We start from the raw sequence: 110845 nt of genomic DNA on the forward strand, positions 1-110845 counted from the left end.
CTGCTCGGCTTTCTTGGCCTCTTCCGCTTTCTTCGCCTCAGCCTTTTTCTCAGCCACTTCCGCTTGTTTGGCTGCCTCGGCTTTCTTTTGTTCCGCGGCCTCCTGCTTCTTCTGTTCTTCCTTCTTCGCCTCGAGCTGTTCCTGCTCGTACTGACGCGCAGCCGTTTTCTTGGCTTCGCCGGCAATCTTCTGATTGGTCTGGGTAGTCGCCTGGCTCTGCGACTTAGGCGAATAAAGGGTCACCTGGACGATCGGCTTGGGCGGCGGCAGATCAGGGGCGAACTGAAAGCTGACGAACAGCATGGCAAACATCAGGGCGTGCAGAGCCACGGCCCAGATGGTCGGCCAGAAGTAGCTTTCTGACGAGGAGCGTGCGCTCTGCTGCATCAGGGCGCCTCGGTGATCAACCCGACGTTACCCACGCCGGCTTCTTGCAGACCACCCATGACGGCCATCACCGAGCCATAGTCGACCGCCTTGTCACCCCGCACGAAGACCTGCACTTTCTTACCCTGACTGGCGTTCTGCTGCATGATCGCGGTGACCGTCTGCACCAGTTGCGGCAACGCGGTAGCGGTCTCGCTCTGCTTGCTCTGATCCTGGTCGACTTCCTCGCCCATGTTCCAGTAGTAGGTCTTGTCCGCTTTGATCGAGATGGTCAGCACGCGAGAGTTGTTATCCTGCGGCAAAGCCTCACTGGAAACCTTGGGCAGGTCGACCTTGACGCCCTGGTTGAGCATCGGCGCGGTCACCATGAAGATCACCAGCAACACCAGCATCACGTCGATATAGGGCACGACGTTCATCTCGGCGACTGGCTTGCGTCTATTGCGAATTCTGGCCATGGGCAGCCTCAGTCCTCGCTGGTATGCACTTTGCGGTGCAGGATCGCCTGGAACTCGTCAGCGAAGGTGTAATAGCGGCTGATCAGACGCTCGCCTTGTGCGGAGAAACGGTTGTAGGCGATAACCGCCGGGATGGCGGCGAACAGGCCGATGGCGGTAGCGATCAGCGCTTCAGCAATACCTGGGGCCACGGTAGCCAAGGTGGCCTGCTGTACCTGGGCCAGGCCGCGGAAGGAGTTCATGATGCCCCACACGGTACCGAACAGGCCGATGTAAGGGCTGGTCGAGCCGACGGTGGCGAGGAATGGCAGGCTCTGCTCGAGCTTCTCTTCCTCGCGCGAAATGGCTACGCGCATCGCACGTGCCACGCCGTCCATCACTGCATCCGGATCGACGCCGGACTGCTGGCGCAGGCGGGAGAACTCCTTGAAGCCGGCACGGAAGATCTGCTCCACGCCGCAGTCCGGGTCCGGATTACTGCCGGCTTGGCGATACAGCTTGGACAGGTCGATACCCGACCAGAAGCGCTCTTCGAACATTTCCAGCGACTTCTTGGCGGCACGCAGCATGGTGCTGCGCTGGAAGATCATGATCCACGACATGACCGAGGCGGCCACCAGAATGAGCATGACCAACTGCACCACGAAACTGGCGTTGCTGATCAGGCTCCACATGGACATATGGTCTACGGCGGCGTTAGCTTCCACGCTTACTCTCCTGCAGGGGATAGACCCGCGACACTGGCGAAGGCTGCACGCAGCGCTTCGGGAATGGCCCGGGGTTTCAAACTGTCGGCGCGCACACAGGCCACCACGAACTGCCCTTCACAGAGCAGTGCCTTGTCCGTGACCCGCCTTACCTGTTGACGAAAGCGCAGGCTGGCACGGTTTAACTCGATTACATCGGCCGTCACAAAAAGTTCGTCGTCCAGCTTGGCGGGCGCGTGATAACGCGCCTCGGCAGAATGCACAACGAACAGCAGGTCTTCCGCCACCAGCGCAGACTGGGCAAAACCCAGTTCACGCAGGCGCTCGGTGCGAGCCCGCTCCATGAATTTGAGGTAGTTGACGTAATAAACGATGCCGCCGGCATCGGTATCTTCGTAATACACCCGACAACGGTGAGCAAAAGGCTGGGCCTCGATTTGCGCGCGCATACTCTAGTGCTTACTCCCGGCCTTGCCAATCGGCCAAGCCCCCTGTTTTTAAACTATTCATTGCTGCCCGCGAAGAGGTCGGCAACCGGCGCTTCGACCATGCGCCCCGGCACATTGAGACCGAAGTGCAGGTAGGCGTGCCGCGTCACCACCCGTCCGCGCGGCGTGCGCATGATATACCCCTGCTGGATCAGATAGGGCTCCAGCACGTCTTCGATGGTTCCGCGTTCCTCGCCGATGGCCGCAGCCAGGTTGTCGAGGCCGACCGGCCCGCCGTCGAACTTGTCGATCATGGCCAGCAGTAGACGCCGATCCTGGTGATCGAAGCCACGTTCATCGACATCCAGCATGTTCAGTGCCTGATCGGCAACGCTACGACTGATCTGTCCACCCGCCCGCACCTCGGCGAAATCGCGCACACGACGCAGCAGACGATTGGCAATACGCGGCGTACCCCGGGCGCGGCGGGCAATCTCGAACGCACCCTCGGCATCCAGGGCCAGGCCGAGAATGGTGGCGGAGCGGCTGACAATGGTCGCCAGGTCGGAACTGGAATAGAACTCCAGGCGCTGGACGATGCCGAAACGGTCGCGCAGCGGATTGGTCAGCATACCGGCACGGGTGGTGGCACCGACCAGGGTGAACGGCGGCAGATCCAGCTTGATCGAACGGGCGGCCGGGCCTTCACCGATCATGATGTCGAGCTGGAAGTCTTCCATCGCCGGGTACAGCACTTCCTCGATGATCGGCGACAGACGATGAATCTCGTCGATGAACAGTACGTCACCGGCCTCCAGATTGGTCAGCAACGCGGCCAGATCGCCTGGACGCTCCAGCACCGGGCCGGACGTGCTCTTGATCGACACGCCCATTTCCTGGGCGATGATATTAGCCAAAGTGGTCTTGCCCAAGCCGGGCGGACCAAAGATCAGAGTGTGATCCAGCGCTTCCGAGCGGCCCTTGGCGGCCTGGATAAACAGCTCCATCTGCTCGCGAACAATGGGTTGGCCGATGTAGTCGGCCAGCGACAGCGGACGGATGGCACGATCCAGCTGCTCGTCACGCTCGCGGCCAGTGGCGGTTATCAGGCGGTCGGCTTCAATCACGGGTTAAACCATTCCCTTCAATGAGCGGCGAATCAGATCCTCACTGGAGAGGCCGTCTTCCTGTACTGCAGCCACGGCCTTGCTGGCCTCCTGCGGCTTGAAGCCGAGGGAAATCAGCGCGCTCACGGCGTCACTCTCCGCGCTTGAGACTGCCACGCCGGCACGGGGTTCCACCACCAGGGTGGCGATGGACGGCACGGTTTCCCAGGCCTTGAAACGATCTTTCAGCTCAACCAGCAGCCGCTCGGCGGTTTTCTTGCCGACGCCGGGGACTTTCACCAGGGTCGAGGTATCGCCGGCCTGCACGCAGCGCACCAATTCGTCCACTTCCAGACCGGACATCAGCGCCAGGGCCAGTTTGGGGCCGACACCATTCAAGCGAATCAGCTCGCGAAACAGCTCGCGCTCGCGCTTCTCGGCGAAACCGTAGAGCAGATGGGCATCCTCGCGCACCACCAGATGGGTGTGCAGGGTCACCGGCTCGCCCAGCGACGGCAGGCGATACAGCGTGGTCATCGGTACTTCCAGCTCGTAGCCGACGCCATTCACATCGACCAGCAGGTGCGGCGGCTGTTTTTCCGCCAAGGTGCCTTTCAGGCGTCCGATCACGACTTGTCTTCCTTCTATCTATTACAGGCGCAGACGGCCGCCGCGCCGCTTGGCGCCGACCAGGCCATGGGGAATCAGACTTTGCCGATGGTGGGCATGACACAGAGCGATAGCCAGAGCATCGGAGGCATCGATCTGCGGCTTCTGCACCAGCTTGAGCAGGTGCATGACCATCATCTGCACCTGCTGCTTGTCCGCCCCGCCGGTGCCGGCAATCGCCTGCTTGACCTGGGTAGCGGTGTACTCGCTGATCTCCAGGCCCGCCTCGACCCCGGCGACTATCGCCGCGCCGCGGGCCTGACCGAGCTTGAGCGCCGAGTCGGCATTCTTCGCCATGAACACCTGCTCGATGCCCATGGTCACCGGCCCATGCAGGCGAATCACCTCGCTGACGCCGCGAAAGACGATCTGCAGGCGCTCGGGCAGCGAGCCGTCGCCGGTACGAATGCAGCCCGAAGCGACATACTCGCAGCCACGACCGGTATCGCGAACCACGCCATAGCCAGTGATACGAGAACCGGGGTCGATACCCAAAATCAGCGTCATGCCCTGCCGTTCGCTCCGGGTGCCGGCAAACGCCGCCACACTGTCTATTTATCCAGCCCAGGAGTATACGGGCCGACTACCAGTGGCGTCACCCGGCCGCACAGATAAAAAAGCCGGAAGCGCTTGGGGCGACTTCCGGCTTCTTACCCAAAGAGAGATCAGTCCAGCTGCTCCATGATCTCGTCGGGGATTTCCGCGTTGTGGTAGACCTCCTGCACGTCATCGAGGTCTTCCAGCATGTCGATCAGCTTCATGACCTTCTTTGCGGTTTCCAGGTCAGTAACCGGCGCACTGATCGAAGGGATCATGGCGACTTCCGCCTCCTCGCCCTTGAAACCGGCCGCCGTCAGCGCCTCGTTGACCGACAGGAACTCGGCAAAACTGGTCGACACCAGCGCCGAACCGTCCTCGCCCATCTCCACGTCATCGGCACCGGCTTCCAGCGCCGCCTCCATCAGGGCATCTTCGCTGACGCCCGGAGCAAAGCTGATCTGCCCCTTGCGGTCGAACATGTAGGCCACCGAGCCATCGGTGCCGAGGTTGCCGCCACACTTGGTGAAGGCATGGCGCACTTCGGCGGCGGTGCGGTTGCGGTTGTCGGTCATGACCTCGACGATGATGGCCACGCCGCTCGGCGCATAGCCTTCGTAGCTGAACTCGACGACATTGTCGGCTTCGTTGTTGCCGGCACCGCGGGCAATTGCCCGGTCGATCACGTCACGCGACATATTGGCGGTCAACGCCTTGTCCACGGCCAGACGCAGACGCGGGTTATCCGCCGGCAACGGGCCGCCATGCTTGGCCGCAACGGTCAGCTCACGAATCAGCTTGGTGAAGATCTTGCCGCGCTTGGCGTCCTGACGCCCTTTGCGGTGCTTGATGTTGGCCCACTTGGAATGACCAGCCATAACTCACTCCGGTTGTTGCAATTCACTTTTAGACGACCCAAATGCAAGGAGCCTGGCAAATCCAGGCTCCTTGTCACTCTGGCTTATTCAGCCTTGGCTTGCTCGCGCAGACGAATATGCAGCTCGCGCAGCGCCTTGTTATCCACCACACCCGGCGCCTGGGTCATGACGCACGCCGCGCTCTGGGTTTTCGGGAAGGCGATCACTTCGCGGATCGAGCTGGCGCCGGTCATCAGCATGACCAGGCGATCCAGGCCGAAGGCCAGACCACCATGGGGCGGCGCACCGAATTTCAGCGCATCGAGGAGGAAGCCGAACTTCTCCTGCTGCTCTTCTTCGCTGATGCCGAGCACGCGGAACACGGTCTGCTGCATGGCCTTGTCGTGGATACGGATCGAACCGCCACCCAGCTCGGTGCCGTTGAGCACCATGTCGTAGGCACGCGACAGCGCAGTCGCCGGGTTAGCTTCCAACTCTTCCGGGCTGCAGCTCGGCGCGGTGAACGGGTGGTGCATGGCGGTCAGGCTGCCATCGTCGTTTTCCTCGAACATCGGGAAGTCAACCACCCACAGCGGCGCCCACTCGCAGGTCAGCAGATTCAGGTCATGACCCAGCTTGATGCGCAGGGCACCGAGAGCCTCGCTGACGATCTTGGCCTTGTCCGCGCCGAAGAACACGATATCGCCGTCAACTGCACCGACGCGATCGAGGATCACGTTGATGTTGTCCAGCGGGATGTTCTTGACGATCGGCGACTGCAGGCCTTCGACGCCCTGAGCGCGCTCGTTGACCTTGATGTAGGCCAGGCCCTTGGCGCCGTAGATGCCGACGAACTTGGTGTAGTCGTCGATCTGCTTGCGCGGCATGCTCGCCCCGCCCGGCACACGCAGCGCAGTGACGCGGCACTTCGGGTCGTTGGCCGGGCCGGCGAAGACCTTGAAGTCGACGTCTTTCAGTTGGTCTTCGACATCTACCAGCTCCAGCGGGATGCGCAGGTCCGGCTTGTCCGAACCGAAGCGACGCATGGCCTCGGCCAGGGTCATGTGCGGCAGCTCGCCGAACTCGACGTCCAGCACTTCCTTGAACAGGTTGCGGATCATGGTCTCGGTGATGCCCATGATGTCTTTCTCATCGAGGAAGCTGGTCTCGATGTCGATCTGGGTGAATTCCGGCTGGCGGTCGGCGCGCAGGTCTTCGTCGCGGAAGCACTTGGCGATCTGGTAGTAGCGGTCGAAGCCGGCGACCATCAGCAGCTGTTTGAACAGCTGCGGCGACTGCGGCAGGGCGAAGAAGCTGCCGGCGTGGGTACGGCTCGGTACCAGGTAGTCGCGCGCGCCTTCCGGAGTGGCGCGAGTGAGGATCGGCGTCTCGACGTCGAGGAAGCCATTCTCGTCCAGATAACGACGGATGCTGCTGGTGATGCGCGAACGCAGCTTGAGCTTCTCGGCCATTTCCGGGCGACGCAGGTCGATGAAGCGATAGCGCAGGCGGGTTTCTTCGCCAACGTCGGTGTATTCGTTGAGCGGGAACGGCGGGGTTTCCGCTTCGTTGAGCACTTCCAGCTCGTAACCCAGCACCTCGATGGCACCGGAGGCCATGTTGGCGTTGCGCGCGCCCTCAGGACGCAGGCGCACCTTGCCGGTGATCTTGACCACGTACTCGCTGCGCACGCGGTCGGCCTTGGCGAAGGTCTCGGCGCGATCCGGGTCAAACACCACCTGGGCCAGACCTTCACGGTCACGGATATCGAGGAAGATCACCCCACCGTGATCACGACGACGATGGACCCAACCGCAAAGGGTGATTTCCTGACCGTCCAGGCTCTCGTTCAACTGGCCGCAATAGTGGCTGCGCATCATGATGGTGGTTCGCTTCTCTAATCAGTCTTGAATTCGTCGGGGCGGCCAACTGGCGGCGCCGGGGCCGTTTACACAGCACTCGTAAGCCGCGCGGGGCTTGCCACAAGGGCCAGGACGAGCATTTTCTTCAATTCGGACGCGGAGCAGGTCAAGCAATCGACCAGCGGTGCAGCAGGCAGGCGCATGCCCGCATCCGGGGCAAGGGGCGGGATTATATATGGTTAATTGCCACCGCGCAGCCGCCCGCCCCGCCGCTTTCGCCACTGCTTTCTATACTGTCGGTTCAGCCCCTGCGGAGACCTGACATGGCCACGCCACGCCCTGCCGACCTTTCCAGCGACCTGCTGGATGATTTTCGCCTCGACACGGCCGAGCAATTGCCCCGCTGCGAGCAACTGCTGATCGAACTGGAGCGCCATCCTCAGGACAACGCCAGGCTGCGCGAACTGTTTCGCGTGGTACACACGCTCAAGGGCAACCTGGGCTACGTCGAGCTGAACAGCTTGATGGCCCTGCCCCAGGCCATGGAAGACGTACTGGCCCGCCTGCGTGAGGGCGAACTGGAGTTCGACAGCCTGCTGGGCGACATCCTCCTGCTCAGCCTCGACCACCTGCGCAACCTGATCGACGAAGCCCTCGGCGGCACACCCGCCGCGCTCGACCCGCGCGCCTTCAACAGCCTGTGCCAGGCCCTGCAAGCACTGGCTGCCGCCCCGGCGGCACGGCAAACGGAAATCCGCCGCACCCTGCTGCAACACCTGGACCCGGCTACCCGCTTGCAACCCGTAGCGCTGCCGAGCCAATCGCATACTCACAAGCTGCTCGCCGAGCACGGCATCCAAGCCGATGCGGACCTGCTGTTCTTCAGCGAGCTGATGGAGGCCGGCGAGCACCGCTCGCATTACTGGCATGGCCGTGGTCAGCGCCTGCTCAGCCTGGCCCTTAGCATGAATGCGACGGCGGGCGGACCAGTAGAGCCGGCACAACTAGCCGCAGCGGTATGCCTGCACGACCTGGGCATGGCCTTTCTGCCGCTCGACCTGCTACACAAGGAAGAACACCTGAGCCGCGAGGAGCGCAGGCAGATGCAGGCCCACCCGCGCCAGGCCTATGAACTGCTCAAGCGCATGCCAACCTGGGCTAGTGCGGCAGAAATAATCCTGCAGCATCAGGAACATGCCGACGGCAGTGGCTATCCAAAGGGGCTGCGTGAGAGCGAAATCCATCCCGGCGCGCTGATCCTCAATATCGCCGACACCTTCGACGCACGCACCCATGAGCGCGCCCACCAGACCCTGAGCAAGCGTCCGCGCCTACGCGCCATATTGGAGATCAACAACCTGGCCAACAGGCAGTTCAGTGCCCACTGGGTCGAGGTATTCAACCGCACACTGCAACAGCACCCGGAACTGGCGCGCCTCTGAAACCCCATAAGTGCAGCGTTATAGACCCAGAACATCGCATCTATTGATATAAGCCAAGGTCGCACCTGGGGTGCCCCGTGATAGGCTCGAGCCATTACGGGGAGCGTCTACCCCGGCCACCTGAGAGGAGAAGCAAGGAATGGAAATCAACATTGGCATCGCCGAACAGGATCGTGCCGCCATCGCCGAAGGACTTTCCCGCCTGCTGGCGGACACCTACACCCTGTACCTGAAGACCCACAACTTCCACTGGAACGTGACCGGCCCAATGTTCAACACCCTGCACCTGATGTTCGAGGCGCAGTACACCGAACTGGCACTGGCCGTTGACCTGATCGCCGAGCGCATCCGCGCCCTAGGTTTTCCAGCACCTGGCACCTACGCCGCCTACGCTCGCCTGTCGTCGATCAGGGAAGAGGAAGGCGTGCCGGGTGCCCAAGAGATGATCACACTGCTGGTTCAGGGCCAGGAGGCCGTAGTGCGTACCGCGCGCGGCATCTTCCCGCTGCTGGAAAAAGTCAGTGACGAGCCGACTGCGGACCTGCTCACCCAGCGCATGCAAGTGCATGAAAAGACTGCCTGGATGCTGCGTAGCCTGCTGGCCGCCTGATATCCTCTAGCAACCAGACCAAAGGCCCGGCTAGACCGGGCCTTTTGCCAGGCGCACCAGCGCTGTCTAATCTAACCTTTGCCTATTCGCCCACCCTGCCACAGTGACGTGCATGAGCCAGCCGCCAAAAGCTCCTTCCATTCTCGAACTGTTCCCGGAAGAGACCCGCGAAGCTGCGGCGCTGCTCAAGCAGGCCGTGCCGCACATGATGCGTCACGATATCCCACCGAATCCGATGCACTACGCGCTCTGGTACGCCTACAGCAGAGGCCTGGAGCCGGATCTGAATCGGCGCCTGGACAAGATCGTCAAGGACTTCGACAGCTTCCCACCGGAAAGCGCGCTCAAACTGTTCCGCGACTTCATCATCCGCGGTGAAATCGAAGACGCCCGCGCCGGCCAGCAACAAGTAATGGACCTGGTCGATGACATCGAAGTCGATGTGTCGCACAGTGTGACCGGCAGCCAGCATTACCAGAACAGCCTGACCCTGGGCCTGGCCGCACTACAGGAGCCGGTCACCGAAGACCTGCCCAACGTGCTCAGCGATCTGCAGCAAAGCACTCAGGAAATGCAGGAGCAGCAGGAAAAATTCCTCTACCGCCTGCGCGCCGCTCAATCCGAGATCCAGCATCTGCGCAGCCAGCTGGAACGAGCACATATTGCCGCGACTCTGGACAGCCTGACCAACGTCTTCAACCGCCACGCTTTCACCCGCCTGCTCGAACAGGCGCTGAGCACCGACCAGCATGGCCTGGCTCTGGTCATGCTCGACATCGACCACTTCAAGCAGTTTAACGACCAGTATGGCCACCCCCTGGGTGACCGGGTGCTGCAGCATGTCGGCCAACTACTGCGCGACCTACTACCACCTCGCGGGGTTGCCGCTCGCTACGGCGGCGAAGAGTTTTGCGTGATTCTGCGCGATTGTTTCGATCTGCACAGCGCCCATGCTTTTGCCGAACAACTGCGCCTGAAAATCCAGGCATTGCGCATCAAGGTACGCAGCACCGACAAGATTCTCGACACGGTTACTGCCTCCTTCGGCCTGGCCTTGGCGAACAACAGCGACACCTTCGAAAGCCTGCTGACCAGAGCCGACGACGCCCTCTACCAGGCCAAACGCAATGGCCGCAATCAGATCCACCCCGCCACCCCGGAAACTGCGCTAAGCGCATGATTTGAGTAGCCATCCGCTTTGCGGTTAAATACGCCCGTGTTGCACGGCCCTGAGCGGCCGCAACATAGGCGGGATAACCCCCGCTTCACCCCTGCCTACTCAATATCCGGGCACCGCGCAACACATCGCTCGTCCTTTTTTGCCAGCGTTTAACAGTGAGTTCATTGAACATGTTGAAGATTGTCCACCTGTTTACGGGCGTCACCGCCCTGCTGCTTTCCTTCATCCCCAGCCTGCACCCTGAAGCCCTGCCCTATCTGCAACAAGCTGACGCGCTATACCTCGCCCTTCTCGGCATGAGCAATCTGCTAGTCGCCCCCCTGCTGACGCTCCGCCAGCCCGGCATTCGCAATCAATTGCAGACACTGGTTTCCGTCCTGCTGGTACTCGCCGTACTGCTTCAAGCCCTGGTTCTGCTTGCCCCGCTGCCACTGGTAGGTGGTCAACCGGCAATTCTGCTCAGCCTGACCGCCGCCGCCCTGGCCGTGGCGCTGCACCTTGGCATCCACTGCAAGCTGCGCCAGAAGCGCTCGGCCGCCATCCCCCAGGACCTGGGTAATCGCGAAACCGGCACAGTGAAGTGGTTCAATACATCCAAAGGCTTCGGCTTCATTTCCCGCGACATGGGCGAAGATATTTTTGTGCACTTCCGTGCCATCCGTGGCGAAGGTCACCGCATCCTGGTCGAAGGCCAGCGCGTGGAGTTCTCGGTCATGCAGCGTGACAAAGGGCTGCAAGCAGAAGACGTTATTGCCGCACTACCCAGCCGCCGCTAAAGCGACAACCATAAAAAAGCCCGCACTGCGCGGGCTTTTTTGTGGGCATCAGTAATGTGGTGGCGGCGCCTCGCCTTCATCCAGGCCAAACTGGCCCTGCATTTCTTCCTGGCGCCGGGCCAGAGCCGCCAGCTGCAACTGCAGGCGCTCGACAATTCTTTGCTGCTCAACCAGAACATCATTGAGCGCAGCAATAGTGTCATCCTGAAAAGCCTGGCGGCTTTCCAGCTCGACAATGCGCTGTTCCAGATTCATGCATCAATCCTCGGCAAAGCAGAAATCCCCAGTCAAAACCAGACGCAGACGCTCGCGCACAGCAGCAATCTGCTCAGGCTCGTAAGCCTTGGCGGGATGCTTACCCCAGACCGGCGCAGGCCAGGCAGCATCTTCTCGCCGCCGCACAATCACATGCATGTGCAACTGACTGACCACGTTACCCAAAGTCGCGACATTCATCTTGTCAGCCACAAAGGCATCCTTGAGCGTTTCCGCCAAACGCGTGGTTTCCAGCCAGAGCGCCTGCTGATCGGCATTATCGAGCTGAAACAGCTCGCTGACAGCCTCACGCCGAGGCACCAGGATGAACCAGGGGTAACTGGCATCATTCATCAGCAGAAGACGACAAAGGGGGAAATCTCCGATCAGCAATGTGTCCTGCTGCAAGCGTGAATCCAGGGTAAACATCAGACTTTTCCTCAAGCTCGAAAGCCTATCAATAACAGGCACACAGAATAACGGCAGAACCGGGTCAGTTCACTCAACTTCACCCATCCAGCCCGACACCCTCATCCAGCGGAGCGCCCCACACCAAGGCGTCCTCCCCACCAGATGCACAAGAACAGACCATAAAGCCCTGCTGCAGCCTGCCGGCACAGACCAGGCCGCGTACGCTAAACCGAACCCGAAGGGCAGGTTTCATATGCCACGGGAGCCAGATTGACCATCCTGAAAGGCAACCCACGCACCGATTTCAAGCGTCATCCGGCCTGACGCCCCGACGCAATGCATCACCGCACCACTATCGTGCATAACCGCAACGCAAACTCGACTCAGCGTTACCTTCGGGTAGTTTTTGCCTTACAGAATCAAGCTGCGGTAACGAAATCTCCGATCCGGCAGCCAACGAAGCCCTCTATGACAGGCGCCAACACACAGCAAGAAGCCCCGAAACAGAAGCCGGAAGCCGATTAAACAAGCCGTTCAGGCAAGTTTTTCCGGGGATCTCGCATTTTGTGCACGGATGTTGCTATACATCCCGCATTCGGCAAAAACTCGATGCCTATCGGACTGCCAGACCGCCTCGCAACGCCTTGAGGAAGAGGCCTAAGCGATTGGATTTGCAGACCTTTCAGGAAGCGAAAAGCTGATGATCGAAGCGACTGAAAGCTACGAAATTGCGACATGGCGCATAGGTTTTTGCGACATCACCGTAAATAAAACGTAGGGAATAAGTAGCAACTGTCGCCAACTAATTCGTCGTGCTATAAGTTAGCGCCGACACAAAAAGAAAGAGCCGCCCATACAACAACTAATTGGGCAGCACAACTCTTCTAAACCAAAGGAGCAATCACAATGCAAGTGATGAAGTGGAGCGCACTGGCCCTGGCCGTAACCGCCGGTACCACCCAACTGGCTTTCGCCAGCGCACAATCCGAGTCGAAAGGCCTTATTGAAGATACCAGCTTCGACATCTTCAACCGCGCCCTGTACATGAACCGCGACTTCCGCAATGGTGCTTCCAACGGCGCCAGCACTTCCGCCAACCCGGCGGGCTACCGTGAAGAAACCGGCCTGGGCATTCGCCTGCTGCTGGAATCCGGCTTCACCCAAGGCACCGTTGGTGTTGGTGTTGACGCCCACTCGCTCTCCAGCATCAAGATCGATAGCGGTCGCGGCAAATACGGCAACGGCCTGTTCGACCAGACCGGCGACGGCCGTGCTGATGACACCCAGACTGAAGTAGGCGGCGCCATCAAGTTCCGTGTTTCCGATACTGTTCTGAAACACGGCAACATGTTTGTCGGCAGCCCGGTACTTTCCACTGACGACAGCCGCATTCTGCCGGAAGTTGCTACCGGTACCTACTTGGTCAGCAATGAAATCGAAGGCCTGGAGCTGAGCGCAGGTCGCTTCACCGCTCTGAGCAGCCAAGCATCCAGTGATCGTGACACCGTTGAACTGACCGAAGGCGATATCTTCGGTGCCAGCTACGCCTTTACCGACAACTTCAGCGGTGCCCTCCACTACGGTGATTTCGAGGACTACCACAAGAAGACCTACCTGAACCTGAATTACACTGTACCGCTGGCCGAAGAGCAGTCGCTGAACTTCGACTTCAACGGCTACCGTACCACCGATCAGGGCGATGCTCTGGCCGGCGAGATCGACAACAAAATCTGGAGCCTGGCAGCCGGTTATACCTTCGGCGCCCACACCCTCACCCTGGCCCACCAGCGTTCCTCGGGTGACACCCGCTACTCCTACGGTTTCGTAGACGGCGGCGGCACCGTATGGCTGAACAACTCCGTTCAGTTCTCTGACTTCGACGGCGCAGATGAGAAGTCCTGGCAGGCTCGCTACGACCTGGACATGACCACCTATGGCGTACCGGGTCTGAGCTTTATGACCCGCTACATCACTGGTGACGACATCGAAACCACCTCGGGCGAAGAAGGTAAAGAGCACGAGTGGAACTTCGAGACCAAGTACGTCATCCAGGAAGGCGCCGCCAAGGACCTGTCCTTCCGCGTTCGTCACGCCATCTGGCGTGCCAACGACGCGTACAACGCTGACTACAGCGCTGACCTGAACGACACCCGCCTGATCGTTGAGTACCCGCTGGACGTGCTGTAAGTCCAAGTAGTACTTAAATCAGTGCAAAAAGAACCCGGCCTAGGCCGGGTTCTTTTTTATCCGCCAGTGCGATTCACATAGGCAAGGCATAGGTCCCTGTCACATGCGCCACCAACTCTTCCTCCGCGCCTAGCGAATACAACTGCACCTCACACACCGCCTGACGCTTCGACAGCCGCAAAATGCGCGCCTCGGCCAGCAGATCCACTGGCTTCGGCTTGGCCAGAAAGTTGATGTTCAAGTTGGACGTTACCGCCATCTCCACCCGCCCCAGGCGCCCCAACACCACCGCATACATGGCCGCATCGGCCAGCGACATGATGGTCGGCCCAGACAACGTGCCACCAGGGCGCACCAGCTTGCCGTGAAACGGCACCCTGGCCACCGCCCGCTCCGTATCCAGGTGATCAATCCGCAGATCGATATCCTCGGCCATCGGCACCCCGGCGCGAATCAGCGCCTGCACCTGCTCAGCGGTCAACTCTGCCACCTTCAACTCCCGGTCTGATCCTGTACGCCACAGGACTGTCCCCGTACAATGCCGAGTCATTCTTTGCCCTCGCAACCGACAGAACGGCCAAACATGCGTACCAGTCAGTACCTGCTCTCGACCCTCAAAGAAACCCCTTCCGACGCCGTGGTCATCAGCCACCAGCTGATGCTGCGCGCGGGCATGATCCGCAAGCTGGCATCCGGCCTCTACACCTGGCTGCCAATGGGGCTGCGCGTGCTGCGCAAGGCCGAGGCCATTGTGCGCGAAGAAATGAACGCCGCAGGTGCCCTGGAAGTGCTGATGCCGGCCATCCAGCCCGCCGAGCTGTGGCAGGAGTCGGGGCGTTGGGAGCAGTATGGTCCCGAGCTGCTGCGCATCAAGGATCGTCACGGCCGCGAGTTCTGCGTCGGCCCGACCCATGAAGAAGTAATCACCGATCTGGCGCGTAACGAGCTGAACAGCTACAAGCAGCTGCCGATCAACCTGTACCAGATCCAGACCAAGTTCCGCGACGAGATCCGCCCGCGCTTCGGCCTGATGCGTGGCCGTGAGTTCCTGATGAAGGACGCCTACTCCTTCCATATGACCCAGGAGTCGCTGCAGGAAACCTATGACCGCATGCACCAGGCGTACTGCAACGTATTCAGCCGCCTGGGCCTGAACTTCCGCCCGGTACAGGCCGATACCGGCTCGATCGGTGGCACTGGCTCCCACGAGTTCCATGTGCTGGCCGAGTCTGGCGAAGACGATATCGCTTTCAGTGACAGCTCCGACTACGCCGCCAACATTGAGAAAGCGGAAGCCATTCCGCGTGAAACCAGCCGCGTCGCCGCCAGCGAAGAACTGCGCCTGGTCGATACGCCGAACGCCAAGACCATCGAGGAACTGGTCAGCCAGTTCAACCTGGCCATCGAAAAGACCGTCAAGACCCTGGTGGTGCATGCCGCCGAGGAAGGCAAGCTGATCGCCTTGATCGTCCGTGGCGATCATGAACTCAACGAAATCAAAGCAGCAAACCACGAACTGGTCGCCAGCCCGCTGGTGTTCGCCTCGGAAGCCGAGCTGCGCACTGCCATTGGTGCCGGCGCGGGCTCCCTCGGCCCGCTGAACCTGCCGTTGCCGTGCATCATCGACCGCTCCGTGGCCCTGATGAGCGACTTCGCCGTCGGTGCCAACATCGACGACAAGCACTACTTCGGCGTCAACTGGGAACGCGACCTGCCGCTGCCGGCCATCGCCGACCTGCGCAACGTGGTGGCCGGCGACCCGAGCCCGGATGGCCAGGGCACCCTGGTGATCAAGCGCGGCATCGAAGTCGGACACATCTTCCAGCTCGGCACCAAGTACAGCGAAGCTCTGGGCTGCAAGGTACTGGGCGAAGGCGGCAAGCCGATCACCCTGACCATGGGTTGCTATGGCATCGGCGTCTCGCGCGTGGTGGCGGCCGCCATCGAGCAGAACTGGGACGAGCGCGGCATCCTCTGGAGCGACGCCCTGGCGCCGTTCCAGATTGCCCTGGTGCCAATGAAGTACGACAACGAAGCCGTGCGTGAAGCCACCGACAAGCTCTACGCCGAACTGACGGCAGCCGGCTATGAAGTGCTGCTGGATGATCGCGACAAGAAGACCAGCCCCGGGGTGAAGTTCGCCGACATGGAGCTGATCGGCATTCCGCATCGCATCGTGGTCAGCGACCGTGGCCTGGCCGAGGGCAACCTCGAGTACAAGAACCGTCGCGATACCGAGGCGCAGCCTGTATCCGCCGCCGATATCCTGTCGTTCATCAAGGCCCGTACCGGTCGTTAATCCAGGCAGTCAACAAGAGCCATCATGTTCAAGCGAAGCACCCTGCGCCTCGGCGCCTCCCTGGCTGGCGCCCTCCTTCTGGTGGGCTGCGCCAACCATCTGCCACAACGCAGTGAGCAGGAGGAACGCTTCGAGCGCAGACTGCTCGACCACAGCCTGCAGATCGATGTGGGCGAGCCGCGCGTACTCGAACTGCCACAACGGCGGGTGCGCGTGCAGGAGCAGAAGACCTTCGAAGTCACCGAGTTCGAAGTCACCCGCCGCTATGACCGCTACACCCCCTATCAGCTCTGGCGCGAGCTCTACGAAGTGCCACTGGGGGCAGTCGCGGTGGTCGCTGGCGTGGGCGCCAACGTGCTCAACGTGATCATGCTCGGCCGCCTGCCCGACAGCGCGACCAAGGACTGGATCAGCTACGGCTTTGCCGGCCTAAACCCGGCGATGAACGTCGAGTCCAACGGCCGTTCGCAACAGAACCTGGCCAGCCTTGACGAGCGCCAGCTGGACAAGCGCATGGACTATTCGAGCCTGCCCTGGATCGAGCGCCCGGTATTGGTCAAGGCCGGTGATACGACCCATGAACTGACTACTGACCGCAATGGCGTGCTGCGCCTCAACTTGCTCGACGATCCCTTTGCCGAAGAAGACGTGACCCGCATCGGCACCCTGCTGCTGAGTGTCGAAGACCCACTGGATAACACCCGTGCCGACGCCAGCCTGCTGGTCAGTCGCACCCTGCGTGGCAAGCTGCAGGAAGCCCACCATCTGATCTACGACGATCTGGAAGACGACGAAGTGGCGCAGTGGGTGCACCGGGTCAAGCGCCTGTCCGACCTGGGCCTGGAAGAAGAAGCCAGTGAACTGGAGCAGAGCCTGATCGAACTGACCCGCAACGATCCGGAGCTGCAGCAGGAGTTTCTGAGCAAGCTGATGAAGGATGCCGGGCGGCTGGTTGCCGACCCCGGCAGCGACTAAACGATCCGCACAACGAGCGCAGCAAACTGCGCTCAGCGGCGGGCGATGAAACCGGCAATCCCCTGCAGCGCATGCTCCTGCAGCTCGACACCACTGACCTGAGCCTGCTCCGGCCCCTGTTCGAGCCAGGCGGCCAGTTCGCGCACCGCGCCCTCTTCACCTTCGACCAGCACCTCGACCCGACCATCGTCCAGGTTGCGCACCCAGCCATCCAGATCGAGGCGCTCGGCCTCGGCGCAGGTGGACTGGCGAAAATACACACCCTGCACCTTGCCACTGACATAGCCATGCATGCAGATACGCGCCATCGTGCTACTCCTTGCCTTGCAGTTCAGTGAGTCGCGCCAGCAGCCCGGCGGCGCTCTGCTCACCAAGCAGACGCTCGCGCAAGCGCCCGTCACCATCGACGATATAGGTTACCGGCAGCACATCGTTGCGCGGCAGCTGATAGCGCGCTGCCGGGTCCTGCGCCAATACGGTGAAACGAATCCCCAGCCCCTCCGCAGCCTTGCTCAAGGCGTCGCCTTGCAAGGTATCGAAATTAACGCCAAGTACCCGCACCGCGCGCCCCTGCGTCTGCTCGGCAAGACGGTTCAATTCCGGGATTTCGGTACGGCAAGGGCCGCACCACTCCGCCCAGTAATTAATCACTAACCACTGGCCATCCAGTTGTTCAGCCGTTACCTTTCGTCCATGCTGATCGACGCCCAAGTCCTCGGCGCAGCCGGCCAACAGAAGACCGGTCAGAATTCCCACCACAAACTGGAGCCGCATTCCCATGCATTCGATCCTCGTGCACACAGGGTTGATATGACACTGGACGCCTTGCGCCTCGAAGTACCGGACATTCGTGAAGAAGTTGTCCTGCCGCTGGCCGACCTCGGCGAGCAATTGGCCGCAGCCCGCCAGCAGTCGGTGGAAAATGCCTTGCAGCAGGCGCTGAGCCTGCTGTTCCAGCTTAATCGCAGCGCCATGACCTTACTTGAAAGGCAACGCGCCCTGCAAAGCTTCAGCGAAGAATACCGCCACTATGCCGCCCGCTATGCCGACAGCAGTGCACCACCGGCATTGTTCGTGCGCCTGTGCAACGAGCTGGCCATCGGCTTCAAACGCCTGCTCCTGCAGATACTCCAGGGACGCCACCCTTCGCGCCCGCACCTGGCCTGGTGCCTGTACATGGCCGAGCACTTCATCGCCCAGACCCTGATGCGCCATTACCAGCTCTACCAGGAACCGCCAGAAGGGCTGTGGCGCGACAGCCACCTGCTGTACTGGATCGCGGAGCATCAGGACTGCCTCGACGAGCATGTCGCCGCCGCCTTCCAGCCAACACCCGCCGCCACGCTGCGCGGTCTCTATCAGCAGACCCTGCTGCTGGCCATGAGCAACCCCTTTCACCTGGCCGAAGGTGAATGCCCCATCCTGTTCGGTGCGCTGACGCCCCTCGCAGGCCTGGCCAGCCTGTTGCCCTGGGAAGAAGACGAAGACAACGAAGCCCACATCGTCGACCTGAGCCTGTCCCAGCCGTGCCTGACAGTCGATCAGCCGCAGGATAGTGACCCCAGCAACCTGCGCCGCCTTGAGTTGGGCGCACTGCTGGTGGCCCTGCACGAGCCCGCGCCCCTGCAGACGCCGACAGAACGGGAACTGCTCGAACGGGTAAAGCCGCACTGGCTCGGCCGCCAGCAGCGCCGCCATCCACGCGCCGACTTCAGCGCCGATTGCAGCCTGGTGATCGGCCTGCCCAACATCCATGCACAACTGCTGGAAAAACGCCCTCAGGCCTGCCCGGCGCAGATGCTCGATGCCAGCCCGGGCGGCGCGCGCCTGCACTGCAATGCCGACCAGGGTGGACCACTGCCCGTCGGCCAACTGGTGCTGGTACTCGCCAGCAAGGGCACGCCCAGCCTGGCAGTGGTGCGCTGGCGCCACCTCAACAGCGAAGGCCTGCACCTGGGGCTGCGCTACCTGAAAGGGCTGCCGCGCCCGGTCTGGCTACGCCGCACGCCCAGCGCGCAGACTCACCCCGGCGTCCTGCAAAGCACCCCGGCGCCCGGCAATGGCTGGCACCACGGCCTGTGGTTGCCCGGCGGGCAGTTCGTTGAAGGGGAAAATCTCTGGCTGCAGCTGGCCAATGTAAACAACCAGGCCGTGGTGCAATTGCCGGCAGCGAACCTGACTACTCCGTCAGTGGTACGCCACCCGCTGCGCCTGGCCTGAAACTGCGAGCAAGGTCACAGCCATCGGCGCCAGAGCGCACAGTTTCACGGTTCTGCACGCCTCTATAATCGCTCCACTCCAACACCTAAAAGAGCAAAGCGGAGCCCGCCCAATGTCCCAAGCCCACGACAAGCTGATCGGCCCAGTACCTTCCAGCATCGTCAATAGTGCCCGTACCAGTGTCACCCCGTACGAAGGCCGCGTGGCAGAGTTCAACGTGGCCGTCTGGCTGCAGCTGCCAGGGCTGGCCAACCTGCCGGTATCACTGATCGTCAGCTACCACGATGGCAGCCAGCAGCGCGAGGTCGCGGTAGACCATGGCAAGGTCAATGCGCACAACAAGGTCATGCTGTCCGGTGTGGCCCGTCTGCCGGTGAAACAGAAGATCGAGAATATGCAGGTACGCCTGCGCTCTGCCGTAACGGCCAAGACCCTGGTGGTCGAAGAATTGTTCGTGCAGGCCGTTGAGCTGCTCAACAGCGATACCCGCCAAGCCACGGCCTGACTCACCCTAGCTGCCAACACCGACCCCGCGCCCAGACGCGGGGTTTGCATTTTGCGGGTCAGGCACTCTCCACATTGCGCTCGACGGCTTCGGGCTCCTGGCCTGCCGCCTCCTCGGCAGCGACCTGGCGGGCCAAGGGCGCCAGCGACTGTGGCCAGCGCGCAAAGCGCAAGCCGGTGATACGGTTGAGGCGCTCCAATGCCCCTTCCGCATCGCGCTCGCGCAGATGAATCACTTTAGGTTCAGCACTGTTCATGACATCCGATTTCCCTGAGCAGCCAGAAGTTACTGGCAGTCTGCCAGCAAGTACCTGATAGATAGCCAGAAGCATGCCAGCGCTGCAACCCCGCAGAATGCGGGCTCGAGAAGAAATACTGCCGCCACCGAAACCAGCACTACGCCCTAAACTGACTTTTTTTGTCACCTGAAGAACAGGGCTTCTAGCCCGCCCCGGACTAAGCGAATGCAGTACGGCCAAGCTCCGCACAGCCGCTTGCCGGAACAAGCGCTGGCAACCCGCCCCCAGAGTAAGCACCCGACACCTTTTTTATCTCGCCAGTTCCCCCGGCTTTGTGATATTTCTCAATCGTTTAGCTGACCTGGCCGACCAGGGTGCAACGCAGTCACTACACATAACGAACTGCGCCACGGCTGAACCATTACAAAAGGGGATGGCGGGCCACGGCACGCCAGAAACAGACAAGCCAACCGGGGACCCTCATGAACAGGCTTGTGCTGCTAATCGTTGTGCTGGCGCTTGCCGGCTGCTCTGCCACTGCCAAGACGTATGAGAAGAAGGGCCGCAAAGGCCTGCATATCAATTGCTCCGGGCTGACCTCCAGCTGGGAGCAGTGCGAGAAGAAGGCCACCATCGCCTGCGGCAACAAGGGCTACAAGGTCATGGCCAAAGCCGGCAGTGAGAGCGGTGAAGATGACCCTGCGGATTTCGTCTTCGGCCTCAACCCGGCCGGTTTCTCCAGTCGTAGCCTGATCGTGCTGTGCAAGTAGCCGCTCGCTGAGCAACACCCTCCCCATCCCCCTATCTACTCGCTCCTGCGGCCAGCCGCAGGACTGCCGATGCCGCCCCGCCTTACACCCCTTGCTGAACCCGACACAGGCCGCTGGAGCATGCAAAGCACGCCGCCAGCCCACGCCCACTCCATCGCAACGGCCCCAGCGCGATGCAGCGCCCCTTCACACATGCGCTGCTGGTTTCCTTTCGGCAAACGAACGGTTATGCGACCCAATATCTGGCGTGCGCCGCAGGTGCTGAACAGAAACGGGGCGATTTTCTCGCCAACGCGCCACAAGAATCGCGAAAGCAGCGGGCTAGAGCCTTGCAAGGCGAGTGGCACAAGCCTTGCTCTTTCGCCCAAGGCGCTTCTGCATAACTCACGATAACTATACGAACCGCCTGGGTACGCCCGACCTCTCGATCTGCCGAACAGAACCTACTTCTAGACATTGCAGCGAGGATTCAGCACATGGAACAGGCAACCCCAACCCTGGAAGAGCTGCACCAGCTCATCCGGATGTCCGACACCATCAATATGGAAATCTTCTATTGGTGGTGTATCGCCCTGATGGTCGTCATCCACGCCGGCTTCCTCTCCTACGAAATCGGCGCCTCGCGCCTGAAGAACGTACTGACCGCCGGGGTGAAGAACATCCTCGCCTTTGCCTTCATCGTGCCAACCTTTTTCTTCTTCGGCTGGTGGATCTACAACGGCTTCGCCAGCGGCATCGTGCCGAATCTGGAAGGCGCCGCCGCCAGCCTGCCGTGGAGCCCCAGCATGGGGCCGAACATCAAGGACAACGCGACCGGCATCTTCTGGGCCGCCTTCGCCCTGTTCGCCGCCACCACGGCCTCGATCATGTCCGGCGCGCTTATCGAGCGCACCCGCATGAGCGCCTTCATCATCCTCGCCATCATCCTCGGCTCCGGCGTGTGGATTCTCGGCGCGGCCTGGAGCTGGCACCCGGCCGGCTGGCTGACTACCGAGTGGGGCTTCCATGACGTCGGTGCGGCTGGTTGCGTGCATGTCATCGCCGGTTTCTTCACCCTCGGCGTGGTAATCAACGTCGGTGCCCGTATCGGCCGTTTCAATGCCGATGGCAGCGCCAACGAAATCGTCGGCCACAGCATGCCGATGAGCGTGATCGGCCTGATGCTGGTGATCGTCGGCTTCTTCGGTTTCCTCGGCGGTTGCATCATCTACAACATCGGCGGCCAGTGGACCAACATCTACGGCCAGCCGACCACCCTCTCCGCCTTCGCCTTCAACACCCTGATGGGTTTTGCCGGCGGCCTGATCGGTGCCTACCTGACCACCCGCGAACCGTTCTGGATGATGTCCGGCGGCCTGATCGGCATCATCTCCGTGGCCCCGGGCCTGGACGTCTACTACCCACCGCTCGCCTACGTGATCGGCATGGGCGTGGCCGCTGCCGCGCCACTGGTGCAGAAGTTCCTGGTCAAGCGCGGCATCGATGACGCCGTGGGCGCCTTCGCCGTACACGGCTTCGGCGGCTTCACTGGCATCGTGCTCAGCGGCATCTTCATCGCCGGTTACCCGAACATGGCTGAAGGTGTACCGCCGGTGAACTTCCTCGGCCAGGCCGGCGGCGCCGTGGTGCTGGCCCTGCTGGGCTTCATCCCCGGCTACCTGATCTCCCTGCTGCTGAAAAAGCTGGGTGTCCTGCGCGTCCCGGCACATGCCGAAGAGCGCGGCCTGGATCTGACCGAAGTACCAGCCAAGGCCTACCCGGAGTGGGCGCTGACTGGCGCCAGTATCACCGTCACCAGTGCGCCGGTTGCCAGCGAAGTCGCTGTCGGCGCAGCCAAACCCGCCTGAAACTGAAAGCTGTCGCGCGGCGGCACAGCCCCGCGCGACCTACCTGGGAGAAATGCCATGAGCAGTCCGATTAGCAGCTGGGAAGGTGCCAGCACCATCTACACCTTTGCCGACAAACCCGCCGTGATGGGCTTCATCCTGGTCGTGGCGGTGGCCTTGACCGTGTTCGCCATCTGGGCCACCGTGCGCCACGAGAAACACAGCTACAACAGCCCGATGACGAAGTGAAGGTAACCGGCCGGCACCTGCGGGTGCCGGCACTGCCACCCTGCTGATCAGCCAAGCGCATTTGCACGGCGCTGGCGATGACCGGCAACAACTCGCGAAGACCTCAGGATCGCCTTGCCGCACGACTGCAGCGTGCCTGTCATGCTGCCCCTGCACCCTCGCTCATCGCCTGCGGCGCTTCTAACCTGCTGCGTTGCCAGGCAATAGCAGACAAGCCAAAGCCGGCATTTCGGCCTATCGTTGCTCTATCTTCAACGGACAGAAGTTGTTGCGCCCATGCAGTACCGCCTCAGGCCCCTTCTTCTGCTGCTCTGCAGTGTTTTTCTTACCTCTGCCGCCATGGCGGAGCAGCGAAACATCAAGGTCGGCGTGTATGCCAACGAGCCGAAGATCATGCTCAATCAGGATGGCCAGCTGTCCGGCATCCTGGGTGACCTGCTGCGCGAAATCGCTCAGCACGAAGAGTGGCAGCTGCAACCGGTTGCCTGCGAATGGCAGCAATGCCTGGAGCTGACCCGCAGCGGGCAGATCGACTTGATGCCGGATGTCGCCTGGAACGATGAGCGCGCCCAGTTCCTCGACTTCCACAAACTACCGGCACTCTTCAGCTGGTCGCAGATCTACAGCCAGAAGGACCTGCGCCTGAATTCCCAGCTTGATCTCAATGGCCGGCGCATCGCGGTGCTGGCCGGTTCGGTGCAGGAGGCCTACCTTCTGACGCTGCTCGACAGCTTTGGCCTGCGCGCCGAGCTGCTGCCCGTGCAGAGCCTGCAGCAAGGCTTCGAACTGGTCGCCAATGACAGCGCTGATGCCGTGGTCGCCAACCAGCGGTACGGTGACTACAACAGCGAGCGCTTCGGCCTGCGCAGCACACCGATCATGTTTCAGCCGGCGCGCCTGTTCTTTGCCACCCGCAAAGACCAGAACGGCGATCTGCTGGCCGCCATCGACGCTCACCTGAAGACCTGGCAGGAGCAGGCCGGCTCGCCCTATTACCAGATCATCCAGCGCTGGGGCAGCAAACCGCCGCAGCTCAACATTCCGCCTAGCCTGTGGTGGGCACTGGCCACCCTGACCATGCTGTTACTGCTGGCACTCGGCGGAACCGTGCTACTGCGCCGCCAGGTGGCCCGGCAGACTCGCGACCTGAGCGCCAACGAATTACGCCTGAACACCATCCTCGACAGCGTCGAAGCCTACATCTACATCAAGGACCCGCAGCTGCGTTACCAGTACGTCAACCGCAAGGTCTGCGAGCTATTTGGCAAGCCGCGCGAGCAGGTGCTGGGACACACCGACAGCAGCTTTTTCGACGAAGCCACCGTCAACAACCTGCGCAGCAACGACCTGCGCGTCCTGCAGCAAGGCGAGCGAGTACAGATCGAAGAGGTCAATCGCAGTGCCGACGGCCGCTGCGAAAATGCCTACCTGTCGGTGAAACTCCCCCTGCACCGCCCGGATGGCAGCATCTATGCCCTGTGCGGCATTTCCACCGACATCACCGAGCACAAGCGCAACCTCGAGCAGATCCATCAACTGGCGTTCTTCGACTCGCTCACCGGCCTGCCCAATCGGCGCCTGCTGCAAGACCGCCTGCAGCATGCCCTGGCCTACCACGCCCGCACCGGCCAGCAAGGCGCCCTGCTGTTCATCGACCTGGACAATTTCAAGACCCTCAACGACACCCTCGGCCATGCCATGGGCGATTTGCTCCTGCAACAGGTGGCCCTGCGCCTGCGCAGCCAGATTCGCGAAGAGGACAGCCTGGCGCGCCTGGGCGGCGACGAGTTCGTGCTGATGCTGGAGCGCCTGTCGACTGACCCGGCGCAGGCCCTGATGGAGATCGATGCCGTCGGCAACAAGCTGCTGCTCTGCCTGGCGGCTCCTTACGACCTGCAGGGCCACGAGCACACCAGCACGGCCAGTATCGGCGTGGCGCTGTTCTCCGACAGCCACAGCACCGTGGAAGAACTGCTCAAGCGCGCCGACCTGGCCATGTACGAGGCCAAGGCTGCCGGACGCAACGCCCTGCGCTTCTTCAACCAGCAGATGCAGACCGCCGCCATGGCGCGCATTCGCCTGGAAACCGACATGCGCCATAGCATTGCCGAGCAGCACTTCCTGCTGCACTACCAGCCCCAGGTCGACCAGCACGGCCAGCTGATCGGCGCCGAAGCCCTGGTGCGCTGGCAGCACCCACAGCATGGGCTGATCGCGCCTGGCGAGTTCATCCCGGTGGCCGAAAGCACCGACCTGATTCTTCCGCTGGGCCGCTGGATCTTGCAGGCGGCCTGCCAGCAACTGGTGACCTGGAGCAACGACCCGGAGCTGGCCGAGCTGCCCCTGGCGGTCAACGTCAGCGCACGCCAGTTGCACCACCCGCATTTCGTCGCCGACGTGCTGGCCATCCTCGCGGAAACCGGGGCCAACCCCGAGCGCCTGGAGCTGGAACTGACAGAAAGCCACCTGGCCGTCGACATCGAGGAAATGATCCGCCGCATGCAGCAGTTGCAGGACCACGGCGTGCGCTTCTCCCTTGATGATTTCGGCACCGGTTATTCCTCCCTCGGCTACCTCAAGCGCCTGCCCCTTAGCCGCCTGAAGATCGATCGCTGCTTCGTCCGCGACCTGCTCAGCGATGCCAACGACGCCGCCATCGTGCGCACCATCGTCGCCCTGGGGCAGAGCCTGGACCTGCAAGTGATCGCCGAAGGCGTGGAAACCGTCGAGCAGCGTGATGCCCTGCTGCAATCGGGCTGCTCGCTCTACCAGGGCTACCTGTTCGCCAAACCCGGTCCGGCCGCCGACCTGCAAGGCTGGGTAGCAGACGCCAGGTGCACCGGCAGCCGCTGAGTGGCTGGCGGGACGCTTGCCCAGCAAGTCAGAGTACAACCGTACACTTGAATTCCGTATAGTGCCGCGGCTGGCCCTACCTGCCAGCCCACAGTTATCGCGGTTCGAGGTCGCTACACATGTATCAAGGGGAAAAATTCAACGCCTGGACGCACCTGATCGGCGCGCTGCTGGCGGCCATCGGCGCCATCTGGCTGCTGGTGCTGGCGAGCCTGGACGGCGAGCCACGCAAGATCATCAGCGTGGCCATCTATGGCCTCGCGCTGATCCTGCTGTACAGCATCTCCACGCTCTACCACAGCCTGCGCGGACCGAAGAAGCTGGTCATGCGCAAGCTCGACCACCTGTCCATCTACCTGCTGATCGCCGGCAGCTACACCCCCTTCTGCCTGGTCACCCTGCACGGCCCCTGGGGCTGGTGGCTGTTCGGCATCGTCTGGGGCCTGGCCGTGATCGGCATGCTGCAGGAGATCAAGCCGCGCTCGGAAGCACGGGTGCTATCCATCGTCATCTACGCGGTGATGGGCTGGATCGTGCTGGTGGCCATCGACCCGCTGCTCGCCGCCCTCGGCCGCGACGGCTTCATCTGGCTGGCCAGCGGCGGCGTGCTGTACACGGTGGGCATCATCTTCTTCGCCTACGACAGCCGCTTTCGCCACTGGCACGGCATCTGGCACCTGTTCGTCATGGCCGGCAGCCTGCTGCACTACGTGGCGATCCTGCGCTACGTGCTGTGAGAACCTGCTTACGATCTCCTGGCCGTCAGCCATAGCGCGTTAAAAACCGCCGCGGAAAACGGCTTGCCGCTAATCGCCTTAGCGCGACCCGCAGGGCCAGCCGCGGCCTGTTATTCCCGTTGTTCGTAGCGCCTGCCTGGTTCTGGTGCAAAAGCTCGTCAACCGGCTCTGAGCCGTCTAGCGCGCCAGGCAGCGCCATCGGTCAGCGGCCCTGGCAATTCCGTTCTTATGTGCGATACCGAACAGAGCGCAATTTGCAGGCGCGTATGCTGATGAGGTTGTACCGCTCATTTCTAGGATGGAGATTGTCATGGCCGAAGCCATAATGCCGCAGCAGAACCACCTGCTGGCGGCCCTTTCGGGCGAAGTACAGCAACGCTTGTTCAGCTACTTGGAGCTGGTCGAGATGCCCCTGGGCAAGGTGCTCTACGAGTCCGGCGACACCCTGCGCCACGTGTACTTCCCCACCGATTCGATCATTTCGCTGTTGTATGTCATGGAAAGTGGCGCCTCGGCGGAAATTTCCGTGGTCGGCAACGAGGGGCTGGTTGGCGTCGCCCTGTTCATGGGTGGTGAAAGCACGCCGAGCCGCGCCATCGTGCAGAGCGGCGGCCACGCCTATCGCCTGCCGGGCCAGCGCCTGAAGGACGAATTCAACCGCCATGGTGAACTGCTGGTGCTGATGCTGCGCTACACCCAGGCGCTGCTCACCCAGATGGCGCAGACCGCCGTGTGCAATCGCCACCACTCGATCGACCAGCAGCTCTGTCGCTGGCTGCTGCTGTCACTGGACCGCCTGCCGGGCAATCACCTGACCATGACCCAGGAACTGATCGCCAACATGCTCGGCGTGCGCCGCGAAGGGGTGACCGAGGCGGCCGGCAAGCTGCAACGCCAGGGCGTGATCGAATACAGCCGCGGGCATATCACCGTGATCGACCGGCACAAGCTCGAACAGCTGAGCTGCGAATGCTACGAAGTGGTGAGGAAGGAAACCGACCGCCTGTTGCCCTATATCCCGCAGCGCAAGACTGCCGGCGCCCCTAGCACGGCATAATCTTGTGACTGGGTGCAGTAACGTACAGATCGCCGGCCGCCCGTCGCGCAGACTGCGGAAACGGGACTGCCAAGCACCCTTCCCGCGCCACAGTCGGCTCGCCCGGTGCTGCAGGACGCTCCCATGCTCACAGCTCAGCCACCGCCCGTCAGCAATCTGCTGCTCGACGGTTTGCCACGCAAGGAACGCAACAGAATCCTGCAAGACTGCGAACAGGTCGAGCTGGTATTCGGCAAGATCCTCTGCGAGGCCGACCAACCTTTCCGCTACCTGTACTTTCCCCTTACCGGCTTCATTTCCCTGGTCACCGCCCTGGGTGAACACCCACCGCTGGAGCTGGGCCTGATCGGCAACGAAGGCATGCTCGGCGCCACCCTGGCCCTGGGCGTCAACGCTGCGCCGTGCCGCGCCGTGGTGCAGGGCCCCGGCAGCGCCTGGCGCATCAGTGCCACGCAGTTGCGCCAGCTATTACAGGAATGTCCGCGCCTGCTGCGCACCCTCAAGCGTTATCTCTATGTGCTGCTCACCCAGCTGTCGCAGAACGCCGCCTGCGGGCACTTCCACGAAGTCGAGCCACGCCTGGCGCGCTGGCTGCTGATGACCCACGACCGCGCCCATGCGGACAACTTCCATCTGACCCACGAATACCTCGCCGAAATGCTCGGTGTGCGCCGCAGCGGCGTGACCATCGCCGCCGGCGCCCTGCAGGTGCGCCAGTTGATCCACTACAGCCGTGGGCTGATCACCATCCTCGACCGCCCGGGCCTGGAGGCCGCTGCCTGTGAGTGCTACAACGCGCTCAGCGCCGACTATGCGCGGCTGTTCAACGCACCGGCCGCTGCGCCCGCCTGAGCGGCTGTTGCGGATTGCGCAAACGCCCCTCTCCCAGTGCCGGGAGAGGGGGCAAAAGCGCAGCGCACCTGAATACCCGCATGAGTTAGGCGCAGAGCACAGTGCCTCCCAGGGGAGATCGTAGCCAGGCGCTCAGTCCACCGGCGCCAGCGCAGCAGCCGTAACGCTAGCCTCGCTGGCCAGCAGCAAGGTGGCGAACTGCATGGCGACCAGGCCCTGGCCGAACAGAAAGCCCTGCCCTTCGCCACACTGCTCGGCCTTGAGGAAATGCAGCTGCGCCTGGTCTTCCACGCCCTCGGCAACCACCTGGTAGTGCAGGCTGGCGCCCATGGCGATCACCGCGCGGACAATGATGCCGTTACCCTGGATCGCGCTGATGGCATGCACGAAGGACTTGTCGATCTTCAGCACATCGATGGGAAACTTCAGCAGGTAGCTCAGGCTGGAATAGCCGGTACCAAAATCGTCGATGGCCAGTTGCACGCCCATGGCCTTGAGCTGATGCAGCACCGTGGCACTGGTATCGGCATCGCGCATCAGCACGCTCTCGGTGATTTCCAGCTGCAGGCGTTCGGGCGCCAGGCCGGTTTCCTCGAGAATGCTGCGTACCCCGTCGACGAAGCCCGGATGACGAAACTCCAGGGCCGAGACATTCACTGCGATCGAAGGCAGCAGCACCCCCTCCGCTTGCCACAGGCGGGTCTGCACGCAGGCCTCGCGCAGCACCCATTGGCCAATCTGCACGATCAGCCCACACTCCTCGGCCACCGTCATGAAACGCTCGGGCAAGGTCATGCCCCACTGCGGATGTACCCAGCGCAGCAGGGCTTCGGCACCGGTGATACTACCCGTCTGCAGATTAACCTTGGGCTGGTAGTGCAGCACGAATTCGTGCCGTTCCAGGGCATGCCACAGGCTGCTCTCGATGACCTGGCGCTCGACCGCGCGGGCCGTCATGTCGTGCTTGAAGAACTGGTAGTTGTTTCGCCCCGCTTCCTTGGCGTGGTACATGGCCGTGTCGGCGTTCTTCAGCAAGGCTTCGGCACTGCCGGCATCGGTGGGGTACACGCTGATGCCGATGCTGCTGGTTACATGCAGCTCGTGCTGGTCGATACGGTGCGGCTCGGCCAGTGCAGCAAGGATCTTCTGCGCGGTCAGGCTGGCGTCCTGCATGTTGCGCCCCTCGGCCAACAACACGACGAACTCGTCGCCGCCATTGCGGCTCACCGTGTCCGAGTTGCGCACGCACTTGGCCAGGCGCAGCGCTACCGACTGCAGCAGCTTGTCGCCAGCGCCATGGCCGAGCGAGTCGTTGATGTGTTTGAAGTTGTCCAGGTCGAGAAACATCAGGGCAATGGAGTTGCCACTGCGCTCGGCCAGGCTGATCGCCTGGGCAATACGGTCGTTCAGCAGCACCCGATTGGGCAGTTTGGTGAGAAAGTCGTGCTGGGCCAGGTAGGCCATCTTCATGGCCATGGCGCGCGCTGCCGTGACATCGTGGAACACCACCACCGCACCGCTGATCTGCCCATCAGGATCATGGATCGGCGCGGCCGAGTCCTCGATCGCCACATTGCTGCCATCGCGACGAACCAGGATGGTGCCGGCGGCCATGCCAACCTCAGCGCCCTGCTGCAGCACCTGGTCGACCGGGCTGGGCACCACGCCATCGTTGACTCCGTTGATCAGCTGCAAGACCTGCGCGACGGGTTTCCCACGCGCCTCTTCACGCGTCCAGCCGGTCATGCGCTCGGCCGCCAGGTTGAGGTAGTCGATACAGCCTTGCAGGTCGGTACCGATCACCGCATCGCTGATCGAGTTGAGGGTGGTTTCGGCACGTTCCTGCTCGACCAGCAGGCGCGCCTCGACCGTCTTGCGCTGGATGATATTGCTCAGCGACTGCGCCACCAGGTAGCTGGCGAAGCGTCCCTTGAGCAGATAGCCCTGGGCCCCGCAGCGCAGAGACTCCAGCGCCAGCGGCTCGTCCTCCGGGGCACACAGGGTGAGGATGGGCAGATGCGGCACGGCAGCGAAGACCGCCAGAAAGGTATCCAGGCCCACACTATCGGGCAACGCCAGATCCAGTAGCACGGCGTCGATGCCGCTGCTCTGCAGACGGGTCAGCGCCAGATCCAGACGGGTGACCCGTTCGTTGACGAAAGAGCCATCCGCCGCATCGATCAGCATGTCCTGCAGCCCGTCGCAGTCGGTCGCATCCGCCGTGACAATCAGCACTCTATAGGTCATAGCCACTCTCCTTTGCCCAAATTGTTGCTCCACGCCACAACCGACTACACGAGTTACACGGACGCTGTGTCTTAACGCAGGGAGCTGAGGGTGTTGCTGATGATCACCTCCACACGCCGATTCAGCTGGCGACCGGAAGCCGAGTCATTGCCCGCCACCGGGGAGTTCTCGCCCTTGCCGGAAGCATCCAGGCGGCTGGAGGCCACGCCCTGGCGTTGCAGGTAGGCCTTTACCGACTCGGCTCGGCGCTGCGACAGGTTGAAATTGGCGTCGTCGCTGCCGACATTGTCGGTATGCCCCTCGATCAGTACATCGCGATCGGGATGCTGCTGGAGAAACTGCGCCAGCCGGCCCAGATCGTTGGCGCCGGCACTGCGCAACTCCGAGCCGCCAGTGGTGAACAACAGGTCACCGATGGTCATGACCATGCCGCGTTCGGTCTGCTTGGCATTCAGCGCATTGAGTTGACGCTGCAGTTCATCGGCCTCTGCGGTACGCGAATCCAGACGGGCGCCCTCGCGCTGCTGGCTGAGCAGCTGGCGCTGGTCTTCATAAAAGCGTCCCTGGGCCACGGCACGGGCAATTTCCACCTTGCGGTCAGCCATCACCACCAGGTGCTGGCCCAGTGCCTGTTCTGCATCATTGCCTTTGCGCGGCTGCTCGGCGGCAATCACCGCGACTTCCGCGTCCTTGAGAGCCACCGGGGCACGGTTGGCCAGCTCGGCATCGCCTTGCAACAGGGTCAGCTTGTCACGGGTGGCGGCAGCGCCTTGTGGTGCGCTCGGTGAGGCACAACCAGCGATTGCCACACAGATGGCCAGCGCGCTGAAGAGATGGAGGTTCTGCACAGTGTTCATTGTTGTACTCCCGTGTTGCGTTGCATTTCCTGTTTCAGGCTGTCGGTACTTTTACGCATCTCGTCGTTCACCACCTTGGCTTTGGCGGCCTGGGACCTGGCCAAGGCCAGTTCGGCCTCGGCACGGGACTGCTGGGCCAGGCGTTCGGCGAGCAGCATCTCGTCCAGCTTCACCGCGTTATTGGCGGCCAGCAGTTTGTCGCGGGCCACGCCCAGCTCCGGTGCGGCGTAATCGGCAACGCGGGCACGCTCGGCATTGCTGATCGCCGATTCGGCGGCCTGCAGGGCCTGGCTGGGCGGTTCGGGTGAGGCACAGGCGCCAAGCAACAGCAGGCCGGCACAGGCGCCGAGCAGGCGTAACGCGGTAGTGCGGTGAGTAGGTTGCGGGGGCAGGTTCATGGTGTTGTCCTCGAAGGCAACAGCGCTGCAACGGAGCAGCCGCTGTGCGGGTGGGTGTGCCAAATACGCAGGCTCAGAAACTGAAGCCGCGCACCAGCAAGCGGTCGCTGGCGGTGATGGCCGCCTGCAGTTCGAAACTTTCCAGCTCCACGGCATGCAATGGCTCGTGCGCGGGCAACCACTCGACGGGTTGCTCGAGTGCCGCCACGCAGCACGGAGAATCACTGCAGCCCTGACCCTCGTCATGGGTCGCCAGCAGGCCCTGGCTATGTACCGCCAGGGCATAGGTTTTCCACACCAGCGCCTGCTGGCGTGCCGCCGCAGCGTCCTGGGACAGGCTCAGGGCAACGGCCAGGCTGCCGACCGCCAACATCGCCAGGGCCAGGCCGAAGGCGAGCATCAGAGTGCGCGAATAGGTGCTCATGCTGTTTCTCCAACGAGCGTGACGGCTGTTTGCGGCGCCACGCCGAAAAAGGTGGAAACTCCACTGAAAGCTCCAGATGCCGAGGTCCACAGCGATGGACGAAGCGTCAGGCAGCCTGGCTCAGCTCAGCTCAACACTTGCTCTTCTCGATGAACGCCTTGACCTGGGCATCGGCTTCGTCACGCGAGAAGGCGTAACGCGCCTGCAACAGCCCCGCCAGGCGCAGAGCCTGGCCTCGACTGATCAGCCGCTGGTTGTCGGTCAAATGGCCCCAGGCCAGCGTGACCACCCCGATCTGCTGCTTGCATTGGCCACACAACTTGGCGGCACTGGGCAAGCCGCTCACTGATACGGCTCGATGCTGGCAAATCGCTCATCGTCCTCGGCGGGGCCTGCATAGCCGTCCAGCAGCTCTTCACGCTCACTACGCCTGGGTTCCTTGATCTCCGGTCGGGGATCGAGCAGCGGGTCGTGCTGCTCGCCTGGCAGTGGCTGCTGCAGCGGATCGCCGACAGGTGGCTGAGTGACGTCCGGATTCGGTCGCTCTGCAGGCGAACCAGGTGTTACGGGGCGATGCGGATCAATCGGCTTGTGCATGGTGACCTCCTGTAGACCCCCCGGCAGCGAGTAAAGGACGCAACTCGGGATGAGGACGATGCCAGCCCGTCTAGGGCCCGTCCGTACGCTGGCGCGCATAAGCGCAGCTAATTTCCCCCTTTGCAGGAAAATATTGGCGTCCGTTCGCTGACGCACAGACGCTCTGGCTCGCAGCGCCCAGGCTTGCCAATCACCGCGTCAACCGACTCGCCTTACCAGCGGTTGCGTACCCGCTGCCTTGCGGCGATGCCATCCAGAAGGAGTCAACCATGCACAATCCGACGAACATCAACGAGCCAGGCAACCTCGGCCAAGGCGCCAACAGCGCCAAAAGCAACCATGCCGGCACGCAGTCCAGCGTATCCCGCGAGTTTCACAACTTCCTCTCGGACATTGAGGACCTGATCAAGGAAACCACCTCGCTGACCGGCGACGACCTGGCGCGTGCACGGGTCAAGCTCAATGCCCGGATCGCCAGCGCCAAGGCTACCGCCGAGGACATGGGTGAAACGGTGGTGCAACGTGCCCGGCAGACCGCCAACGTGACCAACGCCTACGTCCACGAGCAACCCTGGAAAGCCGTCGGTGCCAGTGCCGCCATCGCCTTCTTGTTCGGTCTCGTGATCGCGCGTCGCAGCTAGCCATAGCCAGCCTGCGCAATGACCCAACAACCTGAGGAGCACGCGGCGCCCGTCGATGAGACGCGCGCCGATGCGCAGGCCCACCTGGGCCCGCCGCCTAACGATCTCAACCTGTTCGCGCTGCTGCGTCTGCTGCGCTCGGCAGGCCGTGCGCTACTGGCGCAAACGGCTCTGCATGGGCAACTGGCGCGGGTGGAGTGGGCAGAAGAACGCAATCGCCTGCTGCAGATGCTGCTGGCCACCCTGTTCGGCTTTGCCTGTGGCCTGACCCTGCTGCTGCTGTGCAGCACCCTGGTACTGGTGCTGAGCTGGGCCACCCCCTACCGGATTCCCGCGTTGCTCGGCCTGCTGCTGGTGCATGGGCTCGGCTGCGCCGCTGCCTGGTACCGCTTCCGGCTGCTGGCGGCACGCAGCAGCGCGAGCTTTGCCGCCACCCGCGAAGAGCTGGCCGCGGATCTGGCCCTACTCAAGAGCAGGTTATGAGCACAGACCCCGTCACCACCCTGCGCGAGCAACGTCTGGCCCTGCGTCAGCGCCTGCTTGTGCAACGTCAACGCATCCGTCATCTGCTCGCGCCAAGCGGCCCGGCGGACGATGTCTTTCCACGCAGCCTGACCATGCGCCTGATCACCCAGCGCCCCGCCGTGGCTTTGCGCCTGGCCTCGCAAGTGGCCATGGTGCTGCTCGGCCCGCGCCTGGTGCGCGGCCTGGGCGGTGCCCTGCTGCTGGCCAGGCTGCTGCATTCGGCCACGCACAACCCGCCGCTGCTGCCAGCGCCCGACGACGAGCGCTAGGGTCGGTTGCCGTTTCGCTCACAGCCGAAACGGCACCCGACCCTGGACAGCTTCACTCAAGGATCGCGGCGTGCGGCGTCCAGGGTTTGACCGGCAGGGTTTCCAGCAGGTCGGCCAGTTCGTCGGCGTGTTCCTCTTCCACCGCGAGAATGCCCTTGAGCAACAGGCTGGTGGTCGGGTCCTCATCGCCGAGGTACTGGATCAGCTCGCGGTAGCTGTCGATGGCAATACGCTCGGCCACCAGATTCTCCCGAATCATCTCCAGCAGCGAAGCGCCCGCCACGTACTCCGCATGGCTGCGGCGACTCAGGCTGTCCGGGGCGAAATCCGGTTCGCCGCCCAGCTGCACGATACGCCCGGCCAGCAGGTCGGCATGGCCCTGCTCCTCGTTGGAGTGCAGGAGGAACTCATCGGCGACGCTTTTGCCGTGAATCCCCCGCGCCATGAAGTGGTGGCGCCGGTAACGCAGCACGCAGACGATTTCCGTGGCCAGGGCCTCGTTGAGCAGCCGGAGCACCTCGTTACGGTCAGCCGTATAGCCGGCGGTGACGGCCCCTTGTTCGATATGTTGACGGGCCTGCTGGCGCAGGGTTTCGACACTGCTTAAAGGCGCTTTGCTATGCATGACGGTCACCTTGTCTGTGGGCTGTCCAGCTTGCCCGCAGTACCTGGCCTGGTCGGTGCGGCGGCGTACAGAGTTCGGCGCCTTGCCACGCCGCTGGCGCGTGCAACAGCCGTTGCGGCTAGCGGGGCCGGCTCGGTGATTGGCGTACTGAGTTCGATGGCGTACAGACCGAGCCCCTGGCGGCGCGCAGGATGAAACAAACCACCGCAGCATGCGCTGCAGCAGGCCACGCAATGAACGGCATGATCGAATCCCACCTGGTTCAGCACATCAATGCGCAGTGCCACCCACTGCTGCTCTATCTGCACAAACTCAGCGGCATCCGCTACGCCGCCACCTACGAGTCGACCTGCAGCTACGAGCTCAGCCCGATCCACGGCGAACCGCAGCACGCCAGCATCCAGGAACTGGCCAATACCGAGGTCTGGCAGTTGCTGCCCTAACCCCTATCCGGCAAGGCACTCCCGTGTCGTGCCCCTACAACACGAGGAATGACCATGAGCAGCTTCAGCATCGAAGGCTGGTGCAAACCCAGTGGCGCAGAACAGTCCACGCCGATCGAGCACATCGAGTTCTATCTGAATGGCGACGATCACCTGCACCTTGAACAGGCCGAGGAACAGCTGCAGCAGGGGCACGCCAAGGAAGTCATGGTCGAGGTCGACCTGGACACGCTGGACCTGCACCTGCCCGTGGGCTACGGGCCGTTGGCCGACTGCAAGCTGCGCGTCTATCTGCGCGAGGATGACCAGCGCGGCCAGTTCCACCTGGTCGGCCATCGCCTCAACGATGGCAGTCTGATCTACAGCAACGCGGTTCTTATCGATCAATTGATGTAAGAGCCTGTCCACGTCTCCCGGGGCCCGCGCGCACCCAGGTCGACGCGGGGTTGCAGAATGCGTAGATACTGTTTTCCAGCACAAGCTTTTGTAGGAGCCAGCTTGCTGGCGATCAGCGGGACGCTATCTGCGTATCGCCAGCAAGGACTAGGCGTCCCCCTGGCTCCTACAGGATCAGGCCGTAGGGCGGGGTGGATGACGCTCTGTTGATCCACCACCGGCTCCCCCGGTGGATCGCTGAAGCACGATCCACCCTAGGCGGCTCGCGCTCAGCCTGGCAAACGCTGCAACCAGGTCTCGAGGGCGCGGGTCACCGCCTGCGGCTGTTCCAGGCAGGACAGGTGGCCACACTCCTTGATCATCACCAGTTGTGCGCCGACGATGGCCGTAGCCAGCTCCTGGTGCAGGGTCAGCGGCGTGATGGCATCTTCCCAGCCGCACAGCACCAGGGTCGGACACTTGATCTGCACCAGCCCCAGGCGGCTGTCGATACGCCCGAGCATGGCCCGTTGCTGGCGCAGGAACACCTCTCGGCCGAGACTGTGGGCCATGGCCGTGATCACCTCGAGCAGCGCCGAATCACGCAAATGTGCAGGGTGCACGAACTTCGGCAGTAGGCTGATCACCAACGCGGCAAAGTCCTCTTCAGCCTGCCCCATGAGGTCGATGCGGGCCCGCTTTGCGGCATCACTGTCGGCCTGTGCGCTGGTATCCAGCAAGGCCAGGCCGAGCACGCGTTGCGGCGCGCGGCGCAGGATCTCCAGGGCGACATAACCGCCCATGGACAAGCCCGCCAGGGCAAAGCACTCGGCAGGCGCCTGGGCCAGGACCTGCTCGGCCAGCCCGGCAATGGAGTCGGCCTGGCTCAGGTCGGCGACCGTGATATGGGCCCGATCGGCCAAGTCCGCCGCCTGTTGTTGCCAGAGCCGTGCATCGCAGAGCAGCCCCGGCAGCAGGAGAAGATGTGGCTTGTGCATGGCTATGCCTCGCGAAGGTGGCGCTGCCGGAACCCCCGTGGCCCCGGCTCGATACCCATCAGCATGCCTTGGCCAAGCTCTGCATCACCGTGCGCCAGCGCACCCAGGCCGGCCACGCGCGCCTGCGTTCGCGGGCGCACAGACGGCAAGGACGCGGGCGCCCAGGCTCGGGGCTCAACCGTCGCGTACGGTTCCCGCCTTGGAGTACCACCATGGATCGTTATTGCCACAACGTCTCGGGTTTCTTCCCCCAGCGTGCGCCGGCCGAAAGCACCCTGGCGCAACTGATTCAACGTGGTTTGCACAACGAAGACCTGCAGATCTTCACCGGCGACGGCAATGCCCCGCCCGCCCCCACACCGCAACGCCGCAGCAATGGCGTACTGAAGGACATGCTGGTCGTGGGCGCCATCGGCGCCGGCATCGGTATCGGCCTGGGCGCCGCAGTGGAGATGATGCTGATCGTCAACGACATCAACCTGTTCAGCGCCAGCCCGCTGCTGGCGCCGCTGATGCTGCTGGGTTGGGGCGCGTTCATCGGGGCTTTTCTCGGCAGCGCGATTGGCGCGGCGCGGGGCCCGGGCGCGCCGGGCGGGAGGTTCACCGAAATGATCAGCGGGGCCATCACTCAGGGTGACGTGGTGCTGGTGGCGAAAACCTACAACGAGCAGGAAACCGCCATCGCCCGTGAGGTGATCAAGGCATCGGCAGGCGAGTACAAGGACATCGACATGGTCATTACACCGCGCGAAGTCCGCCTCGAATAATGGGCTAACGCCTATGCCCAGACCTGCACGTACGCGTGTACGCACAGGTCTGGGCAGCGTTCAGATACGCCCGAGCAACAACAGCACGATCAGGATGATCACCACCAGCCCCAGGCCTCCGCTGGGCGCGTAGCCCCAGCTGCGACTGTGTGGCCAGGCCGGGATGACGCCGATCAGCAGCAGGATCAGGACGATCAACAGTATGGTACCCAAGCTCATGGGATTCCCCTTGCAGCGTGAAGAAATGGACGGGTTTAGCAGGCGGTGCAGCGTTGCCCTACATGCTCACAGCATGGGCGCACGGCGTGCGGTTGATCTGTACGCCGTCGCACACACAGGGCCTCTTTCACTCGACCACCGTCCCCTGCTGCAAGGCCTGCTGGCGTTCGATCTCCTGATATTTCATGGCCAGGTAGTCCGCCCGTTCCAACTCGTGTAGCTGGCGTGGATAGCGCTCGACGCCACTGTGCCAGTCGTTCAGGCGCTGTTCCTGGCGTGCTGCAGCAGGCAGCCCCAGGGCGCCCAGGTAGGCATCCACCGCCAGGTAGTAGCGCATGGTGTTGCGCTCGACCACACCGCGCATGTCGCCCTGGTAGACCGGCTGGCCGCTGGCGGTCTGGCCGATGATGCTGAAGCCGACCTTGTCGCGCCCGGTGGTGGCCAGGTAGCCCTGCATGGCCAGGTTGGCCGCGGCGCCATAGGTATAGGCGTAGGACAGATGGAGAAAGCTGCGCTGCTCATCCAGCGCCAGCACTTCGAGGACGATGCGGTAGTCGCGGGTGCCCAGCGGCCCCTCGGCGGCCTGCAGCGCTACGCGCAGGTAGTCGGCAGTCGCGGCCTGGACCTGGTAGCGAAACGCGAAGGGGTAGGCATCGGCCAGCGCTTGATCGAACTTGCGCCCGACATGCAGCTTGAGCACGGCCTGGGCGCCGGCCGCCGAGGCGTGGCAGCCCTTGACGTTGAGGTGCAGGATCAGCAGCTCGCACCACTGCTCGATGCCCTGCAGCGCCGGGCCGGCCTTGGCGAAGGGCTGGGCCACTTCGGCGTAGATATCACCCTGCAACTGGTTGTCGGCCTGGCTCGACTCCAGGTACAGCGGGCGCTGGAACTGGTTGCTCGCCAGTTGCGCCGCCAGCGCCTGGTGGCGGGCGCGCAGGGTCGGCGCATCAGCCGCCTGCAACAGGCCGCTCGGGGCGCACAGCAGCATCAGGCACAGCAGGCGGGTCGGGGTCATAGCCAGTACTCCCAGAGGCGGGCGAACAGTTCCTGGGCGCGCACCGGGTAGGCGCGGTCCTGCCAGGCCTGCAGAGTGATTTCGCGCGACTTGGCCAGATCGGCGCGAAACACCGCGCGCATTTTTTCGCCGAAGTCGGTGCCGAGCACCACGGCGTTGACTTCCTGGTTGTGCAGGAAGCTGCGCCAGTCGAGGTTGGTCGAGCCGACGGTCGACCAGACGCCATCGATCACCGCGGTCTTCACGTGCAGCAGCGCATCGTGGCGCTCGTACAGGCGCACGCCGGCCTGCAGCAGTTCGTCGTAGTAGGCGCGGCCGGCGTGGAACACCAGCCAGGAGTCGGTGCTGCTGGGCAGCACCAGGCGCACGTCGACGCCGCGCGTCACCGCCTCCTTGAGGGTGGCGAGCAGCTGCGGGTCGGGTACGAAGTAGGCGTTGGTCAGCCAGATCTCGCTCTGCGCACTGCGCAGGGCAGAGATCAGGGTGACGTAGATCAGGCTGTAGGGATCGTCCGGCGAACTGCCGATGGCGCGCACCACTTCGTTGCCGCGCGGTTCGAGTGGCGGGAAGTAATGCCGCGCCACCAGCGGCGGGCCGTGCTGCTTGGCCCAGGTGATGATGAACAGTTTCTGCAGCTCGCCGACCACCGGCCCTTCCAGGCGCAGGTGGGTGTCGCGCCAGGGCAAGGCCTGCTCCGGGTCGGCCTGGCTGCCCAGGCGCAGCGAGCTGCCGGAGTACACGCTGCTGATATTGACCCCGCCGAGAAAGGCGATGCGCCCGTCGATGATCAGCAGCTTGCGGTGGTCGCGCTGGTTCATCTCCCAACCGGCCTTGGCGGTCAGCGGATTGACCGGGTTGAACTCGACGATCTGCACGCCGGCCTCGCTCAACTCCTTGAAGAACGCCTGCGGTGTGCCCAGGGTGCCGACGCTGTCGTGGATCAGGTTGACCTGCACACCGGCGCGCTGCCGGGCGATCAGCGCCTGGGCGAAACGCTTGCCGACCTCGTCGCCGTCGAAGATGTAGCTTTCCAGGTTGATATGGTCGCGGGCCGTGTCGATCGCCGCGAGCATCGCCTGGTAGGTGTTCGGCCCGTCCTGCAGTAAGTCGACCCGGTTGCCGGTCATCAGCGGGCTGCCGCTGATCGACTCCTCGATCGCCAGGTGCAGGTCGAAGATATGGGTCGGCGCGCCGCTGGCCTGCAGGCGCTCGATGACGGCCTTGCTGCGTGCCGCCGACAGCGGCCCGGCGCTGCTGTCCAGGGCCACGGGCGACTTGCTGTGTGCCATGTCCGGCACCAGGGTCGGCAATACGCTGCATGCCGTCAGCTGCGCCAGGCACAGCAGCATAGGCAGCAACTTCAGCTTCAAGCAGCCGACGCTGGACATAAAAAACCCTCCGGACAATGGAGGGCTATGGAGTTAGCGCGGCCCGGCCAGCAAGGCCCGGTGCGTGACAGCAGCCTCTCCCTGGAATCGGTGCAAACGGATCGCCACGCCGCCGCTGATGCGCCGGCGTGATGACCCCGCAGCAAGGTGCGCTGCGTTAAAACAGCAGCTCTTTGGACTGCACGCTTTTCACCCCGCGCACGTTCTGCGCGAGTTCGATCGCCAGGTCGCGCTCGGCGCCGTTATTGACCTGGCCGCGGAGGCTGACCACGCCATTGTTGGTGGTGACATCGATGGCCGTACCGGCCACATTGCTGGAGTAGAGCAGGGTCGACTTGACCTTGGTGGTGATCCAGCTGTCGGACATGTCATCGCCGGCTTCATCGGCCATGCTCTTGCCACTTTCGGCCAGGGTCGGCTTCAGGGCATTGACCTTAATCTGGTTATCCACCGCGACCACCCCTTGGGTATTCTTCGCGATGCGCCCGGCCAGGTCGCGCTCGGCGGCGTTCTGGGCGGTGCCGCGCAGGGTCACCCGGCCGTACTTGGTATCAACATTGGTGGACATGCCATCGGTACTCTTGCCCCACATCAGCTTCGACTTGATGGTCGCGGTGATGCCGGCATCATCGATGGTATCGCCGAAGCTGCGCTCGGTGCCTGGTTTGGCCGGCTGGTAGTCGGCGTTGACCACGATCTGGTTGTCGACCTCGGTGATGCCCTTGACGCCCAGGGCGATCTCGTTGGCCAGGTCCTTGTTGACGTCTTCGGCAACATTGCCGGTCAGCGTGGCCTTGCCGTTGTCCACCGTAACCTTGAGGTCATTGGCGCGCAGGTAAGGGCTCAGCGCGTAGGTGGTCCAGATCTGGGTTTCCTGGCGGGCATTGGTGACTTCCTGAGAAGCCGAGGCCGCGATGACACCAAAGCTGGTGGTGGCCATCGCCATGGCGATAGCGGAGGCGAGGAATAGTTTGCGCGGTTGCTTGTGCATGTTCATGGTGTTTCTCCACTCGGGAAAAGACGTGATGCCTTGAGAGCAGTCAAGTGACTGTTCCCGACGAACCCGGCCCACCGCTGCACCTGGGCGCAACGGTGAAGCGGGCTTACATCAGCATTTGCATTTCTTGATGAAACTCTTGACCTGCTCGTCCGCCTCTTCACGGGTGATGGCGTAACGCTCCTGCACCAGGCCGGCGAGTTTCTGGGCATGACCTTCGGATTTCAGCAGCTCATCCTCGGTCAACTTGCCCCAGGCAATCTTGGCGGCGCCTACCTGCTGCTGCCATTTGCCCTTGAGTTCGTCCGTGCTGGGAAGGCTCATGATTTCTTCGGCTCCTGACTCATCAGATCGTCATCACCCTGGGCCGCACGCGGCGGCGCTTTGACCGGGTCCTTGGCGAGCGGCTGCTGAGCCTGACGGTTATCCTTGGCGGGGCCCTGGTTGCCGTCCTGCTTGTTCAGGGTATTGGCCTTGTAGAACGGCTGGGTGCTGCTGTTGCCGCCCTTCTGGGTCGGCGCAGCCGTTTTGCTCGGGCTGCCGGGAGTGCGTTGATCAATAGGCTTGTTCATGGTGACCTCTGGAATCCTGAGCGCCGCGAAAATGCGGCAATCCGGGTAGAGGACAATGGCAGGCGGGGAAAAGGCTGTCGGTGCGCTACCGAGCTTAGAACCTGTTCTTAGGGCGGATTCAATGCGAGTCGCGGCTCACGCGGTAAGGGTCAGCAGGATGTCGGCATACCAGGTGCAGTTGAGGCCCAGCGCCTCATCCAGGACGAGGTCGCGCGTGCCCAGATCGAGGCGCGCCGAATGCACGCCGAGCAGCAGCCAGGGCAACTCGGCCTGCCCCGGCATGCGCATGACCACCGGCGCACCACTGGTGCCCCGGTGGGTGCGTGCATCGGTGAGGAAATAGCCCTGCCCCTGGAAGCGCAGGCCGAAGGAAGACGCCACCACCGCATGCCGCACCACCGGCATGTGGTGCAGGGTATCGTGGAAGCCCAGGGGGAACCCCACCACCAGCAGCGAGGTGCCGACCTCGACGGGCTGATCGGCACGGGGCAGGTGCGCCGGGGTAAAGGCGTAATAGATCATCGCCGCCGGCAGCGCCGCCCGCTCGATCTCGATCACCGCCACATCGATCTCACCGGCGCCATCCTCGCCCTGACGCCACAGGCTCTTGCCGTCGCGATACAGCGGGATGGAGAAGCCGGTGGACTGCGCCACGTTGTGCAGGTCGGTATGCACCTCGATCTCGATGCGGTCGGGAAAATGCTGGCTCGGCTCGTCGATCATCACGTGCCGGCTGGTCACCAGGAACAGGCGCTCGTCACGGGCGAAGAAGAAGCCGCTGGCGCTGGTCAGCAGGTAACTGCCGTCGAAGGTGCTGATGCGCGCGGCAGTCAGCAGCAGGGATTCAATCTTTGCCATCAGGCCATACGCTCCAAGTCACTCATGCTTTATCGCCGCGCAGATACCAGCGCATCAGCGGCCCTACCGAAATCCCGTGCAGCACAATCGAGGCCGCCACCGTCAGCAGCGTCAGGCTGACCAACTGCTCGGCCAGCGCCCCGCTCACCCCCTGCTGCAGGGCAAACATCAGGTAGAAGAGCGAACCAATACCACGAATCCCGAACCAGCAGGTCATGCTGCGCTGACGCGGCAGCATGGGTTCGCCCAGGGTACCGAGCAGCACCGCCACGCTGCGCAGCACCAGCAGCAACAGCGGAATGAACCAGAGCATGTTCAGGGTGGGCTGGGTGTAGGCCAGCATCGCTCCCACCAGCAGCACCAGGGCCAGCTCGGCGAGGCTCTCCAGCTGCTCATTGAACCCTTGCACCGCATGGCTCATGGCCTCGCTGGCATGGTGCGAATGAGCGGCCAGCTCATCCTCGCTGTGCCCGCTCAAGCGCGGCGCCGCACCGAGGGAGGCGGTACCGCGCTGCGGCTGTTCCCTGACCCGTTGCAAGGCCAGGCCGGCGGCAAACACCGCGAGAAAGCCGTAGGCCAGGCACAGTTGCGCCGCACCATAAGCCACGGCGATCAGACCGAGCGAAAGAAATTCGTCGAGGCCCAGCGCCAGGCTGTGCCGGGTACGCAGATAGACCACCAGCTTGCCGATCAACGCCCCGGCCAGGGCACCGATCAGCAGGCCGCCGAGGGTGGCCCAGAGCAGGTCGATCAACCACCAACGCCAGCCGCCGGCGCCCAGTTCATGCAGCCCAAGCAGGCCGAGGCCGAGCATGACGAAGGGAAAGGCCGTGCCATCGTTGAGGCCGCCCTCGCCCGACAGGCTGAAACGCAGGCGATCCGGATGGGCACTGAGTTTGGTCTGCACCCCGGAAGCCAGTACCGGATCGGTCGGCGCGAGGATCGCCCCGAGCAGCACCGCGCCACCCAGCGACAGGCCCAGGCCCCAGACACCGACCAGGGTAATCAGGCCGACGGTGAGCGCCATGGAGACAAAGGCCAGGCGCAGCGGCAGCAACCAACGGCGGTTGCGCAAGGGCACCGCACCCATGCTCAGACCGACATTGAACAGGGAAATCAGCACCGCCAGCTCGGCAGCCCAAAGCAGCAGCGTGACATGCTCGGCCGGGTCCAGGCGCAGCACCGCCAACCCCAGCGGCCCCAGCGCCACACCCACTGCCAGGTAGACCATGGCACTGCTGAGCAGCAGGCGGGCCAGCAGCGTACGCACCAGCACCATGCTGATCAGCAGGACACCCAGCAGGAAGAACCAGAAGGCGACGGACATGGCGGCAGGCTCTGGAAGGAGGGGAACAGCTGTCCCGAGCATCCGCCTAGTGGGAGCGCTTTACTACCGATGATTTACCGACGACGGTCGAGCAGGTTGACCACCAGGCGATCCAGCCAGCCCCACAGGCGCTGGCGGATCCGACTGAGCAACGGACGTTGGTGCCAGTCCTGCAGGGTGATTTCCTGGCTGGCGGCGAAATCGCTGACAAAGCACTCGGCGACCTCGCGACTGAACGCCGGGTCGAGGGTCTCCAGATTGGCGTCCAGGTTGAAGCGCAGGTTCCAGTGATCGAAGTTGCACGAGCCGACGCTGACCCAGTCGTCCACCAGCACCATCTTCAGGTGCAGGAAGCGTGGCTGGTACTCGTAGATGCGCACCCCGGCCTTGAGCAGACGGGGGTAGTAGCGCTGGCCGGCATAGCGGATCGGCGGATGGTCGGTATGCCGGCCGGTCAGCAGCAGACGCACCTCCACGCCACGGCTGGCGGCCTTGACCAGGTAACGGCGGACCTTCCAGCTGGGCAGAAAATACGGAGTGGCCAGCCAGATGCGCTGCTTGGCACGACTCACGCTGCGCAACAGCGAGTGGGCAATATCGCGGTGCTGGCGGGCGTTGGCATAGGCCACCCTCCCCATGCCCTGCCCCGCCTGCGGGCTGGGCGGCAGGCGCGGCAGGCCCGAATTGCCATCGGCACGCCAGGGCTGGCGCCCCTCGCAGGCCAGCCACTGGAAATCGAACAGCAGCAGCCAGTGGGCCACCAGCGGCCCTTCGATGCGCACCATCACCTCGTGCCAGGCGCTGACACTGGCTTGCGGGTCCCAGAACTCGTCGGTGGAGCCGGTGCCGCCGACAAAGGCGACCCTCTCGTCCACTACCAGGATCTTGCGGTGGTCGCGGTACAGGTTGCGTACCCCGCGCCGCCAGCGCAGCGGGTTGTACAGGCGCAACTCGACGCCGGCGCTGGCCAGGCGCTGGCGCAATGCCTTGCCAAAGCCCAGGCAGCCGAAGCCGTCGAACAGGCAATGCACCGCCACGCCGCGCCGCGCCGCATCGACCAGGGCGTTGACCAGGGCCTCACTGCAACGGCCGTCTTCGGCCAGATACAACTCCAGCGCCACCCGTCGTTCGGCCAGCGCAATGGTCGCCAGCATGGCGGGAAAGAACGCCGGCCCGTCGACCAGCAGCTGAAAGTGGTTACCGCCTTTCCAGGGGAAGATGCTGCCCGTCATCGCGAGGTAAAAATCAGCACGGCTCCCACCGGTACCGACAGGCTGATGGAAGATAGCCGCGCCGTCTTGCGCAGGGCCTCGACGCCATCGGCCAGGCCAAATTCATCGGCATGCAGCACCAGCGGCGCCAGGGTCACCACCTGAAAGCGCCGGTCATCCAGGCGAGTGGCCAACAATTCGACCATGTAGCCGCGTTTGCGTCCGCTGATTTCCACCTGGATCGGCAGGCTCAGCTCCAGCTGGGCGCCGGGGGCCAGGTCGGTGATTGGCGCCAGGCCGAGCTGAGCCATGATCTTCGCCTCGGGGAAGCTGTCGACCTGGAACAGCAGATTACGCAAACGCTCATCGCGCACCGGAATGCCGGTGCTCACCGACTCCAGTTCGACACGCATACGTACCGCGCCCTTGGCATCGACCTTGCCATGCAGGGTGAGGAAACGATGCACCTCGGAGAGGTTGCCGGCCTTGGTGGAAATGAACGACAGGCGCGAGGACTCGTTATCCAGGTACCAGTCGGCCTGCGCCGGCAGGGCCAGGCAGGCGGCTATCAGAAAGGCATAGAGCTTGGACATGGGCTCACTGGGCTTGGCTATTTCAGCGCAACGATAGCGGCCCGGGCCGGCAATGCAAAGCCTGCCGCCCCGGCCATTGCGTAATGCTGTTCACTCAAAGCGCTTGGCTCCCCTCTCCCGTTCACGGGAGACGACTGCATGGAGGCAGGAGGTAGGGCGACGCAGGAAGCCAAAGCCGAGGAGCCGGGGGAGAGAGTTAGGGCTGCAGCTGACAGCCCTCGCGCACGCCGAGCCAAAGCGCCGTATGGCTGCTGCCGAGGCTGCTAGCGGTTACCTGCTTGCCGGCGGCATCGTCGAGCAATTCGCTGAGCGGCAGGTACTGTTTGATGTAGCCGGCGCAATAGTCGGCCGGATTGCCGACCACGTAGCGACAGGAGCAGTACTCCTTGGCCGAGTAGGCGCCGATGATGCCGGGGAAGGCCATCAGATGGACGCGGTAGCTCCAGCCGAGCAACGCCAGGATCAGCAGTGCGAGCAAGCCAATGGCAAGAAACGGATGGCGCTTGATCATGGCTGTTCTCCGGCAAAGGCGGCCAGGGCCCGCTTGAGCAATTCGTTGTGCTGGTAGCTGCCGTCACGGTCATCGGCGTAACGCACGATCACCAGTTTCTGCTCGGGCAGCACATACAGCCCCTGGCCCCAGTGGCCGAGGGCGGCGAAGGTGGTTGCCGGCGCATCCGGCCAGGGCTTGGCGCTCTGCGGCAAGGCCACGTTGAGCCACCACTGGCCACCGGGTACGGCGTCATTGGGCTTCTGCGGATCGGGCTGATAGTTGGCGAACGGCGTGCGGTTGAACGCCACCCAGGATGCCGGCAACAGCTGGCGCTCACCCCAGCGGCCGTCGCGCTGCATGAGCAGGCCGACACGGGCCAGGTCGCGGGCACTCAGGTAGGCGTAGGAGGAAGCAACCAAGGTGCCGCTGGCGTCGCGCTCCCAGGTCGCCGAGGTGATGCCCAGCGGCTCGAACAGCGCGGTCCAGGGATAGTCGCGATAAGTCGGCTCACCGAGAATCTGCTTGAGGGCCGCGGACAGCACATTGCTGTCACCGCTGGAGTAGCGAAATTGCGTGCCGGGCACGCTATCCAGTTCGTGCGTGGCGGTGAAGGCGGCGCTGTCGCCACGGCCACGGGTGTAGAGCATGGCCACCACCGAGGACGTCAACGGCGCGTATTCGTAGCCTTCCTGCCAGTCGAGACCCGAAGCCCAGTTGAGCAGGTGGCCCATCTTCACCGCCGGATGCTTGGCGAACGGCGGATAGTGCTGCGCCACCGGATCGTCCAGCTTGAAGCGGCCTTCGCCGTAGGCCACGCCGAGCACGCTGGCGAACAGGCTCTTGCTGATCGACCAGGCCAGGTGCGGGGTCTGCGCGTTGTTCGGCCCGGCATAGCGCTCGTAGACCAGCACGCCATCCTTGATCACCAGCAGCGCATCGGTACGCACACCCAGACGGGTGCTGTCATCACGGGCGGGAAAGGCGTAGGCCTCCAGCGCCTCGAGCGCGGGGCTCGGGGTGACCGGTTGGCTGGACCACTCGGCAGCCGGCCAGCTTTCGGCCAGCGCCTGGCTGGCAGCCAGCACGCAGAGGCCGGCCAGGCTCAGGCGACGCATCAGGGCAAGGGACATCGGGCGTTCTCACGGCAATCGAAAGCCGCGACCCTAGCACGTGGCCGATGAAGAACAACAGCATCGGCAAGCAACACTGCTGTGGCAGCGTCCGCCCCTCAATCCGGCAGGCGGTAGTCTTCCTGAGTCAGCAGATCCAGGCCGCAGTCCAGGCGCTCGATCCAGTCGAGGAAGGCATTGATCATCGCCTCGCCGACAAAGGGCCGGCCGTGCTGCGGCACGATCATCGCCACGTTCATCTCGCGCACCATCTGCGCCCAGAAGCGGCAGGCCTTGTTGCTGGCCATGTAGCGGCGGTGGAAGCCGGCCATGTTGGGGATGTGGTTGACGAAGTCATTCACCGGGCTGGCATCGTCGACCATCGAGGCGCCCATGTCGCCGGAGAACAGGATGCGGCTGACCGGGTCGTACAGCTGGAAGTTACCCACCGAGTGCAGAAAATGCGCCGGCACGGCGTGCAGCTTGCACTTGCCGAGCGTGAACGACTGGCCGCGATCCGGCAGGGCGATGATGCGGTCGTAGGTGTTGATGCCGTGACTCAGCGCCAGGTAGTTGGCCGTCAGGTGCGGCAGGAAGCGCGCCCACAGCTTGGAGCAGATCACCCGCGCTTTGGTGTGCAGCAGCCACTTGTCCAGCGAGGCGATGATGTCCGGGTCCTGGTGCGAGGCGAAGATATAGGTCAGCGACTGCACCGGAATGTGCTTGGACAGCTCCAGCGACAGCGGCGTATAGGTCAGGTCGCCGCCCGGATCGAGCAGCAGGTACTGCTCGTTGTCGGTGATCAGGAACTGGTTGGATTGCACACCTTCGCCGCTGACCAGGTCATCGAACATCAGGCATTGGTGAGTGCCGTTATCAAACAGCACGATGGGCTCGCGGCGCATGGAAACCTCACAGGAAAATCGCGAGGCGACCATAGTCGAAGCCGACACTTGCCTCACTGACCTGGATCAAGCCGAGAGCTTCACGCAGGGCTCCGGTAGCCGGCCCACACCCTACATACTGTTATTCCGCACAAGCTTTTTTGTAGGAGCCAGCTTGCTGGCGATCAGCGGGACGCTGCCTGCCTATCGCCAGCAAGCTTCCTACAGTCCACCACCGCCGCACGGTGGGTCGGTGCAGCGCGCCCCACCCTAAACCTGCAGTGCAGCCTGGGCTTTCTCCTGGCGCTTCGCCCGCGCCGTGCGAGCGATTTCCAACAGGTTTCGATCGCGCTGCCACAGCGCCGCCCATTCGCCAGGTCCGGCGCTCATGGCAGCATCGATCTCCGGACGCAGCGCAGCAAACTGGGCGAAAAGCCCGGCCAGCAGCAGGTGGTTGCTCGGCGTAGTCGGGCACAAGCGGGTCACCTCCGCACACCCCGCCAGCAGGCCCAGCAGGCGCAGTTGCAGCGACTGTGCCCAGGCACTGTCCTGACCCACGCCGTACAGCCAGGCGGTCAGCGCGGTCAGTACGTGCAGGTCCTCGATGCTGCGGAAGGGTTTGACGTAGGCATCCCAGCCATCGCCCGGCAGGCGCTCGCAGTGGGCGTGTTCCAGGTGCAGGCGACCATGGCTGACATCCGGCATCAGCGGCAGCGCCGGTAGCGTTTCGATGCACACCCCCGGCGCGCCATTGCGCACCACCCCGACGGCCAGGCGCGGCCGTGCCCCCTCCTCGTCTTCGCGCGCCGCCACCAGCAACCAGTCGGCGGCCTCGGCGGCGGTGACGAAATCCTTGCGCCCGGACAGGTGCAGATCATTGATGCGCGTGCTCATGTCCGCCGGGCGAGTGCTCTTGTTCTCGGTCACGCACAGCGCGCCCAACGACCAGGGCGCCGCCGGCCACAGGGCACGCAACGCTGCCTGGTAACCGGCTAGAAAAGCCAGCCCCGGCGTCGCTGCCAAACGCCCACCGAGCAAGGCCAAGGTGAACGGAGTGGCCTCGCCGAGCCGCTCCAGCAGCGCGGCGTACCAGCTTTCCAGGTCGCTCGCTGGCAGGCGATCGCGGGTTTGCAGCAAGGGTTGCCAGGGCATTGCAATAATCCTCTACCGAGTCGATGTACGGCCTCGCGAGCTAGAGCCAGGCAAGGCAAGGCAAGGCAAGGCGAAATTGGGCGAGGACGCGGAGTTTACAAAGCGTAAATGAGCAGTACTCGCTTCACTCGCCCTCCGGGTCGCGCTAAAGCGCGTTAGCGGCAAGCCGCTTTCCGAGCCCAATTTACCAGCCTGCGGCTGTTACTGCGTTGCAACACAGCCTGGCCGACGCGCAGCAGGACGTGGCTGTCACGCAAGCATCACCAAAGCTTCACGGAGGTGACACCGGCGCTTCCTAGCCTGAGCTTGCCCAACAAAGTCGACTGGCCGCAACTCTTTGAAGGCCGGCTTACGGAGGCTACATGATGACCGAGAGCGCCCGCACCCGCGACACCACTGCCGAACGCCGCCTGCACGCCGAACGTCTGCTCGGGGCCGATGCCCTGCGCGAGGCCCAGGCTCTGCGCTACAGCGTTTTCAGCAGCGAATTCGACGCCAAGCTGAATGGCGCCGAGCTCGGCCTGGACATGGATGACTATGACCCGCACTGCCAGCACATCGGCGTGCGCGACCTGAACAGCGGCCGCCTGGTCGCAACCACCCGCCTGCTCGACCACCACGCCGCGGCCAGCCTGGGCCGCTTCTACAGCGAGGAGGAGTTCTGCCTGCACGGCCTGGCCCATCTCGAAGGGCCGGTGCTGGAACTGGGCCGCACCTGCGTCGACCCGGCCTACCGCAACGGCGGCACCATCGCCGTGCTGTGGAGCGAGCTGGCCGAAGTGCTCAACGAAGGCGGCTACCGCTACCTGATGGGCTGCGCCAGCATCCCCATGCAGGACGGCGGCATCCAGGCCCAGGCGATCATGCAGCGCCTGCGCGAGCGCTACCTGTGCAACGAACACCTGCGCGCCGAACCGAAGAAGCCGCTGCCGAGCCTGGATGTGCCGAGCAACGTCATCGCCGAGATGCCGCCCCTGCTCAAGGCCTACATGCGCCTGGGTGCGAAGATCTGCGGCGAACCGTGCTGGGACGAGGATTTCCAGGTGGCCGACGTGTTCATCCTGCTCAAGCGCGACGAGCTGTGTCCGCGCTATGCGCGGCACTTCAAGGCCGCGGTATAGCGCTCCCCTCGCCCACTTGTGGGAGAGGGGCACCCCTCCACCATTACCCTATAGCGACCGCGAGCAGTCACTCACGGCGGCACCCTAACCAGGCTCAGCGATGAACAAATTGCGTCTTTACCTGCGCCTGGCCCGCTTGGCCGGCGTACTGCTACTCGGCCTGCTATTGGCCAGCGGGGTCGCCCTGGCTGAACGCCTGCGCCGCCACGATTTGCTCGGCCTGCGCCAGCGCCTGACCTGCTGGTTCCTGCGCCGCCTGAGTCATGCCCTGCCCTTCGACGTCGAGTTGCAGGGCAAGCTGCCCGGCGAGCCGATGCTGTGGCTCAGCAACCATGTGTCGTGGACCGACATCCCGCTGCTCGGCCAACTGCTGCCTCTGTCCTTCCTGTCCAAGGCCGAGGTGCGCACCTGGCCGCTGGCCGGTTGGCTGGCGCACAAGGCCGGCACCTTGTTTATCCGCCGCGGCTCGGGTGACAGCGCCCTGCTCGCCCGCCAGCTGCAGCGCTACCTGCAGGGCGGCCATGCGCTGCTGATCTTCCCCGAGGGGACCACCACCGACGGCCAGCAGGTGCGCACCTTCCACGGCCGCCTGCTGACCGGCGCCATCGAAGCCGGCATGCCTGTGCAACCGGTGGCGATCCGTTACCTGCGCGCGGGCAAGCCCGATCTAATTGCGCCCTTTATCGGCGACGACGATTTGCCCTCGCACCTGCTGCGCCTGTTCGCCAGCGAACGCAGCACGGTGCAGATCCAGCTGCTCGAACCCATCGCCAGCCACGGCCTGGAGCGCAATGCCCTGGCCCGCCAGGCGCAGCGCGCGGTGCAAGTGGCGCTGTTCGGCGAGCTCAGCGAGCAAGCCCAGCAAGCCGCCTGAAGCCCCCGCACATTTGTAGGAGCCAGCTTGCTGGCGATCTATTGATAGCCGTGCGGTAAAGCATCGCCAGCAAGCTGGCTCCTACAACGGCAGGCCTGGGTCGCGGTTTATTGCCCGGTCTGCAAAGCACCGCAGTTCGGGATAGAAGGCGCGAAAATCCTCCTGCAACGGCTCATAAAGCCGTTCCAGCTCGGCCATCGCGCCGTCCAGCAGTTGTGGGCGCGACAGGCGCCGGCTCATGCCCCACAGCACCTGTTCCAGCACGGCGAAATCGCGGTAGCTGCCCAGCCAGTCCTGCTGCGCCATGCGCGGGGCGATATGCGCCAGGCGCGGCGGCAACTCAGGCTGTTCGGCCAATACGGCATAGACCCGCGCGGTGAACTGCGGCAACGGTTCGGCGGCGTAGTCGTGCCAGTGCCGGGCCAGGCAGTGATCGAAGAACAGGTCGAGGAGAATCCCCGAAGTACGCCGCCGCTCGGCCGGGAAGCGCGCGCGGGCCCGCTCGGTCAGCGGGTGGCTGTCGGTGAACACATCGATGCGCCGGTGCAGGCGGATGGCAGCCTCGATCTCGGACGGAAAGCGCCCCTCCAGTCGACCTTTGACGAAGTCGCCATACAGGCTGCCCAGTAGTTGCGCGGGCTGGTCGCCGCCCAGATGCAGATGGGCCAGGTAGTTCATCGGGCGGGCCCGGCGAGCTGGCCGTTGCGCCAGGCATTGGGCGTCATCCCCAGCCAGCGGCGGAAGGTGCGGCTGAAGTTGCTGGTGTCCTGGTAGCCCAGGCGCTCGGCCACCGCCTCGACGCTCAGCGGGGTGTTCAGCAGCAGCCAGCAGGCCAGCTCCTGGCGCACCTCGTCGAGCAACTGCTGGTAGTTGCTGCCCTCATCGCGCAGGCGGCGAATCAGCGTGCGCTCGGACAGGTGATACTCGTCAGCCAACTGGCCCAGGGTCGGGTAGCGCCCCTCGCAGGCCAGCAGGCGCAACTGCACGCGGGTGGTCCAGTCGCCGCCCTCGCGCACGCCGAGCAACTGGTGTTCGCAATCGCGCAGGGCAATGCGCGCGGCCTGCGGGTCGGCACTCAGGCTCGGCCGATCCAGCCACGCCAGCGGCAGGCTGACGCTGTAGCAGTCGGCAGAAAACTCCACGCCCGGACCGAGCAGCTCGCGGTAGCGCGCGCCCCAGTCTGGTTCGGCAAAAGGGAAGGTGAAACGCAGCTCGCCCACCGGCAACGCGCCGCAGACCGCTTCGAGCAGACGCAGGAAGGTGCCGGCGATGGTCGCCAGAATGTGCTCGCGCACATCGCCCAGATCGAACTCCTCGTCGGCGCGCACGCAATAGCGCTCGCCTTCCAGGTAACCGGTCAGGCGCAGGCTGCTCAGGCGCAACACGCTGAAGCGTTCGAGCACCTGCAGCACGCCACGCAGGTCCGCGCAGGCCAGGGCCGCATAGCCGACCGGACCGTGGGCGGAAACCTGGGTGGCGCAGCCCACCTGCAGGCCCAGCCAGGGGCAGTCGGTGAGCTGCACGGCACGCCGCACCAGGCGCTGCACCTGGGCGAAGTTGAGGGCGCGGTTGTCGCTGTGCAGCTGCGTCCAATCCAGCCCGGTGCCAAGCAGTATCTGCGCCTCGTCGAAGCCGCGCTGACGCAATGCGGCGCACAGCAGCCGCGCATAGATCGGGTGCAGGCAGGGTTGCAGCGGCGAGACGGTCGAGTTCATGGGGTGATCCAGCACCAGCCAGTCGGGCTGTCACCATATGACGATTTATTGCCCGGTACAACGGTACGTCATCTTCCCGGACAAGCGCAGTCTGGCCACAGGTCAAAGAACCTCTGGAGATAACAAGATGACGACCCTCGTTCCCACCCCGGCCATGGATCAGCCCTACCGCGACCGCAAGCGCTACCTGTGGCTGATCTCGCTGTTCGTCCCTACCCTTGGCCTGCTCGGCCCGGCGTTGTACCTGTTGGTTTCGGCCAATGTACTCTGGCTGTGGCTGTCGCCCGCGTTCTTCTATTTCGGTATCCCGCTGCTCGATGCGCTGATCGGCGAGGACCAGAGCAACCCGCCGGAAGAAGCGGTGCCGGGCCTGGAAGCCGACGCCTACTACCGCTGGATCACCTACCTGCTGGTGCCGCTGCTGTGGCTGGGCTTTATCCTCAACGCGATGTTCGTCGCCACCCAGGCGCTGCCCTGGTACGGCGTGCTGGCGATGATCATCACCACCGGCGGCGGCCTCGGCTTCGCCATCAACCTGGGCCACGAGATGGGCCACAAGAAGAGCGAACTGGAGCGCTGGCTGGGCAAGCTGGCGCTGGCACTGTGCTGCTACGGGCACTTCTTCGTCGAACACAACCGCGGCCATCACCGCGACGTGGCCACCCCGGTCGACCCGGCGTCCTCGCGCATGGGCGAACACATCTACCGCTTCCTCCTGCGTGAGATGCCCGGTGGCTACCGCCGCGCCTGGCAACTTGAAAAAGAACGCCTGGCGCGCTGCAACAAATCGGTGTGGAGCCTGGACAACGAGGTACTGCAACCGGCGCTGTTCAGCCTGGTGCTGTATGGAGGCCTGCTCGCCGTGTTCGGCCTGGTGCTGCTGCCCTACCTGCTGCTCACTGCCTTCTGGGGCGGCTTCCAGCTGACCTCGGCCAACTACCTGGAACACTACGGCCTGCTGCGCCGCAAGCTGGACAACGGCCGCTACGAGATCTGCCAGCCGCACCACTCGTGGAACAGCAACCACCTGTTCTCCAACTGGGCGCTGTTCCACCTGCAACGGCATTCCGACCACCATGCCCACCCGACCCGGCGCTATCAGTCGCTGCGCAACTTCCCCGATCTGCCGCGCCTGCCCAGTGGCTACTTCGGCATGTACCTGCTGGCCTACTGCCCGCCGCTGTGGTTCCGCGTGATGAACCCGCGCCTGCTGGCGGCGGTGCACGGCGATGTCACGCGGATCAACTTCCAGCCTGGCCTGCGTGAGCAGCTGATGCAGCGCTATGGCCTGCAGGAGCACGCGGCATGAGCCAGTACCTGTGCCCGGAATGTGGCTACCGCTACGACGAGCGCCATGGCGAACCCCATGAAGGCTATGCGCCAGGAACCACCTGGGAGGAACTGCCGGACACCTTCACCTGCCCGGACTGCGCGGTGCGGGTGAAGGCGGACTTTTCCAGGCTGGAGGACTAGCAGCCCCTCTCTCCTCTTCTGCGGCAGCGAGTTGATTCGCTGCCGCCATGCGCCTGCCTGCACTGCCCACGCCGAACGCATCAGCACTGTCGATAATCAGTATCGGCACAAACGATCTCCATATCGGAAAGACCCGATATACAGTTCGTCCCATCTCGATATACCGGTAACCCGCGTCATGAACACCCCGCTCGACCTCGACGAAATCATCAAGGCCCTGGCCCATCCCGTACGCCGGGAGATCCTGCAGTGGCTGAAGGAGCCGCAGAAGCATTTCGCCGACCAGGAACACCCGCTGGAATTCGGCGTATGCGCCGGCAAGTTCGAACGCTGCGGCCTGTCGCAGTCGAGCGTGTCGGCCCACCTCGCCACCCTACAGCGGGCCAACCTGGTGACCTGTCGCAAGGTCGGCCAGTGGAGTTTCTTCAAGCGCAACGAGGAGGTCATTCAGGCCTTTCTGAAAGACTTCAGCACTCAACTCTAAACACCCAGCCTGCCCCGCCAGGCCAATCCGTTCACCCCGTTTCAGGAGCCGGCCCATGCCGCTTTCGCTTCTCGTCCTCGCTTTGTCCGCGTTTGCCATCGGCACCACGGAATTCGTCATCATGGGCCTGCTGCCGGACGTGGCCGCCGACCTCGGCGTGAGCATTCCCGGCGCCGGCTGGCTGGTCACCGGCTACGCCCTGGGCGTGGCCATCGGTGCGCCGTTCATGGCCATGGTCACTTCCAACTGGCCGCGCAAGGCCGCCCTGCTGGCGCTGATGGGTATCTTCATCCTCGGCAATCTGCTCTGCGCCACGGCCAGCGACTATGAACTGCTGATGATCGCCCGGGTGGTTACCGCCCTCTGCCATGGCGCCTTCTTCGGTATAGGCTCGGTGGTCGCCGCCAGCCTGGTGCCGGAAAACCGCAAGGCTTCGGCGGTGGCGCTGATGTTCACCGGCCTGACCCTGGCCAACGTGCTCGGCGTACCGCTGGGCACCGCACTCGGCCAATACGCCGGCTGGCGCTCGACCTTCTGGGCGGTGACGGTCATTGGTGTGCTGGCCCTGATCGGCCTGTGGCGGGTGCTGCCGGCCAAGCGCGACGAGCAGCCGGCCGATCTGCGCAGCGAGCTGGCGGCCCTGCGTGGCCTCGGCTTCTGGCTGGCGCTGTCGACCACCGTGCTGTTCTCCGCTGCGGTGTTCGCCCTGTTCACCTACATCGCGCCGTTGCTCGGCGAGGTCACCGGCGTGTCGCCCAGCGGCATCACCTGGAGCCTGCTGCTGATCGGCCTCGGCCTGACCCTCGGCAACCTGCTCGGCGGCAAGCTGGCCGATTGGCGCCTGGCGACCACCCTGTGCGGCGTGTTCATCGTCCTGGCGCTGCTCTCCAGCCTGTTCAGCTGGACCAGCCAGGCGCTGGTTCCGGCCGAGATCACCCTGTTCCTCTGGGCCACCGCCGCCTTCGCCGCCGTGCCGGCGCTGCAGATCAACGTGATGACCTTCGGCCAGGCCGCCCCCAACCTGGTCTCGACCCTGAATATCGGCGCCTTCAACCTGGGCAATGCCCTCGGCGCCTGGATCGGTGGCCTGGTCATCAGCCAGGGCCTGGGCCTGACCAGCGTACCGCTGGCCGCCGCCGTGCTGGCTGGCCTGGCCCTGCTCGCCACCCTGCTGACCTTCTCTGTCGGCAACGCCTCTGGCGCTGCCATCGCCGTCCCCAACTGACCCACCTGCGGAGATCCATCCCATGCCCACACTCTTCGACCCCATCAAGATCGGCGACCTCGAACTGCCGAACCGCATCATCATGGCCCCGCTGACCCGTTGCCGCGCCGATGCCGGCCGCGTGCCCAACGCGCTGATGGCCGATTACTACGTGCAGCGCGCCTCGGCCGGGCTGATCATCAGCGAGGCCACCTCGGTCATGCCGATGGGCGTCGGCTATCCGGACACCCCCGGCATCTGGTCGGACGACCAGGTGCGTGGCTGGCACAACGTGACCAGCGCCGTGCATGCCCACGGCGGGCGCATCGTCCTGCAGCTGTGGCACGTCGGACGCATCTCCGATCCGCTTTACCTGGACGGCGAACTGCCGGTGGCGCCGAGCGCGATCAAACCGGCCGGGCATGTCAGCCTGGTGCGGCCGATCAAGGACTTCGTCACCCCGCGCGCCCTGGAAACCGAGGAAATCGCCGAGATCGTCGAGGCCTACCGCAGCGGCGCGGAGAACGCCAAGGCCGCCGGTTTCGACGGCGTGGAAATCCACGCGGCCAACGGTTACCTGCTCGACCAGTTCCTCCAGGACAGCACCAACCAGCGCAGCGACCAGTACGGTGGCAGCCTGGAGAACCGCGCCCGCCTGCTGCTGGAAGTCACCGATGCGGTGCTCAGCGTCTGGGAGCCCGGCCGCGTCGGCGTGCACCTGTCGCCGCGTGCAGACCTGCACGACATGGGCGATTCCAACCGTGCCGAGACCTTCGGCTATGTGGCGCGCGAACTGGGCAAGCGCCAGATCGCCTTTATCTGCGCCCGCGAGCGGATCGACGATGACAGCCTGACCCCGCAGCTCAAGGAGGCTTTCGGCGGCGTGTTCATCGCCAACGAGCGCTTCACCAAGGCCCAGGCCAACACCTGGCTGGCCGAGGGCAAGGCCGATGCGGTGGCGTTTGGCGTGCCCTATATCGCCAACCCGGACCTGGTCGAACGCCTGGCCAGCGACGCGCCGCTGAACGAGGCGCGTCCGGAGCTGTTCTACGCCCAGGGCCCGGCGGGCTATATCGACTACCCAAGCCTGTAACGCACCGCTGAAACGAAAAAGCCCCGCAATAGCGGGGCTTTTTCATGCAGCGAACACTCAGCGGGCGTTGATCTGCTGCTGCAGGTTCTGCACCTGAGACTGCAGGGTGCTGATGTTGCGGGTCATTTGCGCGCGGAAGGCGTCGAACTCGGCGGTGTTCTGCGTCGGCGCCGGGCGGTTGTCCAGCTCGCTGCGCAGCACCAGCAGGTCCTGCTCCAGACGGCCGATAGCCTGGCTCGGATTACCCTGCTTTTTCAGCGTCTCGATATCGCCACTCAGGCTTTTCAGCTGACCTTCCAGCTTGCCGACCCCAGCCAGGCCGGTCTTCTGTTCGCTGGCCAGCTTTTCCAGCTGGCTATCGAACTGGCCAGTCACCGTCTTCTGGCTCTTCAGCTCAGTGGCCAGTTGCTCGATGCGCTTGCCCTGCCCCGTCTGCTGAACAGCGACGTTCTGCTGCGACTTGCCCAGCTCGGCCAGCTTGTTCTCCAGCTGCTTGACCCGCAGCTTGAGCTGCTCGGTATCGGTGGTGACGCTGGACTCGGTGGCCACTACCTTGCCGGAGATGTCCTGGATACGCCCGGCAGCATCTTCGCTGATCTTGACGAAGCTCTCCTGGGTCGCCACCAGTTGCTGCTCCATCAGCGAGATCTGCTGCAGGCTCCACCAACTGAGCGCGCCCAAGGCGATAGCCAGGGCACCGACCAGCGCCCACAACGCGCCAGTGCTGCCGGAAGACTTGGCCGGCGCAGCCTGGGCGCGCCCGTGATGTGCCTGGGCATGATCGGCGGGCGCCGCATGCACCGGTGCGAAATCGTCCTGGTGACGCCCTCCGGTGGTCAGGCTGGGGATATGGTCGAGTTCGTCGCGAGCATCGTTGCGCATGGGTAAACCTTCAGGGGAAAGCACGGCGGCAAAAAACAGAGTCGGCAGTATACCGGTTACGCGCCCCGCCTTCAGCGTCGCGCCAGACGAGTGCAACCTGCACCAGCCGTGGGCAGTTGCAAGCACCAGACAACGTGACAAGCCGCACAGTTCGTGGCGTTGCGCAGCTGGTACGGCCCTTGCTAAAGCTCTGGCGGGGTATCGCAAAAGCGCCGCCGGGCCATTCGGCTGGCAATGGTTCAACTGTTTGGGGGAAGTGCCATGGAACTCAACAAGGCCGTACTGGACTGCATGCAGGCACTGCGTCGACGCCTGCGCGACGAACTCTGTGTGGATATCCGCCTGAGCCAGCCAGACGCGGTGGAAGCCATGCTCATGGCCTGCCTGCGTTCCTCCGATCAGGAAACCCGTAACCTGGGTATCCGCTTGGCAGAAATGAGCGACTTCCAGAGCCCGGCCAAAGCCAGCGAGCCCAGCGCTCCGGCCCAGCAATACCGCGGCCACGTACGCTCCATCGACAATATCGCGCCTGTCGCTGCCGCAGCCCCGGTGGCGCACGAAGAAGCCCCGCGTGGTTCGGTGCGCATGTATCGCGGCCAGCGCGTCTACGCCTGAGAACCTGTTTAGGATCTCTTGATCGTCGGCCATACTGCGTTGAAATCGGGCTCGAACCGCTCATTTACACCTCGTAAACTCCGCGTCCTCGCCCAATTGATTCGCTGGCGCTTACCCTTCGGGCCAGCCTGCGGCTGTTACTCCCGTTGGTCGTTGCGCCTTGCCTGGCTCTAGCTCAAAAGATCGTAACCAGGTTCTGAAGACCTGCTTAGGTCCTGATGACTGGACGAGCCTGACGCCACGCGCTACAAGCTAGGCAGACAGCTCCCCGTCACAGGAGACCGCAATGAGTTCACGTCCGGCCTGGCTCGACTGCCTCGATGCACAGCCGCCCGCCTTGTTCGAAGCCGCCCTGTGCATCGCCGCCGAACACGATGCCCAGCTGCAGCCTGCCGCGATCCTGCGTGACTTCGCCAACCTGCGCCAACAGGTGCAAGCCGGGCTACCCAACCTGCCCGCAGGCGAGCTGGCCCAGCCGCTGCTGCGCCGCCTTAACGAGCTGGATTTCCACGAAGACGATGACCTGCCCACTCGCCCCCATGCCGCCCTGCTGCATCGGGTGCTGCAGCGCCGCCGTGGGCAGCCGCTGTCGCTGGCGCTGATCGCCCTGGAGCTGGCCCGGCAACTGGAGATTCCACTGCAGGCGGTGAATTTCCCCGGGCATCTGCTGCTGCGCGTGCCCGGCGCCGACCACCTGCTCGACCCCTGCAGCGGACGCCGTCTGTACCCGCGGGACTGCCGTGAACTGCTGCAGCGTGTGGCCGGCCCGGCCGCTGAACTCAACGCCGGCCATCTGCTGACCTGCGATGCCCGCGGCCTGCTGCTGCGCCTGTCGCGCAACCTGTGTCATCTGCATGGCGCCGCCGGCGAGCCCCTGGCCGCGCTCAAGGATGCCGAACGTGTGCTGCAACTGGCGCCACCGAATGTCGCCGACCACCTGGTACGGGCGATGATCTACCGCGAACTGGACTGCCCGCAGGCCGAGCGTTTCGATCTGGAGCGCGCGCTGCTGCTGTGCGACGACGCCCAGGAAAGCCTGCGCCTGAGCCAGCGACTGCACGAGCTAGAGCGCGCGCCGGCCTTGCACTGAAGAGGGTCTGGACAACCCGAAAAACTCTCGGCTTAATCGGCACGCCCCCAACACAATAACAACATTAGGGACGTCCACGATGCGCAAGCTCATATTGCTGTGCCTGCTATGTTTTTCATCGCTGCTCCACGCCGCCCCCGGCGTCTTCCCCGATTCCACCTTCAACAACCTCGACTACGGTCTGTACTGGTTCGGCTATGGCGACACCTGGCAGAAAGCCGTACCTGGGCAAAGCAACGCCTACTACGGCGCCAGCAAACCCACGGTGATCTACATCCATGGTTGGCAAAACGGTACGACCGCGCGCAAGGACCGCGAAACCTTCAACCGCGAGGGCGCCGGTGGCCCGGCGCTGGACCTGGCCGATTCCTGGCTGCGGGCCGGCTACAACGTCGGCGTGCTGTACTGGAACCAGTTCGCCGACGAGGGCGAAGTGACAGACGCCGAAGCCAAGATCTGGAGCGCCACTGGCCCGCGCGCCATGCGCTGGCGCAACAGCAGCGGGGTGTATGCCAGCGGCCCGAGCCAGTCAGTCGGCGACCTGCTGTTCAAGAGTTACAAGGACAATCTGGCCGGCTACAGCGGCAGCAACATCCGCATCCTCGGTCACTCCTTGGGCAACCAGGTAGCCATCGTCCTGAGCAAGAAGATCAGCGATGCGGTCACGGCCGGCACCGTCAACAGCAAGCTGCTGCCCAAGCGTGTGGCGCTGCTTGACCCCTTCTACTCGAACAACGCCAAGAGCTGGCTCGGCAACCAGTGGACCGGCGCGGTCAGCCGCAGCTATGTCAGCGAGCTGAAGGGCAAAGGGGTGATCTTCGAGGCCTACCGTACTTCGGCGGTCACCAGCACCATCTTCGTCGGCGATGCCAACTCCGGGCTGATGAACATGACCGCCTTCAGCGAGCTGAAACCCTGGTACTTCAACTCCGTACAGATCACCGAGAAGCACAATGCCGCAGTCTGGCATTACCTCTGGTCCTTCAGCTTCAATCCACCCCTGGTGACCGGCACCAGCAACCAGGCCGCCTCGGCCAAGACCTCTGACAGCCGCATCACCACCCTGATGAATGGCACGCAGAAGCTGGTGCATGACCAGGGCGCCTACACCAAGGAACCCTCGGACGATAACTTCAAGCTGCAAGCCCGCTAGTAACTCACCGCAGTCCGATCCAGGGCAATCAGGCCTGCGGTTTGCTGAACTCCCCGTGCCGGCCCGCTCCCGCGCTGAAGCGCTGGGCACCGGCGCGGGTTTCACCACTCGCCACCACCGCCATGCCAGCGCGAAACTCCGCATGCAGGGCCGCATCCAGCGGCAACTGCCACTGGCCATAGACACTGGCGCGATCCGTCAGCATGCACAGCTGGGGGAATTCGGCGAGCTGCGCCGCCAGCTGCTCGGCCACGGCACGCGCGCTGCCACTGGGCACCACGCGATTGACCAGGCCCATCTGCAAGGCTTCCTCGGCCATCACGGCACGTCCGGTGAGGATCAAATCGAGCGCCCGGCCCTGGCCGACGATGCGCGGCAAACGCACCGTGCCACCGTCGATCAGCGGCACGCCGAAGCGCCGACAGAACACCCCAAGCACGGCATCCGCCGCCATTACCCGCAGGTCAGCCAGCAGTGCCAGCTCCAGGCCGCCCGCTACCGCATGGCCTTCGATGGCGGCGATCAGCGGCTTGCTCAGCAGCATGCGACTCGGTCCCATGGGCCCGTCGCCATCCTCCTGCAGTCGATTGCTCCGCTCACCGTCTTGCGCCACCGCAGCCAGGTCGGCGCCGGCACAGAAGGTACCGCCAGCACCGGTAAGTACCGCCACCCGTGCCGACTCGTCGCGTTCGAACTCGCGCAGCGCGGCGGCCAAAGCATCGGCAGTCGGCCGGTCGACGGCGTTGCGCACTTCGGGGCGGTTGAGGATCAGAGTGGTAACCGGGCCGTGCTTCTCGACCAGAACATTCATGGCGGCGTCGCTCCTGCAGGACTCGCAGCACCATAGAACAAAAAGGCCGGCGCATGCGCCGGCCTTCTGGCCAATCTCCGGAACCTGCGGTGAGGCTTAACCCAGCTTCATGTACTTCTGCAGGTTAGCCATCATCTCGCGCAGTGCGGTGACGTTGTCATCCGGATGCACGGCACCCTCGAAGTCGCCGATCTGTTTCCAGTGGCCGGCCACGTCTTCCGGGCTGAAGCCAGCCTTGGGGTCGAAACCGGCGCCCAGGCTACGCTCCCAGCGCACCTTGCCGACCCAGCCGCCGCCGACTTCGTAGAGGCCGCCGGTGTCCTGGCACTGCTCGCTGCCGAGGTACACCACCAGCGGGCTGACCAGTTCCGGCTTGAGCTGGTCAAACACTTGCGGCGGGATCAGGCCTTCGGTCATGCGCGTACCGCCGGTAGGGGCGATGGCGTTGACCAGCACGTTGTTCTTGCGCCCTTCGATGGCCAGGGTACGGGTCAGGCCATACAGGCCGAGCTTGGCCATACCGTAGTTGGACTGACCGAAGTTGCCGTAGATGCCCGAAGTAGAGGCGGTGAAGATCACCCGACCGAAGTTCTGCTCGCGCAGGTGCGGCCAGGCGGCGTGGGTCACCTTGTAGGCGCCCTCGACGTGGACCTTGTAGACCAGGTCCCAGTCGGCGTCTTCCATCTTGACGAAGGACTTGTCGCGCAGGATGCCGGCGTTGTTGACCACCACGTCGATGCGACCGAAGGCATCCAGGGCGTTCTGCACGATCTTGCCGCCATCGGTCACCGAGTCATGGTTGGCCACAGCGGTACCACCGGCCGCCTGGATCTCGGCCACCACCTTGTCCGCCGCCGAGGCGTTGGCACCTTCGCCGTGGGCACTGCCGCCCAGGTCGTTGACCACCACACGCGCGCCATGCTTGGCGAACAGCAGTGCGTGGGCCCGTCCGAGACCACCACCGGCGCCAGTGACGATCACGACCTTGTCTTCGAAACGGATGGCTTCGCTCATGAAACAGCTACCTCGGCAGGTGGGAAAGGCTCCGAGTGTCCGGCAGTAGCGGGCACTCGGCAATCATCTGCCGCACGACTGAATGGTGTTCGATAAGACAGGAAGATGATTACTGCAAAGTAAAATCAGGCAGATTGATCCGCCACGCGAATCAGGCTCAGGTGGTTATACAGATGCAGCACATGGGCCTGGGTGTACTCGGCATGACTGAGGGCACCGTAGGCAAAGTGCGGCTGTAACTCGCCAGTGTGGGCGGCGAAGCGCACCAGTGCCGCCTGCAGGCGGGCGATGGCGGCCACAGTGCTGGCGGGTTCGACCAACGGAGCGGCGCCGGGAATCACTTCATCGAGCGGGTGGCGCATGGCGCCGCGAGCGCTGAACACGCTGAAGGCCAGCGGCCCGACGCTGTGGCGAAACCAGGCCGGCTTCAGCTGCGGGTAGCCGTCCATGGAGTACTCGACGCTCTGCGCGCAGTGGTTGAATACCTCGCTCGGGCTCCAGCCCTTGAGGCTGGTCAGTTCGTGGCTGGCTAGCGCGACCAGCGCCTGCTGCGCACCGTCCAGAGTAAGCGCGGCTGGCGCCACACCTGTGGGCAACGCCCAGAATCCAGCCCCCAGCACCACCGCACCGCCCACGGCGGCCCCCTTCAAGACAGTACGTCGCTGCATGTTTTGGCCTCCAGCCATTCACGGAACTGCAGATAGTGAGCGAGCACCTCTGCGGGTGCCTCGGTCTGCGGATAGTGGCCGATCTGCTCCAGCAACACGGTGTCGGCGTTCGCAATCAGCTCGCGGTAGCGCGCCACCATGTGCGCCCCGGAAATCGGGTCGAGTGCACCATCGATCACCCGCAGCGGCACCCCGCCTTTTTGCATGGCCGCCACCCAGCGTTCGCGCTGCTGGCGGCGCTCGGGCATGTAGCGGATCAGCCGGTGCATCACCGCCGGGCCGTCGTTGTGCGCGATCAGGCTCCAGAAGGCGTCCAGCTCCACCTCGCTGGGCGGGGTGTGCGGGCCGAACACCTTGGTCAGGTTGGCCTTCAGCTTGCCGCGCGAGAACAGCTTGCCGAGCAGCGAACCCAGCGGGCTGAGCAGCAATTTCTGCATCAGCACTGGGCGATGGGTTTCCGGAAACAGCCCGCCATTCAGGAACACGCAGCTGGCCAGCCGGATGCGCCCTTCGTGGTGCCGCGCCAGCAGCTCCTGGGCCACGCTGTCGCCGTAGTCGTGGGCCAGCACATGCACGGGGCCGGCGATGCCCAACTGAGCCAGCAGCGCCTGCTGCAGGTCGGCCTGCTCCAGCAGGCTGTAGCTATACCCGCGCGGCTTGGCCGAGTAGCCAAAGCCAAGCATGTCGCAGGCGATCACCCGGTAACGCTGCGCCAGTGCCTGCCACAGGTAGTGCCAGTCCCAGCTGGCAGTAGGGAAGCCATGGATCAGCAGCAGCGGCTCGGCATCCAGCGCCCCCGCCACCCAGTAGCGGATGGCGTGGCCCTTGAAGGTGAAGCCCTGCCCCTGCGCGCGCCATTCATCCAGGGCGATGCCTGGCAGCGTCGTCACGCCGCGTAGCCCGGCATCTGCGCATCGAGCTTGCGCAGCAGGGCCGGCCAGGCCAGATGACCACCCATGCCCTGCGGCGTCTTCATCACCCCGGCAACCATGGCCTTGGCGCCCGCGAGGATCTGCTGCGGAATATGGATCAGCTCGGCACCACCGCTCTGCGCCATGACTTGCACTTCGCAGGCGCGCTGCAGGGTGAACATCATCAGGAAGGTGTCAGCGATGCTGCCACCGGCGGTGAGCAGACCGTGATTGGGCAGGATCATGAAGTTCTTGTCGCCCAGATCGGCCTGCAGACGGGCCTTCTCGTCATGGTTCAGGGCCACGCCCTCGTAACCGTGGTAGGCCAGGCTGGAGAGAACGAACAGCGACTGCTGCGACAACGGCAGCAGGCCCTGCTTCTGCGCGGACACGGCGATGCCCGCCGGTGTGTGGATATGCAGCACGCACGTGGCATCGTGACGCACCTCATGTACCGCACTGTGGATGGTGTAGCCGGCCGGGTTGATGTCGAACGGGCTGTCCATCAGCTTCTTGCCGCTCAAATCGACCTTGACCAGGCTGGAGGCGGTGATTTCGTGGAACATCAGCCCATAGGGGTTGATCAGGAAGTCTTCGGTGCCGGGCACCTTGGCCGAGATGTGGGTGAAGATCAGATCATCCCAGCCATACAGAGCGATCAGCCGGTAGCAGGCGGCCAGGTCGACACGGGTCTGCCACTCAGCGGCGGAAACCTGGTCGCGCACATTCAGTTGAGGCAGGGCTTGGGCAGCGGTCATCGGGCAATCCTCGGCGAGTTGTTGTGCCGAGGAGTCTAGCGCTCACCGAGTGGCCGGCTAGTCGCCTTGCAGGCCAGCTTAGTGGCCCTGGCGGTCAGAGCAGTTCGGGATAGTCACGCGCCAGCAGCGGCCAGTCGTGCTGCGCCTGCGCATCATCGGCGAGCAGGCGGAAGCCCTCGAAACGGAACTCCGGCGCCACGGTGCAACCGACCAGGCTGAAGGCGCCTAGACTGCGCGCCGCCTGCCAGGCGTGCGCCGGTACCACCCGTTGCGGCAACTGCCCCGCCGCTACCGGGCCCAGGCGCTCGACCTGCACCTGCTGCGGGCTTGCGGCGCTCAGCAGCTGCAACGGCTCGCCTTCGTGGAAGTGCCACAACTCGTCGGCATCCACCCGGTGCCAGCGGCTGACCGCGCCGGCCGGCAACAGGAAGAGGATCGCGCTGGACGCCGCGCGGCCATCGGCCAACAGCTGCGCCGAGGTGAACAGGCGGCGGTAATAGCCACCCTCCGGATGGGCGACCAGCTGCAGCTCGCGGATAAGTTCGGCAGCGCGCGGGTGCATCAGGCGCGCAGGGCCGCGATCAGCTGACCCAGCCAGGGCTCGGCGTCGTCTTCCGGGGTCACGCTTTCGCTGGCATCCAGGCGCAGCATCGGCAGCGCCTCGCGCATGCCCAGCTCGGCAAACAGCTCGCGCATCAGCTCGCCGCCACCGCAAAAGGTGTCGTAGCTGGAATCACCGAGTGCCAGCACAGCAAAGGGTTTGCCACTCCAGGCCGGGAACAGGTCACGGGTCTCGTAATAGAAGCCCTGCAGGTTGCCCGGTAACTCGCCCATGCCGGTGGTCGAGGTCACGGCCAGCAGCGCCTCGGGGTCGAAGGCCTGCACTTCCGCCAGGCTGGCCCCGGCCTTGTGCCAAGCCGAAAAACCGGCGGCATTGAGCAACTCGACGGCGCGACGGGCAACTTCTTCGGCGGCGCCGTAGACCGAGCCGGACAGAATGGCGACTTTCATGCAGAACTCCGAAACATGCTGATAAACGCCGTGCATTATGCCGCAAGTGGACAGCGGATCGGGATGGCATAGAATGCAGCCAATAGCGCACCCAGAGCCCATCCCATGATCAATGCCAAGCTACTGCAACTGGTGATCGATGCCTCCAACGACGGCATCGTGGTCGCCGAACAGGAAGGCGACGACAACATCCTGATCTACGCCAACCCGGCCTTCGAGCGTCTGTCTGGCTATGGCAGCGACGATATCCTCTATCAGGATTGCCGCTTCCTGCAGGGCAATGACCGCGGCCAGCCTGGCCTGCAAGCCATTCGCGAGGCGATCCGCAACCAGAAGCCGTGCCGGCAGATCATCCGCAACTACCGCCGCGATGGCAGTGCGTTCTGGAACGAACTGTCGATCACCCCGGTGTTCAACGAAGGCGACCAGCTGACCTACTACATCGGTATCCAGAAGGATGTCAGCGAAGAAGTGGAAGCCAAGGAGCGGGTTCGGGAACTTGAGGCCGAAGTCAGCCGTCTCAAGGACGAACTCGCGGCACTCAAGGCTTCCCACTGAGTCCAATTCGGGCGCACTGCAGCGCCCGCTGAACCCAGCAGATCGATAATCGGCAGAGCCCGAACGGTCGGGGGCGCATTTTTTGCTTGCGGTCAGCTAGGCCTGTTGCCGTTTCGATAACCGCTGCGACGGGCCTTCACCCATGCCCTCTGGAGGGCAGCATGTCCGAGCAAAGTGCACTGTCCAGCGAAGAGCTGGACTTCCTCCGCCAGCTATTCAGCAGCCAGCTGATTGGCAAGCCCCTGCACATTCCAAGCTTCAAAGTCGATGGTGGTGCCCTGGCCAATGCCCTGCTCAGCCGCCTGGGCCAGCACGCCCAGCTGAATCTGAAGGCGCGCATGGGCAACTATCGCATGTCTTTCCCGCTGCAACTGGTGGAGGACGAAATGCACAGCTTGCAACTGGAGATGGGCGCACCAAGCATCTACGAAGAAGGAGTCATCCGCCGCCCATGGCGCCTGGTACTGGCCAAACCACTGCCCCTGCGGGAACAAGATGGTGCAGCGAGCAGCCTGCTGGTGCATGAAATCGCCCCCGACAGCCTGCTGATCGGGCCGCGCGGCAAAACGGCCCTGCCGGAGGAATTCAGCCTCTGGCTACCCCTACCCGGGCAGGAAGCCATCCCGGTGCACGCTCGGCGCATCCGCCAGAGCAGCGGACAGCGAGCGGCCTACAGCCTGTTGTTCAGCCACAACGAACATACCGAGCGCATCCGCCAGTTCATCTTCGAACAGTATCGCCAGCAGAACCCGCAATTGCAGGCAGTCAGCTGATACCCTGCAGCACGCTGACGATGAACTGCCATGACTGCCGGTCAAACTGCCAGTCGCCATAGACTGCACCACAGGGTTTGCCGTGCAGCTATAGGCCGAAGCAATCGATATCATGCTTTCAATCAATTAACAGATTGGCGTCATCGCCGTTAGGATGGCGCCATCAAATTACCAACCCCCCTAAGGAGTTCACTGATGAACCTCATCAACACCCAAGTTCAGCCTTTCAAAGCCAACGCTTTCCACAACGGCGAATTCATCGAAGTGACCGAGCAGTCCCTGAAGGGCAAGTGGTCGGTACTGATCTTCATGCCGGCAGCCTTCACCTTCAACTGCCCGACCGAGATCGAAGACGCCGCCAACAACTACGCCGAGTTCCAGAAGGCCGGTACCGAGGTGTACATCGTCACCACCGACACCCACTTCTCGCACAAGGTCTGGCACGAAACCTCCCCGGCCGTTGGCAAAGCTCAGTTCCCGCTGATCGGTGACCCGACCCACGCCCTGACCAACGCTTTCGGCGTACACATCCCGGAAGAAGGCCTGGCCCTGCGTGGCACCTTCGTGATCAACCCGGAAGGCGTGATCAAGACCGTGGAAATCCACTCCAACGAAATCGCCCGTGACGTATCGGAAACCCTGCGCAAGCTGAAAGCTGCCCAGTACACCGCCGCCAACCCGGGTCAGGTTTGCCCGGCCAAGTGGAAAGAAGGCGAGAAGACCCTGGCTCCTTCCCTGGACCTCGTAGGCAAGATCTAAGTATCTGCCTGGGGCCGTCCCGGCCCCAATCGCCTTGCGCTTTGCGGGTTGAGATCCAACCCTCCAAGTGCCCGAACGCCCGGGCGCGATCCGCCCGGGCGTTTGTTTGTCCGCAATTTGTATAAAAGGAACTTCGTCATGTTGGATGCCACGCTTAAAACCCAGTTGAAGGCCTACCTCGAGAAGGTCACCCAGCCGTTCGAAATCGTCGCCTCCCTCGATGACGGCGAAAAGTCCCAGGAATTGCTCGGACTGCTGCAAGACATCGTCGGCCTGACCGACAAGATCAGCCTCAAGACCGACGGCAGTGATGCGCGCCGTCCGTCCTTCGCCCTGGTTCGCCCGGGCGCCGATATCGGCGTCAGCTTCGCCGGTATCCCCATGGGCCACGAGTTCACCTCGCTGGTGCTAGCCCTGCTGCAGGTTGGTGGTCACCCGTCCAAACTGGACGCCGAGACCATCGCGCAGATCCAAGCCATCGAAGGCACGTTCGAGTTCGAGACCTATTTCTCGCTGTCCTGCCAGAACTGCCCGGACGTGGTCCAGGCGCTGAATCTGATGGCCGTGCTCAACCCCAATATCCGTAACGTGTCGATCGACGGCGCGCTGTTCCAGGAAGAAGTCGAGCGCCGCCAGGTGATGGCCGTGCCGAGCATCTACCTGAACGGCGAGGTGTTCGCCTCGGGCCGTATGGAAGTGAAGGAAATCCTCGCCAAGATCGATACCGGCGCCGCCAACCGCGATGCCGAGAAGATGAGTGCCAAGGACGCCTTCGACGTGCTGATCATCGGCGGCGGCCCGGCCGGCGCTGCGGCGGCCATCTATGCCGCGCGCAAAGGCATCCGCACCGGCGTGGCTGCCGAGCGTTTCGGCGGCCAGGTACTGGACACCATGGCCATCGAGAACTTCATCTCGGTCCAGGAAACCGAAGGGCCAAAGCTGGCCCGCGCTCTGGAAGAGCACGTCAAACAATACGACGTCGACATCATGAACCTGCAGCGCGCCAGCGCCCTGATTCCGGCCAGCAGCGCGGGCGGTCTGCACGAGGTCAAGTTCGACAGCGGTGCCAGCCTCAAGGCCAAGACCGTAATTCTCTCCACCGGTGCACGCTGGAGGGAGATGAACGTACCGGGCGAGCAGGAATACCGTGGCAAGGGCGTGGCCTACTGCCCGCACTGTGACGGCCCGCTCTTCAAGGGCAAGCGCGTGGCAGTGATCGGCGGCGGCAACTCCGGCGTGGAAGCGGCCATCGACCTGGCCGGCATTGTCACCCAGGTCACCCTGATCGAGTTCGACAGCCAGCTGCGCGCCGACGCCGTGCTGCAGAAGAAGCTGCACAGCCTGGCCAACGTCAAGGTCATCACCAGCGCCCTGACCACCGAGGTCAAAGGCGACGGGCAGAAGGTCAGTGGCCTGGTGTACAAGGATCGCAACAGCGATGAACTGCACACTGTCGAACTGGAAGGCATCTTCGTGCAGATCGGCCTGCTGCCCAACAGCGACTGGCTGAAAGGCGTGGTGGAGCTGACCCCGCGTGGCGAGATCATCGTCGATGCCAAGGGCGGCACCAACATCCCCGGCGTGTTCGCTGCCGGCGACGTGACCACCGTGCCCTACAAGCAGATCGTCATCGCCGTGGGCGAAGGTGCCAAGGCCTCGCTGAGCGCCTTCGACCACCTGATCCGCCAGAGCTGATCGGCTGCAGCGCACAGACAAAGGGCCCTCCGGGGCCCTTTGTCATGAGCGCCGCAACGGGCAAACTGTCGCCCTCCCCCGCATCCAGTTCGCCCATGAATCCCGAAGACCTCCTCCTGCTGGTCACCCGTACCATGCCTTTCGGCAAGTACAAGGACCGCCTGCTCGCCGACCTGCCCGGCCACTACCTCAACTGGTTCGCCCGCACAGGTTTCCCCAAGGGCGAGATCGGTCGCCTGTTGGCCTTGATGCAGGAGATCGACCATAACGGCCTCAAGCCGCTGCTCGACCCGCTGCGCCAGCGCCGGGGCTGATCCAGCAATACCTCGGCATTTCCACTTGCTATAACGCCAATGCACGCTTCATCCAGAGTCGTCGGGGGTATTAGGGTTAGGCCTTTGCCAACTTGCCCGAGGATTTTCCCATGCACTCCTACTTCAGCCTGCAAGGCCGCACCGCCCTGGTTACCGGCGGCACCCGTGGCATCGGCCGGATGATCGCCCAGGGTTTCCTCGAAGCAGGCGCGCGGGTGTTTATCTGCGCCCGCGATGGCGCCGCCTGCCTGCAGACAGCCGAAGAGCTTTCGGTGCATGGCGAATGCATCGGCCTGGCTGCCGACCTGTCCAGCGAGGAAGGCGCCAAGGCCCTGGCTGCCGAGCTGAGTGGCCGCCTCAGCCAACTGGATATCCTGGTCAACAACGCCGGCACCACCTGGGGCGGGCCGCTGGAGAGCTATCCGGTGAAAGGCTGGGAGAAGGTCATGCAGCTCAACGTGACCTCGGTATTCAGCTGTATCCAGCAACTGCTGCCGCTGCTGCGCAAGGCCGGCAACACACAGAGCCCGGCGCGGGTGATCAACATCGGCTCGGTGGCCGGCATCAGCTCATTCGGCGAGCAGGCCTACGCCTACGGCCCGAGCAAGGCCGCGCTGCACCAGCTGTCGCGCCTGCTGGCCCGCGAGCTGGTCGGCGAGCACATCAACGTCAACGTGATCGCCCCCGGCCGTTTCCCGAGCAAGATGACCAAGCACATCGCCCAGGACCAAGCGGCCATGGCCGAAGACGTCGCGCATATCCCCATGCAGCGCTGGGGCCGCGAAGAGGAAATGGCCGCCCTGGCCATCAGCCTGGCCAGCGTGGCAGGCGCCTACATGACCGGCAACATCATCCCCATCGACGGCGGTTTCAGCCTGTAACGGCAGTCGCCTGAGAATCTGTTTAGGATCTCGGAAACGCCCCTCTCCCACTTTTGGGAGAGGGGCTGGGGATAGGGAGCAAAAGCGATCCGCACCCGCCCCACACAGCTTTTCGGCATTGGCAAAAAAGATCGCGAACAGGTTCTGAGGCAATATGCCACACGGCGCGGTGCGCTCCCGGCTCTTAGAGTGAGATCAGTAGATTCTCTCCGGGAGCCAAGGAAATGGACGATGAAGACTCTGTACTCGCACGCGACTACCAGTTGATTCACCGGGAGGCCACGCTACTGGCCGGAGGGCTCAACGACCTCTGCCAGCGCGCCTCGGTCTACCACCACCTGTATGAGGACTCCGGCGGGCGCAATGTCTTCCCGCTGATCGCCGCCCATGGCGCGCTGTGGGGCGCCGGCTACTTCGCCCTAGGCATGAAGGTCGGCGCCCTGCTCTCCGCCCAGTATCTGTTCCAGCCCATCGTGCGCCGCGACAAGCTGCGGCACTTGCAGGCCTTCGCCGATGCCTTTCGCGACATCAACCGGCGGGTGTGCATCGAAGCCTACTGCGCCTATCACTTCAGCAAGCGGCATGGCTCTGCCGCGGGCGCTGCAGCCTATGTCCAGCAACCGCTGCTCGACGCGTTGAACCAGTGCCACCGTGCCCAGGCCGAACAACGGCCGCTGCCCGCCGAACAACGCCGCGAACTGTTCGAGGCGTTCTTTTTGTGGGAACAGGCGTTCATCGTCGGCCCGGCGGTGGAGCAGGCACTGGCGGCGCTCGACTGGCCGTTGATCCGCCAGGTGGCGCTGCGCCCACGGATCGAATTCGCCTATTTCGCCAGCAGCCGCGAGATGAAATTCAGCGACTTCGCCTCGACCGCCGAGCGCATCGAAAAAGGCCTGCGCGCCTACGAAATGGCCGAGCAGGCCGGACTGGCGCAGGTGGAGGCGGCACTGAGTCGCTACGCCATCCTGCCGAGCGCCTTCTTCAAGGGCTCGGCCAGCCACTTCCGGGCATTGCGGCGCGGCCTGCAGCTGCCGGAAACCTTGCAGCCAGGACTGGGCAGCGGTACGAGCTGAGCCCCCGTGATCCACCTGTTCCACACGCGACTCATGGGTCCGTTGCCGCGCCGCCAGCACCCAAGCCGAGGGACTCGGTTACCATGTGCGGCCGCGCAACCAGACCCATGAACCATGAACCATGAATTCCGACGCCATCCACACCCTGCAACAACACCTGAGCGCCGCCCTGGCAAACGTGCCTGACGAAGCCCGGCGCCTGTTCCATGGCCGCGGCCAATGCTGGCCGGGACTGGAGCAGATCAGCGTCGACTGGCTGCAAGGGGTAGTGCTGGTGACCCTGTTCCGCGAACCGGCTGCCGATGAGCTGCTCGCCCTGAACAGCATGCTGCAAAGCCTCAGCGCATCGCCGCAATGGCTGGCCAGTGGCGCCCGAGCCCTGCTGCTGCAACACCGCTACCAGCCCGAGTGCACCAACGAGTGGCTGCTGGGCGAGCCGGTCGAGCACTGGCAGGTCTGTGAAAACGGCCTGCAGTTCAAGCTGGACCTGGGCCGCAAGCAGAATACCGGGCTGTTTCTCGACATGCGCCATGGCCGGCGCTGGGTGCAGGAACAGGCGCACGGCCAGCGCGTGCTGAACCTGTTCGCCTACACCTGCGGTTTCTCGGTGGCCGCCATTGCCGGGGGCGCCGAGCACGTGGTCAACCTGGACATGGCCAAGGCCGCCCTAAGCCGCGGGCGCGAGAATCACCGCCTGAATCAGCATGATCTGAACCGGGTCAGCTTCCTCGGCCATGACCTGTTCAAGTCCTGGGGCAAGCTCAAGCGCGAAGGCCCCTATGACCTGATCATTATCGACCCGCCGTCGTTCCAGAAAGGCAGCTTCGTGCTGACCCAGGACTACCAGAAAGTCCTGCGCCGCCTGCCCGACCTGCTCACGGAGCAAGGCACAGTGCTGGCCTGCATGAACGATCCGGCGATTGGCGTGGACTTCCTGCTTGCGGGCTTCGCCAGCGAGGCACCCGGCCTGGTGTTCGTCCAGCGCCTGGACAATCCGCCGGAGTTCCCCGACAGCCAGCCAGAGGGCGGCCTGAAGGCGCTGGTGTTCAAGCGCCCTGCGGCCTCGGCTATTTAACCTTCCTGCGCCGCCTTCAGCGCCTCATAGGCAGGTGCAGCGTAGATGCCCACGGCCACCGCCAACTCCATGACCCGTGGCAGGTCACTGGTGTATACGAGTACGCACTGCAACTCATCGTCCAGCGGCTCGCTGAGGTCGACCAGCACATAACCACCCTTCTCCTTGTACATGCTGGAGAGCTGCACCTGGATGCGGTTGAGGGCTTTCAGTGGCTCCACCTTGGCCAGCTGCTTGGGCTTGATGTTGAAGGGCACGTCCGGGCCGAAGGAGTCGATGATGTGCTGCAGCAGCTCCTCGTAGCTGTCGGCCTGGAACAGCACGGTTTCCGGCAGACTGCCGATCACCACCCACTCGCCCAGGGGGATGGGGAACGTGTCGTCGTAGTTGATGTCCGGGTTGGCGGCAAGGAAGGCGGCAGGATCGGCGTAGGCCTGGGCGGCTTCGTCGGCGATGCGGGCGATCTCCTCGTCGGTCATGCAGCCGGAGCTGATCAGGGTGATGAGTTCGAGGAGTTGGGCGTTCATGGTGGTGATCCTGAGGCGGTAATTCGGACTAGGCTGAACAGGATAGCGTGAAAAGATCACGGGTTGCCGGCGGCAGATCGTCGAAACTCGATGGCAGCAGGCTCTGGACTGCTGGCTAATTGACGGAATCACGCGTAGGCATTCCAATGCCGTGAGGCGGCCACACCGACCATTCGCTTCTCCACAAGGAACTGCCGCGTGCCCGACGAGATCAGCCGGCTCAACTCACCCCAACAAACCTCGACTCGGCTGATCCTGCTGCTACTCGCCAGCCTATTCGCCGGTCTGCTGCTGATCGAGCTGAGCAGTCCGCACGTGCCTCCGAGCCCGCACTACCTGAGCTGGCACCAACTGCTGGAAACCCTGTCCATCGTGGTTTCCACGCTGATCTTTGCCGTGGGCTGGAACACCTACCGCCTGCACCGGCAGCGCAACATCCTGGTAGTTTCCTGTGCCTTTCTCGGCGTAGCGATTGCCGATTTCTCGCACATGCTTTCCTACCGCGGCATGCCCGACTTCATCACGCCCAACGGTATCGAGAAGGGTATCAACTTCTGGCTCCTGGCTCGCTACCTGGCGGCGCTGGCCCTGCTCCTGGTGGCCTGGCTGCCCTGGCGCCCGGCGGACAAGGACGGCGCAGCCAATACCGGAGCCTGGCGCCTGCTGTGCATGCTCGGCATGTTCCTGCTGCTGGTCCCCGCCCACATCATCTTCTTCTGGTTCCCGCAGTGGGTGCCGCAGACCTTCATCGAGGGTCAGGGCCTGACTGCATTCAAGGTGGCCAGCGAGTACGGCGTAATCGCCATCCACCTACTCAGCATCGCCCTGCTCGCCCGCCACCTGCGCCGGCGCACGGGGGTCGATGTACGGCTGCTGATGGGTGCGCTGCTGGCCATGATCATGAGCGAGCTGCTGTTCACCCGTTACTCCTCGGTGACCGATCTCTACAACCTGGGCGGCCATCTATACAAGGTGATGGCCTACCTGGTGCTATACCGGGTGATGTTCGTGGAAACCATCTATGCGCCCTACCGGGCCCTGGATAAAACCCGCAAGCACACGCAGGCGGTGATCGAGGCGATTCCCGATCAGCTGTTCGAACTGGACGGCCAGGGCCGCTGCCTGAGTGTGCATACCCCGCCGCAGGGTGCCTTGATCGATCCGCGCAACTCGCCACCGGGCTGCAACCTGCTGGAAGTGCTCCCCGCCGAAGCTGCGGACAATTGCCAACGGGCACTGGAGGAGGCGCGCCTGCAGGGCTTCAGCATCGGTCAGCAACTACTCATCAGCCAGGGTGAACAAACGCGCTGCTATGAGCTGTCGGTATCCACCCTGCACCAGGGGCCAAACACCAGCTTCGTGATGCTGGCCCGCGATATCAGCCAGCGCCTGCGTGACCAGCAGCATATCGAGTACCTGGCCCACTTCGATGCGCTGACCAGCCTGCCCAACCGCACCCTGTTCGCCTCGCGCGTCGAGCAGGCCTTGATCTTGTGCGAACGTAGCCAGCAGACGCTGGCCGTGCTGTTCATGGACCTCGACCACTTCAAGAACATCAATGACCTGCTCGGCCACCCGGTGGGCGACGCCCTGCTGGTGGAAGTGGCGCGGCGCATCCAGCCGCTGATACGCGACGAAGACACCTTCTCGCGCCAGGGCGGCGACGAGTTCATCCTGGTCCTGCCCTATGTCGATGCCCAGGGGGCCGCGCACCTGGCCCGGCATATCCAGAGCCTGCTCGATCAGCCCTTCCGGATCGATACGCACAACCAGCAGATCAGCGCATCGATCGGCATCGCCATGTTTCCTGAGGATGGCAGCACTGTGGAAACCCTGGCCCGGCATGCCGAGATCGCCATGTACCGGGCCAAGCAGGACGGGCGCAACCAGCATGCGTTCTTTACCCAGGAGATGCAGGCCCAGTCGGCCCGTACCCTGCAGTTGGAAAGCGCATTGCGCAATGCACTCAGCCAGGGCGAGCTGGAGGTTTACTACCAGCCGCAGCTGTCCGTGGACGGCCAGTTGGTTGGTGCCGAGGCGCTGCTGCGCTGGAAGCACCCCGAGCTGGGCTTCATCAGCCCCGCCGAGTTCATCCCCATCGCCGAGAGCAGTGGGCAGATCCTGCGAATCGGCGAGTGGGTGCTGCGCACTGCCTGCGCGCAGATGCAGCGCTGGCTGGAAGCTGGCTACCCGGCGCACACCACGATGGCGGTAAACCTGTCCATGGCCCAGTTCCGTGCCCAGGGTCTGCTCAAGCTGATTGCCGACGTGCTGCAACAGAGCGGCCTGCCCGCCCACTGCCTGGAGCTGGAACTGACCGAAAGCGTGGCCATGCACAAGCCGGCCAGCGTGGTGCAGATGATCCGCGAGCTGCGCAAACTCGGCGTGCGCCTGGCCATCGATGACTTCGGCACGGGCTATTCCTCCCTGAGCTACCTCAAGCAGTTGGAGGTGCACAAGCTGAAGATCGACCAGTCCTTCGTCCACGACATCAACCGCGACGGCAGCGACCAGCGCATCGTCCAGGCGATTATCGGCATGGCCCACGGCCTGGGCATGCTAACCATCGCCGAAGGGGTGGAAACCAGCGAGCAGCTGCAACAGCTGACACTGATGGGCTGCCAGGAAGTCCAGGGCTACCTGTTCAGCCGACCACTACCGGCTGCCGAATTCGATGCTTTGGTGCGCGGCAAGGGCCTGCTGCCGATGACCAGCCAGGCCTGAACGCTTGCTGTTTATCTGAAAGATTTTCGCGCCCAGAGCGTAGGAGCCAGCTTGCTGGCGATCCTGGTAGGTCAAAAGCATCGCCAGCAAGCTGGCTCCTACAGGGTTTGCTGCGCGACTGCGCTCCGTCGAAGACGGCGGGCAATCTCCGACAGGCTTCCCACGGCAGAAAAACATTACCTCTCAGCGCAGCTTTTCCAACAGCCCGTAGTACCACATGCCCACGGCCAGCATCGGGTTGCCGAATACGTCACCGAGCGGCACCTTGATGTGCTTGCAGCTGGCGAAGGTGTCGAAGTGGCCGAGGCTGCCGGTCATCGCCTCAGCCATGATCTCGCCCATGATGTGGGTGGTGGCGATGCCGTGGCCGGAGTAACCCTGGCAGTACCAGACGTTGTCCGACAGCTTGCCCAGCTGCGGGATGCGGTTCATCACGATACCCATGGCGCAGCTCCACTGGAACTCGATGTCGACGCCCTTGAGCTGTGGGAAGGTGCGCTCGATGCAGGGGCGCAGTTCGCCGGCGATATCGCGCGAGTCGCGCCCGGAGTAATTGGCGCCGCCGCCGAACAGCAGACGACCGTCGGCGGTCATGCGGTAGTAGTCGAGCACGAAGCGGCAGTCGTACACTGCCAGGTTGTGCGGGTTGAGCTCCTGGGCCAGCTCGCCCAGCGGCTTGGTGGTGACGATGCCGCCCATGGCCGGGAAGATCTTGCCCTTGAGCTGCTTGGGCTCCAGCTTGTGGTACACGTCGCCGGCCAGCAGCACCTGCTTGGCGTCGATGCGGCCCTGGGCAGTGATCACCGCCGGATTGGCGCCGTGGACGATTTCCAGCACCTCGGAGTGTTCGAAGATCAGCGCGCCCAGGCTGGCCGCAGCCTTGGCCTCGCCGATGCACAGGTTGAGCGGGTGCAAGTGCATGTTGCGGGTGTTCTTCAGTGCGCCCAGGTACAGATCGCTGCCCAGATGGGCACGCACGCCATCGCGATCCAGCAGGGTCACTTCATCGCCCATGCCGCGGCGCTGGGCTTCGGCGTAGGTGCTTTCCAGCTCGCTCATGTGCACCGGCTTCATCGCCGCATGCAGGTGGCCGTGGCGCAGGTCGCACTGGATGCCGTACTTCTGGACCCGGCTCTTGATGATTTCGTGACCGCGCCAGCGCAGGTGCCAGATAAAGTCGTCAACTTCCTCACCGATGCTCTTGCGCATCTGCGTACGCATCGCCTCATCGCCGGACAGGCTGCCGGTGACCTGGCCGCCATTGCGCCCGGTAGCGCCCCAGCCGATCTTGTGCGACTCGACGATGGCCACCTTGAGGCCACGCTCAGCCAGCTCCACCGCACTGGCCACGCCGGTGAAGCCGCCGCCGATAATCACCACGTCGACACTGACCTGACCCTGCAGGGTCGGATAGTCGGTCTCCTCGTTGAGGGTGGCGGTGTAGTACGACTTGCAGCGCTCGGCGGCAGGGACCACGGGCTGGATGGCGGCGTTCATGCGATGTTCCTTGTTGATAGGGCGTGGAGGGCGCGAAACCCTTTCCACGGGATAGCGTGTAAGTAGCCCGAATAGAGTCCGGGGATGACCGGGGGTTGGCAGGCAATCGAATCGGCAACGGGGCTGCGGACATGGCGCAGCCGCCTGGTTCAGGATGCTGAGTACAGACCATCCGGTGGACGCGCATGGCGGCAATGCCAGAGCGCCCAGAAGGCGAGAATTTCAGGCAACCGCGCGTTGACCTGATCGGCAGCGAGCCGAGCCTCGGCCTTGAACAGGCCCAAGCGAGGTACATGGCGGCAAACACGCATTGGGGAAATCATGGACAAGGAGACTCGCATGCCGGCGAGCGTTGGTTAAATCGGATTTTTTACACATTCAGATTCAGGATTACTAAACAATCATGCCGTGTCGCTAGCAGGTTGTTGAAAAACTTAGGCGAGGTAGTCAGCGCAAGGCAGAAACAGGCGAAAAAGCGCAGTTTACGAGCTGTAAATGAGCATTTTGAGCCTGTTTTTAACGCCGCGATGGCAACGCAGGTAGTTTTTCAACAGCCTGCTAACGCGGCGGCTGGTAACGGAACGGTACCTCCAGGCCGCTCTCGATCCGCCAGGAGAGTTGGTGCACCCCGGCCAGTACGCCGTGATCGGTATTGCGCATCAACTCCTGCCATTCCGCCTCGAATGCGCTCTTGAGGTTCTGGCGTAGTTGCGCTTCGGTTTGCGGACGCTTGTTCTCACGGGCGATGGCGGTGAAGATCGCCACGCCCAAGGACAGCGTGGTGCCGGCCACCCGCCCGACCATGGCGCCGACGGCGCTGGCCGCGCTGCTGGTGGTCAGCTCATCCACCAGTCGCTCACTGGTGCGCTGCGCCACCGAGGCAATGCCGGGGTCGGTCGACCAGTCGCGCAGGCCGCCGGGAGTGGCGCGAATGTGCTCGATCAGGCCGACATAGGCCGGCAGCCGTTTTAGCGGGTCGGCTTGCAGCAGTTCATGGAGCGACGCACCGGGCGCCTGGGTGATGGCGGGAACCGCCTGCAAGCGCTGCTCGAACTGCTCCTGCGGCACCGCATGGCGCTGCGCCAGGCCCTGCAGTCGCTGGTCGAGTTCCTGGACATAGAGCCGGGTACTGCGCTCCATGATCTGATCCGGATCATCCTCTTCGGCCACCGGTTCCAGCACGCGCTCCTGGTACTGCTCCTGCAGATACAGGGCCAGGCGGCTGACAGTCGGGTCCTTGTCGCCCCCCGTGCTGAGCTTGTACCAGGACACCTTCATACCCAGCCACTGCTGGGTCCAGTAGCCGGAAAACCAGGGAATGAACTCATCGTCGGTCTGCTGGTAGACCCGTTCCATCCAGTGCTGCATGGACAACAGGGCATGCTCCCTGGCCTGCTCGGCTGCGGCCTGCGATGCCGTGGCGATGTCGCGGTCGACCTGACGCCAGGTACTGGCGGAGACCGCCACCGGCGGATCGCTGGCGCAACCGGCCAGCGTCACCAGCCAGGCGACGAGCAGGGCCTGCAGCGTCGGTCTGCATAGCCGCCCAAGCGTTTGGGCACGGCTGACGACCGAGTCCCTTGCTCTGCACATACCGCGCAACCGCCTCACAGCCCGCTACGGGCCACGCATCTCATCCGGCAAGCTGCAGAACAGCTGCGCAGCCTGGCCCGCCCCCGCTCCAACGGAACGCCCAGCACGTCCGACCCTGGTGAGCTGAGTATAGGGCCGCCCCCATCAACGCGCCTTGGTCACCTGCAGCGCGATGCCCAGGGCGGTAATGCCCAATAGCACGGCCGCCAACAGCAGATTGATCGGCACACCCAGCTCGCGTAGCGCCTGGCTGGCATACACATCGGTACCGGGGATCAAGTAGGCGATGAACAGACCCGGCCAGAAACTGCCCGGCGCCAATGCCGCCGCCCATACTTGACCCTGCCTCAGTGCAGCCAGGGAAAACAGACTGACCAGAACCAGCGTGGTGAACTGCATGCCGATATGAAAACGCGCATGGCCTGGCCAGTCCGGATTGAACAGGTGAGTAGCGTTGAATACATCGGCGATGGCCACTATCGCCACAGTGGCGACAATGGCGAAACCCAGCAAACCTTTACCCAGTGCTGCACGCGTCATGGTGGCCTCCTTCACAGTGTCGGGTAGTCGATAAAGCCCGCATCCTCGCCACCATACAGGGTGGCGCGGTCGGCTTGAGCCAGTTCGGCGCCACGGGCAAAGCGCTCCGGCAAATCGGGATTGGCGACGAAGGGGGTGCCGAACGACACCAGCGCGGCCTCGCCGGCCTTGAGTGCCGCCTCGCCGCTCAGCGCGTCATAGCCACCGTTGGCGATCAGCGGACTGCGGCTCAGCGGGCCGAACGTTGCCAGTACGTCGCGCGGCCAGTGAGGGAAGTTGTCCAGCGGAAATAGCGCGCGCATCAGGTGCACATACCCGGGCTGCAGCCTATTCAATTCGCCCAGTAGGTAGCTGTAGAGCGCCAGCGGATCGCTGTCGATCATGCTGTTGAAGGGAATCACCGGCGACAGCTTGATCCCCACGCGAGTGGAGCCCCACACCTCGATCAGCGCCTGCATCACCTCCAGCACGAACCGGCTGCGCTTGGCAATGCTGCCGCCGTAATCGTCTGTACGCAGATTGGCCGAGTCCACCAGAAACTGGTTCGGCAGATAGCCGAATGCGGCATGCAACTCAACACCGTCAAACCCCGCACGCTTGGCGTTTTCAGCGGCGCGGCGGTAATCGCCGATGACGGTCTGGATTTCGCTCAGGGTCAGTACGCGCGGCACCTCGTAATCCCGCATGCCATCCAGGGTGAAATGCTGCTGTCCCTGGATCGCGACTGCCGAGGGTGCCACCGGCAACAAGCCGCCGCGCACACTGGAGTGACCGACCCGGCCGGTATGCCAGAGCTGCGCGAATATCTTGCCACCGGCCGCATGCACCGCCGCCGTCACCTGTTGCCAGGTGGCAATTTGCTTCTCGCTGTAGAGGCCGGGGGTCAGCGGACTGCCGACGGCGTCTGCCGAGATATTGATTGCCTCACTGATGATCAGCCCGGCACTGGCACGCTGGGCGTAGTAGGTGGCCGTGGACGCCCGCGGCACCCCGGCAGCATCGGCCCGTGAGCGGGTCATCGGCGCCATCACCATGTGGTTGCGCAGATCAAGATCATGCAGGCGAGCCGGGCTGAGCAGTTGAGCTGTCATGGGAAAGTCTCCAGGTTCACGCAGAGGGATATCAGGCGTGAACGGATCATCCGGCCGGGCATGTATAGGATAAAGTCACCAAATCAGAAATGATTGCTCCACCAGTGGAGCAATGGAGTGTTGTATGAAGCTGCTCAATGACATGGCCCTGTTCGTCGAAGTGATCAAGGCCAACAGCTTTCGCGGTGCCGCCGAGGCAGTCGGCATGCCCAACTCCACGGTCTCGCGGCGCATCGCCGAACTGGAGCGGCGCATCGGTCTGCGCCTGCTCAACCGCACCACGCGGCGCATCGAACTCACCGAAGGCGGTCGCCTGTACTACGAGCGCTGCCGGCGTATCGTCGACGAGGCGCGCCTGGCCCATGAAGAGCTCTCCGAGCTGGTGGAGAACCCCAGCGGGCTGATCCGCCTGTCCATGCCCATCGACTTCGGCGTGGTCTACCTGGCACCGCTGCTGGCCGAATTCGCCGAACGCTACCCGCAGATCCAGTTCGACCTGGATCTCACGCCCAAGCGCCTGGACCTGATCCGCGACCCGGTTGATCTGGTGATTCGTATCGGCACCCTGCCCGACTCGCAGTTGATTGCCCGGCCCCTTGGCACCCTGCAGCGCAGCCTCTTTGCCAGCCCGGGCTACTTGGCCCGGCATGGCATGCCGGACAGCCCGGCAGCCCTGCTGCAACACCAGTGTCTGCGCATGCTGGATGCACCCTGGGTCCTGTACGATGCCGAGCAGAAAGTGAGCCTGGCGGTACAGGGCCGCTACCTGCTGAACAACATCGGCATGCTGCGCCGCCTGGCCTTGCTCGGCCAGGGCATCGCCATGCTGGTGGACGAGATGATCGGCGAGGATCTTGCCCAAGGCCGCCTGCAGCGCGTATTGCCCGGATGGCAGGCAGAAGCCCTGCCGGTTTACGCCATTACCGAGACCCGCCTGGTGCCGGCCAAGGTGCGGGTGTTGATCGATTTCCTCAGCGAACAGTTCAACCGCGGCTGAAGGGCCCCTGCCCAGCTTCGCCAGCAGCAGCCAGGCCAGGTACTGCTGAGCAACAGCGCGGCCAACAACGCCACCGCATGCGCCGGCAGCAGCGTGGCCGCGGCAAATGCCGCGAAAAACAGACCGGGATAGACAGGCAGTTCCAGCCCGCGCGTCGGCTTAGCAAGGACAAGGGCGGCGGATGATGACGAAGAGACGCCGGCCTGGCCAGCGTCGCGCGGTACGCAAACCCGCCTACGCTATGGGCAGGCGCTCAAGCCTCCGCTGGTTCGCAATAGGGGCGTCACAGGGAGCACAATATGCGCGACGACAGGGCTGTCAGCCCATGAATAACAGTTGGCTCAACCCCGGCCTGCTGGGACTCACGATTCTGGCCTTGCTGGCTGGCGGCGTGGCGCACCTGCTCGACCATGTGCTGCTGGCCAGCCAGCTGTGGAGCGGCAGCGCCCTGCTGGTCGGCGTCCTGTTACTGGTCGAAATCATCCTGCGCTTGCTGCGCCGCGAGCTGGGCGTCGATTTGATCGCCCTGCTATCGATCCTCGGCGCGGTGCTGCTGGGGCAAGCGCTGGTGGCATCAGTCATCGCGGTCATGCTCGCCAGCGGCAGAACCCTCGAGTACTTCACCTCACAGCGTGCCGAGCGCGAGCTGAAGCGCCTGATCAACCGTGCACCACGCTTTGCCTGGCGCCTGCAAGATGGCCAACTGGTGCAGATCCCGGTCGAACAGGTCGCGCTGGGCGATCGTCTGTTGCTGCGCATGGGCGAGGTGCTGGCGGTCGATGGCGAACTGCTCAGCGCCAATGCCAGCGTCGATGAGTCCGCCCTCACCGGCGAGTCCTTGCCGGTAAGTTATGCCGCGGGTGCCACGCTGCGCAGTGGTGGAGTCAATGTCGGCGCACCGTTCGAGCTGCGCGCCAGCCACACCGCCGAGCAGAGTACCTACGCCGGTATCGTGCGCATGGCCGAGGCCGCGCGCCAGTCACGCGCGCCCTTCGTGCGCATGGCCGACCGCTATGCCCTGGCCCTGGTGCCGCTGACCCTGCTGATTGCCGGCGCGGCCTGGCTGCTCAGTGGCGACCCGATCCGCGCCCTCGCCGTGCTGGTGGTCGCCACGCCCTGCCCGCTGATCCTCGCCGTGCCGATTGCCATCATGGCCGGCATTTCCCGCTGTGCGCACCGCGGCATCCTGATCAAGGACGGGGCCACCCTGGAAGCCCTGGCCGCGGCGCAGATTCTCTTCCTCGACAAGACCGGCACCCTGACCTCCGGCCATGCGCGCATTCAGACGGTGGAAAGCGCCGGCGTGCAGAGCCAGGAACAGCTGCTGTACCTGGCTGGTTCACTGGCCCAGGCCTCACCCCACCCGATCTCGGCGGCGATCGTCCAGGCCGCGCAAAATGGCACGCGGCCTCTCGGCACGCCGCAACAGGTGCGCGAGCAACCGGGCGCGGGCCTGCAAGGCGAGGTCGATGGGCATGAGGTGCGCATTGGGGCGCTGGAGTTCGTCAGCCCCTCAGCCGCCGCCGATGCCTGGGCGCAGTCCATCCTGCGGCGCATGGACTACCAGGCCGCCGGCGGCAGCTTCATCGGTGTGGACCAGAGGCTCGCCGGCGCGGTGCTGTTTGCCGACCCCCTGCGCATGGAATCCCCCCACGCCCTGCGCCTGCTGCGCCGCGCCGGCATCCACAAGATCATCATGCTCACCGGTGACCGGGCAGAAACCGCGCAGATGATCGGCCTCGCCGCCGGCGTCGATGAAGTGCGCGCCGGGCTGGATCCGGCGGCCAAGGTCGCCGCCGTGCTGCAAGGGCGCGAACTGGGCAAGACCCTGATGGTCGGTGACGGTCTCAACGATGCTCCGGCCCTGGCCGCCGCGGACGTCGGCATTGCCCTGGGCGCCAGTGGCGCCACGGCCTCCTCCGAAGCAGCCGGAGTGGTGCTGCTGGTCGACCGCCTTGATCGCGTCGCCGAAGCCCTGCAGATCGCCCGGCGCTCGCAACGGATTGCCCGCCAGGGTGTACTGGTCGGCATGGGCCTGTCGCTGCTGGCCATGCTCCTGGCCGCCCTTGGCTACCTGCCGCCACTGGCCGGGGCGATCCTGCAAGAAGGTATCGACGTCGCCGTCATCCTCAACGCGCTGCGCGCCCTGGGCGGCGGCTTGCACAACGGGGCAGGCAAGGCGCTGGAAGGTGAGCGCATCGACCGCCTGAAGCGCGAGCATGACGACCTCGCCCAGCCACTGGAGGCGGTACGCACGCTGGCCCGGCAATTACCCAAGCAGACCACCGAACAGGCGCGCACCGCGCTGGACAGCCTGGTGCGCCTGCTCGAGGAAAAACTGGTGCCCCATGAACAGAACGACGAGGACCAGCTCTACCCCCTGCTGGCCCGGCACCTCAAGGGCGATGACCCACTGGCGGCGATGAGCCATACCCATCGCGAGATCTTCCGCCTGGTGAAACTGCTGGCGCGGATGAACGCCGACTTCTCCGCCAGCAGCACAGCGCCTTCCACGGAGGATATCCAGGCCATGCTGCAACGCCTGGACACCGTGCTGGCCCTGCATTTCGCCCAGGAAGATGAGCTTTACCACAATCTGGACAGACGGTAATGCGCAGGTAAAACAGGCAAATCACAGGGCAGATGGACAATTGTGGGGGTCAGCACCTTCAATCAACTCATGCAAACGCGATCCGCCAACACAAATGCACCATCGCAACGACGGCGTGTGCGCATGGGAATATGACGGCAGCGTGCCAGTATGGTTAGACTGCAAATCTGTATGGCCGAACCTGCTGGGCGGCGTTTTTCAATCCTGGCGAAGTAGAGTCCCGATGCAGTCATTGAGTTCTATCAGAGCGCCCGAAAGCGCCAACGATGAGCTATTCGATGGCCTGGCCCGTCTGGCCAGGCAACATGTCGGCGTGATGTCGGCGCTGGTGATTGCAGGCGCCGAAGATCGGCCACGGATACGCACCTGCGCAGGTGCTGCACTCGACAATGCTGTCAGCCTCGGCCATCTCGAGGCCCCCTGGCACTGCCCCGATGCGCTGTTCGTGGTGCCCGATGTGCAGTGCGATGAGCGCTTGCGCGATCTCGACCTGCTCGCTGTGGCACCCGATGTGCGTTTTCTGGCGGCCTGTCCACTACGGGCGCCAGCCGGCGAAGTGCTCGGCATCCTCTTTCTGCTGCACGACCAACCCCGCGAGCTGAACATGGCCCAGCAACAAGTGCTGCACGAGCTTGCCCAACTGGCGGCGCAACTACTTGCCCGCGAAGCCGCCGATGCGGATTGGCAACGGGAGCTGGATCTGCTGCGCGAGAACGAACGGCGCATGGCCCTGGCGATTACCGGCAGCGGCACCGGGATCTGGGATCGCAATGTCGCCACCGGGGAAATCCACTACTCCACCGGCTGGAAAGCCTTGCTGGGCTATGCCGAGCACGAAGTCGGCAACCGCATCGAGGAAAGTTACACGCGCGTCCATCCCGCCGACCTGAGCTATGTCCAGGCGAGCATCCAGGCACATTTCGAGCAGCACACCGAGGCCTACGAAGTCGAACACCGACTGCTGTGCCGTAACGGTAGCTACAAGTGGGTCTGCAGCCGCGGCAAGGTAGTCGAGCGTGATGCTGCCGGCCAGCCATTGCGCATGATAGGCACCACCACGGACATCAGCGCCATGCGCCTCCTGTCGGAACAGGTGCAGCAGACCGCCGACCTGATGACCGATCTGACCAACGAAATTCCCGGCATGGCCTTCCAGTACCAGCGCCAGGCGGACGGCAGGTCTTTCTTTACCTATGCCAGCAGCGGGGTACGCACGATCTATGGCCTCAGCGCAGAACAATTGCTGGCAAACCCGGACCTGCTGCTCGAGATCATTCATCCGGATGACCGGGCCTTCTACCTCTCCTCCCTCACCATCTCCGCCACCAACCTGACGCCCTGGCACCTGGAGTACCGGGTGCAGTTGCCGCAGCAAGGCACCTTCTGGCGCCAGGGCGATGCCTGCCCCAGGCGCCTGGAGGACGGCAGTGTGCTGTGGCATGGCTTCATTGCCGATATCACCGAGCACAAGCTGATCGAAGCCGAGCTGCAGGAGTTCGCCACCACGGACTTCCTGACCCAGCTGTGCAACCGCCGCAGTTTCATGCTGCAACTCGAAACCGAGCTGTCCCGGGTGCAGCGCACCGCCGGGCACTGCGCGACGCTGCTGATGTTCGACCTTGACCACTTCAAGGACATCAATGATCGCTGGGGCCACTTCGTCGGTGACCAGGCGCTGCGCCATTTCGCGGCGATCCTCAGCGCACAGCTGCGCAAGACCGATGCCGCCGGACGCATGGGAGGCGAAGAGTTCGCCGTGCTGCTCAGCGATACCGATATCGTTCAGGCCATGAGTTTCGGTGAACGTATTCGCAGCGAGCTGGAGAGCAGCCCCCTGCTTCACGCTGGTGAACAGATCCCCCTGGCGGTCAGCGTCGGCATTGCTGCCATTCACGCCGGCGACCTGACACCCGAAGCCGCGCTGTCGCGCAGTGACATAGCGCTGTACCGCGCCAAACGCAGCGGCCGCAATCGCATCGAGTGCCACTCGGAAGCAGCGCACTAAAAGCGCAGTCTAGGATTTCCCCATAAACCCATACGATCACTGCGCTACGCACGGCGCAGGAAGCTGGGTGCAAACCCGGACGGCCCGATGCCGGGTTGATCGCGACGGGCATCCCTCATGAACAGGCCCTGAGCCACAGACCTGCAATTCCTTGCGCAAATCCTGACTCTCGCCCATGAGTTTCATATTCCCTGACTACTATCAGTTCCATACCCAAAACCTATTTGATCGCTTGGGGTGCAGGGTCAAGACTCATCCGGGTAGTTAGGTGCAAACAACAAAAGGAATGAATTCATGTCGAACGAAGCAAAGTGCCCATTCTCGGGCGGTGCTGGCAGCCCCACCGTCGCTGGCGCCCAGTCGAATGCCAACTGGTGGCCTAACCAACTCAACCTGAAGATCCTGCACCAGCACTCCTCGCTGTCCGACCCGATGGATGCGGACTTCAACTACGCCGAGGAATTCAAGACCCTCGACCTGGACGCCGTGGTCAAAGACCTCACCGCCCTGATGACCGACTCCCAGGACTGGTGGCCGGCCGACTGGGGCCACTACGGCGGCCTGATGATCCGCATGGCCTGGCACGCTGCCGGCACCTACCGCATCGCCGACGGCCGCGGTGGCGCCGGCACCGGCAACCAGCGCTTCGCCCCGCTGAACAGCTGGCCGGACAACGGCAACCTGGACAAGGCCCGGCGCTTGCTATGGCCGGTCAAGCAGAAGTACGGACGCAAACTCTCCTGGGCCGACCTGTTCGTCCTCGCCGGTAACGTCGCGCTGGAGTCCATGGGCTTCAAGACCTTCGGTTTTGGCGGCGGGCGCAGCGACATCTGGGCGCCGGAAGAAGACGTCAACTGGGGTGCCGAGACCGAATGGCTTGCCACCAGCGACAAACCCAACAGCCGCTACTCCGGTGATCGCCAGCTGGCCAACCCGCTGGCCGCGGTGCAGATGGGCCTGATCTACGTCAACCCCGAAGGCCCGGACGGCAACCCTGACCCAGTGGCCTCTGGTCGCGACGTGCGCGAAACCTTCGCGCGCATGGCCATGAACGACGAAGAAACCGTGGCGCTGGTCGCCGGCGGCCACACTTTCGGCAAGGCCCACGGCGCTGGTGACCCCACCCTGGTCGGCCCCGAGCCGGAAGCGGCGGGCATCGAGGAACAGGGCTTTGGCTGGATCAACAAGCTGGGCAGCGGCAAGGGCGTGCACACCACCACCAGCGGTATCGAAGGCGCGTGGAAACCCAACCCGACAAAATGGGACATGGGCTACTTCGACATGCTCTTCGGCTACGAGTGGGAGCTGACCAAGAGCCCCGCCGGCGCTCACCAGTGGGTGGCCAAGGACGTCAAGCCGGAACACATGATTCCCGACGCCCACGACCCGTCGAAGAAACACCCGCCGATGATGACCACTGCAGACATGTCGCTGCGCATGGACCCGGCCTACGAGAAGATCTCGCGGCGCTTCCACCAGAACCCGCAGGAGTTCGCCGACGCCTTCGCCCGGGCCTGGTTCAAGCTGACGCACCGCGACATGGGCCCGCGCGCCCGCTACCTGGGCAAGTTGGTGCCCCAGGAAGTGCTGATCTGGCAGGACCCGGTTCCCGCCGTCGATCATGCGCTGGTCGATGCGCAGGACATCGCCGCCCTGAAGGCCAAGATCCTTGCCAGCGGCCTGTCCATCGCCCAGCTGGTCAGCACCGCCTGGGCCTCGGCCTCCACCTTCCGCGGCAGCGACAAGCGCGGCGGGGCCAACGGCGCACGCATTCGCCTGGCGCCACAGAAGGACTGGCCCGCCAACCAGCCGGCACAGCTGGCCAAAGTTCTAGCGGCGCTAGAAAGCGTGCAGAAGGACTTCAATGCCTCGGCAGCCGGCGGCAAGAAAGTCTCGCTGGCCGACCTGATCGTGCTGGGCGGCTGCGCAGCCGTCGAAGCCGCCGCGAAGAAGGCCGGGGTCAACGTCACGGTGCCCTTCTCACCGGGCCGTACGGACGCCACCCAGGAGCAGACCGACGTCGAGTCGTTCGCTGTGTTGGAGCCAAAGGCTGATGGCTTCCGCAACTATGCCCAGCCAGGGCTGGAAGCGGTGGCGGCCGAGTTGCTGATCGACAAGGCACAGTTGCTGGGCCTGACCGCCCCGCAAATGACCGTGCTGATCGGCGGCCTGCGCGCCCTCAACGCCAACGTCGGTCAAGCCCAGCATGGCGTGTTCACCAAGCGCCCGGAAACCCTGAGCAACGACTTCTTCGTCAACCTGCTCGACATGCGCACCAAGTGGCAGAAGTCGGCCACCGCGGGCGTGCTGGAAGGGCGTGATCGCAAGAGTGGTGATCTGCAGTGGACCGGCACGGTGGTCGACCTGGTCTTCGGTTCGAACTCGCAGTTGCGCGCGCTCGCCGAGGTCTATGCCACCAGCGATGCACAGGCGAAGTTCGTCAATGACTTCGTCGCCGCCTGGGACAAGGTGATGAACCTCGACCGCTTCGACCTGGCGTGATGCTGTACGCCAGGCCTTGACCGGCCTGGCATACCTGGCCAAGACCTGATCCGGGGCAATCCCGGGCCAGGTCGCGGCTGTACCAGACCGCAGCGTTTGTGCGGCGTCAGCCCACTGCCCATCCCTCTATGCTTTTGCCGCTGCGCGTCGCTACTGCCAACGCGCTTACGACAGCGAAGTTGCCTGTGGCTTGCTCTGCTCCTCGGCAGCAACTTCTTCCCGCCTGAACCAGCGCCGTTGGCTGACCAGCAGCACCCCCGCCAGCACCAGGCCGGCCCCTAGCAGTTGCGCCAGGGAAACCGGTTCACGCAATAACAGCCAACCGAAGAAGATCGTCAGGATCGGCCCCAGCGTGCCGATCAGCACCGTGCGCGCCGCACCGATGCGATGGATCGCCGCCGATTGCCAGAACACCGGCAATATCGTGGAGAAGATCGCCATCGCCGCTGCATAGGCATACACCGGCACAGGCTGGTTAAGCGCGGCAAGCGGCTGGCTGGCGACGAAGTGCAGCTGCGTGGCCAGGGTCGAGACGATAATCGCCAGGGCGGCAAAGCGGATGCTGCCCAGCCGTCGGATAGCCACCTCGGCGCCAGAGCTGTACAGCGCGTAGGACAGCGCCGAGGCGAAGACGAAGGCGCTGCCGATCAGCACCGCACGGATGTCACCGGCCACGTCGAGATCATGCGCAAACGCCAGGCCAATGCCGGCATAGGACAGCAGCAGGGCCGCCACCTGGCGCTTCTCCAGACGCTTGCCCAGCGCCAGGACGCCAATCAGCACGGTAATGGTCGGGTAGATGAACAGGATCAGGCGTTCGAGCGCCGCAGAGATGTACTGCAGGCCGACGAAGTCGAGGATGCTCGCCCCGTAATAGCCCAGCAGGCCGAGCGCCAGCAACAGCACGTAATCCTTGCGCGTCAGCGGCGTGGCAGCGCGGCACAGCCACAACACCGCCCAGAGGGCGATCGGCAAGGCAAAGGTCATGCGCAGCGTCAGCAGCGTGACCGCGTCGACGGGCGCGGCGGCATAGGCCAGCTTGACGAAAATCGCCTTGAAGGAAAAACCAAAGGCGGCCAGCACGGCCAACACGATACCCAGGCGTTCGGCAGACCAGATGTTCCAGGGCATGGCTGATTGAGTCCTGCAGAGTTTTATCCAGGCGAATGATCACGAGAATGGAATCCAGGTTAAATTGGGTTCTGCACAATGCATCGTTCGGATTTAACCAACGCCATGCACTATGACCTGACCGACCTGCGCCTCTTCGTGGCGATTGCCGAAGCCCGCAACCTGACCCGTGGCGCCGAGCGCGTGCACCTGGCAGCCTCTTCGGCCAGCCATCGCATGCGCCTGCTGGAACAGTCGATCGGCACGCCCCTATTGGTTCGCGAGCCGCGCGGGGTAAGCCTGACCCGCGCCGGTGATGCGCTACTGCGCCATGCGCGTCAGGTGTTCGCCCAGCTCGAGCAGATGCATGCCGACCTCACGCCCTACGCCAAAGGGGTGCGCGGGCATGTCAGCCTGTGGGCCAACACCCACGCTACCCATGCGTTCCTGCCGGACAGCCTGGCGGCCTTCTTGAAACGCCATCCGCAGGTGAGCATTTCCCTGGAGGAACACACAAGCCCGGAAGTGGTCATGGCCGTAGCGCGCGGCGAAGTGGAAGTCGGCGTGGTCGCCGAATCGATAGAAGGCGCGGAAGTCGAACTGCTGCCCTACCGGGCCGACCGCCTGGTGCTGATCGCGCCCGCCGACCACCCGATTGCCCAACGCACCCGTACGCCCTTCGCCGAAGTGCTGGACTACCCCTTCGTGATGCTGCATTCCGGCTCGGCCATCCACACCTTCACCATGAACGCCGCAGCCGCACTGGGCCGGCACCTCGAAGTGCGCATCCAGGTGCGCAGCTTCGAGGCGGTGTGCCGCATGGTCAGCGCCGGGGTTGGCCTGGGCCTGGTACCGCGCAGCGCCGTGGCCGATGGCCCGCCCCGCGAGCCGCTGGCGGTCATCGAACTGGAAGAGTCCTGGGCCCAGCGCGACCTGAAAGTCTGCGTACGCAAACGCGAGCAACTGTCACGCTTTGCCGCCGACCTGGTGGCCTGCCTGACCGGCAGCGAGGCGGAGCTGCCTTAGCCACACCGCCCCCTCACTCGCGGTAATGCGCCAGCCTGGTCTGCCAGACAGGATCTTGCTCGAGCTGGGCGATCACCCGATTCAGCTCCGGCAATAACCCGGCATAACCATCGGGGACCAGTAGGTGCCGCCGGTAGCGATACAGCGGCGGCTCGGCAATAAACAACTGCTGGCGCAGCTCTGGCTGGTGCTGCACATGGAACTCCATGGTACGCACCCCGACTACCGTGGCATCAATCCAACCGCGCATAAGCCGCTCCAGATTGGCCGCCTCGCTGGCCGCATCCTCACGCCTGACCAGACCATGCCGCAGCACGGCCTTCAGCTCCGGATAGCGATGGCCACTGACCAGGCCCAGGCGGTGGCCGTCCAGGCTACTCGCCGATAACCGACTGACCTCCCCCGCGCTGCGCGAAACCAACAGGTTGGCGTCGTCGATGAATGCTTGCGTCCAGCGATGCCGCGCCGCATCGGCGAACCAGTCCGGGCTAACCCCCACCACCAGGCCATGCATCTGATCCCTGGACAACAGGTAATCCAGGCGCTTGCGCGGAATCTCACGGACGACGAAGTGATAGGCCGGCAAGCTGGCATTCAGCCGTTCGGCCAGATCGAAATACAGCCCCTGACGGTGTGCCTCATCAACGATATAGGGTGGCTTCTGCTGGTAGTTGAACAACAAGACTTGTTCGACGGCCTGTAGCGGCACCCAACAGCCCAGCCACAGCAAGCCAAACAGCCATGTTTTCAAACGTGCTCCCCTGCATGCCAGGCATGCATTGCTCCATCGTTGCCTTCACTCTAGAGCATCCTGAGTCGGCACCTGCATTAGTTCTGCCCAGGCAAGACGCGCTAGCTGAGGAAATCCGTCAATCCCCGCATAAGTACAGGCACAGCGCCTCATGGGCGATCCTTTGCGAACACGGCGACCCGGACTTGGACGCCGGGATTCGTACTAAGCTGAGCCAGGACTACAACGCCTCACACTGCTCTGGAGGGAATCATCATGGCCTTGCGCATCAATGACCTCGTACCGGATTTCACCGCCGATACCGATCAGGGTCCCATCAGCTTCCACGACTGGATCGGCTCCGGCTGGGCCATTCTGTTTTCCCACCCGAAAGACTTCACCCCGGTGTGCACCACTGAATTCGGCGCGGTCGCCCAGTTGGCGAGCGAGTGGGCGAAGCGTGGTACCCGGGTGATCGGCGTGTCAGTGGATGGAGTGGATGCGCACAAGCGATGGAAAGGGGATATCGAAGGCTTCTGTGGCACCACCGCGGGGTTCCCGATCATCGCTGATGAGGGCTTGGTCGTGTCCAAGGCGTTCGACATGCTGCCCGCCGAAGCCTACCTACCCGACGGCCGTACCGCCGCCGACACTGCCACCGTACGCTCCGTGTTTATCATCGGCCCGGACAAGAAGCTCAAGCTGTCCATGACCTACCCCATGTCGGTCGGGCGCAACTTTGCCGAAGTTTTACGCGCGCTGGATGCCTTGCAGCTGACCTACAACGTGCCGCTGGCCACCCCTGCCAACTGGGCCGTGGGCCAGGATGTCATCGTCGCCCTCGCCCTCAATGACGAGCAGGCCCGCGAGAAGTACGGCAGTATCGACATCAAGCTGCCTTACCTGCGTACCACCCCGGCGCCGAAGTAAGGCAGCAGAAAACGCCGGAGCAAGCCCTTGGGCCATCGCGAATGCCTGATGCCGCGCAGAACTCCGGCTCTGGCCAACCGGGTGCCTGGCCTGCAATACGTGCAGCTCAGGCAGCCGCTCCGGTGCTGCGCACGAATTCGATGAACGCTCTGAGCGCAGCCGGCACCTGGCGACGGCTCGGGTAGTAGAGGTGCAGTCCCGGATAGAAGGGGCACCAGTCATCCAGCACTTGCAGCAAGCGACCATCGGCAATCTGCTCGGCGACCATGTCCGCAAAGACGTAGGCGAGACCACAGCCATGCAGAGCCGGCCCAACCATCAGACCGACTTCGTCCAGGGTCAGTGGACCGTCCACCTCGATCTCCTGGACAATTCCGGCCCGTTCGAACTCCCAGCGATACAGCGCGCCACTGGGGAAGCGGTGGCGGATGCAGGGCAGTCCGTGAAGGTCCTGGGGTTTCTGTGGCATGGGATGGCGCTGGAAGAATGCTGGTGAGCCGACCACCACCGAGCGCATGTATGGGCCGATGGGCAAGGACACCATATCGGCCTCCAGGCGCTCCCCGAAACGCACGCCCGCATCGAAACCGGCAGACACCACGTCCACGAGCGCGTCATTGACGCATACCTCGATCCTTACATCCGTATAGATATCGAGGAATCGCTCGACCAACGGCAGCAGCACCAGTTGTACAGCGGGGCGGCCAGCATTGATCCGAAGGGTTCCTGACGGGGTATCGCGGAACTGATTGAGGTCCTCCAGCGCATCGTCAATATCGCGGAAGGCAGGCTTGACCCTTGTATACAGTCGTGCGCCTGCCTCGGTCAGAGCCACGCTGCGCGTGGTGCGATTGAACAGCCTGACGCCCAGACGCTGCTCCAGGCTACGCAAGGCATGGCTGAGAGCAGATGGTGACAAGTCCAGTTCGATCGCAGCGCGACTGAAACTCAGGTGCCTGGCGATACACAGGAAGATGGCAAGATCAGCGGCAGAGACTGATTTCATTTGTGAATTTCACTCAATAACTCATCAAATTTTATTGGGATTATCACACTAATAACCAAGCTCTAGAGTGACATCAACCCATCGAGATAACCCGGCACGGTGCAGGGTTGCAGAGAGGAGGAGTTGATATGCGTACTTGGTTGATTACTGGTGCTTCCCGTGGCTTTGGTGCCTTGATTGCAAAACAGGCTCTGCTGTCTGGGGATGCGGTGATTGCAACTGCCCGCAACCCTGCCGATATAGCTGCCCGTTTGGGCGAACACCCGAATCTGCTGGCCGTCCGCCTGGACGTTACCCGCGAGAGCGAGGCGCTGGAGGCCGTAGCAGCGGGCCTCAAGCACTTTGGTCGTATTGATGTACTGGTCAACAACGCCGGCTATGGTCTGCTGGGTGCTGTGGAGGAAACCAGCGCTGCTGAAGCCGAGCGCCTGTTCGCCACCAATGTATTCGGCCTGCTCAACGTGACTCGTGCCGTGCTGCCACAGATGCGTCGGCAACGAAGCGGACACGTGATCAATATCTCCTCCATCGGCGGCTATCAGGCTTACCTGGGCTGGGGCGTCTACGGGGCAACCAAGTTTGCCGTGGAAGGGATCAGCGAGGCACTGTCACAGGAACTGGCTCCGCTAGGGATTCATTCCACCGTGGTCGAACCAGGTTTCTTCCGCACCGATTTCCTCGATGAGCAGTCGCTGGTAAAGACCGCCCTGGAGTTGCCCGACTACGAGGAAACCGTAGGGGCCATGCGACGCTTCGCCCAAGGAGCCAATCATGCTCAGCCGGGTAACCCAGCCAAATTGGCAGAAGCCATCATGGCTTTGGTCGACGCGGCCAACCCGCCTCAGCGCCTACCGCTAGGCAGCGATACAGTTGCGCGCATCGAAGCGAAGCATCTACTCGTGAACGCGGAGCTGGCCCAGTGGAAAGACCTGGCATTGTCCACCGACTTTGTTGCCTGACACACAAGCCCTTCTTGGCTGAAGCCGTCGGTTAACACCAGCGCGCACTTGCCATGTGACCGCGGAACCTCGATCGCGCAGTACGCCGATAACACCTGTAACTGAAGCGCAGAAAAACGAAAAACCGCCCAATCGGGCGGTTTTTTTATTGCGGATTACTGGGCTCACTCACCTCGCAGCGAGGAGACGATTCATCATCTAGCCGCGGTCCAGCTCTTCCTGCTTGGCCAGGAATTCTTCCTCCAGCAAGGCATCGGTAAGGATCACTTCGCCGGGTTCGCCGATGCGTCCGGTGGAAACCACCTTGGTTTCCAGACGGCCGGACAAGTGTTCCAGGGCGTGACGCATTTTCTCCACGGCACCATCCACGGCGATGCCCATTTCATCGGACTTGTGGGTGACGGAGATAGGTTGATGACCTTTCGGGCGGGCCTCGATGTGGCAGCGCTTGTCGTCGGCACCTGCCTTGTGTGCGTTGTCATCGCTGATATGGACGACCACTCGGGTGAGGAACTCGTCGAAGTGATCGAGTTTGTCCAAGACGGCGGAGCTGACCCACTCCTGAAGCCGAGCACTGCCTTCAATCTGGTTCGTGTGAACTTGAACTTGCATAGGGCTTCCTCGTTTTACTGGGGTGTTGTTTCGAGGTACTGCGACTGCAAAGGTTCAGGCTGTGTGACACATCTCCCATGGTGGCGCCTGCTGCTGCAAGGGCTTACAGCGAAAAGGTCTGCGCGTTAGCGAACGGCTCGACTGCCCCTCTCCCCCTGCTCTGCCACAACACATCGAAGCAGCCCTGGCACTCGGGCCAAGGCTGGTTGAATTCAGTCCTTGGCTAAGTCTTACTACAGTCGCGCCGGTCAGGCAAACGCGGCGTATTCATAAAGCCCCCCGAGACTGTGTCGACAGTTTGCCGGCGCCCTACTCGCCCGATCGCGCGTCCCGCAGATTGGCCAGTACCCGCTCGGCGTTTTCCGCACACTGCATGCCTAGCGGCTTGCTCTCGATGCTGGCGATGATGCTCAGCAGTTGCGTCTTGTTCTGCGCCAGGCGCTGCTGCATGGCCTCAATCTCGCCGACCTTGCGCTGCAAGCTGGACAGCAGTTCGTCGTGGGCCCAACCCTGCTGTTCGCTGCCCGGTAGCAAGCGGCGGATTTCTTCCAGGCTGAAACCGGACTGCTGGGCGCAGGCAATGAGGCCGAGGGTCTGCACCGCCTGTTCCGGATAGCTGCGGTAGCCGTTGGCCTGGCGCTGGGCGGCAATCAGCCCGCTGGCCTCGTAGAAACGGATACGCGACGGGGCCAGGCCGGTGCGCGCGGCCAGTTCACCGATTTTCATTTTGTCTGCTCCAAGCTATTGACCTTGAAGTTGACTTTAACCTTAGGCTTACTCCACCTGCTACCCCCGGAGTCCGCCATGACCGCCTTCCAACCACTGCAACTGCCCAACGGTACCGTCATCCCCAACCGCATCGCCAAGGCGGCGATGGAAGAAAACCTGGCCGACGCCAGCCAGGGCCCGTCCGCCGAGCTGCTGCGCCTTTACCAGGCCTGGGCCGCAGGCGGCGCCGGGCTGTTGCTGACCGGCAACGTGATGGTCGATCGTCACGCCATGACCGGCCCCGGCGGCGTGGTGCTGGAAGACGAACGCCAGCTGGACAAGTTTCGCGAGTGGGCGCGCATCGGCCGCGCCCAGGGCGCGCAGTTCTGGATGCAGATCAACCACCCCGGCCGGCAGATGCAGGCCAACCTCGGCCAGCAAACCGTCGCGCCCTCAGCGGTGGCCCTGGAGCTGGGCGGCCTGTCGAAGATGTTCCCCGTGCCCAAGGCACTCAGCGACGAAGAAATCGGCGGACTGATCCAGCGCTTCGCGCGCACCGCGCAACTGGCCGAACAGGCCGGCTTCAGCGGTGTGCAAATCCACGCCGCGCACGGTTACCTGCTCAGTCAGTTCCTCTCGCCCATCAGCAACAAGCGCACGGACAGCTGGGGCGGTCCGCTGGAGAACCGCGCGCGCCTGCTGCTGGAGGTGGTCAAGGCGGTGCGCGCCATGGTGGCGCCGAGCTTCTGCGTGGCGGTCAAGCTCAACTCGGCAGACTTCCAGCGCGGCGGCTTCGACGGCGCCGACGCCAAGCGCGTGGTGCAGATGCTCGGCGAGTTGCCGGTCGATCTGGTCGAGCTGTCTGGCGGCAGCTACGAGGCGCCGGCCATGCAGGGTGATGCCCGCGACGGCCGCACCCTGGCGCGCGAGGCCTACTTCCTCGAATTCGCCGGGGAGATCGCCGCCGTGGCGAAGATGCCGCTGATGGTCACTGGCGGCATCCGCCGCCTGCCGGTGGTCGAGCAGGTGCTGGCCAGCGGCGTGGCCATGGCCGGCATCGCCACCGCCCTGGCCATCGAGCCAAACCTGCCGCGCCGCTGGCAGGCCGGCGAGCGGCAAATTAGCGCCGAGTTGGCGCCGATCCGCTGGAAGCACAAGGCCCTGGCCTCGCTGGCCTACATGGCCATGGTGAAGTTCCAGATGCGCCGACTCAGCCGTGGAGGCCGGCCCAAGCCGAACGTGTCGCCGCTACGCGCCTTGCTCGCGGAACAACTGAAAACCGCACGCCGTACCCGCCTGTACAAGCGCCTGATGGCTGCTGGCTAAGCAGCTTGGCGATTATTCCAGGCCCTGCACCCACGGGATCGGGCTGCGCTGCCATAGGGGTGCGCCGTGCGCATACCCGGCAGCGCCGCCATCTGCCAGCCTGAAAGCCCGATCAACACCCGCCGTGCGCCTCTCGTAGCGCCGGCCTTTGGCCGCCTGGCCTTTGCCGTTATACTTGTCGGCTTTCCCGCTCAGTTGCCAATACGGTCCCGCCGCACCCATGGACAAGACCTACCAGCCCCACGCCATCGAAACTTCCTGGTACCAGACCTGGGAGCAGAACAACTACTTCGCCCCGCAAGGTTCCGGCGAGCCCTACACCATCATGATCCCGCCGCCGAACGTCACCGGCAGCCTGCACATGGGCCATGGCTTCAACAACTCGATCATGGACTGCCTGATCCGCTTCCGTCGCATGCAGGGCCGCAATACCCTGTGGCAGCCGGGCACCGACCACGCAGGTATCGCCACGCAGATGGTGGTCGAGCGCCAGCTGGCCGCCGACGGCATCGGCCGTCACGACCTGGGCCGCGAGAAGTTCCTGGAGAAGGTCTGGGAATGGAAGGAACAGTCCGGCGGCACCATCACCCGGCAGATCCGTCGCCTGGGTAGCTCGGTGGACTGGTCGCGCGAGCGCTTCACCATGGACGAAGGTCTGTCCGAAGCCGTTAAAGAAGCCTTCGTGCGCCTGCATAACGATGGCCTGATCTACCGCGGCAAGCGCCTGGTCAACTGGGACACCAAGTTCCACACCGCCATCTCCGACCTCGAAGTGGAAAACCACGACGAGAAGGGCCACCTGTGGAACCTGCGTTATCCGCTGGCCGACGGCAACAAGACCGCCGACGGCAAGGATTACCTGATCGTCGCCACCACTCGCCCGGAAACCATGCTCGGCGACGCCGCCGTGGCCGTGCACCCAGAAGACGAGCGCTATAAAGCCCTGATAGGCACCTTCGTCGAGCTGCCCCTGGTGGGCCGCCGCATCCCGATCATCGCCGACGATTACTGCGACCCCGAGTTCGGCACCGGCTGCGTGAAGATCACCCCGGCCCACGACTTCAACGACTATGAAGTCGGCAAGCGCCACAACCTGCCGCTGCTGAATATCTTCGACAAAGACGCCAAGGTTCTCGCCAAGGCCCAGGTGTTCAACATCGACGGCAGCGTCAACAGCCAGCTCGACGGCAGCCTGCCGGCCGAATACGCCGGCCTCGACCGCTTCGTCGCCCGTAAGCAGATAGTCGCCGCCTTCGAGGCCGCCGGTCTGCTGGAAAGCATCGACGACCACGCCCTGAAAGTGCCGAAAGGCGACCGCTCCGGCACCGTGATCGAGCCGTGGCTGACCGACCAGTGGTACGTCTCCACCAAGCCGCTGGCCGAGAAGGCCATCGCCGTGGTCGAGAGTGGCGAGATCCAGTTCGTGCCCAAGCAGTACGAGAACATGTACTTCAGCTGGATGCGTGACATCCAGGACTGGTGCATCAGCCGTCAGCTCTGGTGGGGCCACCGCATCCCGGCCTGGTACGACGATGCTGGCAACGTCTATGTCGGCCGTGACGAGGCGGAAGTGCGCGCCAAGCACAACCTCGGCGACGCCAACCTGCGCCAGGACGAAGACGTGCTCGACACCTGGTTCAGCTCAGGCCTGTGGACCTTCTCCACCCTCGGCTGGCCGCAGCAGACCCCGGAACTCAAGACCTTCCACCCCACCGACGTGCTGGTCACCGGTTTCGACATCATCTTCTTCTGGGTCGCCCGGATGATCATGCTGTCCACCCACCTGACCGGGCAGATCCCGTTCAAGACCGTGTACGTGCACGGCCTGGTGCGCGACGGCCAGGGCCAGAAGATGTCCAAATCCAAGGGTAACGTGCTCGACCCACTGGATATCGTCGACGGCATCACCCTCGACGAGCTGCTGGAAAAACGCACCACCGGCCTGATGCAGCCCAAGCTCGCCGAGAAGATCGCCAAGCAGACCCGCGCCGAGTTCCCCGACGGCATTGCCGCCTACGGCACCGACGCCCTGCGCTTCACCAACCTGGCGCTGGCCTCCACCGGTCGCGACATCAAGTTCGACATGGGCCGCGTCGAGGGTTACCGCAACTTCTGCAACAAGCTGTGGAACGCCGCCAACTTCGTCCTCGAGAACACCGATGGCCAGGACACCGGCATCAATGGTGAAACGGTCGAGCTGTCCTCGGTGGACCGCTGGATCATCTCCGCCCTGCAGCGCTGCGAGCAGGACGTCACCCGCCACCTCGACGCCTTCCGCTTCGACATGGCAGCCCAGGCCCTCTACGAGTTCATCTGGGACGAGTACTGCGCCTGGTACCTGGAACTGGTCAAGCCGGTGCTGTGGGACGAAAACGCGCCAATCGAGCGCCAGCGCGGCACCCGCCGCACACTGATCCGCGTGCTGGAAGTGATCCTGCGCCTGGCTCACCCGTTCATGCCGTTCATCACCGAAGAAATTTGGCAGCGCATCAAGGCGCAATCAGGTGTCAGCGGCGACACCATCATGCTGCAGGCCTGGCCGGTGGCGAACGAGAGCCGCATCGACGCCGCCGCCGAAGGCGACATCGAGTGGGTCAAGCAGCTGATGCTCGGCGTGCGGCAGATCCGTGGTGAGATGAAGATCTCCATGGCCAAGCGCATCGACATCATCGTCGCCAACGCCAGCGCCGAAGACCTGCGTCGCCTGAATGACAACGCGCCGCTGCTGAACAAGCTGGCCAAGCTGGAGTCGGTTCGCGTGCTGGCTGCCGGCGAAGAAGCGCCGATGTCCGCCACCGCCCTGGTCGGCGAGATGCAAGTGCTGGTGCCGATGGCCGGCTTGATCGACAAGGACGCCGAACTGGCACGCCTGGACAAGGAAATCCAGCGCCTCTCCGGTGAAGTGCAGCGCGTCGGCGGCAAGTTGAGCAACGAAGGCTTCGTCGCCAAGGCGCCGGCCGAGGTGCTCGACAAGGAGCGCGCCAAACTGGCCGAAGCCGAACAGGCGCTGGCCAAGCTGGTCGAGCAGCGCGAGAAGATCGCCAACCTGTAACGCAGCCGCACCCTGAACAAGGCCCGCCGTCGTCAGACCGCGGGCCTTTTTCTTGCGCGGACGGCAGCCTGCGCGTTGTCGCTCGGATTAGCGTCATTCGCCGCTAAAGCAGCTTGTACCTCCAATGTTCGGCGCAGCCGCCCTGGCGACGGCGTTCCAGAGCGGGTGCCGGCCTCTTTCCGCTGGCGGTACGATCAGGCATGCTCGCGGGCCACCCATAACTACAACAACAAGGGAATCGTCCATGTACGTACTGATGGCCCTGATCTTCGTCGCCGGCTACCTGTGCATAGCCCTGGAACACCCCCTCAAGATCGACAAGGCAGCCTCGGCCATCCTCACCGCAGTGTTCTGCTGGACCGTGCTGGTGCTGGGTGCCGAGAGCATCCTGCCGGCACTGGAAAGTGCTGGCAGTCACGGCATCAGCACCGAACTGCGCCATCACCTGGGCGAGATCTCCGAGATCCTGTTCTTCCTCATGGGCGCCATGACCATCGTCGAGCTGATCGATGCCCACGACGGTTTCAAGGTCATCACCGAACGCATCCGTACCAACAAGCGCGTGCAGCTACTGTGGCTGATCGGCTTTATCACCTTCTTCCTCTCCGCCGTGCTGGACAATCTGACCACCACCATCGTCATGGTCTCGCTGCTGCGCAAGCTGATTGACGACCGCCGCGAGCGCTGGTTCTACGCCGGTATCGTGGTGATTGCCGCCAACGCCGGTGGTGCCTGGTCGCCGATCGGTGACGTGACCACCACCATGTTGTGGATCGGTAACCAGATCAGCGCCGGTGGCATCATCACCGAGCTGTTCGTGCCCAGCCTGGTCTGCCTGCTGGTACCACTGCTGGTTCTCAGTTTCACCATGAAGGGCGAGTTCGAGCGGCCGGCGGCAAGCGCCAACGACGACGATCAGCGCGACCCGACCACCCCGTTCGAGCGCAACCTGGTGTTCATCCTCGGCATCGGCGCCCTGCTGTTCGTCCCGGTATTCAAGACCGTCACCCACCTGCCACCGTATATGGGCATCCTGTTCGGCCTCGGCGTGCTGTGGGTGGTCACCGAGCTGCTGCACCGTGGCAAGAATGACGAAGACCGCCACCCGCTGTCGGTGGTCGGCGTGCTGCGCAAGATCGACACCACCAGCGTGCTGTTCTTCCTCGGCATCCTCCTCGCCGTGTCCAGCCTGGCCACCGCCGGCCACCTGACTCAGGTCGCCAGCGCCCTCAAGGACAGCCTGGGCAACGTCTACGCCATCAACATCGCCATCGGCCTGCTGTCCTCGGTGGTCGACAACGTGCCGCTGGTGGCCGGGGCAATGAAGATGTACCCACTGGTCAGCCCCGAAACCCTGGCCGCCGCCGGCAGCGAAGCCGGCTGGCTGGGCAATTTCGTTGTCGATGGCACCTTCTGGGAATTGCTCGCCTACTGCGCCGGCACCGGTGGTAGCTGCCTGATCATCGGCTCGGCGGCTGGTGTGGCGGCCATGGGCATGGAGAAGATCGACTTCATCTGGTATTTGAAAAAGATCAGCGGGCTGGCCCTGCTCGGCTACCTGGCCGGCGCCGCCACCTATATCGGGATGGCTAGCCTGTGAGTATGCCAAGCGCGGAAGCGAGCAAGACCCGCACCAGCTTCTACCGCCGCCTGTACGTGGCCTGGCTGATCGACAGCGGCAGCGCCACCACGGTACCGGCGCTGATGGCCGCCACCGGCATGCCTCGGCGCACCGCCCAGGACACCCTGGCGGCGCTGGCCGAGCTCGATATCGACTGCGTCTTCAGCCAGCACGACGGCGAGCGCAATAACGCCGGCCACTACGAAATCCGTGCCTGGGGGCCGATCGACCGGGCCTGGGTCGCTGCCCACCTGACACAGATCCGGAGCCTGCTCGGCTATCCCTGAGCCCCGCCAGGCAATCCTGCTGCCGCGCCATAGTGCCGGGTGCAGGATTGTTTCTACCCCTCTGCCACCAGTGGCAGAGGGGTACTGGCGAGACCAACCCCACCGCGACACCACTCCCCCCGCCTGCCGACAACCACCGCTCACAGGGCGCCTTGTCACGCCCGGTAAAATGTATCGATACAAAAGCTGTACAAGCCCTTTGCATTTGTACAATACAACTCCTATGATGACCAAAGCCTGTACAAACACAAAAACATGTACAACTAATTCATCAGAGGCCTGCCATGCAGCACACTAACGGCGACAAGCTAAAACTCGGCATCAGCGCCTGTCTGCTCGGCGCCGAGGTGCGTTTCAACGGTGGGCACAAGGAGTCGCGCCTGTGTAGCCGCACCCTGGCCGAGCACTTCGACTTCGTCCCGGTCTGCCCGGAAGTGGCCATCGGCCTGGGCACCCCGCGTGAGCCGATCCGCCTGGTCGGCGATCCACAAGCGCCGCGCGCACTCGGCACGGTGCACCGCGAGCGCGATGTCACCGACGCGCTGAGCGACTACGGCACGCGCATGGCGGGCGAGCTGCACGACATCAGTGGCTATATCGTCATGCAGAAGTCGCCCTCTTGCGGCTTGGAACGGGTCAAGGTCTACCTGGAAAACGGCTACCCCGCCGAAGGCGGCGGCACCGGCCTGTATACCGCAGCCTTCTGCCGTCTGCGCCCGGATCTGCCGGTCGAGGAAGACGGCCGCCTGAATGACCCGGTGCTGCGCGAGAACTTCATCACCCGTGTCTACGCCTACGCCGAATGGCAACGCCTGCTGGCCAACGGCCTGACCCGCCGCGCCATCACCGACTTCCACGCCCGCTACAAGTACCAGCTGATGGCGAGCAACCCGCTGCAGTACAAGGCCCTCGGCCGCCTGCTCGGCGAGCTCGGCCAGCATGACCCGGCCGAACTGGGCCCGTGCTATTTCAGCCAGCTGATGGCGGCATTGAAGAAATGTGCCACCCGACGCACCCACAGCAATGTCCTGCAGCACCTGTGCGGCTACCTGAAGCAGGCCCTCGGCAGCCCGGAAAAGGCCGAAATGCAGGCACTGATCGACCAGTACCGCAGTGGCATCGTGCCGCTGGTGGTGCCGCTGACCCTGCTCAAGCACCACTTCCGCCAGCACCCGCACCCGTACATCGCGCGCCAGGCCTACCTGCAGCCGCACCCGGAAAACCTCAGCCTGCGCAACGCCCTATGAGCCAGCCCGACGACTACCAGGCCGCCCTCGCCCAGGGCTACCTGCCAATCCGCGAAGTGGCGCGCAGCACCGGGGTCAACCCGGTTACCCTGCGCGCCTGGGAACGCCGCTACGGTCTGGTGGTGCCCTACCGCACGCCCAAGGGCCATCGCCTGTACTCCCAGGATCATGTCGCGCGCATCCAGGCCATCCTCACTTGGCTGGCGCGTGGCGTGGCGGTCGGCCAGGTCAAGGAACTGCTCGAACAACGCGTGCCGGCCAGCGCCGCCGGCAGCAACCTGTGGGATGAGCTGCGCCAGGCCATGCTGCAAAGCATCGAGCGCCAGGCCGAACGCCAGCTCGACGAACACTTCAACCGCGCCCTCGCGCTCTACCCACCGCATACCCTGTGCCAGCAACTGCTGCTACCGCTGCTCGAAGATCTGGATCAGCGCTGGCACGGTGCGCCGTTCGGCGCGCAACTGCAGCGGGTGTTCTTCCATTCCTGGCTGCGCAGCAAGCTCGGCGCTCGCCTGTACCACCACAACCGCCAGCAGCACGGAGCGCCGCTGCTGCTGGTCAACCTGTCCAGCCTGCCGCTGGAGCCAAACCTGTGGCTGTGCGCCTGGCTGGCCAGCAGCGCCGGTTGCCCGGTAGAGGTGTATGACTGGCCCATGCCGCTGGCTGAGCTGGCCATCGCCGTCGACAACATCACGCCACGTGCCCTGCTGCTGTATGCCAGCCAAGCCCTGGATGCCGCGCAGATCCGCCGCGAGCTGCCTAGGCTCAATAGCGCCTGTGCCGTGCCGCTGCTGCTGGCCGGCCCAGCCGCGCAGATCCACGCCGATGAGCTGCACAACCTGCCGGGCCTGCACCTGGCCACCGGGCCCATGGCCGCTGACCGCCTGCTGCACCAGCAGCAACTGCTGTGAAGGACTTGCCCATGCAACTGATCTGGCTGCGCAGCGACCTGCGCGTACAGGACAACACCGCCCTGACGGCCGCGATGGCCGCCGGGCCAACCATCGCCCTGTACCTGCTCAGCCCGCAGCAGTGGCTGGAGCACGACGACGCCCCGTGCAAAGTCGACTTCTGGTTGCGCAACCTGCACGAGCTGTCCGCCGAGCTGGCGACGCTCAATGTGCCGCTGCTGATCCGCTCGGCGCCGCACTGGCGTGATGCCCCCGCCGTTCTCGCCGAGCTGTGCCGCGAGCTGCGCATCGACTGCGTGCAGGTCAACGAGGAATACGGCATCCACGAAAGCCAGCGCGACCAGGCCGTGGCCGCTTGCCTGCAGAAGCAGGGCGTGCAGTTTCGCCATCACCTCGACCAGCTGCTGTTCCAGCCTGGCAGCGTGCTGACCAAGTCCGGCGGTTATTTCCAGGTCTACAGCCAGTTCCGCAAGGTCTGTTACCAGCGCCTGCACATGGCCCTGCCGGCCCTGCTTGGCACCCCTTCGGCGCAAGCGCCGATGCACATCACCCGTGACGTGGTGCCGAGTGCGGTCGAAGGCTTTGCCAGCCCCAGCGACAGCCTGCGCCAGCTCTGGCCGGCCGGTGCCACGGCAGCCGGTGAGCGCCTGGCGCGCTTCGCCGCAGAACAGCTCGACGCCTATCATAACCAGCGCGACTTCCCCGCCCTGCCCGGCACCAGCCAGCTGGCCGCCTACCTGGCTGCCGGCGTGCTGTCGCCGCGCCAGTGCCTGCACGCCGCGCTACGCCACAATCACGGCGAATTCGACAGCGGCAGCCAAGGCGTCATCACCTGGATCAACGAACTGCTCTGGCGCGAGTTCTACAAGCACATTCTGGTCGGCTACCCGCGCGTCAGCCGCCACCGCGCCTTCCGCCCGGAAACCGAGGCCCTGCCCTGGCGTCATGCACCGGACGAGCTGGCCGCCTGGCAGCAAGGCCGCACCGGCATCCCGATCATTGACGCGGCCATGCGCCAACTGCTGGCTACCGGCTGGATGCACAACCGCCTGCGCATGGTGGTGGCGATGTTCCTGACCAAGAACCTGCTGATCGACTGGCGTGAGGGTGAGCGCTTCTTCATGCGTCACCTGATCGACGGCGACCTGGCCGCCAACAACGGCGGCTGGCAGTGGAGCTCGTCCACCGGCACCGACTCGGTGCCCTACTTCCGCATCTTCAACCCGCTCAGCCAGTCGCAGAAATTCGACCCGGACGGACGTTTCATCCGCCACTGGGTGCCAGAGCTGGTCGGCCTGAACAAGCGTGACATCCACAACCCGGCGGCCATGGGCGGATTGTTCGGCCTGGCCGACTACCCACGGCCGATCGTCGACCTGGCCCGCTCGCGCGACCGTGCCCTGGCGGCCTTCAAGAATCTGCCGCAGCTGGAGGCCGCCCATGGCTGACTTCCTCCGCCAGTTCGCCGAACGCTTTGCCGGCCTGGATGCCAGCAACCTTGACCGCCTGCGCGAGCTCTACAGCGACGACATCCTGTTCCGCGACCCGCTGCATGAGGTGCGCGGCCTGCCGGCGGTACGCGGCTACTTCGGCGAGCTGTATGCCAACGTCAGCGAGCTGCGCTTCGACTTCTATGGCTTCGACCAGAGTGCCGAGGGCGAAGGCTATTTGCGCTGGACCATGAGTTATCGCCACCCGCGCCTGCGCGGCGGCGCCCTGATCCGCGTCGAAGGCTGTTCGCACCTGCGTTGGCGCGACAAGGTCTACCAGCATCGCGATTACTTCGATGCCGGCGCTCTGCTCTATGAACACCTACCGATCCTCGGTCGGGTGATTGCGTGGCTAAAAGGGAGATTGGCATGAAACGTATCTGGCTCACCGGTGCCAGCAGCGGGATTGGCGCTGCCCTGGCAGAAGTTCTCCTGCATCAGGGCCATCATCTGGCCGTCAGCGCGCGCAATGCCACGGCCCTGCACGCCCTCGCCGAACGCTTCCCGCAACAGGTGCTGCTGGCACCCGGCGACCTCAGCGATGCCGAGCAGGTCAAGGCCATCGGCGAGCGCATCACTGAACAATGGGGCGTGCTCGACACAGTGATCCTCAATGCCGGCACCTGCGAGTACGTGGACACCCGCCACTTCGAGGCGGCGATGATTGAGCGAGTGATGCGCGCCAACCTGTTCTCCGCCAGCTATTGCATCGAGGCCGCTCTGCCACTGCTACGGCAGAGCGCCCAGCCGCACCTGGTCGGCGTCGGCAGTTCGGTGACCTACCTGCCCTTGCCGCGTGCCGAAGCCTACGGTGCCTCCAAGGCGGCCATGCGCTACCTGTTCGAAACGCTGCGCATCGACCTGGCCGCCGAGGGCATCGCCGTAACCCTGGTCAGCCCGGGCTTCGTCGACACCCCGCTGACGCAGAAAAACGACTTCCCCATGCCAATGCGCTGGCCGGTCGAGAAAGCCGCCCGGCACATCGCCGAGCGCCTGGACAAGCGCCCCTACGAAATCGCCTTCCCCGGCCCATTCATCGCCACCCTGCTGCTCCTTGCCCACCTGCCCAAGGGCTTGCAACTGGCCATCGGCAAGCGCATGGCACGTACCTCCAACGCGGAATCCAACGCATGAAAATTGCCATCATCGGCAGCGGTATCGCCGGTCTGACCAGTGCCTACCTGCTCAATCGCCAGCACGACATCTGCGTGTTCGAAGCCAGCGACTGGGTCGGCGGCCACACCCACACGGTCGACGTCCAGGTCGACGGGCGTGACTACGCCATAGACACCGGCTTCATCGTGTTCAACGACTGGACCTACCCCAACTTCATCAAGCTGCTCGGCCAGCTCGGCGTCGCTTCACAACCCACCGAAATGAGCTTCTCGGTGCATGACCCGGCGACCGGCAGCGAGTACAACGGCAACACCCTTAACAGCCTGTTCGCCCAGCGCAGCAACCTGCTGTCACCGCGTTTCTGGGGCATGATCAGCGACATCCTGCGCTTCAACAAGGAAGCCCTCGGCGACCTCGCCGAACAGCGCATCGCCGCCGACACCACCCTCGGCGCCTACCTGCAGGAACGTGGCTACGGCCAGCGTTTCATCGACCATTACATCGTGCCGATGGGCGCGGCGATCTGGTCCATGTCGCTGGCCGACATGCTCGGTTTCCCGCTGCAGTTCTTCGTGCGTTTCTTCAAGAACCACGGCCTGCTCTCGGTCAGCAATCGTCCACAGTGGCACGTGGTCAGCGGCGGCTCGCGCAGCTATGTGGCGCCGCTGAGCGCCAGCTTTGCCGAGAAGATCCGCCTGAACTGCCCGGTGCAGCGCGTCGAGCGCGATGCTGAAGGCGTTACCGTGCACAGCGCCGCCGGCGCCGAACGTTTCGACCAGGTGGTGTTCGCTTGCCACAGCGACCAGGCCCTGGCCCTGCTGGCCGAACCGAGCCAGGCCGAACGGCAGATCCTCGGTGACCTGCGCTACGCCGATAACGACGTGGTGCTGCACACCGACACCCGCCTGCTGCCCGACCGGCCGCTGGCCTGGGCTAGCTGGAACTACCGCCTGGGTGGTCCGAGCGAGCAGCCGGCGGCGGTCACCTACAACATGAACATCCTGCAGGACATCCAGGCGCCGCACACCTTCTGCGTCAGCCTCAACCAGACCGCCGCCATCGACCCGGCGAAGATCCTCGGCCGCTACCGCTACGCCCATCCGCAGTACAGCCTGGCTGGCATTGCTGCGCAGGCACGCTGGAGCGAGATCAGCGGCGTGCAGCACAGCCATTTCTGCGGTGCCTACTGGGCCAACGGCTTCCATGAAGACGGCGTGGTCAGTGCCCTGCGCGTCGCCGAGGCTTTCGGGGAGCGCCTGTGAACAGCGCCCTGTACAGCGGCTGGGTCGGCCACCGGCGCTTCCTGCCGCGCGGCCACGACTTCCGCTATCGCATGGGCATGCTGTTGCTCGACCTCGACGAACAGGACGCCGTGCTGGGCCTGTCGCCCCTGGCCGGTCGCGGGCGTTTTGCGCCATTCGCCTTCCGCGAAACCGACTATCTGCCGCAGTTCACTCGCCAGGGCATGCGCCTGATCGACGCGGTGCGCCAGCGCATCGGCGAAGCCCTTGGTCGTGTGCCGGGCGGGCGTGTGTGCCTGCTGACCCAGCCGCGCAGCTGGGGTCTGGCCTTCAACCCGGCGAGCTTCTACTACTGCTACGAAACCGACGGGCGCCTGGCGGCGATCCTCTGCGAGGTCAGCAACACGCCCTGGCGCGAGCGCTACCACTACGTACTGCCGGCCGGCGGCGAAGGGGTTCAACACTTCGCTGTGGCCAAGGCCTTCCACGTTTCGCCGTTCCTGCCGCGCGAGCTGGAATACCGCATGCGCTTCAATCAGCCAGACGAGCGCCTGAGCATCCAGATGGAAGACTGGCAGGGTGAGGAGCGCCTGTTCGTCGCCAGCCTCGGCCTGCAGCGCCAGGCTCTCAGCCGCGCCAGCCTGCACCGCCACCTAATGAGTTTTCCCTGGATGACCGGCAAGACCGTGCTCGGCATCTACTGGCAGGCCCTGCGCCTGCTGCTCAAACGCATACCGATTTTTTCCCATCAAGCCGCGCAAGGTGAATACCGCGTAGCCAGCCCCTCTGATCAGGAGCCTCGCCATGAAAACCCCTAGCCTGACCTCTGCAAAATCCAGCGTGCGCGCCGGCAGCGGCCTGGGCGCCAGCCTGCTGCGCAGCGCCGTGCTACGCCAGCTCGGCCAGTTGCGCCATGGCCAACTGGCCGTCTTCGAAAACGGCGAACGCCTGCTGTTCGGCCAGGCCGGCTCGCCGCTGCATGCGGAGATCCACGTGCACGATCCGGCCGTGTGGGGCCTGGTCGCCGGCAACGGTTCGATCGGTTCCGGCGAGGCCTATATCCATGGCTACTGGAGCACCCCGGACCTGACCGCGGTGATCCGCGTGTTCGTCAGCAACCTCGACGTGCTGGATGCCATGGAGGGCGGCCTGGCCCGCCTCGGCCGCCCGCTGATCCAGGGCCTGCACTGGCTCAACCGCAACACCCGCAAGGGCTCGCAGAAGAACATCGCCGCCCACTACGACCTCGGCAACGAGCTCTTCGAGCAGTTCCTCGACCCGACCATGATGTACTCGGCAGCGATGTTCGAGCGCGAAGACGACAGCCTGGAACAGGCGCAGTTGAACAAGCTCGAACGCATCTGCCAAAAGCTGCAACTCAAGCCCGGCGACCACCTGCTGGAGATCGGCACCGGCTGGGGCAGCATGGCCATCTATGCGGCCAGCCACTACGGCTGCAAGGTCACCACCACGACCCTGTCGAAGGAGCAGTTCGCCTACACCCAGCGACGCATCGAGGAACAGGGCCTGCAAGGGCGCATCACCCTGCTGCTGGAGGACTACCGCGACCTCACCGGCCAGTACGACAAGCTGGTGTCGATCGAGATGATCGAGGCGGTCGGCCATCGCTTCCTGCCCACCTACTTCAAACAGTGCGCACGCCTGCTCAAGGACGACGGACTGATGCTGCTGCAGGCCATCACCATCCGCGACCAGCGCTACGAACAGGCCAAGCGTTCGGTGGACTTCATCCAGCGCTACATCTTCCCCGGCGGCGCCCTACCCTCGGTGCACAAGATGCTGGAGATCGTTAACCGCGAGACCGACATGAACCTGCACCACATGGAGGACTTCGGCCTGCACTACGCCAAGACTCTGCGCCTGTGGCACGAAAACCTGCGCCATGCCCGCCCGGCCCTGGAGCAACTCGGTTACGACGATTAC

117 protein-coding genes (2 of these 117 only partly in view) are annotated in these 110845 nt (G+C 63.9%); 60 read left to right on the forward strand and 57 right to left on the reverse strand.

Annotated features, from left to right (window positions below; genetic code table 11):
* The 9 genes from tolA to aspS form a co-directional block, all read right to left on the reverse strand.
* Positions 1-387, reverse strand: partial view of a cell envelope integrity protein TolA gene (tolA, locus tag H3H45_RS18405; protein ID WP_182835156.1) — the 5' portion only. Its footprint begins 558 nt before the window's first position; the window shows 387 of its 945 coding nt (coding positions 1-387); it begins with the start codon at positions 385-387; the stop codon falls past the left edge of the window.
* Positions 387-845: a protein TolR gene (tolR, locus tag H3H45_RS18410; RefSeq protein WP_182835157.1), complete on the reverse strand. Its 459-nt coding sequence runs from the start codon at positions 843-845 to the stop codon at positions 387-389. The genes tolA and tolR overlap by 1 nt, the downstream gene beginning before the upstream one ends.
* An 8-nt stretch (positions 846-853) precedes the next feature.
* Positions 854-1552, reverse strand: a complete 699-nt coding sequence (tolQ, locus tag H3H45_RS18415; RefSeq protein WP_182835158.1) for a protein TolQ — start codon at positions 1550-1552, stop codon at positions 854-856.
* A gap of 2 nt (positions 1553-1554) precedes the next feature.
* Positions 1555-2001 (reverse strand): tol-pal system-associated acyl-CoA thioesterase, encoded by a 447-nt coding sequence (gene ybgC, locus H3H45_RS18420; RefSeq protein ID WP_182835159.1) that lies wholly within the window; start codon positions 1999-2001, stop codon positions 1555-1557.
* A 53-nt stretch (positions 2002-2054) separates the two neighbouring features.
* Positions 2055-3107 carry a Holliday junction branch migration DNA helicase RuvB gene (gene ruvB, locus H3H45_RS18425; RefSeq protein WP_182835160.1) on the reverse strand — a complete coding sequence of 351 codons (1053 nt, stop codon included), beginning with the start codon at positions 3105-3107 and terminating at the stop codon, positions 2055-2057.
* A 3-nt stretch (positions 3108-3110) separates the two neighbouring features.
* Positions 3111-3716 carry a Holliday junction branch migration protein RuvA gene (gene ruvA, locus H3H45_RS18430; protein WP_160494131.1) on the reverse strand — a complete coding sequence of 202 codons (606 nt, stop codon included), beginning with the start codon at positions 3714-3716 and terminating at the stop codon, positions 3111-3113.
* 21 nt (positions 3717-3737) lie between these two features.
* Positions 3738-4262 (reverse strand): crossover junction endodeoxyribonuclease RuvC, encoded by a 525-nt coding sequence (gene ruvC / locus H3H45_RS18435; RefSeq protein WP_182835161.1) that lies wholly within the window; start codon positions 4260-4262, stop codon positions 3738-3740.
* A gap of 158 nt (positions 4263-4420) precedes the next feature.
* Complete coding sequence (locus H3H45_RS18440; protein WP_182835162.1) at positions 4421-5170, reverse strand: YebC/PmpR family DNA-binding transcriptional regulator; 750 nt, start codon at positions 5168-5170, stop codon at positions 4421-4423.
* Between the two features lie 83 nt (positions 5171-5253).
* Positions 5254-7029 (reverse strand): aspartate--tRNA ligase, encoded by a 1776-nt coding sequence (gene aspS / locus H3H45_RS18445; RefSeq protein WP_182835163.1) that lies wholly within the window; start codon positions 7027-7029, stop codon positions 5254-5256.
* A 305-nt stretch (positions 7030-7334) separates the two neighbouring features.
* On the opposite strand from aspS, the gene H3H45_RS18450 reads away from it, so the two are divergent.
* From H3H45_RS18450 to H3H45_RS20365, 4 genes are all read left to right on the forward strand, one after another.
* Positions 7335-8453: an HD domain-containing phosphohydrolase gene (locus H3H45_RS18450; protein ID WP_182835164.1), complete on the forward strand. Its 1119-nt coding sequence runs from the start codon at positions 7335-7337 to the stop codon at positions 8451-8453.
* Between the two features lie 139 nt (positions 8454-8592).
* A complete protein-coding gene (locus tag H3H45_RS18455) occupies positions 8593-9063 on the forward strand; it encodes a Dps family protein (protein WP_182835165.1) in 471 nt (156 codons plus the stop codon).
* A 112-nt stretch (positions 9064-9175) separates the two neighbouring features.
* On the forward strand, positions 9176-10243 hold the full coding sequence (locus tag H3H45_RS18460) for a GGDEF domain-containing protein (protein ID WP_182835166.1): 1068 nt from the start codon (positions 9176-9178) through the stop codon (positions 10241-10243).
* A 170-nt stretch (positions 10244-10413) separates the two neighbouring features.
* Positions 10414-11019: a cold-shock protein gene (locus H3H45_RS20365; protein ID WP_182835167.1), complete on the forward strand. Its 606-nt coding sequence runs from the start codon at positions 10414-10416 to the stop codon at positions 11017-11019.
* A 48-nt stretch (positions 11020-11067) separates the two neighbouring features.
* On the opposite strand, the gene H3H45_RS18470 is transcribed toward H3H45_RS20365, so the two are convergent.
* Both H3H45_RS18470 and H3H45_RS18475 read right to left on the reverse strand, forming a co-directional pair.
* Complete coding sequence (locus H3H45_RS18470) at positions 11068-11274, reverse strand: SlyX family protein (protein ID WP_173208600.1); 207 nt, start codon at positions 11272-11274, stop codon at positions 11068-11070.
* A 3-nt stretch (positions 11275-11277) separates the two neighbouring features.
* Positions 11278-11703 (reverse strand): HIT family protein, encoded by a 426-nt coding sequence (locus tag H3H45_RS18475; RefSeq protein WP_182835168.1) that lies wholly within the window; start codon positions 11701-11703, stop codon positions 11278-11280.
* An 888-nt stretch (positions 11704-12591) separates the two neighbouring features.
* On the opposite strand from H3H45_RS18475, the gene H3H45_RS18480 reads away from it, so the two are divergent.
* Positions 12592-13872: an OprD family porin gene (locus H3H45_RS18480; RefSeq protein WP_182835169.1), complete on the forward strand. Its 1281-nt coding sequence runs from the start codon at positions 12592-12594 to the stop codon at positions 13870-13872.
* Positions 13873-13945: 73 nt separating this feature from the next.
* Here the strand turns inward: H3H45_RS18480 and H3H45_RS18485 are convergent, their stop codons facing one another.
* The gene (locus H3H45_RS18485; protein WP_182835286.1) at positions 13946-14353 is read right to left on the reverse strand and encodes a PaaI family thioesterase; all 408 of its coding nucleotides are present in this window, start codon (positions 14351-14353) and stop codon (positions 13946-13948) included.
* A 102-nt stretch (positions 14354-14455) separates the two neighbouring features.
* On the opposite strand from H3H45_RS18485, the gene H3H45_RS18490 reads away from it, so the two are divergent.
* Together H3H45_RS18490 and H3H45_RS18495 are read left to right on the forward strand one after the other, a co-directional pair.
* Positions 14456-16171 (forward strand): proline--tRNA ligase, encoded by a 1716-nt coding sequence (locus tag H3H45_RS18490; RefSeq protein WP_182835170.1) that lies wholly within the window; start codon positions 14456-14458, stop codon positions 16169-16171.
* Between the two features lie 24 nt (positions 16172-16195).
* On the forward strand, positions 16196-17146 hold the full coding sequence (locus tag H3H45_RS18495; RefSeq protein ID WP_182835171.1) for a hypothetical protein: 951 nt from the start codon (positions 16196-16198) through the stop codon (positions 17144-17146).
* Between the two features lie 32 nt (positions 17147-17178).
* On the opposite strand, the gene H3H45_RS18500 is transcribed toward H3H45_RS18495, so the two are convergent.
* Both H3H45_RS18500 and H3H45_RS18505 read right to left on the reverse strand, forming a co-directional pair.
* A complete protein-coding gene (locus H3H45_RS18500) occupies positions 17179-17454 on the reverse strand; it encodes an acylphosphatase (protein WP_182835172.1) in 276 nt (91 codons plus the stop codon).
* A 4-nt stretch (positions 17455-17458) separates the two neighbouring features.
* Entirely contained in the window at positions 17459-17926 is a 468-nt protein-coding gene (locus H3H45_RS18505) for a TlpA disulfide reductase family protein (RefSeq protein ID WP_407926706.1), read from the reverse strand.
* A gap of 30 nt (positions 17927-17956) precedes the next feature.
* Here H3H45_RS18505 and H3H45_RS18510 point away from each other — a divergent pair, with 30 nt between their 5' ends.
* Complete coding sequence (locus tag H3H45_RS18510; RefSeq protein WP_182835173.1) at positions 17957-19366, forward strand: PilZ domain-containing protein; 1410 nt, start codon at positions 17957-17959, stop codon at positions 19364-19366.
* A gap of 112 nt (positions 19367-19478) precedes the next feature.
* Complete coding sequence (locus tag H3H45_RS18515; protein ID WP_182835174.1) at positions 19479-19871, forward strand: hypothetical protein; 393 nt, start codon at positions 19479-19481, stop codon at positions 19869-19871.
* 58 nt (positions 19872-19929) lie between these two features.
* Here H3H45_RS18515 and H3H45_RS18520 read toward each other — a convergent pair whose 3' ends face one another.
* Positions 19930-20127: a hypothetical protein gene (locus tag H3H45_RS18520; RefSeq protein ID WP_182835175.1), complete on the reverse strand. Its 198-nt coding sequence runs from the start codon at positions 20125-20127 to the stop codon at positions 19930-19932.
* A gap of 464 nt (positions 20128-20591) precedes the next feature.
* Here H3H45_RS18520 and H3H45_RS18525 point away from each other — a divergent pair, with 464 nt between their 5' ends.
* From H3H45_RS18525 to H3H45_RS18555, 7 genes are all read left to right on the forward strand, one after another.
* Positions 20592-20879, forward strand: a complete 288-nt coding sequence (locus tag H3H45_RS18525) for a hypothetical protein (protein WP_182835176.1) — start codon at positions 20592-20594, stop codon at positions 20877-20879.
* A 476-nt stretch (positions 20880-21355) separates the two neighbouring features.
* A complete protein-coding gene (locus H3H45_RS18530; RefSeq protein WP_182835177.1) occupies positions 21356-22726 on the forward strand; it encodes an ammonium transporter in 1371 nt (456 codons plus the stop codon).
* A 57-nt stretch (positions 22727-22783) separates the two neighbouring features.
* Entirely contained in the window at positions 22784-22954 is a 171-nt protein-coding gene (locus H3H45_RS18535; protein WP_182835178.1) for a hypothetical protein, read from the forward strand.
* Between the two features lie 339 nt (positions 22955-23293).
* Entirely contained in the window at positions 23294-25807 is a 2514-nt protein-coding gene (locus H3H45_RS18540; RefSeq protein ID WP_220494356.1) for an EAL domain-containing protein, read from the forward strand.
* A gap of 119 nt (positions 25808-25926) precedes the next feature.
* Positions 25927-26544 carry a PAQR family membrane homeostasis protein TrhA gene (trhA, locus tag H3H45_RS18545; RefSeq protein ID WP_182835180.1) on the forward strand — a complete coding sequence of 206 codons (618 nt, stop codon included), beginning with the start codon at positions 25927-25929 and terminating at the stop codon, positions 26542-26544.
* Between the two features lie 310 nt (positions 26545-26854).
* On the forward strand, positions 26855-27601 hold the full coding sequence (locus H3H45_RS18550) for a Crp/Fnr family transcriptional regulator (RefSeq protein ID WP_182835181.1): 747 nt from the start codon (positions 26855-26857) through the stop codon (positions 27599-27601).
* A 123-nt stretch (positions 27602-27724) separates the two neighbouring features.
* The gene (locus tag H3H45_RS18555) at positions 27725-28453 is read left to right on the forward strand and encodes a Crp/Fnr family transcriptional regulator (RefSeq protein WP_182835182.1); all 729 of its coding nucleotides are present in this window, start codon (positions 27725-27727) and stop codon (positions 28451-28453) included.
* A gap of 132 nt (positions 28454-28585) precedes the next feature.
* On the opposite strand, the gene H3H45_RS18560 is transcribed toward H3H45_RS18555, so the two are convergent.
* The 6 genes from H3H45_RS18560 to H3H45_RS18585 all read right to left on the reverse strand — a co-directional run bounded on the left by H3H45_RS18560 (position 28586) and on the right by H3H45_RS18585 (position 32976).
* Positions 28586-30700, reverse strand: a complete 2115-nt coding sequence (locus H3H45_RS18560; protein WP_182835183.1) for a putative bifunctional diguanylate cyclase/phosphodiesterase — start codon at positions 30698-30700, stop codon at positions 28586-28588.
* 71 nt (positions 30701-30771) lie between these two features.
* Complete coding sequence (locus tag H3H45_RS18565) at positions 30772-31557, reverse strand: OmpA family protein (protein ID WP_182835184.1); 786 nt, start codon at positions 31555-31557, stop codon at positions 30772-30774.
* The gene (locus H3H45_RS18570) at positions 31554-31955 is read right to left on the reverse strand and encodes a DUF4398 domain-containing protein (protein WP_182835185.1); all 402 of its coding nucleotides are present in this window, start codon (positions 31953-31955) and stop codon (positions 31554-31556) included. Before H3H45_RS18570 ends, H3H45_RS18565 begins: the two co-directional genes overlap by 4 nt.
* A gap of 73 nt (positions 31956-32028) precedes the next feature.
* On the reverse strand, positions 32029-32379 hold the full coding sequence (locus tag H3H45_RS18575) for a hypothetical protein (RefSeq protein ID WP_182835186.1): 351 nt from the start codon (positions 32377-32379) through the stop codon (positions 32029-32031).
* A 130-nt stretch (positions 32380-32509) separates the two neighbouring features.
* Entirely contained in the window at positions 32510-32725 is a 216-nt protein-coding gene (locus tag H3H45_RS18580; RefSeq protein WP_328822417.1) for a CsbD family protein, read from the reverse strand.
* Entirely contained in the window at positions 32722-32976 is a 255-nt protein-coding gene (locus tag H3H45_RS18585; protein WP_182835187.1) for a hypothetical protein, read from the reverse strand. The genes H3H45_RS18580 and H3H45_RS18585 overlap by 4 nt, the downstream gene beginning before the upstream one ends.
* Before the next feature lie 269 nt (positions 32977-33245).
* On the opposite strand from H3H45_RS18585, the gene H3H45_RS18590 reads away from it, so the two are divergent.
* Genes H3H45_RS18590 through H3H45_RS18600 form a run of 3 tightly spaced genes read left to right on the forward strand, consistent with a single transcriptional unit; the run spans position 33246 to position 34411 of the window.
* The gene (locus H3H45_RS18590; protein ID WP_182835188.1) at positions 33246-33617 is read left to right on the forward strand and encodes a DUF883 family protein; all 372 of its coding nucleotides are present in this window, start codon (positions 33246-33248) and stop codon (positions 33615-33617) included.
* A gap of 18 nt (positions 33618-33635) precedes the next feature.
* Positions 33636-34100: a phage holin family protein gene (locus H3H45_RS18595; RefSeq protein ID WP_235983815.1), complete on the forward strand. Its 465-nt coding sequence runs from the start codon at positions 33636-33638 to the stop codon at positions 34098-34100.
* The gene (locus tag H3H45_RS18600; RefSeq protein ID WP_182835189.1) at positions 34097-34411 is read left to right on the forward strand and encodes a hypothetical protein; all 315 of its coding nucleotides are present in this window, start codon (positions 34097-34099) and stop codon (positions 34409-34411) included. Before H3H45_RS18595 ends, H3H45_RS18600 begins: the two co-directional genes overlap by 4 nt.
* Before the next feature lie 52 nt (positions 34412-34463).
* On the opposite strand, the gene H3H45_RS18605 is transcribed toward H3H45_RS18600, so the two are convergent.
* The gene (locus H3H45_RS18605) at positions 34464-35036 is read right to left on the reverse strand and encodes a ferritin-like domain-containing protein (RefSeq protein WP_182835190.1); all 573 of its coding nucleotides are present in this window, start codon (positions 35034-35036) and stop codon (positions 34464-34466) included.
* 233 nt (positions 35037-35269) lie between these two features.
* Here H3H45_RS18605 and H3H45_RS18610 point away from each other — a divergent pair, with 233 nt between their 5' ends.
* Positions 35270-35479 (forward strand): hypothetical protein, encoded by a 210-nt coding sequence (locus tag H3H45_RS18610; protein ID WP_182835191.1) that lies wholly within the window; start codon positions 35270-35272, stop codon positions 35477-35479.
* 54 nt (positions 35480-35533) lie between these two features.
* On the forward strand, positions 35534-35875 hold the full coding sequence (locus H3H45_RS18615; RefSeq protein WP_182835192.1) for a hypothetical protein: 342 nt from the start codon (positions 35534-35536) through the stop codon (positions 35873-35875).
* 269 nt (positions 35876-36144) lie between these two features.
* On the opposite strand, the gene H3H45_RS18620 is transcribed toward H3H45_RS18615, so the two are convergent.
* Positions 36145-36852 (reverse strand): alpha/beta fold hydrolase, encoded by a 708-nt coding sequence (locus tag H3H45_RS18620; RefSeq protein WP_182835193.1) that lies wholly within the window; start codon positions 36850-36852, stop codon positions 36145-36147.
* 212 nt (positions 36853-37064) lie between these two features.
* Between H3H45_RS18620 and H3H45_RS18625 the strand changes: the two genes are divergently transcribed.
* A complete protein-coding gene (locus H3H45_RS18625) occupies positions 37065-37619 on the forward strand; it encodes a hypothetical protein (RefSeq protein WP_182835194.1) in 555 nt (184 codons plus the stop codon).
* 60 nt (positions 37620-37679) lie between these two features.
* On the opposite strand, the gene H3H45_RS18630 is transcribed toward H3H45_RS18625, so the two are convergent.
* The 14 genes from H3H45_RS18630 to H3H45_RS18695 form a co-directional block, all read right to left on the reverse strand.
* Positions 37680-37838: a DUF3309 family protein gene (locus tag H3H45_RS18630; protein ID WP_182835195.1), complete on the reverse strand. Its 159-nt coding sequence runs from the start codon at positions 37836-37838 to the stop codon at positions 37680-37682.
* A 127-nt stretch (positions 37839-37965) separates the two neighbouring features.
* The gene (locus H3H45_RS18635; protein WP_182835196.1) at positions 37966-38853 is read right to left on the reverse strand and encodes a hypothetical protein; all 888 of its coding nucleotides are present in this window, start codon (positions 38851-38853) and stop codon (positions 37966-37968) included.
* Complete coding sequence (gene cls, locus H3H45_RS18640) at positions 38850-40241, reverse strand: cardiolipin synthase (protein ID WP_235983817.1); 1392 nt, start codon at positions 40239-40241, stop codon at positions 38850-38852. Before cls ends, H3H45_RS18635 begins: the two co-directional genes overlap by 4 nt.
* Before the next feature lie 157 nt (positions 40242-40398).
* Complete coding sequence (locus H3H45_RS18645; protein WP_235983819.1) at positions 40399-41238, reverse strand: BON domain-containing protein; 840 nt, start codon at positions 41236-41238, stop codon at positions 40399-40401.
* Between the two features lie 111 nt (positions 41239-41349).
* On the reverse strand, positions 41350-41562 hold the full coding sequence (locus H3H45_RS18650; RefSeq protein ID WP_182835197.1) for a CsbD family protein: 213 nt from the start codon (positions 41560-41562) through the stop codon (positions 41350-41352).
* Positions 41559-41810, reverse strand: coding sequence for a hypothetical protein (locus tag H3H45_RS18655; protein WP_182835198.1), 252 nt, complete (start codon positions 41808-41810; stop codon positions 41559-41561). Before H3H45_RS18655 ends, H3H45_RS18650 begins: the two co-directional genes overlap by 4 nt.
* A 135-nt stretch (positions 41811-41945) precedes the next feature.
* The gene (locus H3H45_RS18660; RefSeq protein ID WP_182835199.1) at positions 41946-42668 is read right to left on the reverse strand and encodes a S1 family peptidase; all 723 of its coding nucleotides are present in this window, start codon (positions 42666-42668) and stop codon (positions 41946-41948) included.
* Positions 42669-42690: 22 nt separating this feature from the next.
* Positions 42691-43995, reverse strand: a complete 1305-nt coding sequence (locus H3H45_RS18665) for a cation:proton antiporter (RefSeq protein WP_182835200.1) — start codon at positions 43993-43995, stop codon at positions 42691-42693.
* A 74-nt stretch (positions 43996-44069) separates the two neighbouring features.
* Entirely contained in the window at positions 44070-45227 is a 1158-nt protein-coding gene (locus H3H45_RS18670; protein ID WP_182835201.1) for a phospholipase D-like domain-containing protein, read from the reverse strand.
* Complete coding sequence (locus H3H45_RS18675; protein ID WP_182835202.1) at positions 45224-45799, reverse strand: YceI family protein; 576 nt, start codon at positions 45797-45799, stop codon at positions 45224-45226. Before H3H45_RS18675 ends, H3H45_RS18670 begins: the two co-directional genes overlap by 4 nt.
* A gap of 196 nt (positions 45800-45995) precedes the next feature.
* Positions 45996-46310, reverse strand: a complete 315-nt coding sequence (locus tag H3H45_RS18680) for an amidase (protein ID WP_182835203.1) — start codon at positions 46308-46310, stop codon at positions 45996-45998.
* Positions 46307-47422, reverse strand: a complete 1116-nt coding sequence (locus H3H45_RS18685; RefSeq protein ID WP_182835204.1) for a serine hydrolase domain-containing protein — start codon at positions 47420-47422, stop codon at positions 46307-46309. The genes H3H45_RS18680 and H3H45_RS18685 overlap by 4 nt, the downstream gene beginning before the upstream one ends.
* Positions 47423-47520: 98 nt before the next feature.
* On the reverse strand, positions 47521-48306 hold the full coding sequence (locus tag H3H45_RS18690; RefSeq protein ID WP_182835205.1) for an oxygen-binding di-iron domain-containing protein: 786 nt from the start codon (positions 48304-48306) through the stop codon (positions 47521-47523).
* Between the two features lie 249 nt (positions 48307-48555).
* Positions 48556-49437, reverse strand: coding sequence for an acyl-CoA dehydrogenase middle domain-containing protein (locus H3H45_RS18695; RefSeq protein WP_182835206.1), 882 nt, complete (start codon positions 49435-49437; stop codon positions 48556-48558).
* 365 nt (positions 49438-49802) lie between these two features.
* Between H3H45_RS18695 and olsB the strand changes: the two genes are divergently transcribed.
* Both olsB and H3H45_RS18705 read left to right on the forward strand, forming a co-directional pair.
* On the forward strand, positions 49803-50558 hold the full coding sequence (gene olsB, locus H3H45_RS18700) for an L-ornithine N(alpha)-acyltransferase (protein WP_173211689.1): 756 nt from the start codon (positions 49803-49805) through the stop codon (positions 50556-50558).
* 100 nt (positions 50559-50658) lie between these two features.
* Positions 50659-51432 carry a lysophospholipid acyltransferase family protein gene (locus tag H3H45_RS18705; protein ID WP_182835207.1) on the forward strand — a complete coding sequence of 258 codons (774 nt, stop codon included), beginning with the start codon at positions 50659-50661 and terminating at the stop codon, positions 51430-51432.
* Positions 51433-51513: 81 nt separating this feature from the next.
* On the opposite strand, the gene H3H45_RS18710 is transcribed toward H3H45_RS18705, so the two are convergent.
* Positions 51514-52110, reverse strand: coding sequence for an acyl carrier protein phosphodiesterase (locus H3H45_RS18710; RefSeq protein WP_182835208.1), 597 nt, complete (start codon positions 52108-52110; stop codon positions 51514-51516).
* Positions 52107-53147, reverse strand: a complete 1041-nt coding sequence (locus H3H45_RS18715; RefSeq protein WP_182835209.1) for an AraC family transcriptional regulator — start codon at positions 53145-53147, stop codon at positions 52107-52109. The genes H3H45_RS18710 and H3H45_RS18715 overlap by 4 nt, the downstream gene beginning before the upstream one ends.
* Before the next feature lie 127 nt (positions 53148-53274).
* Here H3H45_RS18715 and H3H45_RS18720 point away from each other — a divergent pair, with 127 nt between their 5' ends.
* From H3H45_RS18720 to H3H45_RS18740, 5 genes are all read left to right on the forward strand, one after another.
* Positions 53275-54456 (forward strand): alkane 1-monooxygenase, encoded by a 1182-nt coding sequence (locus H3H45_RS18720; RefSeq protein WP_182835210.1) that lies wholly within the window; start codon positions 53275-53277, stop codon positions 54454-54456.
* A complete protein-coding gene (locus H3H45_RS18725; RefSeq protein WP_182835211.1) occupies positions 54453-54620 on the forward strand; it encodes a rubredoxin in 168 nt (55 codons plus the stop codon). Before H3H45_RS18720 ends, H3H45_RS18725 begins: the two co-directional genes overlap by 4 nt.
* A 178-nt stretch (positions 54621-54798) precedes the next feature.
* A complete protein-coding gene (locus H3H45_RS18730; protein WP_182835212.1) occupies positions 54799-55104 on the forward strand; it encodes an ArsR/SmtB family transcription factor in 306 nt (101 codons plus the stop codon).
* Positions 55105-55159: 55 nt separating this feature from the next.
* Complete coding sequence (locus tag H3H45_RS18735) at positions 55160-56329, forward strand: MFS transporter (RefSeq protein WP_182835213.1); 1170 nt, start codon at positions 55160-55162, stop codon at positions 56327-56329.
* Positions 56330-56351: 22 nt separating this feature from the next.
* Positions 56352-57401: an alkene reductase gene (locus tag H3H45_RS18740; protein ID WP_182835214.1), complete on the forward strand. Its 1050-nt coding sequence runs from the start codon at positions 56352-56354 to the stop codon at positions 57399-57401.
* Positions 57402-57458: 57 nt separating this feature from the next.
* Here the strand turns inward: H3H45_RS18740 and H3H45_RS18745 are convergent, their stop codons facing one another.
* The gene (locus tag H3H45_RS18745; protein WP_182835215.1) at positions 57459-58283 is read right to left on the reverse strand and encodes an ATPase; all 825 of its coding nucleotides are present in this window, start codon (positions 58281-58283) and stop codon (positions 57459-57461) included.
* Between the two features lie 261 nt (positions 58284-58544).
* Between H3H45_RS18745 and H3H45_RS18750 the strand changes: the two genes are divergently transcribed.
* The 3 genes from H3H45_RS18750 to H3H45_RS18760 all read left to right on the forward strand — a co-directional run bounded on the left by H3H45_RS18750 (position 58545) and on the right by H3H45_RS18760 (position 61141).
* Entirely contained in the window at positions 58545-58898 is a 354-nt protein-coding gene (locus H3H45_RS18750; RefSeq protein ID WP_182835216.1) for a hypothetical protein, read from the forward strand.
* A 286-nt stretch (positions 58899-59184) separates the two neighbouring features.
* Positions 59185-59988: a SirB1 family protein gene (locus H3H45_RS18755; protein ID WP_182835217.1), complete on the forward strand. Its 804-nt coding sequence runs from the start codon at positions 59185-59187 to the stop codon at positions 59986-59988.
* A gap of 79 nt (positions 59989-60067) precedes the next feature.
* Positions 60068-61141: an alpha/beta hydrolase family protein gene (locus H3H45_RS18760; RefSeq protein WP_182835218.1), complete on the forward strand. Its 1074-nt coding sequence runs from the start codon at positions 60068-60070 to the stop codon at positions 61139-61141.
* Between the two features lie 28 nt (positions 61142-61169).
* On the opposite strand, the gene H3H45_RS18765 is transcribed toward H3H45_RS18760, so the two are convergent.
* The 7 genes from H3H45_RS18765 to H3H45_RS18795 form a co-directional block, all read right to left on the reverse strand.
* Positions 61170-61952: a crotonase/enoyl-CoA hydratase family protein gene (locus H3H45_RS18765; protein WP_182835219.1), complete on the reverse strand. Its 783-nt coding sequence runs from the start codon at positions 61950-61952 to the stop codon at positions 61170-61172.
* Between the two features lie 96 nt (positions 61953-62048).
* On the reverse strand, positions 62049-62966 hold the full coding sequence (locus tag H3H45_RS18770) for an SDR family oxidoreductase (protein ID WP_182835220.1): 918 nt from the start codon (positions 62964-62966) through the stop codon (positions 62049-62051).
* Positions 62967-63091: 125 nt separating this feature from the next.
* Positions 63092-63634 (reverse strand): DUF1569 domain-containing protein, encoded by a 543-nt coding sequence (locus tag H3H45_RS18775; RefSeq protein ID WP_182835221.1) that lies wholly within the window; start codon positions 63632-63634, stop codon positions 63092-63094.
* Complete coding sequence (locus H3H45_RS18780) at positions 63613-64524, reverse strand: alpha/beta fold hydrolase (RefSeq protein WP_182835222.1); 912 nt, start codon at positions 64522-64524, stop codon at positions 63613-63615. Before H3H45_RS18780 ends, H3H45_RS18775 begins: the two co-directional genes overlap by 22 nt.
* The gene (locus H3H45_RS18785; protein WP_182835223.1) at positions 64521-65303 is read right to left on the reverse strand and encodes a class II aldolase/adducin family protein; all 783 of its coding nucleotides are present in this window, start codon (positions 65301-65303) and stop codon (positions 64521-64523) included. The genes H3H45_RS18780 and H3H45_RS18785 overlap by 4 nt, the downstream gene beginning before the upstream one ends.
* A 94-nt stretch (positions 65304-65397) precedes the next feature.
* Positions 65398-65865, reverse strand: a complete 468-nt coding sequence (locus tag H3H45_RS18790; protein ID WP_182835224.1) for a cupin domain-containing protein — start codon at positions 65863-65865, stop codon at positions 65398-65400.
* Positions 65865-66314, reverse strand: coding sequence for a flavodoxin (locus H3H45_RS18795; RefSeq protein WP_182835225.1), 450 nt, complete (start codon positions 66312-66314; stop codon positions 65865-65867). The genes H3H45_RS18790 and H3H45_RS18795 overlap by 1 nt, the downstream gene beginning before the upstream one ends.
* A 105-nt stretch (positions 66315-66419) precedes the next feature.
* On the opposite strand from H3H45_RS18795, the gene H3H45_RS18800 reads away from it, so the two are divergent.
* From H3H45_RS18800 to H3H45_RS18835, 8 genes are all read left to right on the forward strand, one after another.
* Complete coding sequence (locus H3H45_RS18800; RefSeq protein WP_182835226.1) at positions 66420-66872, forward strand: PAS domain-containing protein; 453 nt, start codon at positions 66420-66422, stop codon at positions 66870-66872.
* A 161-nt stretch (positions 66873-67033) separates the two neighbouring features.
* Positions 67034-67645, forward strand: coding sequence for a PilZ domain-containing protein (locus tag H3H45_RS18805; RefSeq protein WP_182835227.1), 612 nt, complete (start codon positions 67034-67036; stop codon positions 67643-67645).
* A gap of 195 nt (positions 67646-67840) precedes the next feature.
* Positions 67841-68404, forward strand: a complete 564-nt coding sequence (gene ahpC, locus H3H45_RS18810; protein WP_173208714.1) for an alkyl hydroperoxide reductase subunit C — start codon at positions 67841-67843, stop codon at positions 68402-68404.
* A gap of 138 nt (positions 68405-68542) precedes the next feature.
* A complete protein-coding gene (ahpF, locus tag H3H45_RS18815; RefSeq protein ID WP_182835228.1) occupies positions 68543-70099 on the forward strand; it encodes an alkyl hydroperoxide reductase subunit F in 1557 nt (518 codons plus the stop codon).
* A 95-nt stretch (positions 70100-70194) separates the two neighbouring features.
* On the forward strand, positions 70195-70413 hold the full coding sequence (locus tag H3H45_RS18820; RefSeq protein WP_173208718.1) for a DUF3820 family protein: 219 nt from the start codon (positions 70195-70197) through the stop codon (positions 70411-70413).
* Between the two features lie 110 nt (positions 70414-70523).
* The gene (locus tag H3H45_RS18825) at positions 70524-71294 is read left to right on the forward strand and encodes an SDR family oxidoreductase (protein WP_182835229.1); all 771 of its coding nucleotides are present in this window, start codon (positions 70524-70526) and stop codon (positions 71292-71294) included.
* 224 nt (positions 71295-71518) lie between these two features.
* Positions 71519-72367, forward strand: coding sequence for a hypothetical protein (locus H3H45_RS18830; RefSeq protein WP_182835230.1), 849 nt, complete (start codon positions 71519-71521; stop codon positions 72365-72367).
* A gap of 121 nt (positions 72368-72488) precedes the next feature.
* Complete coding sequence (locus H3H45_RS18835; RefSeq protein ID WP_182835231.1) at positions 72489-73442, forward strand: class I SAM-dependent methyltransferase; 954 nt, start codon at positions 72489-72491, stop codon at positions 73440-73442.
* Here H3H45_RS18835 and H3H45_RS18840 read toward each other — a convergent pair.
* Positions 73439-73969 (reverse strand): hypothetical protein, encoded by a 531-nt coding sequence (locus tag H3H45_RS18840; RefSeq protein ID WP_182835232.1) that lies wholly within the window; start codon positions 73967-73969, stop codon positions 73439-73441. The two genes, H3H45_RS18835 and H3H45_RS18840, sit on opposite strands and share 4 nt — an antisense overlap.
* Before the next feature lie 198 nt (positions 73970-74167).
* On the opposite strand from H3H45_RS18840, the gene H3H45_RS18845 reads away from it, so the two are divergent.
* On the forward strand, positions 74168-76693 hold the full coding sequence (locus H3H45_RS18845) for a bifunctional diguanylate cyclase/phosphodiesterase (RefSeq protein WP_182835233.1): 2526 nt from the start codon (positions 74168-74170) through the stop codon (positions 76691-76693).
* A 183-nt stretch (positions 76694-76876) separates the two neighbouring features.
* Here H3H45_RS18845 and H3H45_RS18850 read toward each other — a convergent pair whose 3' ends face one another.
* The 4 genes from H3H45_RS18850 to H3H45_RS18865 form a co-directional block, all read right to left on the reverse strand.
* Positions 76877-78190 carry an NAD(P)/FAD-dependent oxidoreductase gene (locus H3H45_RS18850; protein ID WP_182835234.1) on the reverse strand — a complete coding sequence of 438 codons (1314 nt, stop codon included), beginning with the start codon at positions 78188-78190 and terminating at the stop codon, positions 76877-76879.
* A 558-nt stretch (positions 78191-78748) separates the two neighbouring features.
* Positions 78749-79690, reverse strand: coding sequence for a hypothetical protein (locus tag H3H45_RS18855; protein WP_328822418.1), 942 nt, complete (start codon positions 79688-79690; stop codon positions 78749-78751).
* 237 nt (positions 79691-79927) lie between these two features.
* Positions 79928-80323 carry a hypothetical protein gene (locus H3H45_RS18860; protein ID WP_182835236.1) on the reverse strand — a complete coding sequence of 132 codons (396 nt, stop codon included), beginning with the start codon at positions 80321-80323 and terminating at the stop codon, positions 79928-79930.
* 11 nt (positions 80324-80334) lie between these two features.
* Entirely contained in the window at positions 80335-81414 is a 1080-nt protein-coding gene (locus H3H45_RS18865; protein ID WP_182835237.1) for an alkene reductase, read from the reverse strand.
* A 124-nt stretch (positions 81415-81538) separates the two neighbouring features.
* Between H3H45_RS18865 and H3H45_RS18870 the strand changes: the two genes are divergently transcribed.
* The 4 genes from H3H45_RS18870 to katG all read left to right on the forward strand — a co-directional run bounded on the left by H3H45_RS18870 (position 81539) and on the right by katG (position 89529).
* The gene (locus H3H45_RS18870) at positions 81539-82411 is read left to right on the forward strand and encodes a LysR family transcriptional regulator (RefSeq protein WP_182835238.1); all 873 of its coding nucleotides are present in this window, start codon (positions 81539-81541) and stop codon (positions 82409-82411) included.
* A 325-nt stretch (positions 82412-82736) separates the two neighbouring features.
* A complete protein-coding gene (locus H3H45_RS18875) occupies positions 82737-85022 on the forward strand; it encodes a heavy metal translocating P-type ATPase (protein ID WP_182835239.1) in 2286 nt (761 codons plus the stop codon).
* 223 nt (positions 85023-85245) lie between these two features.
* Positions 85246-87027 (forward strand): sensor domain-containing diguanylate cyclase, encoded by a 1782-nt coding sequence (locus tag H3H45_RS18880; protein ID WP_182835240.1) that lies wholly within the window; start codon positions 85246-85248, stop codon positions 87025-87027.
* A gap of 294 nt (positions 87028-87321) precedes the next feature.
* Positions 87322-89529 carry a catalase/peroxidase HPI gene (gene katG, locus H3H45_RS18885; RefSeq protein ID WP_182835241.1) on the forward strand — a complete coding sequence of 736 codons (2208 nt, stop codon included), beginning with the start codon at positions 87322-87324 and terminating at the stop codon, positions 89527-89529.
* Positions 89530-89694: 165 nt separating this feature from the next.
* On the opposite strand, the gene H3H45_RS18890 is transcribed toward katG, so the two are convergent.
* Positions 89695-90660, reverse strand: a complete 966-nt coding sequence (locus H3H45_RS18890; protein WP_182835242.1) for a DMT family transporter — start codon at positions 90658-90660, stop codon at positions 89695-89697.
* A 78-nt stretch (positions 90661-90738) separates the two neighbouring features.
* On the opposite strand from H3H45_RS18890, the gene H3H45_RS18895 reads away from it, so the two are divergent.
* Complete coding sequence (locus H3H45_RS18895; protein ID WP_220494357.1) at positions 90739-91665, forward strand: LysR family transcriptional regulator; 927 nt, start codon at positions 90739-90741, stop codon at positions 91663-91665.
* Positions 91666-91678: 13 nt separating this feature from the next.
* Here H3H45_RS18895 and H3H45_RS18900 read toward each other — a convergent pair whose 3' ends face one another.
* Positions 91679-92416 carry a type 2 periplasmic-binding domain-containing protein gene (locus tag H3H45_RS18900; protein ID WP_182835243.1) on the reverse strand — a complete coding sequence of 246 codons (738 nt, stop codon included), beginning with the start codon at positions 92414-92416 and terminating at the stop codon, positions 91679-91681.
* Positions 92417-92671: 255 nt separating this feature from the next.
* Between H3H45_RS18900 and H3H45_RS18905 the strand changes: the two genes are divergently transcribed.
* On the forward strand, positions 92672-93325 hold the full coding sequence (locus tag H3H45_RS18905) for a peroxiredoxin (protein ID WP_182835244.1): 654 nt from the start codon (positions 92672-92674) through the stop codon (positions 93323-93325).
* Positions 93326-93431: 106 nt separating this feature from the next.
* Here H3H45_RS18905 and H3H45_RS18910 read toward each other — a convergent pair whose 3' ends face one another.
* On the reverse strand, positions 93432-94331 hold the full coding sequence (locus H3H45_RS18910; protein ID WP_182835245.1) for a LysR family transcriptional regulator: 900 nt from the start codon (positions 94329-94331) through the stop codon (positions 93432-93434).
* A gap of 128 nt (positions 94332-94459) precedes the next feature.
* On the opposite strand from H3H45_RS18910, the gene H3H45_RS18915 reads away from it, so the two are divergent.
* A complete protein-coding gene (locus tag H3H45_RS18915) occupies positions 94460-95290 on the forward strand; it encodes an oxidoreductase (protein ID WP_182835246.1) in 831 nt (276 codons plus the stop codon).
* A gap of 198 nt (positions 95291-95488) precedes the next feature.
* Here H3H45_RS18915 and H3H45_RS18920 read toward each other — a convergent pair whose 3' ends face one another.
* Positions 95489-95902 (reverse strand): HPF/RaiA family ribosome-associated protein, encoded by a 414-nt coding sequence (locus H3H45_RS18920; RefSeq protein ID WP_182835247.1) that lies wholly within the window; start codon positions 95900-95902, stop codon positions 95489-95491.
* A gap of 309 nt (positions 95903-96211) precedes the next feature.
* Entirely contained in the window at positions 96212-96628 is a 417-nt protein-coding gene (locus H3H45_RS18925) for a MerR family transcriptional regulator (protein WP_182835248.1), read from the reverse strand.
* A gap of 78 nt (positions 96629-96706) precedes the next feature.
* Between H3H45_RS18925 and H3H45_RS18930 the strand changes: the two genes are divergently transcribed.
* From H3H45_RS18930 to H3H45_RS18985, 12 genes are all read left to right on the forward strand, one after another.
* Complete coding sequence (locus tag H3H45_RS18930; protein ID WP_182835249.1) at positions 96707-97936, forward strand: NADH:flavin oxidoreductase/NADH oxidase family protein; 1230 nt, start codon at positions 96707-96709, stop codon at positions 97934-97936.
* Between the two features lie 220 nt (positions 97937-98156).
* A complete protein-coding gene (locus H3H45_RS18935; RefSeq protein WP_182835250.1) occupies positions 98157-100988 on the forward strand; it encodes a valine--tRNA ligase in 2832 nt (943 codons plus the stop codon).
* A 244-nt stretch (positions 100989-101232) separates the two neighbouring features.
* Positions 101233-102588, forward strand: coding sequence for a sodium:proton antiporter NhaD (gene nhaD / locus H3H45_RS18940; protein WP_182835251.1), 1356 nt, complete (start codon positions 101233-101235; stop codon positions 102586-102588).
* A gap of 2 nt (positions 102589-102590) precedes the next feature.
* Positions 102591-102896 (forward strand): winged helix-turn-helix domain-containing protein, encoded by a 306-nt coding sequence (locus H3H45_RS18945; protein WP_182835293.1) that lies wholly within the window; start codon positions 102591-102593, stop codon positions 102894-102896.
* Positions 102897-103180: 284 nt separating this feature from the next.
* A complete protein-coding gene (locus H3H45_RS18950) occupies positions 103181-104143 on the forward strand; it encodes a YbgA family protein (protein WP_182835252.1) in 963 nt (320 codons plus the stop codon).
* Positions 104140-105054, forward strand: coding sequence for a MerR family transcriptional regulator (locus H3H45_RS18955; protein ID WP_182835253.1), 915 nt, complete (start codon positions 104140-104142; stop codon positions 105052-105054). The genes H3H45_RS18950 and H3H45_RS18955 overlap by 4 nt, the downstream gene beginning before the upstream one ends.
* An 11-nt stretch (positions 105055-105065) precedes the next feature.
* On the forward strand, positions 105066-106502 hold the full coding sequence (phrB, locus tag H3H45_RS18960; protein WP_182835254.1) for a deoxyribodipyrimidine photo-lyase: 1437 nt from the start codon (positions 105066-105068) through the stop codon (positions 106500-106502).
* A complete protein-coding gene (locus H3H45_RS18965) occupies positions 106495-106917 on the forward strand; it encodes a nuclear transport factor 2 family protein (protein ID WP_182835255.1) in 423 nt (140 codons plus the stop codon). The genes phrB and H3H45_RS18965 overlap by 8 nt, the downstream gene beginning before the upstream one ends.
* Positions 106914-107678, forward strand: coding sequence for an SDR family NAD(P)-dependent oxidoreductase (locus H3H45_RS18970; RefSeq protein WP_182835256.1), 765 nt, complete (start codon positions 106914-106916; stop codon positions 107676-107678). The genes H3H45_RS18965 and H3H45_RS18970 overlap by 4 nt, the downstream gene beginning before the upstream one ends.
* Complete coding sequence (locus H3H45_RS18975) at positions 107675-108922, forward strand: NAD(P)/FAD-dependent oxidoreductase (RefSeq protein ID WP_182835257.1); 1248 nt, start codon at positions 107675-107677, stop codon at positions 108920-108922. Before H3H45_RS18970 ends, H3H45_RS18975 begins: the two co-directional genes overlap by 4 nt.
* On the forward strand, positions 108919-109719 hold the full coding sequence (locus tag H3H45_RS18980; protein WP_182835258.1) for a DUF1365 domain-containing protein: 801 nt from the start codon (positions 108919-108921) through the stop codon (positions 109717-109719). The genes H3H45_RS18975 and H3H45_RS18980 overlap by 4 nt, the downstream gene beginning before the upstream one ends.
* On the forward strand, positions 109706-110845 hold the 5' portion of the coding sequence (locus tag H3H45_RS18985) for an SAM-dependent methyltransferase (protein ID WP_182835259.1). It continues 135 nt past the right edge of the window; the window shows 1140 of its 1275 coding nt (coding positions 1-1140); it begins with the start codon at positions 109706-109708; the stop codon falls past the right edge of the window. Before H3H45_RS18980 ends, H3H45_RS18985 begins: the two co-directional genes overlap by 14 nt.

The organism is Aquipseudomonas guryensis (assembly GCF_014164785.1).
Taxonomy (GTDB): domain Bacteria; phylum Pseudomonadota; class Gammaproteobacteria; order Pseudomonadales; family Pseudomonadaceae; genus Aquipseudomonas; species Aquipseudomonas guryensis.

Coding starts and splice junctions, on each gene's coding strand:
- H3H45_RS18615 (WP_182835192.1), top strand. CDS start 35,534: ATGAGCAGCTTCAGCATCGAAGGCTGGTGCAAACCCAGTGGCGCAGAA.
- H3H45_RS18460 (WP_182835166.1), top strand. CDS start 9,176: ATGAGCCAGCCGCCAAAAGCTCCTTCCATTCTCGAACTGTTCCCGGAA.
- H3H45_RS18870 (WP_182835238.1), top strand. CDS start 81,539: ATGAAGCTGCTCAATGACATGGCCCTGTTCGTCGAAGTGATCAAGGCC.
- H3H45_RS18910 (WP_182835245.1), bottom strand. CDS start 94,331: ATGAAATCAGTCTCTGCCGCTGATCTTGCCATCTTCCTGTGTATCGCC.
- H3H45_RS18455 (WP_182835165.1), top strand. CDS start 8,593: ATGGAAATCAACATTGGCATCGCCGAACAGGATCGTGCCGCCATCGCC.
- H3H45_RS18860 (WP_182835236.1), bottom strand. CDS start 80,323: ATGACGCGTGCAGCACTGGGTAAAGGTTTGCTGGGTTTCGCCATTGTC.
- phrB (WP_182835254.1), top strand. CDS start 105,066: ATGCAACTGATCTGGCTGCGCAGCGACCTGCGCGTACAGGACAACACC.
- H3H45_RS18495 (WP_182835171.1), top strand. CDS start 16,196: ATGTTCAAGCGAAGCACCCTGCGCCTCGGCGCCTCCCTGGCTGGCGCC.
- H3H45_RS18720 (WP_182835210.1), top strand. CDS start 53,275: ATGACGACCCTCGTTCCCACCCCGGCCATGGATCAGCCCTACCGCGAC.
- H3H45_RS18825 (WP_182835229.1), top strand. CDS start 70,524: ATGCACTCCTACTTCAGCCTGCAAGGCCGCACCGCCCTGGTTACCGGC.
- H3H45_RS18675 (WP_182835202.1), bottom strand. CDS start 45,799: ATGTCCAAGCTCTATGCCTTTCTGATAGCCGCCTGCCTGGCCCTGCCG.
- H3H45_RS20365 (WP_182835167.1), top strand. CDS start 10,414: ATGTTGAAGATTGTCCACCTGTTTACGGGCGTCACCGCCCTGCTGCTT.
- H3H45_RS18600 (WP_182835189.1), top strand. CDS start 34,097: ATGAGCACAGACCCCGTCACCACCCTGCGCGAGCAACGTCTGGCCCTG.
- H3H45_RS18490 (WP_182835170.1), top strand. CDS start 14,456: ATGCGTACCAGTCAGTACCTGCTCTCGACCCTCAAAGAAACCCCTTCC.
- H3H45_RS18975 (WP_182835257.1), top strand. CDS start 107,675: ATGAAAATTGCCATCATCGGCAGCGGTATCGCCGGTCTGACCAGTGCC.
- H3H45_RS18895 (WP_220494357.1), top strand. CDS start 90,739: ATGCATCGTTCGGATTTAACCAACGCCATGCACTATGACCTGACCGAC.
- H3H45_RS18660 (WP_182835199.1), bottom strand. CDS start 42,668: ATGGCAAAGATTGAATCCCTGCTGCTGACTGCCGCGCGCATCAGCACC.
- H3H45_RS18890 (WP_182835242.1), bottom strand. CDS start 90,660: ATGCCCTGGAACATCTGGTCTGCCGAACGCCTGGGTATCGTGTTGGCC.
- H3H45_RS18585 (WP_182835187.1), bottom strand. CDS start 32,976: ATGCACAAGCCGATTGATCCGCATCGCCCCGTAACACCTGGTTCGCCT.
- H3H45_RS18840 (WP_182835232.1), bottom strand. CDS start 73,969: ATGAACGCCCAACTCCTCGAACTCATCACCCTGATCAGCTCCGGCTGC.
- trhA (WP_182835180.1), top strand. CDS start 25,927: ATGTATCAAGGGGAAAAATTCAACGCCTGGACGCACCTGATCGGCGCG.
- H3H45_RS18555 (WP_182835182.1), top strand. CDS start 27,725: ATGCTCACAGCTCAGCCACCGCCCGTCAGCAATCTGCTGCTCGACGGT.
- H3H45_RS18645 (WP_235983819.1), bottom strand. CDS start 41,238: ATGAACATGCACAAGCAACCGCGCAAACTATTCCTCGCCTCCGCTATC.
- H3H45_RS18655 (WP_182835198.1), bottom strand. CDS start 41,810: ATGAACAAGCCTATTGATCAACGCACTCCCGGCAGCCCGAGCAAAACG.
- H3H45_RS18535 (WP_182835178.1), top strand. CDS start 22,784: ATGAGCAGTCCGATTAGCAGCTGGGAAGGTGCCAGCACCATCTACACC.
- H3H45_RS18480 (WP_182835169.1), top strand. CDS start 12,592: ATGCAAGTGATGAAGTGGAGCGCACTGGCCCTGGCCGTAACCGCCGGT.
- H3H45_RS18630 (WP_182835195.1), bottom strand. CDS start 37,838: ATGAGCTTGGGTACCATACTGTTGATCGTCCTGATCCTGCTGCTGATC.
- H3H45_RS18820 (WP_173208718.1), top strand. CDS start 70,195: ATGAATCCCGAAGACCTCCTCCTGCTGGTCACCCGTACCATGCCTTTC.
- H3H45_RS18705 (WP_182835207.1), top strand. CDS start 50,659: ATGAACAAATTGCGTCTTTACCTGCGCCTGGCCCGCTTGGCCGGCGTA.
- H3H45_RS18915 (WP_182835246.1), top strand. CDS start 94,460: ATGCGTACTTGGTTGATTACTGGTGCTTCCCGTGGCTTTGGTGCCTTG.
- H3H45_RS18965 (WP_182835255.1), top strand. CDS start 106,495: ATGGCTGACTTCCTCCGCCAGTTCGCCGAACGCTTTGCCGGCCTGGAT.
- H3H45_RS18800 (WP_182835226.1), top strand. CDS start 66,420: ATGATCAATGCCAAGCTACTGCAACTGGTGATCGATGCCTCCAACGAC.
- H3H45_RS18440 (WP_182835162.1), bottom strand. CDS start 5,170: ATGGCTGGTCATTCCAAGTGGGCCAACATCAAGCACCGCAAAGGGCGT.
- H3H45_RS18950 (WP_182835252.1), top strand. CDS start 103,181: ATGCAGCACACTAACGGCGACAAGCTAAAACTCGGCATCAGCGCCTGT.
- H3H45_RS18550 (WP_182835181.1), top strand. CDS start 26,855: ATGGCCGAAGCCATAATGCCGCAGCAGAACCACCTGCTGGCGGCCCTT.
- H3H45_RS18695 (WP_182835206.1), bottom strand. CDS start 49,437: ATGCCCTGGCAACCCTTGCTGCAAACCCGCGATCGCCTGCCAGCGAGC.
- H3H45_RS18725 (WP_182835211.1), top strand. CDS start 54,453: ATGAGCCAGTACCTGTGCCCGGAATGTGGCTACCGCTACGACGAGCGC.
- H3H45_RS18785 (WP_182835223.1), bottom strand. CDS start 65,303: ATGACCGCTGCCCAAGCCCTGCCTCAACTGAATGTGCGCGACCAGGTT.
- H3H45_RS18945 (WP_182835293.1), top strand. CDS start 102,591: ATGCCAAGCGCGGAAGCGAGCAAGACCCGCACCAGCTTCTACCGCCGC.
- ybgC (WP_182835159.1), bottom strand. CDS start 2,001: ATGCGCGCGCAAATCGAGGCCCAGCCTTTTGCTCACCGTTGTCGGGTG.
- H3H45_RS18775 (WP_182835221.1), bottom strand. CDS start 63,634: ATGCAGCGACGTACTGTCTTGAAGGGGGCCGCCGTGGGCGGTGCGGTG.
- H3H45_RS18765 (WP_182835219.1), bottom strand. CDS start 61,952: ATGAATGTTCTGGTCGAGAAGCACGGCCCGGTTACCACTCTGATCCTC.
- H3H45_RS18680 (WP_182835203.1), bottom strand. CDS start 46,310: ATGATCAAGCGCCATCCGTTTCTTGCCATTGGCTTGCTCGCACTGCTG.
- H3H45_RS18500 (WP_182835172.1), bottom strand. CDS start 17,454: ATGGCGCGTATCTGCATGCATGGCTATGTCAGTGGCAAGGTGCAGGGT.
- H3H45_RS18730 (WP_182835212.1), top strand. CDS start 54,799: ATGAACACCCCGCTCGACCTCGACGAAATCATCAAGGCCCTGGCCCAT.
- H3H45_RS18625 (WP_182835194.1), top strand. CDS start 37,065: ATGGATCGTTATTGCCACAACGTCTCGGGTTTCTTCCCCCAGCGTGCG.
- olsB (WP_173211689.1), top strand. CDS start 49,803: ATGACCGAGAGCGCCCGCACCCGCGACACCACTGCCGAACGCCGCCTG.
- H3H45_RS18830 (WP_182835230.1), top strand. CDS start 71,519: ATGGACGATGAAGACTCTGTACTCGCACGCGACTACCAGTTGATTCAC.
- H3H45_RS18925 (WP_182835248.1), bottom strand. CDS start 96,628: ATGAAAATCGGTGAACTGGCCGCGCGCACCGGCCTGGCCCCGTCGCGT.
- H3H45_RS18505 (WP_407926706.1), bottom strand. CDS start 17,926: ATGGGAATGCGGCTCCAGTTTGTGGTGGGAATTCTGACCGGTCTTCTG.
- H3H45_RS18735 (WP_182835213.1), top strand. CDS start 55,160: ATGCCGCTTTCGCTTCTCGTCCTCGCTTTGTCCGCGTTTGCCATCGGC.
- H3H45_RS18565 (WP_182835184.1), bottom strand. CDS start 31,557: ATGAACACTGTGCAGAACCTCCATCTCTTCAGCGCGCTGGCCATCTGT.
- H3H45_RS18970 (WP_182835256.1), top strand. CDS start 106,914: ATGAAACGTATCTGGCTCACCGGTGCCAGCAGCGGGATTGGCGCTGCC.
- ahpC (WP_173208714.1), top strand. CDS start 67,841: ATGAACCTCATCAACACCCAAGTTCAGCCTTTCAAAGCCAACGCTTTC.
- H3H45_RS18595 (WP_235983815.1), top strand. CDS start 33,636: ATGACCCAACAACCTGAGGAGCACGCGGCGCCCGTCGATGAGACGCGC.
- H3H45_RS18540 (WP_220494356.1), top strand. CDS start 23,294: ATGGCGGAGCAGCGAAACATCAAGGTCGGCGTGTATGCCAACGAGCCG.
- ruvC (WP_182835161.1), bottom strand. CDS start 4,262: ATGACGCTGATTTTGGGTATCGACCCCGGTTCTCGTATCACTGGCTAT.
- H3H45_RS18670 (WP_182835201.1), bottom strand. CDS start 45,227: ATGACGGGCAGCATCTTCCCCTGGAAAGGCGGTAACCACTTTCAGCTG.
- H3H45_RS18920 (WP_182835247.1), bottom strand. CDS start 95,902: ATGCAAGTTCAAGTTCACACGAACCAGATTGAAGGCAGTGCTCGGCTT.
- H3H45_RS18530 (WP_182835177.1), top strand. CDS start 21,356: ATGGAACAGGCAACCCCAACCCTGGAAGAGCTGCACCAGCTCATCCGG.
- H3H45_RS18750 (WP_182835216.1), top strand. CDS start 58,545: ATGGAACTCAACAAGGCCGTACTGGACTGCATGCAGGCACTGCGTCGA.
- H3H45_RS18740 (WP_182835214.1), top strand. CDS start 56,352: ATGCCCACACTCTTCGACCCCATCAAGATCGGCGACCTCGAACTGCCG.
- H3H45_RS18620 (WP_182835193.1), bottom strand. CDS start 36,852: ATGCACAAGCCACATCTTCTCCTGCTGCCGGGGCTGCTCTGCGATGCA.
- H3H45_RS18570 (WP_182835185.1), bottom strand. CDS start 31,955: ATGAACCTGCCCCCGCAACCTACTCACCGCACTACCGCGTTACGCCTG.
- H3H45_RS18510 (WP_182835173.1), top strand. CDS start 17,957: ATGACACTGGACGCCTTGCGCCTCGAAGTACCGGACATTCGTGAAGAA.
- H3H45_RS18760 (WP_182835218.1), top strand. CDS start 60,068: ATGCGCAAGCTCATATTGCTGTGCCTGCTATGTTTTTCATCGCTGCTC.
- H3H45_RS18835 (WP_182835231.1), top strand. CDS start 72,489: ATGAATTCCGACGCCATCCACACCCTGCAACAACACCTGAGCGCCGCC.
- H3H45_RS18685 (WP_182835204.1), bottom strand. CDS start 47,422: ATGTCCCTTGCCCTGATGCGTCGCCTGAGCCTGGCCGGCCTCTGCGTG.
- H3H45_RS18715 (WP_182835209.1), bottom strand. CDS start 53,147: ATGAACTCGACCGTCTCGCCGCTGCAACCCTGCCTGCACCCGATCTAT.
- H3H45_RS18755 (WP_182835217.1), top strand. CDS start 59,185: ATGAGTTCACGTCCGGCCTGGCTCGACTGCCTCGATGCACAGCCGCCC.
- H3H45_RS18560 (WP_182835183.1), bottom strand. CDS start 30,700: ATGACCTATAGAGTGCTGATTGTCACGGCGGATGCGACCGACTGCGAC.
- H3H45_RS18850 (WP_182835234.1), bottom strand. CDS start 78,190: ATGAACGCCGCCATCCAGCCCGTGGTCCCTGCCGCCGAGCGCTGCAAG.
- H3H45_RS18880 (WP_182835240.1), top strand. CDS start 85,246: ATGCAGTCATTGAGTTCTATCAGAGCGCCCGAAAGCGCCAACGATGAG.
- H3H45_RS18875 (WP_182835239.1), top strand. CDS start 82,737: ATGAATAACAGTTGGCTCAACCCCGGCCTGCTGGGACTCACGATTCTG.
- aspS (WP_182835163.1), bottom strand. CDS start 7,029: ATGATGCGCAGCCACTATTGCGGCCAGTTGAACGAGAGCCTGGACGGT.
- katG (WP_182835241.1), top strand. CDS start 87,322: ATGTCGAACGAAGCAAAGTGCCCATTCTCGGGCGGTGCTGGCAGCCCC.
- H3H45_RS18905 (WP_182835244.1), top strand. CDS start 92,672: ATGGCCTTGCGCATCAATGACCTCGTACCGGATTTCACCGCCGATACC.
- H3H45_RS18610 (WP_182835191.1), top strand. CDS start 35,270: ATGAACGGCATGATCGAATCCCACCTGGTTCAGCACATCAATGCGCAG.
- H3H45_RS18935 (WP_182835250.1), top strand. CDS start 98,157: ATGGACAAGACCTACCAGCCCCACGCCATCGAAACTTCCTGGTACCAG.
- H3H45_RS18795 (WP_182835225.1), bottom strand. CDS start 66,314: ATGAAAGTCGCCATTCTGTCCGGCTCGGTCTACGGCGCCGCCGAAGAA.
- H3H45_RS18770 (WP_182835220.1), bottom strand. CDS start 62,966: ATGAGCGAAGCCATCCGTTTCGAAGACAAGGTCGTGATCGTCACTGGC.
- H3H45_RS18525 (WP_182835176.1), top strand. CDS start 20,592: ATGAACAGGCTTGTGCTGCTAATCGTTGTGCTGGCGCTTGCCGGCTGC.
- ahpF (WP_182835228.1), top strand. CDS start 68,543: ATGTTGGATGCCACGCTTAAAACCCAGTTGAAGGCCTACCTCGAGAAG.
- H3H45_RS18515 (WP_182835174.1), top strand. CDS start 19,479: ATGTCCCAAGCCCACGACAAGCTGATCGGCCCAGTACCTTCCAGCATC.
- H3H45_RS18605 (WP_182835190.1), bottom strand. CDS start 35,036: ATGCATAGCAAAGCGCCTTTAAGCAGTGTCGAAACCCTGCGCCAGCAG.
- H3H45_RS18575 (WP_182835186.1), bottom strand. CDS start 32,379: ATGAGCACCTATTCGCGCACTCTGATGCTCGCCTTCGGCCTGGCCCTG.
- H3H45_RS18955 (WP_182835253.1), top strand. CDS start 104,140: ATGAGCCAGCCCGACGACTACCAGGCCGCCCTCGCCCAGGGCTACCTG.
- H3H45_RS18930 (WP_182835249.1), top strand. CDS start 96,707: ATGACCGCCTTCCAACCACTGCAACTGCCCAACGGTACCGTCATCCCC.
- H3H45_RS18635 (WP_182835196.1), bottom strand. CDS start 38,853: ATGACCCCGACCCGCCTGCTGTGCCTGATGCTGCTGTGCGCCCCGAGC.
- H3H45_RS18690 (WP_182835205.1), bottom strand. CDS start 48,306: ATGCGCCGCGAGCCCATCGTGCTGTTTGATAACGGCACTCACCAATGC.
- H3H45_RS18710 (WP_182835208.1), bottom strand. CDS start 52,110: ATGAACTACCTGGCCCATCTGCATCTGGGCGGCGACCAGCCCGCGCAA.
- H3H45_RS18865 (WP_182835237.1), bottom strand. CDS start 81,414: ATGACAGCTCAACTGCTCAGCCCGGCTCGCCTGCATGATCTTGATCTG.
- H3H45_RS18805 (WP_182835227.1), top strand. CDS start 67,034: ATGTCCGAGCAAAGTGCACTGTCCAGCGAAGAGCTGGACTTCCTCCGC.
- nhaD (WP_182835251.1), top strand. CDS start 101,233: ATGTACGTACTGATGGCCCTGATCTTCGTCGCCGGCTACCTGTGCATA.
- H3H45_RS18650 (WP_182835197.1), bottom strand. CDS start 41,562: ATGAGCCTTCCCAGCACGGACGAACTCAAGGGCAAATGGCAGCAGCAG.
- H3H45_RS18590 (WP_182835188.1), top strand. CDS start 33,246: ATGCACAATCCGACGAACATCAACGAGCCAGGCAACCTCGGCCAAGGC.
- H3H45_RS18475 (WP_182835168.1), bottom strand. CDS start 11,703: ATGTTTACCCTGGATTCACGCTTGCAGCAGGACACATTGCTGATCGGA.
- H3H45_RS18470 (WP_173208600.1), bottom strand. CDS start 11,274: ATGAATCTGGAACAGCGCATTGTCGAGCTGGAAAGCCGCCAGGCTTTT.
- H3H45_RS18520 (WP_182835175.1), bottom strand. CDS start 20,127: ATGAACAGTGCTGAACCTAAAGTGATTCATCTGCGCGAGCGCGATGCG.
- H3H45_RS18450 (WP_182835164.1), top strand. CDS start 7,335: ATGGCCACGCCACGCCCTGCCGACCTTTCCAGCGACCTGCTGGATGAT.
- cls (WP_235983817.1), bottom strand. CDS start 40,241: ATGTCCAGCGTCGGCTGCTTGAAGCTGAAGTTGCTGCCTATGCTGCTG.
- H3H45_RS18665 (WP_182835200.1), bottom strand. CDS start 43,995: ATGTCCGTCGCCTTCTGGTTCTTCCTGCTGGGTGTCCTGCTGATCAGC.
- tolR (WP_182835157.1), bottom strand. CDS start 845: ATGGCCAGAATTCGCAATAGACGCAAGCCAGTCGCCGAGATGAACGTC.
- H3H45_RS18745 (WP_182835215.1), bottom strand. CDS start 58,283: ATGCGCAACGATGCTCGCGACGAACTCGACCATATCCCCAGCCTGACC.
- H3H45_RS18790 (WP_182835224.1), bottom strand. CDS start 65,865: ATGCACCCGCGCGCTGCCGAACTTATCCGCGAGCTGCAGCTGGTCGCC.